This window comes from Salimicrobium jeotgali (assembly GCF_001685435.2).
In the GTDB taxonomy this organism is placed as follows: Bacteria; Bacillota; Bacilli; order Bacillales; family Halobacillaceae; genus Salimicrobium; species Salimicrobium album.
In genome coordinates, this window is sequence record NZ_CP011361.2 from 1,149,701 (window position 1) to 1,265,043 (window position 115,343).

117 protein-coding genes and 1 riboswitch (2 of these 118 running past the window's edge) are annotated in these 115,343 nt (G+C 46.0%); of the genes, 103 read left to right on the top strand and 14 right to left on the bottom strand.

Going from position 1 to position 115,343, the window contains the following annotated elements; all coding sequences use genetic code 11:
• The 15 genes from AAV35_RS05755 to recN form a co-directional block, all read left to right on the top strand.
• A protein-coding gene (locus tag AAV35_RS05755) for a M24 family metallopeptidase (protein ID WP_008588905.1) crosses the window boundary here: on the top strand, positions 1-561 show its 3' portion. The gene continues 501 nt to the left of window position 1, outside the view; only the last 561 of its 1,062 coding nucleotides appear in the window; its start codon lies off the left edge, out of view; the stop codon is at positions 559-561.
• 15 nt (positions 562-576) lie between these two features.
• The gene (efp, locus tag AAV35_RS05760; protein WP_008588907.1) at positions 577-1,134 is read left to right on the top strand and encodes an elongation factor P; all 558 of its coding nucleotides are present in this window, start codon (positions 577-579) and stop codon (positions 1,132-1,134) included.
• Between the two features lie 170 nt (positions 1,135-1,304).
• Positions 1,305-1,823 (top strand): acetyl-CoA carboxylase biotin carboxyl carrier protein, encoded by a 519-nt coding sequence (gene accB, locus AAV35_RS05765; protein ID WP_008588909.1) that lies wholly within the window; start codon positions 1,305-1,307, stop codon positions 1,821-1,823.
• Between the two features lie 16 nt (positions 1,824-1,839).
• Positions 1,840-3,207: an acetyl-CoA carboxylase biotin carboxylase subunit gene (gene accC, locus AAV35_RS05770; protein WP_008588910.1), complete on the top strand. Its 1,368-nt coding sequence runs from the start codon at positions 1,840-1,842 to the stop codon at positions 3,205-3,207.
• On the top strand, positions 3,207-3,596 hold the full coding sequence (locus AAV35_RS05775) for an Asp23/Gls24 family envelope stress response protein (protein WP_008588912.1): 390 nt from the start codon (positions 3,207-3,209) through the stop codon (positions 3,594-3,596). The genes accC and AAV35_RS05775 overlap by 1 nt, the downstream gene beginning before the upstream one ends.
• A 159-nt stretch (positions 3,597-3,755) precedes the next feature.
• Positions 3,756-4,130, top strand: coding sequence for a transcription antitermination factor NusB (gene nusB, locus AAV35_RS05780; protein WP_008588914.1), 375 nt, complete (start codon positions 3,756-3,758; stop codon positions 4,128-4,130).
• Between the two features lie 22 nt (positions 4,131-4,152).
• Entirely contained in the window at positions 4,153-5,001 is an 849-nt protein-coding gene (locus AAV35_RS05785) for a bifunctional 5,10-methylenetetrahydrofolate dehydrogenase/5,10-methenyltetrahydrofolate cyclohydrolase (RefSeq protein WP_008588916.1), read from the top strand.
• 18 nt (positions 5,002-5,019) lie between these two features.
• Positions 5,020-6,369: an exodeoxyribonuclease VII large subunit gene (xseA, locus tag AAV35_RS05790; RefSeq protein ID WP_008588918.1), complete on the top strand. Its 1,350-nt coding sequence runs from the start codon at positions 5,020-5,022 to the stop codon at positions 6,367-6,369.
• Positions 6,362-6,595 carry an exodeoxyribonuclease VII small subunit gene (xseB, locus tag AAV35_RS05795; RefSeq protein WP_008588931.1) on the top strand — a complete coding sequence of 78 codons (234 nt, stop codon included), beginning with the start codon at positions 6,362-6,364 and terminating at the stop codon, positions 6,593-6,595. Before xseA ends, xseB begins: the two co-directional genes overlap by 8 nt.
• A complete protein-coding gene (locus AAV35_RS05800; RefSeq protein WP_008588933.1) occupies positions 6,595-7,467 on the top strand; it encodes a polyprenyl synthetase family protein in 873 nt (290 codons plus the stop codon). Before xseB ends, AAV35_RS05800 begins: the two co-directional genes overlap by 1 nt.
• A gap of 693 nt (positions 7,468-8,160) precedes the next feature.
• Positions 8,161-8,733: a hypothetical protein gene (locus AAV35_RS05805; protein WP_008588935.1), complete on the top strand. Its 573-nt coding sequence runs from the start codon at positions 8,161-8,163 to the stop codon at positions 8,731-8,733.
• A gap of 34 nt (positions 8,734-8,767) precedes the next feature.
• Positions 8,768-10,660 (top strand): 1-deoxy-D-xylulose-5-phosphate synthase, encoded by a 1,893-nt coding sequence (dxs, locus tag AAV35_RS05810; protein WP_008588937.1) that lies wholly within the window; start codon positions 8,768-8,770, stop codon positions 10,658-10,660.
• 3 nt (positions 10,661-10,663) lie between these two features.
• Positions 10,664-11,485, top strand: a complete 822-nt coding sequence (locus AAV35_RS05815) for a TlyA family RNA methyltransferase (protein ID WP_008588938.1) — start codon at positions 10,664-10,666, stop codon at positions 11,483-11,485.
• A gap of 30 nt (positions 11,486-11,515) precedes the next feature.
• Complete coding sequence (ahrC, locus tag AAV35_RS05820) at positions 11,516-11,971, top strand: transcriptional regulator AhrC/ArgR (protein WP_008588939.1); 456 nt, start codon at positions 11,516-11,518, stop codon at positions 11,969-11,971.
• Positions 11,972-11,988: 17 nt separating this feature from the next.
• Positions 11,989-13,716, top strand: a complete 1,728-nt coding sequence (gene recN, locus AAV35_RS05825; protein WP_008588941.1) for a DNA repair protein RecN — start codon at positions 11,989-11,991, stop codon at positions 13,714-13,716.
• 216 nt (positions 13,717-13,932) lie between these two features.
• Here the strand turns inward: recN and AAV35_RS05835 are convergent, their stop codons facing one another.
• Entirely contained in the window at positions 13,933-15,288 is a 1,356-nt protein-coding gene (locus tag AAV35_RS05835) for an IS1182 family transposase (RefSeq protein ID WP_065757338.1), read from the bottom strand.
• A 289-nt stretch (positions 15,289-15,577) separates the two neighbouring features.
• On the opposite strand from AAV35_RS05835, the gene AAV35_RS05840 reads away from it, so the two are divergent.
• Complete coding sequence (locus AAV35_RS05840; RefSeq protein ID WP_008591239.1) at positions 15,578-16,927, top strand: aspartate kinase; 1,350 nt, start codon at positions 15,578-15,580, stop codon at positions 16,925-16,927.
• A gap of 31 nt (positions 16,928-16,958) precedes the next feature.
• Here AAV35_RS05840 and AAV35_RS05845 read toward each other — a convergent pair whose 3' ends face one another.
• The 3 genes from AAV35_RS05845 to AAV35_RS05855 form a co-directional block, all read right to left on the bottom strand.
• Positions 16,959-17,507 (bottom strand): 3'-5' exonuclease, encoded by a 549-nt coding sequence (locus AAV35_RS05845; RefSeq protein ID WP_237757038.1) that lies wholly within the window; start codon positions 17,505-17,507, stop codon positions 16,959-16,961.
• A gap of 170 nt (positions 17,508-17,677) precedes the next feature.
• Positions 17,678-19,582 (bottom strand): DUF294 nucleotidyltransferase-like domain-containing protein, encoded by a 1,905-nt coding sequence (locus tag AAV35_RS05850; protein WP_008591242.1) that lies wholly within the window; start codon positions 19,580-19,582, stop codon positions 17,678-17,680.
• A gap of 69 nt (positions 19,583-19,651) precedes the next feature.
• Positions 19,652-19,885, bottom strand: coding sequence for a DUF2627 domain-containing protein (locus AAV35_RS05855; RefSeq protein ID WP_008591245.1), 234 nt, complete (start codon positions 19,883-19,885; stop codon positions 19,652-19,654).
• 136 nt (positions 19,886-20,021) lie between these two features.
• Here AAV35_RS05855 and AAV35_RS05860 point away from each other — a divergent pair, with 136 nt between their 5' ends.
• The 10 genes from AAV35_RS05860 (at position 20,022) to AAV35_RS05905 (ending at position 31,437) form a co-directional block, all read left to right on the top strand.
• A complete protein-coding gene (locus AAV35_RS05860) occupies positions 20,022-22,064 on the top strand; it encodes a sigma-54-dependent Fis family transcriptional regulator (protein WP_008591246.1) in 2,043 nt (680 codons plus the stop codon).
• A gap of 11 nt (positions 22,065-22,075) precedes the next feature.
• Positions 22,076-22,969 carry a bifunctional enoyl-CoA hydratase/phosphate acetyltransferase gene (locus tag AAV35_RS05865; RefSeq protein WP_008591248.1) on the top strand — a complete coding sequence of 298 codons (894 nt, stop codon included), beginning with the start codon at positions 22,076-22,078 and terminating at the stop codon, positions 22,967-22,969.
• Positions 22,970-22,971: 2 nt separating this feature from the next.
• A complete protein-coding gene (locus AAV35_RS05870; RefSeq protein ID WP_008591251.1) occupies positions 22,972-24,069 on the top strand; it encodes a Leu/Phe/Val dehydrogenase in 1,098 nt (365 codons plus the stop codon).
• Between the two features lie 13 nt (positions 24,070-24,082).
• Positions 24,083-25,153, top strand: a complete 1,071-nt coding sequence (gene buk / locus AAV35_RS05875) for a butyrate kinase (protein WP_008591253.1) — start codon at positions 24,083-24,085, stop codon at positions 25,151-25,153.
• Positions 25,154-25,172: 19 nt separating this feature from the next.
• The gene (gene lpdA / locus AAV35_RS05880; RefSeq protein ID WP_008591255.1) at positions 25,173-26,594 is read left to right on the top strand and encodes a dihydrolipoyl dehydrogenase; all 1,422 of its coding nucleotides are present in this window, start codon (positions 25,173-25,175) and stop codon (positions 26,592-26,594) included.
• Positions 26,595-26,613: 19 nt separating this feature from the next.
• Positions 26,614-27,606, top strand: coding sequence for a thiamine pyrophosphate-dependent dehydrogenase E1 component subunit alpha (locus tag AAV35_RS05885; RefSeq protein WP_008591257.1), 993 nt, complete (start codon positions 26,614-26,616; stop codon positions 27,604-27,606).
• A 12-nt stretch (positions 27,607-27,618) separates the two neighbouring features.
• A complete protein-coding gene (locus AAV35_RS05890) occupies positions 27,619-28,602 on the top strand; it encodes an alpha-ketoacid dehydrogenase subunit beta (protein ID WP_008591259.1) in 984 nt (327 codons plus the stop codon).
• A gap of 14 nt (positions 28,603-28,616) precedes the next feature.
• Positions 28,617-29,900, top strand: a complete 1,284-nt coding sequence (locus AAV35_RS05895) for a dihydrolipoamide acetyltransferase family protein (RefSeq protein WP_008591262.1) — start codon at positions 28,617-28,619, stop codon at positions 29,898-29,900.
• A gap of 85 nt (positions 29,901-29,985) precedes the next feature.
• Positions 29,986-30,423, top strand: coding sequence for a BrxA/BrxB family bacilliredoxin (locus tag AAV35_RS05900; protein WP_040609624.1), 438 nt, complete (start codon positions 29,986-29,988; stop codon positions 30,421-30,423).
• Between the two features lie 60 nt (positions 30,424-30,483).
• Positions 30,484-31,437 (top strand): aromatic acid exporter family protein, encoded by a 954-nt coding sequence (locus tag AAV35_RS05905; protein WP_008591267.1) that lies wholly within the window; start codon positions 30,484-30,486, stop codon positions 31,435-31,437.
• Between the two features lie 37 nt (positions 31,438-31,474).
• On the opposite strand, the gene prli42 is transcribed toward AAV35_RS05905, so the two are convergent.
• Entirely contained in the window at positions 31,475-31,591 is a 117-nt protein-coding gene (prli42, locus tag AAV35_RS14340) for a stressosome-associated protein Prli42 (protein WP_233129772.1), read from the bottom strand.
• Between the two features lie 154 nt (positions 31,592-31,745).
• Here prli42 and AAV35_RS05910 point away from each other — a divergent pair, with 154 nt between their 5' ends.
• The 5 genes from AAV35_RS05910 (at position 31,746) to AAV35_RS05930 (ending at position 38,266) form a co-directional block, all read left to right on the top strand.
• Positions 31,746-33,395, top strand: coding sequence for an acyl-CoA mutase large subunit family protein (locus AAV35_RS05910; RefSeq protein WP_008591268.1), 1,650 nt, complete (start codon positions 31,746-31,748; stop codon positions 33,393-33,395).
• 15 nt (positions 33,396-33,410) lie between these two features.
• Positions 33,411-34,223 (top strand): methylmalonyl-CoA epimerase, encoded by an 813-nt coding sequence (gene mce / locus AAV35_RS05915; RefSeq protein WP_008591271.1) that lies wholly within the window; start codon positions 33,411-33,413, stop codon positions 34,221-34,223.
• A gap of 5 nt (positions 34,224-34,228) precedes the next feature.
• Entirely contained in the window at positions 34,229-35,776 is a 1,548-nt protein-coding gene (locus tag AAV35_RS05920) for an acyl-CoA carboxylase subunit beta (protein WP_008591272.1), read from the top strand.
• A 58-nt stretch (positions 35,777-35,834) separates the two neighbouring features.
• Complete coding sequence (locus AAV35_RS05925) at positions 35,835-36,953, top strand: M20/M25/M40 family metallo-hydrolase (RefSeq protein WP_008591274.1); 1,119 nt, start codon at positions 35,835-35,837, stop codon at positions 36,951-36,953.
• An 83-nt stretch (positions 36,954-37,036) separates the two neighbouring features.
• Positions 37,037-38,266, top strand: coding sequence for a DNA polymerase IV (locus AAV35_RS05930; RefSeq protein ID WP_008591276.1), 1,230 nt, complete (start codon positions 37,037-37,039; stop codon positions 38,264-38,266).
• On the opposite strand, the gene AAV35_RS05935 is transcribed toward AAV35_RS05930, so the two are convergent.
• From AAV35_RS05935 to AAV35_RS05950, 4 genes are all read right to left on the bottom strand, one after another.
• Positions 38,263-39,618 (bottom strand): aldehyde dehydrogenase, encoded by a 1,356-nt coding sequence (locus tag AAV35_RS05935; RefSeq protein ID WP_008591278.1) that lies wholly within the window; start codon positions 39,616-39,618, stop codon positions 38,263-38,265. The genes AAV35_RS05930 and AAV35_RS05935 overlap by 4 nt on opposite strands.
• 60 nt (positions 39,619-39,678) lie before the next feature.
• On the bottom strand, positions 39,679-40,611 hold the full coding sequence (rnz, locus tag AAV35_RS05940) for a ribonuclease Z (RefSeq protein WP_008591280.1): 933 nt from the start codon (positions 40,609-40,611) through the stop codon (positions 39,679-39,681).
• Positions 40,612-40,615: 4 nt separating this feature from the next.
• Positions 40,616-41,353, bottom strand: coding sequence for a glycerophosphodiester phosphodiesterase (locus AAV35_RS05945; RefSeq protein ID WP_008591282.1), 738 nt, complete (start codon positions 41,351-41,353; stop codon positions 40,616-40,618).
• Between the two features lie 109 nt (positions 41,354-41,462).
• On the bottom strand, positions 41,463-42,983 hold the full coding sequence (locus tag AAV35_RS05950) for an AbgT family transporter (RefSeq protein ID WP_008591284.1): 1,521 nt from the start codon (positions 42,981-42,983) through the stop codon (positions 41,463-41,465).
• 191 nt (positions 42,984-43,174) lie between these two features.
• Between AAV35_RS05950 and AAV35_RS05955 the strand changes: the two genes are divergently transcribed.
• From AAV35_RS05955 to AAV35_RS05965, 3 genes are all read left to right on the top strand, one after another.
• A complete protein-coding gene (locus tag AAV35_RS05955) occupies positions 43,175-44,143 on the top strand; it encodes an MBL fold metallo-hydrolase (RefSeq protein WP_008591286.1) in 969 nt (322 codons plus the stop codon).
• Complete coding sequence (locus tag AAV35_RS05960) at positions 44,130-44,912, top strand: SDR family NAD(P)-dependent oxidoreductase (protein ID WP_008591288.1); 783 nt, start codon at positions 44,130-44,132, stop codon at positions 44,910-44,912. Before AAV35_RS05955 ends, AAV35_RS05960 begins: the two co-directional genes overlap by 14 nt.
• Before the next feature lie 103 nt (positions 44,913-45,015).
• Positions 45,016-45,354, top strand: a complete 339-nt coding sequence (locus AAV35_RS05965; RefSeq protein WP_008591289.1) for an iron-sulfur cluster biosynthesis family protein — start codon at positions 45,016-45,018, stop codon at positions 45,352-45,354.
• Positions 45,355-45,434: 80 nt separating this feature from the next.
• Here the strand turns inward: AAV35_RS05965 and AAV35_RS05970 are convergent, their stop codons facing one another.
• The gene (locus tag AAV35_RS05970; protein ID WP_008591292.1) at positions 45,435-46,352 is read right to left on the bottom strand and encodes an aldo/keto reductase; all 918 of its coding nucleotides are present in this window, start codon (positions 46,350-46,352) and stop codon (positions 45,435-45,437) included.
• Between the two features lie 72 nt (positions 46,353-46,424).
• Between AAV35_RS05970 and AAV35_RS05975 the strand changes: the two genes are divergently transcribed.
• The 20 genes from AAV35_RS05975 (at position 46,425) to AAV35_RS06070 (ending at position 66,150) form a co-directional block, all read left to right on the top strand.
• Positions 46,425-46,982 carry an NUDIX hydrolase gene (locus AAV35_RS05975; RefSeq protein WP_008591294.1) on the top strand — a complete coding sequence of 186 codons (558 nt, stop codon included), beginning with the start codon at positions 46,425-46,427 and terminating at the stop codon, positions 46,980-46,982.
• A gap of 209 nt (positions 46,983-47,191) precedes the next feature.
• Positions 47,192-47,656: a ferric iron uptake transcriptional regulator gene (fur, locus tag AAV35_RS05980; protein WP_008591296.1), complete on the top strand. Its 465-nt coding sequence runs from the start codon at positions 47,192-47,194 to the stop codon at positions 47,654-47,656.
• 37 nt (positions 47,657-47,693) lie between these two features.
• The gene (xerD, locus tag AAV35_RS05985) at positions 47,694-48,581 is read left to right on the top strand and encodes a site-specific tyrosine recombinase XerD (protein ID WP_008591298.1); all 888 of its coding nucleotides are present in this window, start codon (positions 47,694-47,696) and stop codon (positions 48,579-48,581) included.
• A gap of 103 nt (positions 48,582-48,684) precedes the next feature.
• Entirely contained in the window at positions 48,685-49,863 is a 1,179-nt protein-coding gene (deoB, locus tag AAV35_RS05990; RefSeq protein ID WP_008591300.1) for a phosphopentomutase, read from the top strand.
• Between the two features lie 17 nt (positions 49,864-49,880).
• A complete protein-coding gene (locus AAV35_RS05995) occupies positions 49,881-50,696 on the top strand; it encodes a purine-nucleoside phosphorylase (RefSeq protein WP_008591303.1) in 816 nt (271 codons plus the stop codon).
• 84 nt (positions 50,697-50,780) lie between these two features.
• The gene (locus AAV35_RS06000; RefSeq protein WP_008591306.1) at positions 50,781-52,082 is read left to right on the top strand and encodes a pyrimidine-nucleoside phosphorylase; all 1,302 of its coding nucleotides are present in this window, start codon (positions 50,781-50,783) and stop codon (positions 52,080-52,082) included.
• 303 nt (positions 52,083-52,385) lie between these two features.
• Positions 52,386-53,711, top strand: coding sequence for a diaminopimelate decarboxylase (gene lysA / locus AAV35_RS06005; RefSeq protein ID WP_008591309.1), 1,326 nt, complete (start codon positions 52,386-52,388; stop codon positions 53,709-53,711).
• Positions 53,692-54,123: a peptidylprolyl isomerase gene (locus AAV35_RS06010; protein WP_008591312.1), complete on the top strand. Its 432-nt coding sequence runs from the start codon at positions 53,692-53,694 to the stop codon at positions 54,121-54,123. The genes lysA and AAV35_RS06010 overlap by 20 nt, the downstream gene beginning before the upstream one ends.
• A gap of 214 nt (positions 54,124-54,337) precedes the next feature.
• Positions 54,338-54,691, top strand: a complete 354-nt coding sequence (locus tag AAV35_RS06015; protein ID WP_008591313.1) for a GNAT family N-acetyltransferase — start codon at positions 54,338-54,340, stop codon at positions 54,689-54,691.
• Between the two features lie 129 nt (positions 54,692-54,820).
• Positions 54,821-56,176, top strand: a complete 1,356-nt coding sequence (locus tag AAV35_RS06020) for an IS1182 family transposase (RefSeq protein ID WP_065757346.1) — start codon at positions 54,821-54,823, stop codon at positions 56,174-56,176.
• Between the two features lie 310 nt (positions 56,177-56,486).
• Positions 56,487-57,233 (top strand): segregation/condensation protein A, encoded by a 747-nt coding sequence (locus AAV35_RS06025; protein ID WP_008587429.1) that lies wholly within the window; start codon positions 56,487-56,489, stop codon positions 57,231-57,233.
• The gene (gene scpB / locus AAV35_RS06030) at positions 57,220-57,786 is read left to right on the top strand and encodes an SMC-Scp complex subunit ScpB (protein ID WP_008587431.1); all 567 of its coding nucleotides are present in this window, start codon (positions 57,220-57,222) and stop codon (positions 57,784-57,786) included. Before AAV35_RS06025 ends, scpB begins: the two co-directional genes overlap by 14 nt.
• 264 nt (positions 57,787-58,050) lie before the next feature.
• Complete coding sequence (locus AAV35_RS06035; protein WP_008587432.1) at positions 58,051-58,779, top strand: pseudouridine synthase; 729 nt, start codon at positions 58,051-58,053, stop codon at positions 58,777-58,779.
• Between the two features lie 52 nt (positions 58,780-58,831).
• On the top strand, positions 58,832-59,383 hold the full coding sequence (gene resA / locus AAV35_RS06040) for a thiol-disulfide oxidoreductase ResA (protein ID WP_008587434.1): 552 nt from the start codon (positions 58,832-58,834) through the stop codon (positions 59,381-59,383).
• A gap of 27 nt (positions 59,384-59,410) precedes the next feature.
• Positions 59,411-61,087 carry a cytochrome c biogenesis protein ResB gene (gene resB / locus AAV35_RS06045; RefSeq protein WP_008587436.1) on the top strand — a complete coding sequence of 559 codons (1,677 nt, stop codon included), beginning with the start codon at positions 59,411-59,413 and terminating at the stop codon, positions 61,085-61,087.
• Positions 61,068-62,252 carry a c-type cytochrome biogenesis protein CcsB gene (ccsB, locus tag AAV35_RS06050; RefSeq protein ID WP_008587438.1) on the top strand — a complete coding sequence of 395 codons (1,185 nt, stop codon included), beginning with the start codon at positions 61,068-61,070 and terminating at the stop codon, positions 62,250-62,252. Before resB ends, ccsB begins: the two co-directional genes overlap by 20 nt.
• A 161-nt stretch (positions 62,253-62,413) precedes the next feature.
• Complete coding sequence (locus AAV35_RS06055) at positions 62,414-63,130, top strand: response regulator transcription factor (protein WP_008587443.1); 717 nt, start codon at positions 62,414-62,416, stop codon at positions 63,128-63,130.
• A complete protein-coding gene (locus AAV35_RS06060) occupies positions 63,130-64,893 on the top strand; it encodes an ATP-binding protein (RefSeq protein WP_040609053.1) in 1,764 nt (587 codons plus the stop codon). Before AAV35_RS06055 ends, AAV35_RS06060 begins: the two co-directional genes overlap by 1 nt.
• 24 nt (positions 64,894-64,917) lie before the next feature.
• Positions 64,918-65,086: riboswitch (cobalamin riboswitch) on the top strand.
• A gap of 140 nt (positions 65,087-65,226) precedes the next feature.
• On the top strand, positions 65,227-65,631 hold the full coding sequence (locus AAV35_RS06065; RefSeq protein ID WP_008587445.1) for a DUF4430 domain-containing protein: 405 nt from the start codon (positions 65,227-65,229) through the stop codon (positions 65,629-65,631).
• Between the two features lie 6 nt (positions 65,632-65,637).
• The gene (locus tag AAV35_RS06070) at positions 65,638-66,150 is read left to right on the top strand and encodes an ECF transporter S component (protein ID WP_008587446.1); all 513 of its coding nucleotides are present in this window, start codon (positions 65,638-65,640) and stop codon (positions 66,148-66,150) included.
• A gap of 53 nt (positions 66,151-66,203) precedes the next feature.
• Here the strand turns inward: AAV35_RS06070 and AAV35_RS06075 are convergent, their stop codons facing one another.
• Entirely contained in the window at positions 66,204-66,452 is a 249-nt protein-coding gene (locus AAV35_RS06075) for a ferredoxin (RefSeq protein WP_008587447.1), read from the bottom strand.
• Positions 66,453-66,577: 125 nt separating this feature from the next.
• On the opposite strand from AAV35_RS06075, the gene AAV35_RS06080 reads away from it, so the two are divergent.
• From AAV35_RS06080 to AAV35_RS06110, 7 genes are all read left to right on the top strand, one after another.
• The gene (locus AAV35_RS06080; RefSeq protein ID WP_008587449.1) at positions 66,578-67,576 is read left to right on the top strand and encodes a YpbB family protein; all 999 of its coding nucleotides are present in this window, start codon (positions 66,578-66,580) and stop codon (positions 67,574-67,576) included.
• On the top strand, positions 67,576-69,075 hold the full coding sequence (locus AAV35_RS06085) for a RecQ family ATP-dependent DNA helicase (RefSeq protein WP_008587451.1): 1,500 nt from the start codon (positions 67,576-67,578) through the stop codon (positions 69,073-69,075). Before AAV35_RS06080 ends, AAV35_RS06085 begins: the two co-directional genes overlap by 1 nt.
• Positions 69,065-69,634 (top strand): CPBP family intramembrane glutamic endopeptidase, encoded by a 570-nt coding sequence (locus AAV35_RS06090; protein WP_008587453.1) that lies wholly within the window; start codon positions 69,065-69,067, stop codon positions 69,632-69,634. Before AAV35_RS06085 ends, AAV35_RS06090 begins: the two co-directional genes overlap by 11 nt.
• A 164-nt stretch (positions 69,635-69,798) precedes the next feature.
• Positions 69,799-70,521 (top strand): metallophosphoesterase, encoded by a 723-nt coding sequence (locus AAV35_RS06095; protein WP_008587455.1) that lies wholly within the window; start codon positions 69,799-69,801, stop codon positions 70,519-70,521.
• Between the two features lie 42 nt (positions 70,522-70,563).
• Complete coding sequence (locus AAV35_RS06100) at positions 70,564-71,136, top strand: adaptor protein MecA (RefSeq protein WP_008587457.1); 573 nt, start codon at positions 70,564-70,566, stop codon at positions 71,134-71,136.
• 145 nt (positions 71,137-71,281) lie between these two features.
• On the top strand, positions 71,282-72,544 hold the full coding sequence (locus AAV35_RS06105; protein ID WP_008587460.1) for a Glu/Leu/Phe/Val family dehydrogenase: 1,263 nt from the start codon (positions 71,282-71,284) through the stop codon (positions 72,542-72,544).
• A gap of 140 nt (positions 72,545-72,684) precedes the next feature.
• The gene (locus AAV35_RS06110) at positions 72,685-73,677 is read left to right on the top strand and encodes a YpdA family putative bacillithiol disulfide reductase (RefSeq protein ID WP_008587462.1); all 993 of its coding nucleotides are present in this window, start codon (positions 72,685-72,687) and stop codon (positions 73,675-73,677) included.
• Between the two features lie 217 nt (positions 73,678-73,894).
• On the opposite strand, the gene AAV35_RS06115 is transcribed toward AAV35_RS06110, so the two are convergent.
• On the bottom strand, positions 73,895-74,863 hold the full coding sequence (locus tag AAV35_RS06115; RefSeq protein ID WP_040609058.1) for an asparaginase: 969 nt from the start codon (positions 74,861-74,863) through the stop codon (positions 73,895-73,897).
• Between the two features lie 59 nt (positions 74,864-74,922).
• On the opposite strand from AAV35_RS06115, the gene prsW reads away from it, so the two are divergent.
• The 29 genes from prsW (at position 74,923) to AAV35_RS06260 (ending at position 99,773) form a co-directional block, all read left to right on the top strand.
• Complete coding sequence (gene prsW, locus AAV35_RS06120; protein WP_008587466.1) at positions 74,923-75,597, top strand: glutamic-type intramembrane protease PrsW; 675 nt, start codon at positions 74,923-74,925, stop codon at positions 75,595-75,597.
• A 106-nt stretch (positions 75,598-75,703) separates the two neighbouring features.
• A complete protein-coding gene (locus AAV35_RS06125; RefSeq protein ID WP_008587468.1) occupies positions 75,704-76,345 on the top strand; it encodes a flagellar brake protein in 642 nt (213 codons plus the stop codon).
• A gap of 61 nt (positions 76,346-76,406) precedes the next feature.
• Positions 76,407-77,087, top strand: coding sequence for a (d)CMP kinase (gene cmk / locus AAV35_RS06130; RefSeq protein WP_008587470.1), 681 nt, complete (start codon positions 76,407-76,409; stop codon positions 77,085-77,087).
• A complete protein-coding gene (locus AAV35_RS06135) occupies positions 77,084-77,668 on the top strand; it encodes a lysophospholipid acyltransferase family protein (RefSeq protein WP_008587473.1) in 585 nt (194 codons plus the stop codon). The genes cmk and AAV35_RS06135 overlap by 4 nt, the downstream gene beginning before the upstream one ends.
• Before the next feature lie 103 nt (positions 77,669-77,771).
• Positions 77,772-78,914 (top strand): 30S ribosomal protein S1, encoded by a 1,143-nt coding sequence (rpsA, locus tag AAV35_RS06140; protein ID WP_008587474.1) that lies wholly within the window; start codon positions 77,772-77,774, stop codon positions 78,912-78,914.
• A 92-nt stretch (positions 78,915-79,006) separates the two neighbouring features.
• Positions 79,007-80,020: a type 2 isopentenyl-diphosphate Delta-isomerase gene (gene fni, locus AAV35_RS06145; RefSeq protein ID WP_008587476.1), complete on the top strand. Its 1,014-nt coding sequence runs from the start codon at positions 79,007-79,009 to the stop codon at positions 80,018-80,020.
• A 208-nt stretch (positions 80,021-80,228) separates the two neighbouring features.
• Positions 80,229-81,539 carry a ribosome biogenesis GTPase Der gene (der, locus tag AAV35_RS06150; RefSeq protein ID WP_008587477.1) on the top strand — a complete coding sequence of 437 codons (1,311 nt, stop codon included), beginning with the start codon at positions 80,229-80,231 and terminating at the stop codon, positions 81,537-81,539.
• Positions 81,540-81,560: 21 nt separating this feature from the next.
• On the top strand, positions 81,561-82,601 hold the full coding sequence (locus AAV35_RS06155; protein WP_008587479.1) for an NAD(P)H-dependent glycerol-3-phosphate dehydrogenase: 1,041 nt from the start codon (positions 81,561-81,563) through the stop codon (positions 82,599-82,601).
• A gap of 143 nt (positions 82,602-82,744) precedes the next feature.
• Positions 82,745-82,942, top strand: coding sequence for a DUF2768 domain-containing protein (locus tag AAV35_RS06160; protein WP_008587482.1), 198 nt, complete (start codon positions 82,745-82,747; stop codon positions 82,940-82,942).
• Between the two features lie 13 nt (positions 82,943-82,955).
• The gene (locus AAV35_RS06165; RefSeq protein WP_008587484.1) at positions 82,956-83,678 is read left to right on the top strand and encodes a hypothetical protein; all 723 of its coding nucleotides are present in this window, start codon (positions 82,956-82,958) and stop codon (positions 83,676-83,678) included.
• 311 nt (positions 83,679-83,989) lie between these two features.
• Complete coding sequence (locus AAV35_RS06170; protein ID WP_008587486.1) at positions 83,990-84,262, top strand: HU family DNA-binding protein; 273 nt, start codon at positions 83,990-83,992, stop codon at positions 84,260-84,262.
• 120 nt (positions 84,263-84,382) lie between these two features.
• Positions 84,383-84,613: a trp RNA-binding attenuation protein MtrB gene (gene mtrB / locus AAV35_RS06175; RefSeq protein ID WP_008587489.1), complete on the top strand. Its 231-nt coding sequence runs from the start codon at positions 84,383-84,385 to the stop codon at positions 84,611-84,613.
• 24 nt (positions 84,614-84,637) lie between these two features.
• Positions 84,638-85,420 carry a heptaprenyl diphosphate synthase component 1 gene (locus AAV35_RS06180; RefSeq protein ID WP_008587492.1) on the top strand — a complete coding sequence of 261 codons (783 nt, stop codon included), beginning with the start codon at positions 84,638-84,640 and terminating at the stop codon, positions 85,418-85,420.
• A 14-nt stretch (positions 85,421-85,434) separates the two neighbouring features.
• Complete coding sequence (locus AAV35_RS06185; RefSeq protein ID WP_008587494.1) at positions 85,435-86,139, top strand: demethylmenaquinone methyltransferase; 705 nt, start codon at positions 85,435-85,437, stop codon at positions 86,137-86,139.
• A 24-nt stretch (positions 86,140-86,163) separates the two neighbouring features.
• On the top strand, positions 86,164-87,138 hold the full coding sequence (gene hepT, locus AAV35_RS06190; RefSeq protein WP_008587497.1) for a heptaprenyl diphosphate synthase component II: 975 nt from the start codon (positions 86,164-86,166) through the stop codon (positions 87,136-87,138).
• Positions 87,139-87,217: 79 nt separating this feature from the next.
• Positions 87,218-87,664, top strand: coding sequence for a nucleoside-diphosphate kinase (gene ndk, locus AAV35_RS06195; protein ID WP_008587499.1), 447 nt, complete (start codon positions 87,218-87,220; stop codon positions 87,662-87,664).
• A 245-nt stretch (positions 87,665-87,909) separates the two neighbouring features.
• Positions 87,910-89,076 (top strand): chorismate synthase, encoded by a 1,167-nt coding sequence (gene aroC, locus AAV35_RS06200; protein ID WP_008587501.1) that lies wholly within the window; start codon positions 87,910-87,912, stop codon positions 89,074-89,076.
• Position 89,077: 1 nt separating this feature from the next.
• Positions 89,078-90,145: a 3-dehydroquinate synthase gene (gene aroB / locus AAV35_RS06205; RefSeq protein WP_008587503.1), complete on the top strand. Its 1,068-nt coding sequence runs from the start codon at positions 89,078-89,080 to the stop codon at positions 90,143-90,145.
• Positions 90,142-90,519, top strand: coding sequence for a chorismate mutase (aroH, locus tag AAV35_RS06210; protein WP_008587506.1), 378 nt, complete (start codon positions 90,142-90,144; stop codon positions 90,517-90,519). The genes aroB and aroH overlap by 4 nt, the downstream gene beginning before the upstream one ends.
• Positions 90,516-91,616: a histidinol-phosphate transaminase gene (hisC, locus tag AAV35_RS06215; RefSeq protein WP_008587508.1), complete on the top strand. Its 1,101-nt coding sequence runs from the start codon at positions 90,516-90,518 to the stop codon at positions 91,614-91,616. The genes aroH and hisC overlap by 4 nt, the downstream gene beginning before the upstream one ends.
• Positions 91,613-92,707 carry a prephenate dehydrogenase gene (locus tag AAV35_RS06220; protein WP_008587510.1) on the top strand — a complete coding sequence of 365 codons (1,095 nt, stop codon included), beginning with the start codon at positions 91,613-91,615 and terminating at the stop codon, positions 92,705-92,707. Before hisC ends, AAV35_RS06220 begins: the two co-directional genes overlap by 4 nt.
• 28 nt (positions 92,708-92,735) lie before the next feature.
• Positions 92,736-94,022 (top strand): 3-phosphoshikimate 1-carboxyvinyltransferase, encoded by a 1,287-nt coding sequence (aroA, locus tag AAV35_RS06225; RefSeq protein WP_008587513.1) that lies wholly within the window; start codon positions 92,736-92,738, stop codon positions 94,020-94,022.
• A 145-nt stretch (positions 94,023-94,167) separates the two neighbouring features.
• The gene (locus AAV35_RS06230) at positions 94,168-95,418 is read left to right on the top strand and encodes a tetratricopeptide repeat protein (RefSeq protein WP_008587515.1); all 1,251 of its coding nucleotides are present in this window, start codon (positions 94,168-94,170) and stop codon (positions 95,416-95,418) included.
• A 158-nt stretch (positions 95,419-95,576) separates the two neighbouring features.
• Complete coding sequence (locus AAV35_RS06235; RefSeq protein ID WP_143023818.1) at positions 95,577-96,041, top strand: DUF2487 family protein; 465 nt, start codon at positions 95,577-95,579, stop codon at positions 96,039-96,041.
• 121 nt (positions 96,042-96,162) lie between these two features.
• Positions 96,163-96,660, top strand: coding sequence for a QcrA and Rieske domain-containing protein (locus tag AAV35_RS06240; RefSeq protein WP_008587521.1), 498 nt, complete (start codon positions 96,163-96,165; stop codon positions 96,658-96,660).
• Positions 96,661-96,674: 14 nt separating this feature from the next.
• Positions 96,675-97,349, top strand: coding sequence for a menaquinol-cytochrome c reductase cytochrome b subunit (gene qcrB / locus AAV35_RS06245; protein ID WP_008587523.1), 675 nt, complete (start codon positions 96,675-96,677; stop codon positions 97,347-97,349).
• Positions 97,350-97,378: 29 nt separating this feature from the next.
• Positions 97,379-98,182 (top strand): menaquinol-cytochrome c reductase cytochrome b/c subunit, encoded by an 804-nt coding sequence (locus tag AAV35_RS06250; RefSeq protein WP_008587524.1) that lies wholly within the window; start codon positions 97,379-97,381, stop codon positions 98,180-98,182.
• Between the two features lie 87 nt (positions 98,183-98,269).
• Positions 98,270-98,920, top strand: a complete 651-nt coding sequence (gene lhaT, locus AAV35_RS06255) for a lipoprotein heptaprenylglyceryl N-acetyltransferase LhaT (RefSeq protein WP_040609088.1) — start codon at positions 98,270-98,272, stop codon at positions 98,918-98,920.
• A gap of 178 nt (positions 98,921-99,098) precedes the next feature.
• Positions 99,099-99,773, top strand: a complete 675-nt coding sequence (locus AAV35_RS06260; RefSeq protein ID WP_008587529.1) for a zinc metallopeptidase — start codon at positions 99,099-99,101, stop codon at positions 99,771-99,773.
• Between the two features lie 60 nt (positions 99,774-99,833).
• On the opposite strand, the gene AAV35_RS06265 is transcribed toward AAV35_RS06260, so the two are convergent.
• On the bottom strand, positions 99,834-100,709 hold the full coding sequence (locus AAV35_RS06265; protein WP_008587531.1) for a YitT family protein: 876 nt from the start codon (positions 100,707-100,709) through the stop codon (positions 99,834-99,836).
• Positions 100,710-100,872: 163 nt separating this feature from the next.
• Between AAV35_RS06265 and AAV35_RS06270 the strand changes: the two genes are divergently transcribed.
• From AAV35_RS06270 to nth, 13 genes are all read left to right on the top strand, one after another.
• Positions 100,873-101,181: a nucleotide pyrophosphohydrolase gene (locus tag AAV35_RS06270; RefSeq protein ID WP_052034723.1), complete on the top strand. Its 309-nt coding sequence runs from the start codon at positions 100,873-100,875 to the stop codon at positions 101,179-101,181.
• Complete coding sequence (gene dapB / locus AAV35_RS06275) at positions 101,181-101,975, top strand: 4-hydroxy-tetrahydrodipicolinate reductase (protein WP_008587535.1); 795 nt, start codon at positions 101,181-101,183, stop codon at positions 101,973-101,975. Before AAV35_RS06270 ends, dapB begins: the two co-directional genes overlap by 1 nt.
• Positions 101,976-102,033: 58 nt before the next feature.
• Positions 102,034-102,438: a methylglyoxal synthase gene (gene mgsA / locus AAV35_RS06280; RefSeq protein ID WP_008587536.1), complete on the top strand. Its 405-nt coding sequence runs from the start codon at positions 102,034-102,036 to the stop codon at positions 102,436-102,438.
• A 17-nt stretch (positions 102,439-102,455) separates the two neighbouring features.
• Positions 102,456-103,589, top strand: a complete 1,134-nt coding sequence (gene bshA / locus AAV35_RS06285) for an N-acetyl-alpha-D-glucosaminyl L-malate synthase BshA (protein ID WP_008587538.1) — start codon at positions 102,456-102,458, stop codon at positions 103,587-103,589.
• The gene (locus tag AAV35_RS06290) at positions 103,579-104,778 is read left to right on the top strand and encodes a CCA tRNA nucleotidyltransferase (protein WP_008587540.1); all 1,200 of its coding nucleotides are present in this window, start codon (positions 103,579-103,581) and stop codon (positions 104,776-104,778) included. The genes bshA and AAV35_RS06290 overlap by 11 nt, the downstream gene beginning before the upstream one ends.
• Positions 104,742-105,734, top strand: a complete 993-nt coding sequence (locus tag AAV35_RS06295; protein ID WP_008587542.1) for a biotin--[acetyl-CoA-carboxylase] ligase — start codon at positions 104,742-104,744, stop codon at positions 105,732-105,734. Before AAV35_RS06290 ends, AAV35_RS06295 begins: the two co-directional genes overlap by 37 nt.
• Before the next feature lie 25 nt (positions 105,735-105,759).
• Positions 105,760-108,603: an ATP-dependent DNA helicase DinG gene (gene dinG, locus AAV35_RS06300; protein WP_065757366.1), complete on the top strand. Its 2,844-nt coding sequence runs from the start codon at positions 105,760-105,762 to the stop codon at positions 108,601-108,603.
• Positions 108,596-108,757, top strand: coding sequence for a DUF4264 family protein (locus tag AAV35_RS14345; RefSeq protein ID WP_008587546.1), 162 nt, complete (start codon positions 108,596-108,598; stop codon positions 108,755-108,757). The genes dinG and AAV35_RS14345 overlap by 8 nt, the downstream gene beginning before the upstream one ends.
• Positions 108,747-109,244, top strand: coding sequence for a hypothetical protein (locus AAV35_RS06305; RefSeq protein ID WP_008587548.1), 498 nt, complete (start codon positions 108,747-108,749; stop codon positions 109,242-109,244). The genes AAV35_RS14345 and AAV35_RS06305 overlap by 11 nt, the downstream gene beginning before the upstream one ends.
• A gap of 15 nt (positions 109,245-109,259) precedes the next feature.
• The gene (locus AAV35_RS06310) at positions 109,260-110,444 is read left to right on the top strand and encodes a pyridoxal phosphate-dependent aminotransferase (protein ID WP_008587550.1); all 1,185 of its coding nucleotides are present in this window, start codon (positions 109,260-109,262) and stop codon (positions 110,442-110,444) included.
• Between the two features lie 17 nt (positions 110,445-110,461).
• The gene (gene asnS / locus AAV35_RS06315; protein ID WP_008587552.1) at positions 110,462-111,757 is read left to right on the top strand and encodes an asparagine--tRNA ligase; all 1,296 of its coding nucleotides are present in this window, start codon (positions 110,462-110,464) and stop codon (positions 111,755-111,757) included.
• Between the two features lie 126 nt (positions 111,758-111,883).
• Positions 111,884-112,570 carry a DnaD domain-containing protein gene (locus AAV35_RS06320; protein WP_008587557.1) on the top strand — a complete coding sequence of 229 codons (687 nt, stop codon included), beginning with the start codon at positions 111,884-111,886 and terminating at the stop codon, positions 112,568-112,570.
• Positions 112,571-112,580: 10 nt separating this feature from the next.
• Positions 112,581-113,231: an endonuclease III gene (gene nth / locus AAV35_RS06325; RefSeq protein ID WP_008587559.1), complete on the top strand. Its 651-nt coding sequence runs from the start codon at positions 112,581-112,583 to the stop codon at positions 113,229-113,231.
• A gap of 152 nt (positions 113,232-113,383) precedes the next feature.
• Here the strand turns inward: nth and AAV35_RS06330 are convergent, their stop codons facing one another.
• Positions 113,384-115,343, bottom strand: partial view of a PBP1A family penicillin-binding protein gene (locus tag AAV35_RS06330; protein ID WP_008587562.1) — the 3' portion only. It continues 1,448 nt past the right edge of the window; the window shows 1,960 of its 3,408 coding nt (coding positions 1,449-3,408); its start codon lies off the right edge, out of view — the gene reads right to left on this strand; its stop codon occupies positions 113,384-113,386.

Below are 115,343 nucleotides of genomic sequence, written 5' to 3' on the forward strand. Positions count from 1 at the left end.
GAATTTTACATGAGGAAACAGGGGGCCACGTCCTCGAGTTTCGACATTATCGTCGCTTCCGGGTATCGTTCTGCACTGCCGCATGGGGTCGCTTCCGAGAAGGAAATCGAGTCCGGGGAACTCGTCACTCTCGATTTTGGAGCCCTCTACAAAGGGTACTGTTCCGACATTACGAGAACGGTGGCCGTAGGTGAGATTAATGAAAAACAAAAAGAGATATACTCAGTTGTGCTCGAGGCTCAGAAAAAAGGAATGAACGGTCTGAAGGCCGGCCTGACAGGTAAAGAAGCCGATGCACTTACGCGAGATGTCATCGAAGATAAAGGGTATGGCAGTTACTTCGGACATTCCACCGGTCACGGTATAGGTCTCGACGTACATGAAGGACCCGCACTGTCGCATCGCTCCGATGTGGAACTGAAACCCGGCATGGTCGTTACGGTGGAACCGGGTATATATGTGAAAGGCGTAGGCGGCTGCAGAATCGAGGATGATACGGTCATAACGGAAAACGGGAACGAGCCTCTGAATTTTGCACCTAAAGAACTGATTGTTTTATAAGTTGGGAGGAAAATAATGATTTCAGTAAACGATTTTAAGACAGGACTAACTATTGAAGTAGACGGGGAAATTTGGAGTGTCATGGATTTTCAGCACGTTAAACCGGGTAAGGGAGCGGCTTTTGTCCGTTCTAAACTCAGAAACCTCAGGAATGGAAATATCCAGGAAAAGACCTTCCGTGGCGGCGAGAAAGTGAACCGTGCTCACATCGAAACGAAAAAAATGCAGTATTTGTATGGGTCGGGGGATATGCATACGTTTATGGATACACACACCTACGACCAGCTGGCACTGCCGGAGCAGCAGATCGGCGATAAACTATACTACATCAAAGAAAATATGGAAGTGTCTATTCAGACGTATGGAGCTGAAACGATCGGAATTGAACTTCCGAAAAACGTCCAGTTGCAAGTGACCGAAACGGAACCTGGTGTGAAAGGTGATACGGCGAGCGGAGGTACGAAACCTGCCACGCTTGAAACGGGTCTTACTGTTCAGGTACCGTTCTTCGTGAACGAGGGCGACATGCTTCTCATCAGCACCGATGAAGGGAAATATGTATCCAGAGCCTAGCCAGCTGTCCTTCCGGAGTTTTCGGACTCCGGAAAGATAGTTTTAACGAAAAATATTTCATAGATTACTTTTTGTAATCGCTTTCCGATTAGTTGCAGGCCGGAAATATCTATCGTAAAATGAGGAAGTAGTCACATTATACAGATTTTACATAAAAGGAGTGCCAGTAAATGCTAAAGGTGCAGGAAATCAGGGAAATTATTAAGCTAATTGATGAATCAAGTGTCCAGGAATTCGAATACGAATCCGGAGACAGTAAAGTCACTTTGAAAAAACACGGGGGCTCAGTTCCTGTGGCTGAGGCACAACCTGTAGTACAGGCACCATCACCGGTGCAGGAGGCTGCGCCAGTCAGGCAGGAAAACACTCCCGTTGAAGAACAGCCTTCCAACGAGAAGGGTAAAGCAGAAGAGAAAACGCAGGAATCGAAGACTGAAGGTTCTGCCGATTATGATTATGAAGTAACTTCTCCAATGGTAGGGACTATTTATCACGCTCCGTCGCCGGAAGACGATCCGTACGTACAGGTAGGAGACAGAGTAAGTAATGATTCTGTAGTTTGTATCGTGGAAGCAATGAAACTATTTAATGAAATTGAAGCGGAAGTTTCTGGGGAGATTGTTGAAATCCTGGTAAGCGACGGGGATCTTGTTGAATATAACCAGCCACTCTTCCGCGTAAAACGCTAAAGAGAGGTGGGAGCATTTGATTAAAAAAGTATTAATAGCCAACAGGGGAGAAATCGCGGTTCGGATCATTCGTGCGTGTAAAGAAATGGATATTGAGACTGTTGCTGTCTATTCCGAACCGGATAAGGAAGCCCTGCACGTCCAAATTGCAGATGAAGCCTACTGTGTAGGTCCCAAACTCAGTAAAGACAGCTACTTGAATTATACGAACATACTCAGTGCAGCTACGATGAGCGGCTCCGATGCCATTCATCCGGGGTACGGGTTTTTATCGGAGAATGCTGAGTTCGCTGAGATGTGCGAAGAATGCAATGTGACTTTTATCGGTCCATCAGCATATGCAATTCAGAACATGGGTACGAAGGACGTAGCGAGACAGACGATGGAAGATGCCGGAGTCCCGGTGGTACCAGGTTCGAAAGGTATAATCAAGGATACGGATGAAGGTAAACAGGTCGCTGAAGAAATTGGCTACCCCGTAATCATTAAAGCCACTGCCGGGGGCGGAGGCAAAGGGATACGGGTAGCCCGTGACGAGAAAGAACTGATTGAAGGTATTAAGATGACGCAGCAGGAAGCGGAAACTTCTTTCGGTAACCCGGGCGTATATCTTGAAAAATTCATAGAGGATTTCCGTCACGTAGAGATTCAGGTCCTCGCCGATAATCATGGCAACGCCATTCACTTGGGAGAAAGGGACTGCTCTGTACAGAGACGTCTTCAAAAGCTGATCGAAGAAACTCCTTCTCCGGCAGTCACGGAAGACATCCGTAAGGAAATGGGTGATGCTGCTGTGCAGGCAGCGCTTGCTGTTAATTATTCCGGGGCAGGAACGATAGAGTTCATTTTCGATCATAACGAAAAGAAATTCTACTTTATGGAAATGAACACACGTATCCAGGTGGAGCACCCTGTAACTGAAATGGTCACAGGTGTCGATCTGATCAAAGAGCAGATTAAAGTTGCCAACGATGAAGTTCTCTCCTTCAGTCAGGAGGATATTAAATTTGAGGGCTGGGCGATTGAATGCAGGATCAACGCAGAAGATCCTTTCAAGAATTTCATGCCTTCCGCCGGCTACATTGATATGTACCTTCCGCCCGGAGGATTCGGAGTCAGGGTGGATTCAGCAGCCTACACAGGCTATATGATCCCTCCGTACTACGATTCCATGGTAGCTAAACTGATCACATACGGACAGGACAGAGACGAAGCTATCGCAAAAATGAGACGTGCCCTCAGCGAATTTGTGGTGGAAGGGGTACACACTACTATCCCGTTCCATCAGCGAATGATGAACCATGAAGTATTTAAGGGAGGCGACTTTAACACGAAGTTCCTCGAAACATACGCTGTCATGGATGAGAAAGAGGAGAATTTATAATGGATGAACATCCGGTGAATGTAACCGAAAGCTCGAAGCTCGGTTCTATAGAAATAGCCCCTGAAGTAATCGAAGTTATTTCAGGTATTGCGGTGTCCGAGGTGAGCGGTGTAGCTGAAATGAGAGGTAACTTTGCAGCCGGGGTGGCTGAAAGACTCGGTAAAAAATCGCGCGGAAAAGGTGTGAAAGTAGATCTTCTCGAAGAAGGTGTTGTAATCGAGACTTACGTAGTGATGGATTACGGAATTTCTATCCCCGAAGCTGCGAAAAAAATTCAGGAAAACACCCGCCAGGCTCTTGAAAACATGACCTCTCTTTCCGTAAAAGAAGTGAACGTTCATGTCGTCGGTGTCCACATGGATATCAAAGAAACAGAAACGAACGAATGAAAGGATCGGAGCAGCTGCTCCGATCTTTTTTTGATGATAAAAAGTAGAGAACGAAAAAGGCACTGCCTCTCTTGCGTAATTTACTTACGGATCTTGTTAGCATTTCGGGTTTGTAAATGATATGATTTTAATCGGACAGAGTTCGAAAGGGGAAAGAAAATGAAAAGAAGGCTAGCCAGAGAAAAAGCATTTCAGGCGCTTTTTCAAATGCTCACAACACATTTGACACAGCAGGAAGCAGTGGATTACGTAATGGAAGGCGAAAGAGACGAGTTTCTGATGGAGCTCGTTGACGGGGTGACCCGACATCAGCAGGAACTTGATGAGCTTATTTCGGATCATCTGGAGCACTGGTCACTCGAACGTCTCCCTAAGGTGGAAAGAACAGTGCTTCGCATAGCGATATTCGAGTTGAAATTCTACGGGGATACTCCAACTCAGGTTGCAATCAATGAAGCCGTCGAACTCGCGAAAACATTCGGAGAAGAGACATCCGGAAGGTTCGTAAACGGAGTTTTATCTAAAATTCAATAACAGGAAACGGGGGAGTAAGGAAATGGCAGCAGAAATCATATATGGCAGCGAACTGGCTCAGGAGATAAGAAGCGAACTGAAAAGTGAAGTGGAGACTCTTAACGGACAGGGCATCCATCCGAAACTTTCGGTCATAATAATCGGGGACGATCCCGCTTCCAAATCCTATGTAAGGGGGAAACAGAAAGCCTCCAATAAAATAGGTATGGATGCTGACCTGTGGGAATATGACAGTACAATCACAGAACCAGAGTTGCTGAACAAAATTGAAGAGCTGAATAACGAGAAAAGCGTGCACGGCATTCTTGTTCAACTTCCCCTTCCCGAACATATTGAAGATCAGAAAGTGATCGAGGCTATCTCGCCGGAAAAAGACGTGGATGGTTTCCATCCGATCAGTATCGGTAAGATGATGACGAATCAGGAGACGTTCCTTCCATGTACTCCTCACGGAATTATAGTAATGATGGAACGGGCCGGGATTGAACTGGAAGGAAAACATGCAGTCATCCTCGGCAGAAGTAATCTTGTAGGAAAACCGGTAGGACAGCTCCTTCTTAATAAGAATGCGACGGTGACTTACTGCCACTCAAAAACCGAGGATGCGCAAAATATAACGAAACAGGCTGATATCCTTATTGTGGCGATAGGTAAACCGTCCGTAATTTCGGCAGAAGATATTAAATCCGGAGCAGTCGTCATCGACGTAGGCGTGAACAGAGTGGATGGAAAGCTTACCGGGGATGTTGATTTTGAATCCGTTAAGGAAAAAGCATCCTATCTCACTCCTGTCCCTAAAGGGGTAGGTCCAATGACTATTACGATGCTTCTCCACAACACGATTGAAGCAGCGAAAAGAATACACCAATAACCGGGGGAGGGGTACCCAGTGGAAGATCGTTATTTGACGGTCACGGCCCTGACAAGGTATATCAAGCAGAAGATATCGAGAGACTCCCATCTTAAAGAAGTGTGGTTAAGAGGGGAAATCTCCAATTTCAAGCATCACAGTCGCGGCCACATGTATTTCTCAGTAAAAGATGACAGCGCACGCATTCAAACGGTTATGTTTGCAGGTAATAACCGCAATCTTAACTTTGCACCGGAAAACGGCATGAGCGTCCTCATAAGAGGAGAAATTAATGTTTATGAGCCCATGGGTCAGTATCAGTTATATGCAAAAGAAATGATACCGGATGGTATCGGAGACTTACATATTGCTTTTGAACAGCTTAAAGACAGACTCATGAAAGAAGGAATATTTTCCGACGAAAACAAGCAGTCAGTTCCGCTCATCCCCGCTCACATCGGTGTTATAACTTCTCCGACAGGGGCAGCCATCCGGGATATTATCACAACTGTAGAGAGAAGATTTCCAGTAGTGAAAATATCCGTACTCCCGGTTCCTGTTCAGGGGAAAAGAGCAGCGTCTTCTGTATCACGCGCTATCGCCTATGCTAATCAGAACCTTGAATGCGATCTGCTTATCGTAGGCCGGGGGGGAGGGTCGATAGAAGATCTGTGGGGATTCAATGAAGAGGAAGTTGCGAGAGCTGTTTATCATTCCCATATACCGATAATATCTGCAGTCGGCCACGAAACGGACACTACCATTATTGACTTTGCCGCCGACTATCGTGCTCCTACCCCGACAGGAGCGGCAGAAATAGCAGTACCGGACTGGAAAGAATTGAACAGTCAAATTATTAATTATACCCGCAGACTTCAGCAGGCTCTCGATGTGAAAGTGGAGCATGCGAAGGAGCGACTCCAATCACTAAAGAAATCATATGCCTTCAAATATCCGAAACAGCTTACTCAGCAGAAAGAGCAGGATCTCGACAGAATGATGGACCGGTTCCATGCCGCTGCAGAACGACTGCAAAGGGAAAAGACCGATTCGGCTAAACGGCTGGAAAACAGACTGCATCAGATCAGCCCGGACAAACGCCTGGAACGAGAACAGGCGAATGTCCGTCAGCTGGATAACCGTCTGAACAAACAGATGCAGAGAATTGTGGAAGAGAAGAAGTACCGCTGGCAGTCGCTCGTACAGCAGCTCTCACTCGTAAACCCTCTGGAAATTATGAAAAGGGGCTATGCCCTGCCGTATAACGAACAGAATGAACTGATTAAATCCGTCAAAAATGTAAGTGAAGATGAAACGATCCACCTGCAGATAAATGACGGAACGATTTACGGTAAAATCATTGGATGGGAGGAGAAGAAAGATGAGTGACAATAAAGAACAGACATTTGAAGAAAACATGAAGCAGCTGGAAGAAATAGTGGAAAAACTTGAATCCGGCGATGTTCCTCTGGAAAAAGCTATTCAGTATTACCATGAGGGGATGAAACTTTCTAAAACATGTAATGATAAATTGAGCAGTGTAGAAGGGCAGATGAAACAGATTCTGAATGAGCAGGGAGAATTTGAGTCATTTGATATACAGGAGGACGAATAGTGGATCAGTACCTGAAAGAACAGAAGGCCTGGATCGATGAGAAAATATATACGAAAATAAATGAGTTCACATCCGAGGGAAGACTTCGTGATTCTATCATCTACTCGATGAAAGCGGGTGGGAAAAGATTACGTCCCATGCTGATGAAAGCGACGTTCGAATCTTTCTCGGACTCGGATCCATTGTATGTTTCTCCCGCTGTAGCCCTTGAAATGCTTCATACCTATACACTCATACACGACGATCTTCCGGCAATGGATGATGATGATATGAGAAGAGGCCGATGGACTAATCATATAGAATTCGACGAAGCTACTGCCATTTTAGCCGGCGACTCTCTCCTGACGATGAGCTTTGAGCTGATAAGTTCTGACCCCTCCCTCTCCTCAGAACAGAAAGTTTTTATTGTACACCAACTCTCCCGGGCTGCCGGTCCGAAAGGTATGGTCGCCGGGCAGATGTGGGATATGCAATATGAAGACCTGGAAACAGACGTGGATACGCTGAAAAGGATTCATTCAAATAAAACAGGAAAGCTGATCGCTTTTTCCATTATTACCGGCGGTTATCTTGCCGGTCTTGAGGAAGGGAAGTTGCAGAAGCTGAAGGAAATCGGAGAAGCTGTCGGGCTTATTTTCCAAATCCAGGATGACATACTGGATGTGACAGGAGATACTGCCAAATTGGGGAAAGCAACAGGAAGCGATGAATCAAATTTGAAAAGTACGTATCCTAAACTTCTGGGTCTTGAAGGGGCGAAACAGGAAAAGCAGAAATATGAACGAAGAGTGGAAGAACTCCTTGGTGATCTGGAAGCCGATGAAACTCCGTTAGCGGACCTGATCGGTTACATGAGTCAAAGAGAATATTAGTCGGTTTTACTTTGAGACGGCATATATTGTGTGATATATTTAAGGTAAGTTAGGAATGGTGCAGTATTCTAGTCAGTCCTCCGTCCCTGAAGGCGGGCCTAAAAATCCGCCAAAGGGCATATCGATGAAGTTCCTTGTGCCGGCTTGAGGCGCCCAGCCTTGGGTCGGTGCTGGGAGTTAAGGTTGTGGGGCGATCCACAAAGGCATGTGGGCGTTGACCCCGCTTCCGCGGAGGCCCATCTTTGTAAGGAAAGCTGAGCCAGCTTTCTTTATGAAATGGGGTATGAACCTGTTTCATATGGAGTAATATCTGTATGTACAGCGTAGCCTGCCTTGAGTGGCTTCGAGGGGATTACAGTATTTCAGGAACCATGTCTAAATGGCCAATGAAACATGATTTCGTTCTTTGCTGTATGAAATCGAAGCTGCAAAAGAGGCTAAGGAACGGTCAAAGACTGCCGGAGAAACTCCCTAGACTGTTCGTAAGGACGGAAAACAGTTATTATAGTGTGGACTGAGTGGTAATCCAGTCCGAGTAACGGAGACGTGCTCGACCAGGCTTTAAAGGGGAACCGCCAGAGTGGTGACACTCGGTAGCTTGGTGGGAAAACCTACTGGACCTAAGCCGCAATTTTTACCTGTTTTTCGACCATTCCTTCCTACATAACTTTGAAACGATAATTGGAGCAAACTATGAATTCAAAACTAAAACGTTCTTTATCATTCAGTTTCACCATTGCCGTTATCACTTTTGTGTTAGCGGCTATTTTTTCCATCATTTCTTCATCGCTGCTCAATGGTGTCCCCTGGATCGCAGGTATGGTAGTCGTATTTGTCATCGTTTTGACCGGAGTGTTTTTTGATATGCTGGGGATTGCAGCTACAGCAGGCAGAGAAGCTCCTTTTCATTCCATGGCTTCGGAGAAAGTATTCGGGGCCAAACACGCAGTGGCGATAGTCAGAAATGCCGATCGTTTCGCAACTTTTTGCAATGATGTAATAGGCGACATCGCCGGCATTATCAGTGGTACGGCTTCTGCACTTGTCGTACTTCAACTGGCCATTGCTTTTGGAAATGGAGAAGGTTCTACCTTGCAACTGGTGCTTTCTGTTATAATGACAAGTACGATCGCGGCACTTACGGTTGGCGGGAAAGCCGTGGGTAAATATTTAGCGATTAATCATTCAACTGCTATAATCTTTTTTACCGCAAGGCTTATAGCAAGGTTTGAGAAATATTCTAAGTGGAAAATACTCACAAAATAAATTATTACTGTCTTATAGTGAAGGGGGTCCTTTTATGGATCTGAACAATATTAAAGACCCATCGGTCGTCAAAAATTTGACCGATGAGGAAATGAGAAACTTAGCTCAGGATGTACGAAACTTTTTAATAAATAATTTATCGGAAACAGGAGGTCATCTGGGGGCGAACCTCGGGGTGGTCGAATTGACGCTGGCACTCCATCGCACGTTCGACAGCCCCAATGACCGCTTTCTTTTTGACGTGGGGCATCAGTCTTACGTGCACAAAATCCTTACAGGTCGCGGAGGTCAGTTTGACACGCTGCGCAAGTATCAGGGTTTGTGCGGATTCCCGAAACGTAATGAAAGTGAACACGACGTCTGGGAAACAGGGCACAGCTCCACATCTTTATCGGCAGCGATGGGGATGGCTATTGCAAGAGACCTGAAAAATGAAAGTCATTCCGTAGTTCCTATCATAGGGGATGGAGCCCTGACCGGAGGAATGGCTCTGGAAGCGCTTAATCACATTGGCCATGAGAAGAAGAATGTAACCGTTATTCTTAATGATAATGAGATGTCGATTGCCAAAAACGTGGGAGCTTTGCATAGCGCTCTTGCAAGAATGAGAAGTGCAGGTAAATACAACAGAGTTAAAGACGATTTCGAATGGCTTCTGAAAAAAATCCCGGCAATCGGCGGGAGAGTAGCATCGACTGCAGAACGGCTGAAAGATTCAATGAAATACTTCGTCGTTCCAGGGATGTTTTTTGAAGAACTTGGTTTCACCTATTACGGTCCGGTAGACGGTCATGACTTCGAAGACCTGCAGGGGAATCTTGATTACGCCCGGAAGACCGAGGGGCCGGTCATCGTCCACGTAATGACCCAAAAAGGGAAAGGGTATCAGCCTGCGGAATCGGATGTGAAAGATAAATGGCACGGCGTCGGACCTTATAAAATCGATTCCGGAGAAAAAATCAAACCTGCAGACGCTCCCCCAGCCTGGAGTGAAGTGATCAGTGAGGCTCTCAGGGCGGAAGCACGGGAAGATGAGCGTATTGTAGCCGTTACCCCGGCCATGATTCTGGGTTCGAAATTAGAGAAATTCGGAGAAGAATTCCCGGATCGTCTGTATGATGTCGGGATCGCCGAGCAGCATGCGACGACAATGTCAGCAGGACTTGCTACGCAGGGTATGAGACCTTTCCTCGCTATTTATTCAACCTTTTTACAGCGCGGATATGATCAGGTTATCCATGACGTGGCCAGACAAAACCTTAATGTTATCTTCGGGATTGATCGTGCGGGTCTCGTAGGCGCAGACGGAGAAACGCATCAAGGTGTATTTGATATCGCTTTTCTCAGAACTGTCCCTAATATGTCTATCATGATGCCGAAAGATGAGAATGAAGCAAAACATATGGTTCACACGGCTGTGAAGTATGAAGATGGACCGATTGCTCTTCGCTATCCCAGAGGAAACGCGCTCGGCGTCGAAGTGGCGGATAAACCCGAAACGATTGATATCGGTTCATGGGAAACATTAAAACCTGGTGAAGATGCGGTGATTCTGACTTTCGGCACGACCATTCCGCTTGCGATAGAGGCGGCTGAAACGCTTCAGGAACAGGGTGTGGACGTAGAAGTTGTGAATGCAAGGTTTATGAAACCGATGGATGAAAAAATGCTTCATGAAATATTTGAACGTAATATACCGGTACTCACTCTTGAAGAAGCTGTGGTACAGGGAAGTTTCGGATCTGCAGTTCTCGAATTCCAGAGTGATCACAGTTACTATAACAGACCTCTGAAACGTATTGGATTACCTGACAGGTTCGTTGAACATGGAGATGTTAAGGACTTATGGAAGGAAGTCGGATTAACCAGAGAAAATGTAGTGGATAAAGTTTTGAAGTTGTTACCGCAAAGCGAGAAAAGGGCGTAGTTTATGGGAAAGAAAGTTAGACTGGACACATTGCTTGTGGAAAGAGGATTCGTGGAAACGCGGGAGAAAGCAAAGAGAACCATCATGGCGGGTCTGGTTTTTTCTGAACAGCAGAGGCTTGAAAAACCAGGGGTCAAGGTGGCAGAGGATATTGAACTGAGAGTGAAGGGGAAAGCTATCCCCTACGTAAGCAGGGGAGGACTGAAGCTTGAGAAAGCTATCTCCTGCTTTTCTCTTGACTTGAAAGACAAAGTGATGGTGGATATCGGCTCTTCGACTGGAGGCTTTACGGACTGCGGTCTTCAGAATGGAGTGAAGCTGAGCTACGCCATAGATGTCGGGAATAACCAGCTGGACTGGCGGCTCCGGAATCATGAGCAGGTAGTAGTGATGGAAAGAACTAACTTCCGGTACGTCACGAGAGATGATCTGTCTTTCGGGATGCCTGAGATTGCCACTATTGATGTTTCATTCATATCTTTGAAGCTTATTCTCCCGGTGCTGGCAGATTTGATAAAACCCGGCGGAGATGTAGCAGCCCTTATTAAACCCCAGTTTGAAGCTGGCAGAGAACAAGTGGGTAAAAAAGGTATCGTAAGAGACTCTCAAATACATGAAGAAGTGATTACCAGACTCATTACCTATGCCCGTCAACTTGGTTTTGAAACGAAAGGTCTCACTTTTTCGCCGATTACAGGCGGGGACGGGAATATAGAATTTCTCGTACATTGGCAATTCAACCCCGGGGAAGAGGAGCGTCCGTGGGAGATAGAAAAGGTAAGAGAACTTGTGGCGGACGCACATTCTCAGTTGACGAAAGTGTGAGCCGATTCGAAAGGGGACGGGTTATTTTATATGACTTTAAGCAAAGGGCAAAGGCACATAAAAATCCGCGAAATGATTACGAGTGAAAATATTGAAACACAGGATGATCTTGTATTCAGACTGAAATCACTGGGATATAACGTCACCCAGGCTACTGTTTCGAGGGATATTAAAGAATTGCATCTGGTAAAAGTACCGGTAGCCGACGGGCGTTACAAATACAGTCTTCCGGCTGACCAGAAATTCAACCCTCTGGAAAAACTGAAGAGGATGATGATGGACTCATTTGTCAGTATCGACCGTTCGGGACACTTTATCGTATTGAAGACTTTACCCGGAAATGCTCACGCGGTAGGAGCTCTCATTGATAACCTGGACTGGGAAGAGATCATGGGGACGATCTGCGGGGACGATACGTGTCTGATCATATGCAGGGCAGAGTCCCAGACTGAACAGGTGAGTGAGCAGCTGCTGAATATGTTGTAAGCGAAGGGGTTTCTATCATGTTAACTGAATTGACTATCAGAGATTTTGCAATTATCGATTACGTCTCTTTAACATTGAAAGATGGATTGACTGTGTTAACCGGAGAAACGGGTGCCGGTAAATCGATTATTATTGATTCCATTCAATTACTGACGGGAGCAAGAGGCTCTGTAGAATTTGTAAAGCATGGAGCCAAACGTGCAGAGATAGAAGGTTTATTCAACGTAGATGGAAACCACGCTGTCTATGCTAAAGGCGAGGAGTACGGAGTGGAAATAGATGAGGATGGTATGGTGGTGCTGCAACGCTCCATCACCCATCAGGGGAAAAGCATCTGCCGGGTGAACGGAAAGCTGGTGACTCTCGGTGTTTTAAGGGAGTTCGGTAAATCCTTAATAGACATACACAGTCAGCACGAAACGCAATCGCTGATGGACCCGGAACGCCATATTGATCTGCTGGATACCTATGCGGCGGAAAAGCTGCAACATCCTAAACAGGAATATCGGAAACAGTACGAAAAATACAGGTCTCTCCAAAAAAGATATCAGGAATTAAGTGACAACGAGCAGGAAATGGCACAGCGGCTCGATTTGCTGGAGTTCCAATGGAATGAACTGGAAGAAGCGCACCTTTCCCCAAAAGAAGACGAAGAACTGATGGAAGAAAGGAATAAGTTATCAAATTTCGAAAAAATTTATTCCGGTCTCAACGATACGTACGAAGCTTTATACGGTGAACAAAAAGGGATGGACTGGGTTTCTCATGCTATGATGAGCCTGGAGGCGACCAGTGACTATGACGAAAACTACCAAAAAATGTCTGATGAGCTTTCCAATGCCTATTACGTAGTGGAGGAATTGACTTTCCGGTTGAGCACGGAAATGGAAGCCCTCGAATTCGATCCCGAGAGGTTAAATGAAATCGAAGAGAGACTCGACGAAATTAACCGTCTCAAAAGAAAGTATGGGCAGTCCGTCGAAGAAATGCTTGAACACAAGAGTAAAGTGGAGGAAGAAATTGATGAAATTAACAATAAAGATTCGTTTCTTTCAAAGCTTGAATCGGAAATAAATGATGTGTCGGAAGACCTCCTTCTGGAAGCTCAGCACATCCATGATATACGGAGCGAGGCTGCTAAAGAGCTCGTAGAAGCGGTGCATGAAGAACTGAAGGACCTCTATCTCGAAAAATCCGTCTTCGATGTAAAAGTCGAGAAAAGAAAAGGCGGAAAGGAAAGTCCCATGATGAATGGACGTCAGGTGGCTTTGAATTCGAACGGGGTTGATGAAGTAAGGTTCATGATTACGACGAATCCGGGTGAGCCGTTGAAACCACTTCATAAGATAGCCTCCGGTGGAGAAATGTCCAGAATCATGCTGGCCTTAAAGCAGATCTTTTCAAGACATCAGGGGATTACCAGTGTAATCTTTGATGAAGTCGATACGGGTGTAAGCGGGCGTGTAGCACAGGCGATAGCCGAGAAGATATTTAAGATTTCCGTTAATTCCCAGGTGCTATGCATTTCCCACCTGCCTCAAGTTGCTGCTATGGCGGATACGCATGTGCAAATTCAAAAAAATATCACCGACAACACCACAAAAACGAACGCCAAAGAACTCGATCACCACGAAAAAGTCGAAGAAGTTGCACGGATGATCAGCGGAGCGGAACTTACCGAGACCACACTGCAGAACGGCCGTGAATTACTTAATCTCGCTGAGTCGTTCAAAGCAAAAGTGTAAAAGCGCCCATATGGGCGCTCAGCTTGTAGAGAAACCCCGTGTTTTTCTGCAAGCTTTTTTTGTGCAGTTCGTGCGGGCGAATACCACTCGCTTTCCGCGGACGAACGCCCGAGCCTCCCTCGTGAAAACCCACACTGCGGGGTCTCGGGTCGCCCGTTTTTCCGCAGGAGTCTCCTGGTATTCGCCCTCCCCTCACCGAAAAAGACTCTCCTTCACCTATCTCACCCTGGATAGGTGGAGGGCAATCTTTTTCATGTTTTGGCAGGCCGCCGTCAGTAACGCTTGTTCGCGTACATTCTCTTTTCCGCGCAAGCGACAATAACGCAGCCCGTGCAGTTCTTTTGAATCTGCGAAGCTACGTTCAACTTTCTCTTTTCTCATGCGATAGATCCACTTGCCTTCATTAGAAAGCCGGTTCAACCGAACCTTCTCCTTCGAGCTTTCCCATACATGGCGAGTGATCGTTTTTTGATACTTCTTATTTTGGGTACACTTCGCTAGAAGAGGGCAATCTGCACAATTTTCAGGGTTTGATTTGTAATGCCGATACCCCTCACGATCGGTGGTCGAATAGCTTAAAACTTCACCCTGGGGGCACACATATTCATCCCGCTCTTCATCATATGCATATTTCCATTTCGGAAGAAGCCCTTTCTTTGACTGGTACCTTCGATGAGCAATAACTCCAAATATTCCTCTTTCCATTATAAGCCCATGACATATAGGGTTCGTCAGATAGCCGGCATCTAGACCTACAGCTTCCACCTCAAAGCCAAATCGTTCGATTTGGCGGTCCAAACGTTGTAAGTAAGGTCTGGAATCATGAATATTTCCTGGCGTTACATGAACATCAGTAATGATGTTATGTTTTAAATCTGTGGTACGGTGATCAAGATAAAAGAAGCCTTCCGGCTTATTCTCCCGGTAAAGATAACCACTCTCGCTATCCGTGTCGCTAACCTTAATTTCCTTTGTCTTTTTTACCCCCTCCTTTTCCTTCAGAGGCTTTTTTTCATGATCTTCACGATCTTTTCTTACGGCTTCTTCCAAATCTTCGAGGTAGTCTACCGTTTCTACTTCAACTTCTTGTTTTGAGAATTTCTTCTTATTAGCGTTGGCTTTCAAGTGCGTGGAATCTGTGAATAATACACGGCCGGAGACCATACGGTGGTTCATCGCTTGGAGCACGATTTCATCAAAAACTTCTTGAAAGATATCCGTGTCTTTGAAACGAGTGCGGCGGTTCCAACTAATAGTGGAATGATGGGGGACTTTGTCTGTAAGATTCAACCCTAAGAACCAACGATAAGCAACATTCGTTTGAATTTGTCGCTCCAATTCGCGTTCGGAACGAACGCCATAAATATAACCAATGAACATCATTTTGAATAAAACAAGAGGATCCAAAGAGGGACGGCCATTATCTTCTGAATAGTAAGGACGGACTTTTTCAGGAATGAAAGAAAAATCTATGTATTGGTCAATTTTGCGTAGGAGATGATCTTCAGGGACAAGCTCTTCAATGGTAACCATTTCGATTTCATTTTGTCGTTCAGTTTTAGATTGAAACATCCAATCACCTTTCGTTGATAAGTTACAGCTATTATAACAAATTAACGCGGTGATCTATTAAAAAAACAGAAAAAATAAAAGCTGCCGAGACTTTCTCGACAGCCTGAGCGCCCATATGGGCGCTTTTTATTATGAATTTACGACGGATATAACCTTTTATATGCAAAAAGTGTATTTATTTATTTCAGAACGTTCAGGTGGATTACAAAAACCATTCGAAATGTGGAAAGGTATGTGTTAAAATTTTTAATTATCTAATTCTTTACCACATTAAAAGGGAGCTGTACATATGAAAGTAGTGAAATTCGGAGGAAGTTCTGTGGCCAGTGGGGCACAATTAAAAAAAGTGACGGAAATTCTGGAGAGTGATCCTGAACGGACGGTCGTCGTCGTTTCGGCCCCGGGTAAGCGGACGGCAGATGATGAGAAGGTCACTGATCTGCTCATTCAGCTGGGGGAATCCGTAGACGACAATCATATGAACGGGGATATTTACGAGAAGGTGAGAAACCGTTTTAAGGAGATTATAGATGACCTGGATCTTTCGGACAGAACTCTTTCGGAAATTACGAATAAAATTGATGAAGGGATAGCGATGATCAGAGGAGGAGCCGCAAACGGTATAGATGCATTGAAAGCATGCGGGGAAGACGGGACGGCCCTGATTTTAAGTGCGTTTTTATCCGAAAGGAAGCATAACGCTTCGTATGTCCATCCGAAAGAAGCGGGAATCTTTCTGAAAGATGAACCGGGGGGTGCTCTTGTACTTGAAGAAAGTTTCGCCCATCTTTATGAATTGCGTAAGAAAGAGGGGATTCTCGTAATACCGGGATTTTTCGGTTATACGAAAGAAGGGAAGCTTATCACTTTCTCACGCGGCGGCTCGGATATCACCGGTTCTATTGTAGCTGCGGGTGTCAAAGCCGATCTTTATGAAAATTTCACGGACGTTGATTCGGTTTACTGTGTTAACCCGGCTCTTGTTAAGAACCCGAAAGAGATGAAGAATCTGACTTACAGAGAAATGCGCGAGCTTTCCTATGCAGGGTTTTCTGTATTCCACGATGAAGCACTGATTCCAGCTTTCAAGGAGAAAATACCCGTGTGTATAAAAAATACTAACAATCCGGAAGCACCGGGGACTATGATTGTTGCGGAAAGAGAAGATACATGCGGGGATGTGGTCGGCATAGCGAGCGATGACGGATTCGTGACGATTTATGTAAGTAAGTATCTGATGAACCGCGAAATCGGGTTCGGGCGTCGTCTTTTGCATATACTTGAAGATGAAGAAGTCTCTTTTGAACACGCTCCTTCCGGTATAGATGACATGTCCATTATTCTCAGGGAAGATGTTCTTCCTTCTCACAAAGAAGAAACCGTAGTAAAAAGGATCAGGGAAGAATTGCAGGTGGATACGGTGGAAATCGAACGTAACATGGCGATGATTATGATTGTCGGGGAAGGGATGAATCAGAGAGTGGGAGTTGCCAGCAAAGCTACCAGGGCGTTTGAAAAGGCTGGTGTAAACCTTGAGATGATCAACCAGGGCTCCTCCGAAGTTTCGATGATGTTCGGCATTCATGAAGATGGGATGGAGAAATCTGTACAGGAACTGTATAAAATGTATTTTTCGTGAAAATAAAGTTATTGTTTTTAAACGAGCAGATTTACTGCTCGTTTATTTTTTGCTGAAGCACACTGTAGGAAGTGATAAAATAATCCTTTTCCGCTATACGAAGAAGTTCCGTAAAGAGACGGGCTGTCATCGTTGCGTCGTTTAAAGCATGGTGTCGTTCCAAATTGTGAATGTTGAAATGGTTGAGTAACGGATCCAGCCGGTGGCTTACACCTGGAAGGGTATATTTCGCCATCAGTTGCGAATCGATACATGCAGGAGAGTATTCCGGTAATTTCCAGCGCTTCACCATAGCTCTCAGGAACCGTACGTCGAAATGGGCCGGATGAGCCACAAGCGTACTTTTTTCAGAGAAGGAGAGAAATTTTTGGAAGCCTGTAATAAAAGATTCGGCACCCTCAAGGTCTTCTCTCGATAAATTGGTAAGAGAGAGGATATGGTTCGGAACGGGTCTGATCGGTCTGATCAGCTGATGCATTTCCCCGGACTTCTGTCCTTCCCCATCTATTCTCACAGCCCCGATAGAAAGTACTTCATGCCCTATTTCCGGGAGGAATCCAGTCGTTTCAAGGTCGAACACCGTATACTCCCTTTCTTTTAGGAAATCCGAACTATTACTTTCCCCTCTGTTCTCCATATAGGTACACAGGTTGTTATATTCCTCGGTTTCAAAGTAAGGTTTCATTTTGAAATAATATATAGGTTTTTCTATAAAAATGTATTTTAAAATTTGAAGGTCTACCGGCAGCATTACATCACCCGATTCCGATTATAGCTTAACTCAAGCACCTGCTGAAGACGCTTCGCTACATTCAATGCTTCTTTCAAAGAACGCCTTTCCTGTTTTTGGAACTTCACAAGAGAGACATAGTTACTGAGGGGAGAACCGTTTTTGAGTTGCTCAAGATTTAACGTCAGTCGGAACAGCATAAGTCTGTGAAGGGACAGCTTCGCATTTTCCACATCCCGTGGATGAAAGTGATTTTCTTCGGCCAATAAAGTCAGACGCTGCACTGTATTATTCACTTCCACCCCGTATTTCATACTGTAAATACGAACAGCATTAACGATCTGCATAGTGGCTGATTTCTTTAAATCAAGTAAACGTTTCTTCCCGAAGCCGTTTATACGTCCGAACGGCTGTACCGGAACGCGGAATCTCAAAGTATCTTTCATAAGCAGCTGGTGGAGTCCGAGAGAATTTTTCACTTTATTGGATACGTATTTTTTCAACTCATAGGCAAGCGTGTAGTCACCGAACACAGGGCGGAAATCCATGAAAACCGTAAAATCCCTTATTTCTTCGGCATCCAGTTTTTTTATCCATTCATCCACGCTTGTTCTCCACTCCTGTTCGTTTTTTCTCCATTTTCTTTCTTTAGCCATAATCCCGCCGCTGCAGTAGGGAAAACCGCACTCATCCAGCATGTCATTGATTCTCTTCGTGAAGCGGGAAAAGTAGGCTTCAATCTTCTCTTTGTTTCTGGAGGATTCATAATCGGCGAGAATGATGCCATTATCCTGATCGGTGGAAAACGTCTGTTCTTTCCGCCCGCCGCTTCCCATAATTAAAAAACAGTAGTTGATAGGAGGTGCACCGTAGCCGAGACTAACCATTTCATCTTCTGCAAGCTGGATGATCTGCTTGTGGATGCGATCGTTATAGTTGGTTATTAATTCAGCGATGTGATAAGCAAGCATCTGATCATCGATAAGACTTCGTACAAACTCCTGAAATCTTTTGTTGTACACGGGAGAAAGTTTCACTAATTCTTCCAGTGTTTTGGCATTTGAAATTCTGTACGTCAGGTCGAAGTAGACAGACTGATTAATTTGAATGAACGAAGATTGCCTTAAAATTCCGGCTACCTGATCTTTGTGCATAACAGGAATAACGGTGGCAGGGTGGTGTTTTAAAAAGCTTAGTGCATCAAAAATGAAATCCTGCTCACCTACACTGAAGTTTTCATCCTTCATATACTTACTGACGGAAGAGTAAGACTCGCCATTCATAAAAGCTTCCACGATTTCGTGGTAACTGATCATACCTTTGAAATTTTGTCTGTTTTCCGATACGAGAAGACCTTCCACCTCTTCCTCGCGCAGCACCTGGGCGGCTTCGGCTATAGTGCAGGACGGCTGGATGAATACCGGTTTCTCCATGTATTTCTTGATGCGTTCTTTGAAAAGACCGTTTTCATTTTCTTCTTCTTCGTCAGAACTTTTATACTTGACTTCATCGTAAAGACTTTTCGTCAAACCGCTTAGCCTATCGAGAATAACATTCGAAAATGTCGGATTGTCTTTCATTATTTTCAGGAAGGAAGCACGTTTAAGCTTTAAAGTCTGGACGGGTTCGAGGCATCTGACCGAGAAACGCATTTTTTCACTTGTCAATAGAACCATGAGGCCGATGAGATCACCGGGGTAAAAATAACGGATCGAATGCTGTGTCCCGTCTGCACGATGCATAATGCTGTCGGCCAGGCCTTCGATCAGTATGTGTACGTCCGTTTCGCTCTGGTCTTCGTGGATGACGAATTCATTTTTTGAGTACTCTTCTCGGGTTGACTCTCTGAAGAGCTCCGAAAACTCTTCTTCGTCCAGCAGTTCGAACGGATATTGATGTCTCCAAACGTCTATATTCACTTCCATAGATAACTCCCTTTCTGAAGAAAAATTAAAGATACTGCACGGGAACAAAAAAGTAGAGCTTTTCAAGCTCTACCTGTTTTCAAAACGGCCTTTCGTTTTGTTTCTTTTTCTGTCGCGATGCAGAATGAATCCTCCGATGAAAAAGAGGCCGCCGATTACAAATATAACTCCTGCCACACCCTGGAGGAACAGGTGGAGAAAGATTGGTTGTAGCTCGCCGAATAAGGAATCCCTGATAAGTTTAATTCCATAGACTGCAAGAACCCCGGGTGCCACTAATATAAGCAGTGCAACTAAACGCATATGCTGTACTCCTTTTTTCTTAACATTATTCTCAGTATAGCAAAAATTATGTAACTAGGGAAAAGTTTCACTATTGCTAAAGTGTGCATAATCATTTATGATTTAAGTGTGCAAAAAGTTGCAGGGTGTGATGAAAATGAAACGTGTAATTATAGTAGGTGCCGGAACCGGGGGAAGTGCTCTATTGAATCTGCTGAAAGAAACGGATCAGATAGAGATTGTAGCGATTACCGATATAAATCCCGGGGCTATAGGTCTGCAAAAAGCTGCGGAATTCGGCATTCCGTTCGGGGAGAACTGGGAACACTGGATGGACGAATCGGTTGATATAATTTTCGAGGCGACCGGGGAAGAAGAAGTCTTCAAAGAGCTGCAAAGAAGGACCTCTAAAGATATAGTTGTCGTTCCCGGAGCGATTGCTTACGTTATATCCGCGCTGCTTGAAGAGAAGAATTCACTTATCTCCGAAAAAAGTGAACAGGCGCATAATCAAGATTTGATTCTGAACAGTATCCACGATGGAATGATCGTCATAGATTCTCACAACAAAGTGGTTTTTATCAATCAGAGTTCCGAAAGAATACTACATACCACCAAAGAGCAGGTGGTGGGTCGTCCTGTAACAGATGTGATACCGCTTACAAAACTTCCCGAGTTACTTACGACGAAAGAGAAACAGATAAATAAAGAAGTATCCCTACCGAATGGTAAAAAACTTCTATCCACAAGAATTCCGATGGTTGATGCTTCGGGCAACATCATAGGGGCATACGCTATATTCAAAGACATCACAGAAGCGGTGGCACTCGCCGAAGAACTGACGGACATTAAAGAAGTAACGACCATGCTGGAAGCTATCATCAATTCATCGGAAGAAGCTATCTCCGTAGTGGATGAAAAAGGAAATGGCCTGATGATCAATCCTGCATACACTAAAATCACCGGCCTTACAGAACCACAGGTGATAGGCAAACCGGCCACTGCCGATATCTCAGAAGGTGAAAGTATGCATATGCAGGTGTTGCGTACCGGAGCACCTGTAAGAGGAGTACAGATGAAAGTCGGTCCCAAAAAGAGGGATGTCCTCGTAAACGTAGCTCCGATAATCGTGGAAGATGTAATTAAAGGCAGTGTGGGAGTTCTGCATGACGTGTCGGAACTTTATCAGCTGAATGAAGAGTTGTCCAAAGCGAAACAGCTCATCAGAAGTTTGAAAGCTTCCTACACCTTCAAAGATCTGTTAGGAAAATCGGAAGCGCTTCAATTAGTCATCGACCAGGCCAAAATCGCTGCCAATACCTCCGTGACCGTTCTTCTGCGCGGGGAGTCCGGAACGGGTAAGGAACTTCTGGCTCATGCCATACATCATGAAAGCGAACGTTCCGACCGTAAATTCATCAGAATCAACTGCGCCACTATGGCACATGATTATATAGAGGAAGAGTTATTCGGAGTGGCGGGCTCCCCAGGCAGAGAAGGTTATTTCGAAGAGGCTCATAAAGGCACTCTGTTTTTGGATGAAATCGGTGAACTGCCCGTTAAAATACAGGCTAAACTGTTGAGAGTGTTGCAGGAAAAAGAAGTGAAAAGACTCGGAAGCAGCCGCGCCAGCAAAATTGATGTAAGAATCATAGCAGCTACGAACATGAACCTGGAAAAAGCTATCGGTAACGAGTTCTTCAGGGAAGACCTCTACTACCGTCTGAACAAACTGCCGATACATATCCCGCCTCTCCGGGAAAGGAAAGAAGACCTCGTCGAACTCATCCCTTTTCTTCTGGAAAAGCTGAATGATGCTTACGGACGTAAAGTGGAGGAAGTGGACAGGGAGGCTTTCGAAAGGCTGATGAATTATGAGTGGCCGGGAAATATAAGGGAACTCGAAAACATTCTCGGAAGAGCATTCATAAATATGGAGCACTCCGGTACGGTGATAAGAGCTCACCATCTCCCCGCTTTGAGCAGCGACATTACTGCCGAATTCAACAGAAGAGCAGACTGGGAGGACTTCCAGCTTCAGGAAGTGGTCGAGCAGTATGAAAAACAGGTGCTCGTACAGGCGTATCGCACTCATAATTTCAATAAGACGAGAACGGCCAAAGCATTAGGGGTGTCTCTCCGGAATCTCTACTATAAGCTTGATAAATACGGGTTAAGCAAGAACGATACTAAAGAGTAGGAGGTGGAGCAATGAAACGACTGGATCAGCTGCTGCATAAATCGAATGCCAACAGGCGCACGGTGGCCGTAGCTCAGGCGGATGAACCCGGGATTTTAAAAACAGTGGCTCGTGCAGTGGAAGAAGAGTTGTGCGATTTCCGCCTGTTCGGTGACGGGGAGAAAATCAAAAGTATTGCGGCAGAAAACGGTATCTCTCTTGAACAGGGAATAACTGTAGAACATGTCTCTTCCGGCAGCGCTTCAGAGATGGCTGTAAAAGCGGTGAGCGGTAATGCGGCAGATGTTCTTATGAAGGGCCACGTAGATACGGGCACACTTATGAAACAGGCCCTCCACAGGGACTATGGACTGAAAGGGAACAAAATACTTTCGCACGTTGCCCTTTTCGATTTTCCGGAATACGAAAAAGTCCTGTTCCTTACAGATTCCGCAATGAATATCAGTCCGGATCTCCACGAGAAGAAACAGATAATCGAAAATGCGGCACACGTTGCCCGCAGGACGGGCATCGACGAACCGCTCGTAGCTCCGCTGGCTGCTATTGAAACGGTGAATACATCGATGGAAGCTACTACCGACGCAGCACTGCTCAGTCAAATGAATGCGCGGGGACAAATAGCGGGATGTATCGTCGACGGTCCGTTGGCTTTTGACAACGCGATCAACGAAGAGGCTGCCAGGAAGAAAGGTATTACTTCCAGGGTAGCGGGTCATGCTGATATATTAGTAGCACCTGATATTGAGGTGGCTAATGTATTATATAAATCTTTTGTATTTTTTGGAAAGGCAAGGGTAGCGGGGATTATTGCAGGAGCTCGGGCGCCGATTGTTTTGACTTCGAGATCCGACAGTACCGAGAACAAGCTGTTTTCACTGGCACTTGCCATAAATGAGGAGGAATAATAATGGAAATCTTTAACTACATGGAAACGTACGATTATGAGCAACTTGTATTCTGTCACGATAAGACTTCGGGGCTGAAAGCGATCATCGCCATTCACGACACTACTCTTGGGCCTGCACTGGGTGGAACAAGGATGTGGACGTATAAAACCGAGGAAGAAGCGGTGGAAGATGCCTTAAGACTTGCTAAAGGAATGACGTATAAAAACGCAGCAGCAGGTCTGAATCTCGGAGGAGGTAAAACAGTAATTATCGGGGATCCTAAAACCGAGAAAAACGAAGAGATGTTCCGGGCGTTCGGCCGTTATATCCAGGGACTGAGCGGCCGTTATATTACTGCGGAAGATGTAGGTACGACCGTGCAGGATATGGATCTTATTTATCAGGAAACTAATTTTGTGACCGGAATTTCTTCCACCTCCGGAGCTTCCGGTAACCCTTCTCCGATTACTGCTTATGGGGTCTACAGAGGAATGAAAGCGGCTGCCAAAGAAGGCTTCGGCACCGATGATCTTAATGGCCGGACAGTAGCTGTCCAGGGAGTGGGTAACGTAGCATACAATCTCTGCCGTTATCTGCACGAGGAAGGCGCGAACCTGATTGTTACCGATATTAATAAAGAAGCAGTAGCAAGAGCCCGCGACGAATTTGGGGCGCGCGTCGTCGAACCTGATGAAATCTATGACGTGGACTGCGATATTTACGCCCCTTGCGCCCTTGGAGCTACCTTGAACGATGACACGATTCCAAGAATCAAAGCGAAAGTGATCGCGGGTGCTGCCAACAACCAGCTCAAAGATTCAAGTCATGGAGAAACCCTGCATAAAAAAGGCGTCATCTATACTCCGGACTATGTATTGAATGCCGGCGGTGTCATTAACGTGGCTGATGAACTGAACGGCTACAACAAAGACCGGGCGATGAAGAAAGTGGAAACTATTTATGATAACGTCAGTCAGGTATTCGAAATATCAAGAAGAGATAACATACCGACGAACGAAGCTGCTGATCGACTTGCCGAGGAGCGGATCGAAAGAATGAGACACTCCAGAAGTCAGTTCCTGCAAAGCGAAAAACATATACTGAAAAACCGTATCTAAGAGGAGAGCGCTTATGGAGTTTCACACACTGGTAATAAACCCGGGGTCCACCTCGACGAAAGCTGCTCTTTTCAAAAACAGTACCCCGGAATGGGAAGAAACCATCCGGCACGGGCAGGAAGAACTGAAACAGTTCAGACGCCTGATGGATCAGTACCCGTTCAGGAAGCAACTGATCCTTGGACTATTAGAAGAAAAAGGGTTCCGGGCTGATAAGTTAGATGCCGTATGCGGTCGGGGTGGTCTGTTAAAGCCCATTCCCGGCGGCACTTATGAAGTTAACAATTCTATGCGTGAGGATTTAAGAAAGGGATACAACGGGGAGCACGCCTCCAATCTAGGCGGTCTCATAGCTCATGATATTGCAGCGGAGGTGGAAGCGAAAGCATTCATCGTTGATCCGGTAGTAGTCGATGAACTGGATGAAATAGCCCGTCTTTCGGGAGTTCCCGAGTTACCGAGGAAGAGTATTTTCCACGCTTTGAATCAGAAAGCCGTAGCCAGACGCGCCTGCAGGGAACTGGATCTGACATATGAAAAAGCCAACCTTATAATCGCCCACATGGGGGGCGGAATAACGGTAGGGGCTCACCGCGGCGGTAAAGTGGTGGATGTCAATAACGGCCTTCACGGAGAAGGACCATATTCTCCTGAAAGAGCCGGGACAGTACCGGCAGGGGACCTGGTCCAGTTGAGTCTCTCCGGCGATTATTTTCTCGATGAGGTCATGGAGAAACTTATCGGCAAAGGAGGACTCACGGCTTATCTTGGTACGAGTGATGCAGTGGAAATAGAAAACAGGATAGGAAAAGGCGACAGGGAGGCCAGACTTGTCTACGAAGGTATGGCCTATCAGGTAGCTAAAGAAATTGGAAGTCTCAGCGTGCTTTTCGGCGGGACGATTGATGCAGTAATACTTACGGGAGGACTCGCTTACGGTAAAGAGTTTACCGGCTGGATCGAGGAGAAAGTCTCCTGGATCGGCAAAGTGATGATTTTTCCCGGTGAAGATGAGATGTCGGCGTTAAACGAAGGCGCTCTTCGCGTACTTAAAGGGGAAGAAGAAGCAAAAGTGTATTCTTGAAGATAGGGGATGAGTAATAGTGGCAAATGAATATGATCTGGTAGTTTTAGGAGGCGGAACCGGCGGTTATGTCGCGGCCATAAGAGCTTCTCAGCTTGGGAAAAAAGTGGCTATCGTAGAAAAAGGGGCTCTCGGAGGTACATGTCTGCACAGGGGCTGCATACCTTCCAAGGCACTATTGAAAAGTGCAGAAGTTTTTTCGCAGACCAAGAACTCGATGGAGTATGGAGTGGCATCCGAAGGAGTGAAGCTTGACTTCGGGAAAGTACAGGAAAGAAAGCAGTCGGTGGTAAACAAATTGTACAACGGAGTTCAATCCCTCATGAAGAAAGGTAAAATCGACGTATATGAAGGACACGGACGAATACTCGGCCCATCCATATTCTCGCCTTCAGCCGGAACGATTTCCGTAGAAATGACGAGCGGCGAAGAAAATGTAATGCTGCTTCCCAAAAACGTGCTTGTTGCCACCGGTTCGGCCCCGAGAACTCTTCCGGGACTCGAGGTGGACGGCGAGCAGATTATGACCTCGGATGAGGCGTTGGAAATGAAGGAACTGCCGGCGTCAATCATTATCGTCGGAGGCGGAGTCATCGGGATCGAATGGGCTTCGATGCTGGCTGATTTCGAAGTGGATGTAACAGTGGTTGAATTCGCCGATAGAATCCTTCCTCAGGAAGACAAAGATGTCTCGAAAGAAATGGAGCGCCTCCTGAAACAGAAAGGGATTACTATCCACACGGGCACGAAGCTTCAGCCCGAAACGCTGAATACCGGTGACACACTGACAGTTTCAGCTGTGAAGAAGGAAGAGGAGCTGGAACTTCAGGCCGAAAAAGTTCTTGTTTCTGTTGGACGTAATGCGAACGTCAAAGATATCGGACTCGAAAACACTGATATTGAAATTAAAAATGACGTGATCGATACAAACGACATGTACCAGACGAAGGAAAGCCATATTTATGCTATCGGAGACGTGATAGGCGGACTGCAGCTCGCTCACGTAGCTTCACACGAAGGAATGACAGCCGTTGAACATATGAACTACGGAACGCCGGACCCCGTGGATGATAAACTGATTCCTTCCTGCATATACTCCAGTCCCGAATCAGCCAGAGTAGGTTGGACGGAAGAGGAAGCCGTAGAAGCGGGATTCGACATTAAAACGGGTAAATTCCCTTTCCAGGGAGTAGGAAAAGCTCTTGTAGAAGGGGAAAGCGATGGGTTCGTAAAGATTATAGCGGATAAAAATACAAATGATATTCTCGGTGTCCATATGATTGGCCCGGACGTTACGAATCTCATCTCCGAAGCCGGACTTGCGAAAGTACTCGATGCCACTCCTTGGGAAGTCGCTTCGAGCATACATCCTCATCCTACACTCTCGGAGGCAATGGGAGAGGCTGCTATGGCGGTAGACGGTAAACAAATTCACGGCTGACAAAGGAGGAAGAAACAGTATGAGTAAGAATAGACACGAAAAGTTGGGACTCAGTGATGAACAGGTTTTGGATATGTACCGCACTATGTTACTGGCAAGAAAAATTGATGAAAGAATGTGGCTGTTGAACCGCTCCGGTAAGATACCTTTCGTCATTTCCTGTCAGGGTCAGGAAGCCGCTCAGGTGGGTGCTTCGTACGCGCTTAATCTGGAAGAGGACTACGCCCTTCCTTATTATCGTGATATGGGCATCGTGCTTTCTTTCGGAATGACGCCAAGAGAACTGATGCTTTCCGCATTCGCCAAAGCGGAAGATCCGAACAGCGGAGGACGCCAGATGCCCGGGCATTTCGGCCAGAAGAAAAACAGAATAGTAACCGGCTCTTCTCCGGTAACGACACAGGTACCACACGCAGTCGGTATCGGTTTGGCAGCTAAAATGGAGAACAAAAATATCGTCAGTCTCGTCACTTTCGGCGAAGGCTCTTCCAACCAGGGGGACTTTCACGAAGGAGCGAACTTTGCAGGTGTCCATAAATTGCCGGTGATTTTTATGGTGGAAAACAACAAATATGCAATATCGGTTCCGGTAGAGAAGCAGATCGCCTGCGAAAAAGTTTCGGACCGTGCTATCGGCTACGGTATGCCTGGAGAAACAGTGGATGGAAATGATCCTCTTGCAGTATTCGAAGCTGTTAAAAAAGCGGCAGACAGAGGTCGGAATGGTGACGGGCCATCTCTCATCGAAGCGGTTTCCTACCGGCTCACCCCCCATTCCAGTGACGATGACGACCGTACGTATCGCGAGAAGGATGAAGTGGATGAGGCGAAAAAGAAAGACTCGCTTATTACATTCGGTAATTACCTGCGCGAAACGGGAATCCTTACAACCGAGAGGGAGAAGGATCTGGAACAGGAATTGAAAGATATAATCAATGATGCTACTGACTATGCCGAAGAAGCTCCGTACGCTTCTCCTGAATCGTTGATGGATTTTGTATATGAAGAGTGAGGAGGATGGGAAATGCCAGTAATTTCTTATATTCAGTCTGTAACCCAGGCTTTAAAAGAAGAAATGAGAAGAGACGATAAGGTGTTTGTATTAGGGGAAGATGTCGGCGTCCGCGGAGGAGTTTTCCGTGCGACGGATGGCTTGTATGAAGAGTTCGGCGAGCAGCGGGTCATTGATACTCCGCTTGCTGAATCCGCTATCGCCGGAGTGGGGATAGGTGCAGCGATGTATGGTATGCGCCCGGTGGCCGAAATGCAGTTCGCCGATTTCATTATGCCTGCAGTGAACCAGATTGTATCGGAAGCAGCCAAAATTCGTTACCGTTCGAACAACGACTGGAACGTTCCGATGACTATCAGGGCCCCTTATGGAGGGGGCGTACATGGAGCGCTGTACCACTCCCAGTCCGTGGAGGCACTGTTTGCAGGAACGCCCGGACTGAAGATCGTTATGCCTTCTACTCCTTATGACGTTAAAGGGCTGCTGAAAGCCTCTATAAGAAGTAACGATCCGGTGCTTTTCTTTGAACATAAGCGCGCTTACCGTCTGATAAAGGGTGAGGTTCCCGAAGAGGATTATACACTCCCTATCGGTGAGGCGGATGTGAAGAGGGAAGGTTCGGACATTACCGTGATTACGTATGGTCTGTGCGTACACTTCGCCCTGCAGGCCGCGGAAAAACTGGAAAAAGAAGGAGTGGACGTGCACATTCTTGATTTGCGTACCGTCTACCCGCTTGATAAAGAAAGTATCATCGAGGCAGCTAAAAAGACAGGGAAAGTTCTTTTGATCAGTGAAGATAACAAAGAGGGCGGAATCATCTCCGAAGTTTCTGCTATCATCAGCGAAAACTGTCTGTTCGATCTGGACAGTCCCGTCGAACGTCTGGCCGGCCCCGATGTTCCTGCTATGCCTTATGCACCTACCATGGAAAAAGCATTTATGATGAATCCGGACGAAGTAGAAAAAGCTATGCGGAACCTCGCAGAGTTTTAGGGAGGAATATTCATATGGCAATTGAAAAGATAAACATGCCCCAGCTCGGGGAAAGCGTAACGGAAGGTACAATCAGTACGTGGCTTGTAAAGCCCGGGGATACAGTGGAGAAATACGATCCGATTGCAGAAGTTATGACGGATAAGGTTAACGCGGAAGTCCCTTCTTCTTTTACAGGTACAATTACGGAATTGCAGGCTGATGAGGGAGAGACTATAGCAGTCGGAGAGCTCATCTGTTATATAGAAACAGAAGATGCATCCGGGAACGGCTCTGAAGGTGATTCCGGCACGGATGAATCGGACGAACAGGAAGAAACTGCTACCGGGAAAGCGGAAGCAGAGTCTGATAAAGAAACAGCTGCGGCTAAACCGAGATACTCACCGGCGGTACTTACTCTTGCATCTCAATATGGTATCGACCTTGAAGATGTGCCGGGAAGCGGTAAAGACGGCCGTATTACAAGAAAAGACGTCGAGAAATACCAGGCTGAAGGCGGAGCTTCCAAGGCACAGAAAGAAACGAAACAGCCGGCCGGAAAGACGGAAGCAACGGAAAGCCGTAAGGCAAAAGCTCCAGCGGCCGAGGTCTCTTCCGATGTGGGCGATAAGGAAATTCCTGTTACAGGGGTCCGTAAAGCCATCGCATCCAATATGGTCACTTCCACTACTGAAATACCACATGCCTGGATGATGGTCGAAGTGGACGTGACGAATCTCGTGAAACTCAGGGAGAAGAACAAAGAGGCCTTCAAAAAACAGGAAGGGTACAGCCTTACTTATTTCTCCTTCTTCGTAAAGGCAGTTGCTCAGGCGCTCAAGGAATATCCGGAACTGAACAGCCAGTGGGCCGGAGATAAAATTATCCAGAAAAAAGATATTAACCTGAACATTGCTGTTGCTAAAGAGAATGAACTGTTCGTACCCGTCATCAAACATGCGGACGAGCTGAGTGTGAAAGGTATTGCAAGAAACATTACCGACCTTGCAGCAAAAGCAAGAAAAGGTAAGCTGACTACAGAAGATATGCAGGGCGGGACATTCACCGTCAACAACACCGGTTCCTTCGGTTCCGTACAGTCCATGGGGGTAATCAATCATCCTCAGGCAGCCATTCTCCAGGTGGAATCGATTGTTAAAAAACCTGTATACATGGATGGGATGTTCGGACCGAGAGATATGGTGAACCTCTGTCTATCTCTGGATCACCGCGTTCTGGACGGACTGATAGCGGGGAACTTCCTGCAAAAAGTTAAAGAGATACTGGAAAATATGGATGAAAACGATTCAGTTTATTAACCATAGTAATGTTATGTAAACTATCTCTTAATTGAAAGTTACTGCTCTGGTTGGTAGAATGTGTTTAACACTACGTAAAGGAGCGATTAATATGGATTTCAATTTATATATGGATGATGTAGTAACAAAAGCAAGAAACGAAATTGTAGAAGCCGGATACGAAGAACTTACCACCCCGGAAGAGGTGGACGAAGCTTTGAAGCAGAACGGAACGACGCTCGTGATGGTTAATTCGGTCTGCGGCTGTGCCGGAGGTATTGCAAGACCTGCTGCGAGAAATGCGATTCATTATGATAAACGACCGGATCAGCTTGTGACGGTTTTCGCAGGACAGGACAGAGAAGCTACAGAGAAAGCCAGAGAATACTTTGAAGGATACCCGCCTTCCTCGCCGTCTTTTGCCCTTTTAAAAGATGGAAAAATCCAGACTATGGTGGAGCGTCACGACATCGAAGGGTTTGAACCGATGGAGGTTATCAACAAACTTCAGAAAGATTTCGATACTTACTGTGAAGAAATGTAATCGGAAAGAAAAAGAGTCTTTGACTGCAAAGACTCTTTTTCTATGAAAGGGTTTAACAATATGAGGATAGGGTCCAGAACTATTAAAACTGCTCTTGGTACACCTTTGGCCATATGGATGGCGCAGTTGCTGGAGCTGGATAATTTCGCTTCGGCAGGTATCGTGACGATATTATGTATTCAGGTTACGAGGAAAAGGTCTCTTCTATCTGCATGGCACAGGTTTGCTGCCTGTATGCTTGCGATTCTTTACTCATTTATATTTTTCGAAGGGCTGATGGGTTTCACGCCACTTGCTATCGGCGTCATGCTTCTCTTGTTTATACCTACTACCGTTCGGCTGAAGATAACACCCGGAATCATTACGAGTTCTGTAATCGTTCTCCATTTGTATACCTTCGGTAAAATCGATCTCTCAATCGTGTGGAACGAATTTTTACTGATAGTTATCGGTATAGGAATAGCTTTAATACTTAATATATATATGCCAAGCCTTGAACGGAGCCTTGAGGAATACCAGACGGATGTGGAAGACTGCTTCTCTTCGATACTGAAGGAAATTTCACTTTATCTGAAGGAGGAGAAATACGCCTGGGCGGGAGAGGAACTGACCAGAACTGCCGAATTGCTGGAGGAAGCGAAAGCGCTGGCCTACAAACAGGTGGAGAATCGTCTGCTTAAACCGCACCACCCTTATTATCATTATTTCCATATGAGGACGAAACAGTTTGAACTGCTGGAGCAGATGCTCCCGCTTGTAACGAGAATTTCCCAGTACGATGAATACGCAAGTAAAATCGGGGATCTTTTTGAAGATTTATCGGGAGCAGTCCATCCCGGGAACACGGCTCTCCTGTACTTGAGAAAACTGGAGGAATTACGTAACTACTTTAAAGAGGAACCACTGCCCGAGTCACGCGAAGAATTCGAAAGCAGAGCGAGTCTGTATCAACTGTTGAACGAACTCGAGGATTACCTGATCATCAAACGTTCCTTCAAGAGAAGCGACATTTAAAAAAGCAGTCGTTTCGGACGACTGCTTTCTCTGCTGATTATAAAAAATAACTGGCTCCCATTAATAGGGAAGACAACAGCATGGAAAAAATCATGAGATATATAACAACTTTCATACGCTTCTCCCGTTTCGACGGTTTTCTGTGCTCGGCCAAGTGCGGTACCTCCTTCACTTACATATGCTAATCGTATTTTACACAAGATTTTGAAAGAAGACAAGAGAGCGTGAAACCCGGGTAATAAAACTTGTACAAAGTAAGCGCTTTATTGTTATTATGTTAATATAGTAAGTTATTAAGGAGGAATATTATGAGTGGGCCCTATGAGAATCAAAAGAATAAATGGAAACAGAATGTCGAAAAAACTCTGCAGAAGTTCCCTGAAAGAAAAGAACCTTTTGAAACCAGTTCGGGCATTCCTGTACATAGACTGTATGAACCTGAGAAACCCGAAGACGGTTATCTGGAGAAACTGGGCTTTCCAGGTGCCTATCCCTATACGAGAGGGATACAGCCGACGATGTACCGCAGCAGACACTGGACCATGCGTCAATACGCCGGATTCGGTTCTGCGAAAGAAACAAATGAACGTTTCAGGTATCTTCTTGATCAGGGGCAGACCGGACTCTCCGTCGCTTTCGACCTGCCTACCCAGATAGGTTATGATTCGGACGATCCGATGGCTGAAGGCGAGGTCGGGAAGGTGGGGGTCGCCATAGATTCCCTCGAGGATATGGAACAGCTATTCGCCGAAATACCGCTGAACAAAGTGAGTACTTCTATGACTATTAACGCTCCCGCCTCCATCCTTCTGGCGATGTATATTGCAGTAGGCGAGAAACAGGGAGTGGCCAAGGAAAAACTTACAGGAACTATTCAGAATGATATACTTAAAGAATACATAGCAAGAGGAACTTATATTTATCCGCCCGAGTCTTCCATGAGAATTATAACGGATATATTTTCCTATTGTCAGGAGAACCTGCCTAAATTCAACACAATCAGTATATCGGGCTACCATATAAGAGAAGCCGGGGCTACAGCAGTACAGGAAGTGGCATTTACACTTGCTAACGGAATGGCCTACGTAGATGCCGCACTTGCAGCAGGACTGGAAATAGATCAGTTTGCTCCAAGGCTCGCATTTTTCTTTAATGCCCATAACCAGTTTTTCGAAGAGGCTGCAAAATACAGAGCAGCGAGAAGAATGTGGGCGAAAATCATGAAAGAAAAATATAACGCTCAGGATCCGAAGAGCTGGAAGATGCGTTTCCATACGCAGACCGGAGGAAGCACACTGACGGCCCAGCAGCCGGATAACAACATAGTAAGAGTTACTGTACAGGCGCTTGCCGCCATAATGGGAGGAACACAGAGCCTGCACACGAACTCGAAAGATGAGGCTCTCGCCCTTCCTACCGAGGATTCTGCGAGAATCGCTCTCCGGACCCAGCAGATTCTGGCTCATGAAAGCGGCGTTACCGAAACGGTGGATCCACTCGCAGGTTCGTATTTTGTGGAGTCCCTCACCGATGAGATAGAAGAGAAGGCGAACGAGTATATTAAAAGGATTGATGAATTCGGAGGAGCCGTAAAAGCGGTGGAAGCCGGTTATATGCAAAGAGAAATCCATCAGACCGCTTATGAAACGCAGAAAGATATCGAAAAAGGTGAAGATGTCATCGTAGGGGTGAATGAGTTTACGATTGATGAAGAAGTGGAGCCGGAACTTCTGCGTGTAGATGAAAAGCTCGAAAAGAACCAGGTGGAAGCAACAGAGCGGATCAGAGAGAACCGTGACGCTGACGCTGTTGCTGATTCCCTTAAGAAATTGAGAGAAGCGGCTGTAAATAATGAGAATCTTATGCCTTTTATAGTGGAGGCCGTGAAAGTGTATGCGACCGTCGGAGAAATAGCCAACGTACTGAGAGAAGAATTTGGGGAATATACAGCAATGTAGGAAGGATGAACTGAGATGGAACCTATCAGAGTATTGATTGCCAAACCCGGTCTTGACGGCCACGATCGTGGAGCACTTATTATTGCACAGGGACTTAGAGATGCAGGCATGGAGGTGATTTACACCGGATTACGCCAGTCGCCGGAACAGATAGCACAGGCCGCCATCCAGGAAGACGTTAACGTTATAGGTCTTTCCTCTCTTTCCGGCGCACACAAAACCCTGTTTCCGAAAGTAGTGGAAGCGTTGAGAGCGAATAATGCGGAAGACATACCTGTGATTGGCGGAGGGGTTATTCCGACAGAAGATATCCCTTACCTGGAAGAAAAAGGGGTGAGGAAGATATTCACCAGCGGTACAGCAATGTCCGATACTGCCACTTTCATTAAACAGCTGGTACAGGGGGAGGAAACGCCGCCTCCAAACAAAATATCGCATATCGGAATAGCGGTTCAGCACTTGGAGCAGGCCCTGCCTTTCTATCAGCACAGCCTCGGTCTTCCGCTTGAATCAGTGGAAACGGTGGAAGAGGAAAAAGTGAAAGTAGCGTTTTTCCCGATCGGTGATACAAGGATTGAACTGCTGGAGCCGATGGATGAGGATTCTCCGATCCAGAAATTTATAGATAAAAAAGGCGAAGGAATCCATCATATCGCTCTTGACGTTGACAATATCGAGAAAAGAATCAGCTTATTTAAGGAACAGGGAATCAGTATGCTGAATGAAACTCCGAAACAGGGTGCGCATGACAGTCGTATCGCCTTCCTTCATCCAAAAGCGGGGCAGGGTGTACTATATGAACTTTGCGAAGAAAAACAGGAGGGTTAGTTGTTATGGATATGTTCGATAAAATCAATGAACTTTATGATAAACGGCGGGAGACGGAACTCGGCGGCGGAGATGAAAAAATAGCCAAGCAGCATGATAAGGGCAAGAAAACAGCTCGCGAACGTATCGACTACCTCGTGGATGAAGGGTCGTTCATGGAGCTCAACCCTTTCATACAGCACCGTCATCACGACGCAGGAGTGAAAGATGCGCCCGGAGAAGGTGTAGTGACCGGGTACGCCACAATAAACGGCCGGGGCATATATCTGTTCGCTCAGGATTTCACTGTTTACGGAGGAGCACTCGGTGAAATGCACGGGAAAAAGATCGCGGCAGTAATGGATCTGGCTGCTAAAAACGGCGTCCCGTTCATCGGTCTCAACGATTCCGGGGGAGCCAGAATACAGGAAGGCGTCTCCTCGCTGGATGGATACGGTCACGTATTTTACCGGAACTCCATCTATTCGGGAGTCATTCCTCAGATTTCTGTCATTCTCGGACCATGTGCCGGCGGTGCAGTGTATTCTCCGGCAATTACGGACTTTGTCGTTATGGTCGAAGAGAGTTCCCAGATGTTTATAACTGGGCCGAAAGTTATCGAAACCGTCACAGGCGAAAAGATTTCTCCGGAAGATCTTGGAGGTGCCCGGGTACATAACTCCACCAGCGGAAACGCTCATGTGCAGGCTTCCACCGAAGAAGAAGCTCTTGATGCTGTAAGGGATCTGCTTCTATATCTTCCGGACAACTACAAAGAGAAGCCGCCTTTTATTGAAAGTAAAGAAGAGGAAAAAGAAGATTTTCTTCCGGACATTACAGATTTTGTACCTTTCAATTCCTCCCGTCCTTATGACGTGAGAAAATTGATCGACCATATCGTTGACGAAGAATCATTTTTCGAAATTCATGCCAGTTTCGCGAAAAACGTAGTAGTCGGTTTCGCAAGAATCGATGGACAGACGACAGGTATTATTGCAAACCAGCCGAAATACATGGCAGGCGGGCTGGATATCGACTCCAGTGATAAGGCGGCAAGGTTTATCCGGATGTGTGACTCCTTTAATATCCCTCTCGTTACTTTCGAGGACGTTACCGGATTTTTCCCGGGTATCAAACAGGAGCATGGAGGAATAATCCGTCACGGGGCTAAAATATTATATGCCTATTCGGAAGCGACGGTGCCGAAATTGACGGTAATTACAAGAAAAGCTTACGGCGGGGCGTATGTAGCACTTAACAGTAAGTCCATCGGTGCCGATATCGTTTTTGCATGGCCTAATGCCGAAATAGCAGTAATGGGACCGGAGGGTGCCGCAAATATTATTTACGCTAAAGAAATCAATCAGAGTGATAATCCGGAGCAGACCCGTCAGGAGAAAATTGATGAGTATAGGGAACGGTTCGCCAACCCTTACGTCGCTGCCGGCCTCGGTATGGTCGATGACGTAATAGACCCGAGAGAAACGCGTATAAAACTGAAACAGTCACTCAGAATGCTTCGTAACAAAGAAGAAAAACGACCGGATAAGAAACACGGGAACATACCTCTGTAAGTTCGTGACATTAATCGCATAGACAGAATTACTGCAGGAAAGCAAGGAGGAAAATAAATTGAGTTCAGTGAATAGAGAACGTCTTCTGGAAGAGTTTATGGAACTTGTGCAAATCGATTCCGAGACTAAGAATGAAGAAGAAATATCCAGAGTACTGACAACGAAACTTCAGGAAATAGGGTTTAACGTGGAGGAAGATGATTCGAAGGCAGCGACGGGACACGGAGCAGGCAATCTTATTGCTACTCTTGAAGGAAATGATCCTTCGAAAGATCCGGTCTATTTCACCGTACACATGGACACGGTACTGCCCGGAAAGAACATTCAGCCGAGGGTAGAGGACGGCTACATCGTTTCGGGGGAGGAGACCATTCTTGGAGCCGATGATAAGGCAGGAGTGGCAGCGATATTTGAAGCAGCCCGCGTTTTCAAAGCATCCGGTGTTCCGCATGGCACGATCCAATTCGTTATCACTGCCGGAGAAGAAAGCGGACTCGTCGGTGCGAGACATCTCGATCACTCCAAACTGAAGGCTGCATACGGTTATGCTGTGGACAGCGACGGTACAGTAGGAGATATCATCGTTGCAGCTCCGACTCAGGCCAAGATTTCGGCTGCCGTAAAAGGGAAAAAGGCTCATGCCGGCGTAGCACCCGAGGAGGGTGTCTCTGCAATTACGATTGCATCAAAAGCTATAGCGAATATGCCCCTTGGAAGAATCGATGAGGAGACGACGGCCAACATCGGCAGTTTCGAAGGCGGACAGCAGACGAATGTGGTGTGTGACCACGTGGCAGTCCTGGCTGAAGCACGGTCATTGAATCCTGACAAAATGCAGGAGCAGGTAAAACGGATGACGGAAGCTTTCGATCAGGCTGCCGCTGAGCTGGGCGGAGAAGCAGTCTGCGAAGTACAAGTCATGTATCCGGGATACAAACAGAAGCAAGGGGATCAGGTAGTGGAGGTCGCCAGAAGTGCAGCTGAAAAAATCGGGCACGAAAGCCGGCTGCTTAAAAGCGGAGGCGGCAGTGATGCTAACGTAATCTCAAGTTACGGTATTCCTACAGTAAACCTGGCAGTAGGCTATGAAAATATTCATACGACGAATGAAAGAATTGCTGTGGAAGATCTCGTTAAGGTATCGGAATTTGTCCTGGCAATTATGGAGGAGGTATGAGCCGTGCATAAAGCACGGCTCTTCTTTTTTGAAATGATCATTGATATAATATAGGGAAACAAGCGTTCGAAAGGTGATTCCGAATGGAGAACAAAAACCGGCAACCGAGAGTTATTCTACACATTGATATGAACAGCTTCTATGCTTCGGTAGAGATGGCGGATTACCCGGAACTTCAGGGAAAGCCTTTAGCTATCGCCGGAAACCCCGAAGAAAGAAAAGGGGTGATCGTCACAAGCAGTTATGAAGCCAGGAAATATGGCGTGAAGACGACGATGCTCGTAGGAGAAGCAAGAAGACTGTGTCCTTCTCTTCTCATTCGCAGGCCGAATTTTGACCGCTACAGAGAAGTGTCGAAACAGTTATTTGCCATATTGAGAGAAGTTACGGAACTGGTGCAGCCTGTATCAATTGATGAAGGGTATATGGACATATCGGACCTGGCTGACCGTCATCCTCCGGAACTTGCGGAGGAACTTCAGAAGAGAATATTCGCGGATCTTAAGGTACCCTGCAGTATCGGAATCGCCCCCAATAAGTTTCTCGCTAAAATGGCTTCCGACATGAAAAAACCGATGGGGTGTACAATTCTGAGAAAACGGGATATCCCTAAGAAACTCTGGCCTCTGCCCGTCCTTGACATGCATGGAGTAGGGGAGAAAACAGCGGAAAAACTGAAAAAGATCGACGTACACACGATCGGCGACCTGGCCAACCGGAAAGAATATGAACTGAAGAATCTTCTTGGTGTTAACGGAAGCAAGCTTCACCAGCGGGCTAACGGGTTCGACGACAGGGAAGTGGATCCTGAAGCGATCCATTCATTCAAAAGTATAGGTACTTCGACGACACTCGCAGAAGATACGTCGGAGGAGACGGAGGTTTACCGTACGTTCAGAAAACTCGCCGAGAAGGTAGAGGGAAGGATGAAGAGGAAAGAAGTGGTGGGACAGCAGCTGCAGATAATGATCCGTTATAATAACAGAAAAACAGTGACCAGGACGAGGCTCCTTCATAACAACACGAACAGCCGGGAAGTTATATCCCGGGAAGCTGTAGATTTATTTGAGGAACACTGGAATCAGCAGCCGATACGCCTTCTCGGTATTACCATGTCGGAGCTGGTTGAAACGGATGAAGCGGTCGAACAGCTCAACCTGTTCACTTATGAACGGGTGGCGGAGAAGGAACCTTTATATAAAACGATTGAAGAACTTAAAGAAAAATACGGGAGCGACGTTTTCAAAAGTTCAAAAATGCCGCTCCCGTCCATCCGGACAAGTTTTCAAAAGGACTTTCTGGATGGTGATTAAAGAATACGTTTTATAATTTTAAGGCTGTTTTTATCCCGCTTGTATCTGAATGACGGATCGAACTTCGTGTTCTGTTTCGTAATCGACTTCTTGTGGGTGAATGTTTCAAAGCTGAATTTGCCGTGATAGCTGCCCATCCCGCTGGCACCGATGCCGCCGAACGGGAGATGAGGGTTGATGATATGGTAAAGCGTATCATTGATGCAGCCTCCTCCGAAAGAAAGGGACGTTGTGACAAATTCCTGGGATTTTTCATCCTCGCCGAAATAATACAAAGCCAGAGGATCAGGTTTGTCGCTGATCGTTTCCACTGCTTCCTGCAACTCCCTGTATTCAAGAACCGGCAGTATGGGACCGAATATTTCTTCCTGCATAACCGGATCCTTTTCTGTCACTTCTGTCAGAACGGCAGGGGCGATTTTATTATTTTTCTCGTCAGTTTCGCCACCTAATGCAATGTTCCCGTCGGAAAGATAACTCTTGATACGGTCGAAGTGATCCTTGCTTACGATTTTGACGAAATCATCGTTTTTCAGAGGTTCTTTACCATAGAGAAGGTGTACGGCCGCTTTATATTCCCTGATGAACGCTTCTTTTATGTCCTTATGAACATATACGTGATCCGGGGCGATACAGGTCTGACCGGCGTTGATGAGTTTCCCCCACGCGATTCTCCTTGCTGCTACCGGAAGGTTCGCATCTTTGTGTACGATTGCCGGACTTTTGCCACCGAGCTCAAGCGTTACCGGAATAAGCTGTTCGGATGCTTTCTGCATAACAATTTTGCCCACACGTTCGCTCCCGGTAAAAAAGATGTAATCGAACGGCTCGGATAATAGCTGCTGGGTGACTTCCTTACCGCCTTCGACCACCTTAAGTACGTGCTCAGGGAAGAACTCCTCGATCATACGCCTGATGACCCAGGAAACCGTGGGTGTCATTTCCGATGGTTTGAGCACTGCCGTATTCCCGGCGGCTAATGCACCGATAGCTGGAGCTATAGCAAGCTGTAGCGGGTAGTTCCATGGTGCTATGATCAGGACGCTGCCATAGGGCTCTTTTCTGATATAGTTTTGTGTGCCTGTATGGGACAGGGGAGCCTTCACTTTTTCCGGAGCCATGCGTTTTTTTAAATGAGACAGCTGTTCCTGTATTTCTGCATTAAGAAAAGCTATTTCCGTAGTGTAAGCTTCGAATTCCGATTTATTGAGATCGTACTGCAAAGCTTTCAATAGAGGTACTTCAAAAGTTTGAAGCATTCTTTTCGTTTTCAGCAGCTGCTGTTTTCTGAATTCATAGCTCTGGGTGTATCCGTGTTTGAACCACTGTTTCTGACGGGTGACGATTTCCATAAGGTTTCCTCCTTAGTAAATACGGTTCCGTTTCTTTTCCCTGAATAAGCGGCAGTTACACTATTGTCTTTCTTTTCTTACCACACTCGTGTGGAAGTGATCATGGACGATGAATGTGTCCGGGAACACCTCGCGGGCTTCCGTAAGTAACCTGACTATATCCTCTCTCTGGTAACGGGAGGAGAGATGGTTGATATATAGCGCATCCACCCCTGACTGAGCAGCTGTTTCAGCTGCCTGGACGACAGTAGAGTGATAATAATCATAAGCCATCCGGCTTTCTTTTCCTTCGAATGTCCCTTCATGAATAAGAACATCCGCTCCTTTGATCCATTCCATGTGACGCTCTCTGAATCGCGTGTCGCCAAGGATGGCGACGGACCTTCCAGGCTTTGGGGCACTGAGTACGTCTGATCTCTGAACGACTGTGCCGTTTTCCAGTATAGTCGTTTCCTGATTTTTGATGGTCTGGTAAACCGGACCCGGCCGAATCCCCATCGCTTCAAGTTTTTCTTTCTGTAATGCTCCCGGTTTCGGTTTTTCTTTTATGAAAAATCCATACGAGGGTAAGCCGTGCTCAAGCAGATGGGCACTGATTTCAAACTGCTCATTTTCTTCTCTGAAACCCTCTTCTATCGTCCGGAAATGCAGGTCGTAAGTCAGGTGGGTTCCGCTGATGCGCAGAGCGGATTCGACGAATTCCTGTAATCCTTCCGGGCCGTAGACGGTAAGAGGTTCTGAGCCTCCCTGGAAAGATCTGCTGCTGAGAAATCCGGGCAGCCCGTAAATATGATCTCCATGCAGGTGTGTAATAAAAACTTTTTCGATTCTCCGTGCTTTTACAGGTGAGTCCAATATTTGATGCTGAGTCCCTTCGCCGCAGTCGAACATCCAGCTTTTTCCCGTCTCTTCGATCAGACGGAGCACCAGGGAGGAGACATTTCTTTCTTTGGAGGGGACGCCGCTCCCGGTACCGAGAAAATATAGTTCCATCCTATCAACTCTCCTCTACAGCTTTTCTTATGCTCCATGCGATATCAGGGACGTCGGTGAAGATACCGGAACATTTCAGGTGATAACATTTCCTTAAATGAGCGGGTCTGTTCACCGTATATACTCTGAGTGGTATCTGGTTTTTTCTGCAACGGGAAGCCAGTTTTCTGTTCAGTATCGTATGTTTTATGTGTAACCCGTCTGCCGGGATGGAGGAGAGATATGAAAGCATCTTCCTCATTTTCGTTGATGTAAGAAAAGCTGTGTCGATTGAAGAGTTGAGCTCTTTGACATTCTTCAGAGTGTCTTCGTTGAAGCTTGAAAGAGTGGTTCTCTCCATTACGTTATATTTCTGCAAAAGATCATAGACGATTTTTTCTATATGTTTGTAAGAGATTTTATCCGTTTTTAATTCTAGGTGAAGAAATAATGGACGTGATGCGACCCACTGAAGAAGTTCTTCAAGAGAGGGGATGTGCGTCCCTTCGTATTCTTTGGAGAACCAGCTTCCGGCATCAAGTGAACGCAGTTCCTGGAAGGTATAGTCCTGGACGAAACCTGAACCGTCCGTAGTGCGCTTTACGTTCTCATCATGAATTAACACAGGAATCTGATCCCTGGTCAACTGCACATCCGTCTCCACTCCCTCAGCCTGCATATGCAGTGCGAGTCTGAAAGCGGGCATCGTGTTCTCGGGAGCATACCTGCTGGCTCCCCGATGCGCGAAAATTTGTGTCTGCATAACGTCCACTCCTATTCCAGTAATCTCAATACTAGAATCTTACCACGTTCCTATTTTACATAAAAGAAAAAGCTGCCTCTTCCATATAAGAGGCAGCTTATCTGCAGTACTATTGATAAAAGAAACCGGCTCCCGGACCGATCGGCCATCCGAACGCCATCCATACGAAAAGCATGATAATCCAGATGATGAAAAAACCGATGGAATAAGGAAGCATAGTGGCGATCAACGTACCGATTCCTACATTTTTGTCGTATTTTTGGGCAAAAGCGATAACAATGGCAAAATACGGCATCAACGGTGAAATGATATTAGTTGTCGAATCCGCTATACGGTAGGCAAGAGTAGTCAATTCCGGTGAATAACCGAGCTGCATCATCAACGGCACGAATACCGGTGCCATAATCGCCCATTTGGCGGAAGAGCTACCAATGAACAGGTTGATGACAGCCGCAACGATGATGAAGGCGACGATCAGTCCTAAACCTGTGAAACCGATGGAATCAAGGAAGTCAGCTCCTGTTACAGCGAGCACTTTACCCATGTTTGTATGGTTAAAGTAAGCTACGAACTGTCCTGCCGTAAATGCAAGGACGATGTACATTCCCATCGTAGCCATCGTTTCCGAAAGCTGATTGGCCACATCTTTATCGTTTTTAATTGCGCCCGTCATTTTTCCGTAAACAAATCCCGGAATAAAAAACAAGATTAGAATGACAGGAACGAGACTTTGGAAAAATGGAGAAGCAAGAAATTCGTCAGGGTTACGCAGCGGTCCCCAGCTCGGGAGAATGAGCAGAGATAAGAGCCCGACCGTAATAATTAGAGCAGCGAGTGCTCCCCACAATCCTTTTTTCTCATTGTTCGTCAAATAGTTTATTTCATCATCCGAAGACCCGGAAAAAGACCCAAGGCGCGGCTCGACCAGTTTATCGGTAATGAGAGTACCTACTATGGTAAGCACAAATACAGAAGCGATCATAAAGTAGTAGTTCATCGTATATAAAATGGATTCTGCATAAGCCGGATCGATTGTCTGGGCCGCCTGAATCGTCAGGTCGGCGAGTAACGGGTCGAGGGAAGTCAGAAACAGATTGGCACTGTAACCGGCAGACACACCTGCGAATGCAGCAGCGAGACCGGCTAACGGATGTCTGCCGAGCCCTGCGAATAGAACGGCTCCGAGTGGCGTCAAAACAACGTAACCGGCGTCGGAGGCCATACTGGACATAATTCCGGCGAAAACGAGAGCCGCCGTAAGAAGGGACTGCGGAACCGAAGTCACGAGACCCCGCAGCATAGCACTTATAAGTCCGGAGCGTTCCGCGACACCGATACCGAGCATTGTTACCAGGACGGTTCCGAGCGGAGCGAAACCGACGAAGTTTTCTACCATTGATTCGAACATGTACTGGACACCCGAAGCGGAGAGAAGGTTGACCACTTCCAGATTTTCTCCGGTGGCCGGGTCTTGCACCTGTACGTTTATAGCAGATAATATTGCTGAAAGCACCACTACAAGCAAAGCGAATATTGCAAACAATGTAATGGGATGCGGCAATTTGTTCCCTATTTTTTCAATCCAGTCAAGGGTTTTCATCAAAAACCCTTTTTTAGAAGTTCTTTCCATAGCTGACTTCCTTTCTTTACTGTAATGCTGTATATACTTGAGAAAGTATAGTAAACGAGTGGTCCGAAAGAAAGTCTTTTGCTAAAAGTCTAACTAGGAAGATTATTATCAAAACAAAGAAAATTGAAAAATAATTTGTAAGACGTGCTATAATAATGAATAACCATTCATTACGTATCGGAGGTTACATATTGAAAACTATAAAAGACAGTCTATATACGATTACCGTACCTACCCCCTACGCTGTAGGAGACGTACATTTATACGTCCTGAAAGGGGAGCCCATTACCCTGATCGATGCCGGCGTCCGTTCCGATGAAGCGTGGGAAGCTTTCAAAAACCAGCTTGCCGGCTATGATCTGCGACCTGAAGATATCCGTCAGGTAGTTCTCACTCACCACCATCCCGATCATGTCGGGCTCGTGGAGTATCTTCCTAACGTAAAACAATGTCTTGCGCATCGGGCGGCATTACCCTGGATAGACAGGGACGACCGGTTCTCTTCCCGGTACGTATCTTTTTTCGAAGAGTTTTATCGGAAGAATGGAGTGCCGGAATCATTGATTGATAAGCTCGGGGAAGCTCCTGAAAAGCTGAAGGAGTTTCCGGTGTTCACCCTTACCGGCACTTTGAAAGAAGGCGAGACGATTCCCGGTCATTCTGACTGGGAAGTGATAGAGACCCCAGGCCACGCCCAAAGTCACATTTCTTTATTCAGCAAGGAGGACGGGGTAATGATAGGTGGAGACCATCTCCTGTATCATATTTCGCCGAACCCTATCATTGAGCCTCCTTTCCACGGGGACGAAAGGACCAGACCTCTGATTCAGTACCGGGACTCTCTTAAGAAGTTATTCCGTTACAATGTAAAGGAAGTAATGCCCGGCCATGGACCCCGTTTTAATAATGTTGAAGAAATTATCAGGAAAAGACTTTCCCAGCAGGAGGAACGCGCAGACAAAGTCTACTCCATTATAGAGGAACAGCCTTCGCATTCTTTTGACATAAGCCGGAAGCTGTTTCCGCGACAATACAAAAAGCAGTACCCGCTGACTATGTCGGAAACTGTCGGACAGTTGGATTTTCTCGAAGAACGTGGGAAAATCTACAGGAGAAGTTCAAAAGGAGTGGATTTTTATTTCATCAGTGAAAAGTCTTAACAACAGAAAAGTATTAGTAACCGGAGCTTCCAGAGGGATCGGCATGTTTACTGCACTGCATCTTGCTGAGGAGGGGGCGATTCCCATCCTTGCGGCCAGGGACGGTCGGAGACTCGAATTGATCTCCCGGTTTATAGAAGAGTCTTATGGAATAAAACCTTACATTCACACGGGGGACCTGGGCCGGGAAGCTGACAGGAAGGAACTCATCGAGTATGTTAAAGAGAACCACAAGGATTTATCCGGTCTCATAAACAACGCGGGTTTTGGAAGTTTTGAACAGCTTCAGTCCGAGCCCTGGTCGAAAAGTGATATGATGATCCAGCTGAATGTGACTGCTTTGATTCATATAACTAAAGAATTTTTACCTCTGCTTGAAAGCAACGCCGGCCATATTGTTAATGTTGCTTCGCAGTCCGGAAAGATAGCTACGCCGAAAGCCGCAGTTTATACAGCGACGAAGCATGCAGTTGTGGGCTTCACTAATTCTCTGCGTATGGAAGTCGATGGCATTAGTGTAACCGGAGTGAATCCGGGACCGGTGGACACCAGCTTTTTCGACCGGGCCGACCCGACCGGAGGTTATCGCATTTCTGTCGGGAAAATTATGCTCAACCCTAACAGAATCGCCGCTAAAATGGTGCATACTTTCATTTCTTACAGGAGAGAGATCAACGCCCCGGGGTGGATGGAAGGAGCAAGTAAACTTTACCAGCTTATGCCCTCTACCATAGAAAAAGTGTTCTCTGCCCAGTTCCATAAAAAGTGATGATAATGTTCTCCTGCTGCCCCGGGGTAGTGCACACCTGAAGTTGAATAACATTACAAAACGATGGCAGCATATTATAATTAAAGGGAAAGGGGAGGATGTTATGCATATTCAGTTCACAGATGAAGCAGGAAAGCTTCTTGATGGATTAATGGCAGATTCGGGAAGATCAGTCCTCAGACTCGAGTATGATACGGACGATTGCGGATGTGGGGTACATGGAGTGCCGCTGATGAGACTGGATGATAAAACTGACCCTGCGGATATGCACGTGGAAAGCGACAGATACACTGTCGTCATGAACGGAGAACAGTCTTTGTTCTTCCGGAAGAATATGACTGTGGAAGTATTCAAGGGAGCATTTCGTCTTAAAAGTGATGAAGGAATACTGAATCCTGTCATTTCTGTAAAACAGGTGAAAGAAAAAGCGGAAGTTCTCTAATAATTCAGCTTCGGGGTATCAGAGCCGGCTCGCGGCCGGAATGTGAGAATAAGAAAGCTGCCGCAGTGCGGCAGCTCTTTTTAGTATCTGTGATTTTTATATTGGAGCGGTTTACTGATCGACTGCATCTGTTGGTACAGATATTCCTGCAGCGGCTCCGCCTTTTCATACGCCTGTATATTTTCTTCCACCTGAGCGGGAGTGCTCGCTCCGAAGATACAGCTGGCTACTGTTCTGTTATTCAGTATATACTGAAAGCTTTTAGCATTTTCCTCAGTACCGGCCAGTTGACTCCATTGTTCCGTGAACTGTTTCAGCTCTTCATAGCTGTACTCGAGAAAGCCTTCTTTCCCTTTACTTTGCACAACTTCTCCGGCGCTGCCGGAAAGCATTCCTTTTGCCAGAGGACCGCGCGCCAGCACGGAAACGTTATACTCATCTAACAGTGGAAATAATTCTTCAGGTCTGCGGTCCAGAAGACTGTACTGCATCATAACGGAAACGATGGAGGAACGCTCCAAATACTGCTTGATTACATTCGGACGGATAGAGGATATGCCGTATTCCCGGATAAGTCCTTCCTGTTTTAAATCTTCAAATGTATTGATGATTTCATCTGCGGAATCGTCGATCGTTCCACCATGGAGCTGATACAAATCGATGTATTCGAGGTTCATACGGTGAAGACTGTCTTTCAGCCCTTCTTTAATGTGCTGTGGGGAAGGATTCCATTCCCACGTACCTTTTTCCTTGTCGAAATCGTTGCCGACTTTCGATCCGATTACGACCTGATCTCTTTTACCCTGAACGGCCTTACCTACCATCTTTTCGTTTTCCCCGAAGGAGTATAAGTCTGCCGTGTCGAGATAATTCACTCCGTTATCAAGAGCTGCAGTGATAATGTCTTTCGCTTTGTTCTCTTCGGTACCGATGGACATACATCCGAGTCCCAATTCTGAAATATGAAGATCGGACGAACCGATTTGTCTTTTCTGCATGAATTTCATCCTTTCCTGTACAGTAGATTTCCCCTAAACTTATAATAGCTGAAAACTTAGAGGTGATAAATGATGAAGGAAGATTTCAAAGAGAATACGATCTCCACAGAAGAAATATACAAAGGAAAAATAATTGATGTAAAGGTGGACACGGTACAATTACCCGACGGTAACCAATCAAAACGTGAGATTGTCAATCATCCGGGGGCGGTGGCAGTTCTGGCAGTTACCGGAGAGGGTAAAATAGTCATGGTTAAACAGTACAGGAAACCGCTTGAGAAATCCCTGCTTGAGATTCCTGCGGGCAAGCTTGAAAAAGGGGAAGATCCTGAACATACGGCAATCCGTGAACTGGAGGAGGAAACGGGGTATTCCAGCGGGAATCTGAAATTGATCAATTCTTTCTATACATCCCCGGGTTTCGCGGACGAACTGGTTTATCTTTATCTGGCCGAGGATCCCTGGAAATTGTCCGATAATGTAGAGGGAGATGACGATGAATTCGTAACCGTGGAAGAGTTGTCTCTTGAGGAGGCATTCCGGCAGGAAGAAGAGAAAATCATCCACGATGCCAAAACCTCTTATGCTTTACTCTATGCCAAGCTCTTTCTGTTTCCTGAAGGGGACTGAATCTTTCAGAGTAAAGATGAAGATGGGTCGTATGACGGTTCACGTCCTCTGTGATCTTTTGCCCCGGCCTTACGTGCTCAGTGAGAATGCGTGATAATCAGTATCTATTATATTAAAATGATTATCAATAACAGATAAGAATTATTTTAATTTGACACTGAGAACGACTTTGCTATAATTAAATTGAAATAGGAAAGAGGGGCGGTTGTATGGAACATCGATTAGAAAGAATCAAAAAACAATTACACTCCCAAAGTTATAAATTGACGCCTCAACGTGAAGCTACCGTCCGTGTTCTGCTGGAGAACGAAGCGGATCATCTGAGTGCTGAGGATGTTTATCTGCTCGTGAAAGAGAAAGCCCCCGAAATAGGGCTGGCCACCGTATACCGGACTCTGGAGTTACTTTCGGAATTGAAAGTGGTTGATAAAATCAACTTTGGTGATGGAGTTTCGAGATATGATTTAAGAAAAGAAGGAGCGGAACATTTCCACCACCACCTTGTCTGTACCGAGTGCGGTTCTGTCGAGGAAATCGAAGAGGACTTACTTGAAGAAGTCGAGAAAGTCGTGGAGAGTGACTGGAAGTTCCAGGTGAAGGATCATCGCCTCACTTTTCATGGTATATGTAAAGTTTGTCAGGAAATCACTGTTACTAACAGCGTGTCCAATTGAGGGCATTGCACTATAAATCGGAAGAGGAGTTTCAGCCATGTGGGACGATTTCAACGATTTCCTCCATTACTTAACAGTTGAAAGGGGGCTGTCTGACAACACAGTGCAGTCCTACAAAAGAGATTTGAAACAGTACCTCTCCTATTTGAAGGAAAGAGAGGCGGTCACTGATTTCAATCAGGTTACGAGGCATCATATCATGCAGTACCTTTATACGCTGAATGATAAAGGGAGAAGTCCCTCCACCATTGCCAGACTTCTCTCTTCCATACGTCTGTACCATCAGTTTCTTGTCCGTGAAAAGAAAGTGGATAAAGATCCAAGTTTACATATAGAAACACCGAAGAAAGAAAGAAAACTTCCCAAAATACTTTCCAGTCAAGATGTAGAAAAATTATTGAACCTGACGGTGACTAATTCTCTCGATGCCAGAAATAAAGCTATGCTCGAAATGCTTTATGCTACAGGGTTGCGGGTCTCGGAGCTTGTTTCCCTGAAGGTCTCCGATCTTCATTTGACCATGGGATTCGTCCGCTGTCTCGGGAAAGGTGAAAAAGAGAGGATTGTCCCGCTTGGGGATATGGCCCGGGAAGCTGTGGAAGAATACTTACAGGGACCACGTCAGGCGCTCGTTAAAAAGAAGAAAACGGAAGAATTGTTTGTTAACCACCACGGAAATGCACTTTCCCGGCAGGGTTTCTGGAAAATATTGAAAGCGGTTGCTAAGGACGTAGGGGTGAATAATGAAATTACTCCTCACACATTACGGCATTCGTTCGCTACTCATCTGCTGGAGAATGGTGCGGATCTTCGTGCGGTTCAGGAGATGCTTGGGCATGCAGACATTTCCACGACGCAAATATATACTCACGTTACGAAAACGAGACTACAGGACGTGTACCGTACTTTCCATCCCAGGGCTTAACTGATACAATTAACTTACAGGTTCTGTTGTCTGACATCTTACAACATATTTATGCTTATTCTCCGGAAAAGACGGGAAATAAAATTAGCAGGAGGTATCAATTATGAATAAATTTAAAAGAGTGTTTTTAATAGTAATGGATTCAGTAGGTATTGGAGAGGCGCCGGATGCTGCTCAGTTCAATGATGAAGGTGCAGATACGCTCGGTCATATAGCCGAAAAAATGAACGGGCTGAAAATGCCTAATATCGGTCAGCTCGGATTAAGTAACATCAGAGAAATACCGGGTATAGATAAAGCTGATCAGCCTAAAGCTCATTATACGACGATGATGGAAGCTTCCAATGGAAAAGATACGATGACAGGCCACTGGGAGATAATGGGGCTCTATATTGATAAACCTTTCCGTACTTTCCCTGAGGGTTTCCCGGATGAACTTCTGGATCAGATTAAAGAGAAAACGGGTCGTGGAATTGTAGGGAATAAACCTGCTTCCGGAACGGAAATAATTAAAGAGCTGGGAGAGCACCATATGGAAACCGGTGATTTGATTGTGTACACGTCTGCGGATTCCGTTATCCAGATAGCTGCCCATGAAGATGTCATTCCTCCGGAAGAACTTTATGAAATCTGTGAATTCACAAGGGAAATCACACGTGATGAAAAGTACATGGTAGGAAGAGTGATTGCCCGTCCGTTCGTAGGGAAACCCGGGGAATTTGAAAGGACGTCAAATCGTCACGATTACGCATTGAAACCCTTCGGACGCACAGTGATGAACCACTTGAAGGATGAAGATTATGACGTCGTGGCTCTGGGTAAAATTTCGGATATCTACGATGGAGAAGGTGTCACAGAAGCGATCCGGACCGACGACAATGATGATGGAATGGACAAGTTCATAAAATCTATGGATGAAGATTTTGAAGGTCTCAATTTCCTTAACCTCGTGGACTTCGATGCAAAATTCGGTCACCGCAGAGATCCTGTCGGTTACGGCAAAGCGCTTGAAGCGTTCGATGAGCGCCTGCCGACAGTACTTGAAAAAATGAACGATGACGATCTTCTTATAATTACAGCGGATCACGGAAATGACCCTGTCCATCACGGCACTGACCATACGAGAGAATTGGTTCCTCTCATCGTTTATCACAATAATGTGAAAAACGGTCAGGAGATGGATCAGCGCCAGACTTTTGCTGATATCGGAGCAACGGTAGCTGAGAACTTCTCTGTGAAAATGCCGGAGTACGGAAAAAGTTTCCTGAAAAACATTCTTTAAAATATGGAGGTAATTTAATGAATACTGAAGCAGTTAAAGAAGCGGCAGCTTTTATTGAAGGGAAGTTGGATAAGACACCGGCGGTCGGTCTGATTCTCGGTTCCGGACTCGGAGTGCTTGCCGATGAAATCACGAATCCTGTTACTATTCCTTATAAAGACGTACCACATTTCCCGGAATCGACCGTCTCCGGTCATAAAGGCCAATTGGTTATCGGTGAACTTGAAGGTAAACAGGTGATCGCCATGCAGGGACGTTTCCACTATTATGAAGGTTATACGATGAAAGAAGTGACGTTCCCTGTAAGGGTCATGAAATCACTCGGTATTTCGGATCTGTTCGTTACGAACGCCGCCGGTGGTATCAACGAAAGTTATGAACCGGGGCAGCTCATGATCATAAAAGATCACATCAACCAGATGGGGGACAACCCGCTAATAGGTCCGAACGATGATTCGATGGGGGTCAGATTCCCGGACATGTCGGAAGCCTATAACAGAACCCTTATTGAGACGGCACAAAATAAGGCGGACGCCCTTGGACTGAAAGTGGAGCAGGGGGTATATGTCGGCAATACCGGTCCCGTGTACGAAACGGCTGCCGAAATACGTATGCTCAGAACGCTCGGCGGGGATGCGGTCGGCATGTCGACTGTGCCGGAAGTTATAGCAGCGAACCACGCAGGTCTCAGAGTTCTCGGTATTTCGTGTATATCAAATATGGCTGCAGGCATTCTGGATCAGCCCCTGACTCACGATGAAGTGATAGAGACGACTGCAAGAGTGAGGGAAGACTTTCTCAGTTTCGTTAAGGCGGTCGTGAAAGCTGTATAATAATTCCCTTTCGGAAGCAAAAAATGAAAATATAATTTCTCGGCTACACGTGCGGAGAAGTGACCCACAGGAAGGTGACTCTTAATGAGAATGTATGACATTATCGTGAAAAAAAGAGAAGGTAATATTCTGAATGAAGAGGAAATCAGATTTTTCATAAACGGGTACACGAACGGAGAAATCCCTGATTACCAGGCTTCGGCTCTGGCTATGGCGATTTATTTTCAGGGAATGAACGGAAAAGAAACGGCGGCATTGACCCAGGCAATGGTAGATTCAGGCGAAAAAATAGACCTGAGCGACATTGAAGGTCACATTGTCGATAAACACTCCACAGGCGGAGTGGGAGATAAAGTCACTTTTATTATAGGCCCGCTGGTCGCTTCCCTCGGAATTCCTGTAGCAAAAATGTCCGGTCGTGGTCTCGGTCATACCGGAGGAACAATTGACAAGTTAGAAGCGATAGAGGGATTCACTACTGAAATAACCAAAGAGGAATTTGTCAGAAATGTAAACACCCATAAGCTGGCGGTGGCCGGCCAGACGGGGAATCTGGCTCCGGCGGACAAGAAATTGTACGCCCTGAGGGATGTGACCGGTACGGTGAACGCCCTTTCCCTGATTGCAAGTTCCATCATGAGTAAAAAGCTGGCTTCGGGCGCGGACAGTATTGTACTTGATGTGAAAACGGGTTCCGGTGCATTTATGAAAACACTGGAAGACTCTGAAGCGCTTGCCAGAGAAATGGTCACCATCGGTAATGAACTCGGTAAAAATACAGTAGCTGTTATCAGTGACATGAACCAGCCACTGGGTTTTGAGGTCGGAAACGCAAATGAGATAAAAGAAGCGGCTGAAATTCTTAAGGGGAGCGATGTGAAGGACCTTCGTGAACTTTCGCTTGAGATTGCTTCCCAGATGAGTGTCCTGGCAGGGGCTTTCGATAAACCGGAAGCTGCAAGAGAGGCGCTTGAGGAAAACATATCAAACGGAAAAGCGCACGCAAAACTGAAAGAATTCATCGAAGCCCAGCACGGGGCCGGGGAAATGATTGATGATTTGAGTAAGTTACCACAGGCTGAATATCATGTGGAGGTACCGGCTGAAACTGGCGGGTATGTAAATGAGATTGATGCGGAATCCATCGGAGTAGCAGCGATGTATCTCGGCGCAGGCCGTCAGACGAAAGACGATAAGATCGATCACAGTGTCGGCATCACCCTCAAGAAGAAAATCGGCGATAAAGTGGAAGAAGGAGAGCCTCTCGTTGTTCTCCACAGTAATATGAAAGAACCGGAAGATTCAGTGGAGAAAGTGAAGAAAGCTTACACCATTACTTCCGACAAAAAAGAAGCTCCAACCCTTCTTCATAATATCATCAAGTAGTACGGTTATGTGGGTGAATGCTGCCCGGAAAGGCTGTCGAAAACTATTTCGGCAGCCTTTCCTTATCATTATCCGCTTTTTATGACCCAATATAATCAGCGGTGAAGGCGACGATTTTTATCAGATTTTGTAAACTCCTGGCCTCCGGTACCGGACTTAATATGTTGTAGGTGTAAAAAGATTATGATAAATTTACAATATTATTTGTATTGAAATAACTTGGTTGCAGCATTCCTTATATTTTTTGAAGGTGCAGCTCTGTCTGAGAAATTGCAGGTGTACTTAACGGAAGGACGGGTGTAATTGGAACATTCCACAAATACGGCAGGAATACTTGAAATAGGAGGGGTGGATGTTTCCACGTTGAAAAAGGAATACGGAACCCCTCTTTATGTTTATGACGTAGGAAGGATAAGACAGAATGCAAGAGCTTTTGTAGAAACGTTTGAACAGGAAGGTATCCCGGCCCAGGTAGCTTATGCCAGCAAAGCATTCTCATCCGTCGCCATGATCCAGGTGGCGGATGAAGAAAAGCTGAGTCTGGATGTAGTTTCCGAGGGGGAGCTTTATACTGCTCTCGAAGCAGGTTTTCCGGTGAAAAAAATACACATGCACGGGAATAATAAAAGCAGAGCAGAATTAAAAATGGCCGTGGACGCTAAAATTGGGTGTATTGTAGTAGATAACTTCTATGAGATAGCTTTGCTTGAAGAAATTCTTGAGGAAGAAAATACAACGATGGACGTACTCCTCAGAGTGACACCAGGTATAGAAGCGCACACGCACGATTACATTTTAACAGGACAGGAAGATTCTAAATTCGGTTTTGATTTAACGAGTGGGCAGGCGGACCGGGCCTTCACCTCTCTCCTGGAATCAACCGGAATGAATGTCATCGGCCTGCATTGCCACATCGGTTCCCAAATTTTTGAAACGAGCGGTTTTTTGATGGCCACAAGGAAACTGTTTGATATAATGAAGAAGTGGAAAGAAGAATATAGCTTCGAAGCGAAAGTGCTTAATCTGGGGGGAGGATTCGGAATCCGCTATACGGAGGAGGATGATCCGCTTAGCCTCAATGAGTATGCCCGGGCTCTTATGAGCGAAGTGAAGTTTCAATCGGAGAAACAGAATTATCCTATGCCTGAGATTTGGATAGAACCTGGAAGAGCGATAGTGGGAGATGCCGGAATAACACTTTACGAAGCAGGTTCAGTAAAAGAAATCGAAGGTGTGCGTACCTATCTGTCGGTGGATGGAGGTATGACCGATAATATACGCCCCGCTCTTTATGATGCCAGGTACGACATTAAAGCAGCAGAACGGATGAATGAGGAAGAGAGGCGTACGTATGCCATAGCGGGTAAGTGCTGTGAGTCCGGGGACATGCTGATATGGGATGCGACACTTCCTGATATTACGCCCGGTGACACGTTGGCAGTATTCAGTACCGGGGCTTACGGCTATTCTATGTCGAATAACTACAATCGATTTCCGAAAGCGGCTGTCGTATTCGTAGAGAACGGCTCTCATCAGCTGGTGATCAGACGGGAGTCCTTCGATGAGGTTACGAGATTTGATCTGAATTTTAAAACAGGAGGAGATACTGATGAAAAACGGTTATATTGAATTTGAAAATGGCGAACGCATGGTTCTGGAACTTTATGAAGAAGATGCTCCCGGTACAGTGGAGAATTTCAAAAGCCTTGCAAACAGTAAGTTCTACGACGGTCTGACTTTCCACAGGGTCATTCCTGACTTCGTAGTCCAGGGAGGGTGCCCGAGAGGAGACGGAACTGGCGGACCTGGTTACACTATCAAATGTGAAACAGACGACAACCCTCACCGGCACCAGAGAGGCACGCTGTCCATGGCTCACGCAGGAAAGGATACAGGAGGCAGTCAGTTTTTCGTCTGTCATAGTCCTCAGCCTCATCTCGACGGAAAACACACGGTTTTCGGTCAGGTAGTTGAAGGAGTGGAGCTCGTCGATCGCATTAATAAGGGTGACGTAATGAAAGAGGTCAGAGTTTCCGAATGACTGCCGGTAAAGCTATAACCGCTTGAATAATTTTTGAGAATGGAGTATGCTATTATCTGGGTCATTCCGGGAGGAATTCAATGCGTAAACGCAATATAAGGTTACTAATAATATTATTGATATTTTGTCTGGTTTTCGGACTGTACTACTGGTTTGGGGTAGTCGTTCAGTAGACTGGCTTTACATCAATTTCTAAGATGATTGAGGGGTCACTATGTTAATCAGGTTTAAAAAATCTTTTGAGAAAATTGCTATGGGACTGCTGTCCTTTATGCCGGAAGCAAAAGATGTTAAGAAACTGCAGGACATTATTAAGGAATATGAGAATAATCAGGACTGGCATTTATATTTGTGGAAAGAGGGCGAAGACATTATAGGTGCCGCAGGTGTTCGTGTGAACGAGCGCGAAGCGATTATTCAGCATGTCTCCGTTAACCCGTCACATCGCAATAGTGGCATCGGGCGAAAAATGGTTGGAAAAGTAAGAGATAAATATCAGGGTTCCTACTCTGTCTGTGCCACTGAAGAGACAGAAGCGTTTATAGAAAAATGTAATAAAGCAAAGTAAAAGAGCGCGAACTCCGCGCTCTCAGGCTGTCGAGAAAGTCTCGGCAGCTTTTATTTGTTTTCTGTTTTTTAATAGATCACTTCGTTAATTTGTTATAATAGCTGTAACTTATCAACGAAAGGTGATTGGATGTTTCAATCTAAAACTGAACGACAAAATGAAATCGAAATGGTTACCATTGAAGAGCTTGTCCCTGAAGATCATCTCCTACGCAAAATTGACCAATACATAGATTTTTCTTTCATTCCTGAAAAAGTCCGTCCTTACTATTCAGAAGATAATGGTCGTCCCTCTTTGGATCCTCTTGTTTTATTCAAAATGATGTTCATTGGTTATATTTATGGCGTTCGTTCCGAACGCGAATTGGAGCGACAAATTCAAACGAATGTTGCTTATCGTTGGTTCTTAGGGTTGAATCTTACAGACAAAGTCCCCCATCATTCCACTATTAGTTGGAACCGCCGCACTCGTTTCAAAGACACGGATATCTTTCAAGAAGTTTTTGATGAAATCGTGCTCCAAGCGATGAACCACCGTATGGTCTCCGGCCGTGTATTATTCACAGATTCCACGCACTTGAAAGCCAACGCTAATAAGAAGAAATTCTCAAAACAAGAAGTTGAAGTAGAAACGGTAGACTACCTCGAAGATTTGGAAGAAGCCGTAAGAAAAGATCGTGAAGATCATGAAAAAAAGCCTCTGAAGGAAAAGGAGGGGGTAAAAAAGACAAAGGAAATTAAGGTTAGCGACACGGATAGCGAGAGTGGTTATCTTTACCGGGAGAATAAGCCGGAAGGCTTCTTTTATCTTGATCACCGTACCACAGATTTAAAACATAACATCATTACTGATGTTCATGTAACGCCAGGAAATATTCATGATTCCAGACCTTACTTACAACGTTTGGATCGCCAAATCGAACGATTCGGCTTTGAGGTGGAAGCTGTAGGTCTAGATGCCGGCTATCTGACGAACCCTATATGTCATGGGCTTATAATGGAAAGAGGAATATTTGGAGTTATTGCTCATCGAAGGTACCAGTCAAAGAAAGGGCTTCTTCCGAAATGGAACTATGCATATGATGAAGAGCGGGATGAATATGTGTGCCCCCAGGGTGAAGTTTTAAGCTATTCGACCACCGATCGTGAGGGGTATCGGCATTACAAATCAAACCCTGAAAATTGTGCAGATTGCCCTCTTCTAGCGAAGTGTACCCAAAATAAGAAGTATCAAAAAACGATCACTCGCCATGTATGGGAAAGCTCGAAGGAGAAGGTTCGGTTGAACCGGCTTTCTAATGAAGGCAAGTGGATCTATCGCATGAGAAAAGAGAAAGTTGAACGTAGCTTCGCAGATTCAAAAGAACTGCACGGGCTGCGTTATTGTCGCTTGCGCGGAAAAGAGAATGTACGCGAACAAGCGTTACTGACGGCGGCCTGCCAAAACATGAAAAAGATTGCCCTCCACCTATCCAGGGTGAGATAGGTGAAGGAGAGTCTTTTTCGGTGAGGGGAAGGCGAATACCAGGAGACTCCTGCGGAAAAACGGGCGATTCGAGACCCCGGAGTGTGGGTTTTCACGAGGGAGGCTCGGGCGTTCGTCCGCGGAAAGCGAGTGGTATTCGCCCGCACGAACTGCACAAAAAAAGCTTGCAGAAAAACACGGGGTTTCTCTACAAGCTGAGAGCGCGAACTCCGCGCTCTTTTTTTGTGGCGTGGAAAATGAGTTGTGGTCCTTACGAAAATATTTGCAGCCTCATGTTATAATAAACTAGAACTTTACAGAGAAAAGGCTGATGTCCGTGAAAAGCGAGTATCATATAAAAGTAGAAGGTTTTGAAGGACCGATGGATCTGCTCCTTCATCTCATCCAGAGACTTGAAATAGACATCCACGATATTCCAGTAGCTGAAATTACTGATCAGTATATGGAATACATTCACACTATGAATGAGCTGGAGCTTGATATAGCAAGCGAGTATCTCGTGATGGCTGCTACGCTTCTTGCAATGAAAAGCAGCACACTGCTGCCGGAAGAACCGGTCGATCCGGAAGAGTTTGAAAGCGAAGAGGATCCGAGAGAAGAGCTTATGGAAAGACTTAAAGAATACAGGAAGTTTAAGTATGCGGCGGGTCAGCTGAAAGACAGGGAAGCAGAGGATAATGAAGTCTATTCCAGACCTCCGGTGAGTATAGAGGAGGGGGCCGGCGATGACCAGCAGGCTACCGTCTTTGATATGATTGGAGCTTTGCAGCGCATGTTTAATAAAACTGCATCTCTGTCTCCAAAAATGGAGACAGGGGTAAAAAGAGATGAGATGCCCATTCAACTAACGATGGATCATATACTGCAAAAAATACAGAAATTCCCTTCCGGTATAACATTTGAAAAACTTTTCTCCGCCCGTACCAGAACGGAAATGGTGACTACATTTCTCGCCCTGTTGGAACTGGTGAAAGATAAACAGGTTTCATGCAGGCAAGATGAACATTTTGAAGATTTATATATTTTTAAACAGGGGGATAATCATGGGAGAGAGTAAGCTTGCAATTCTCGAGGGGCTGCTGTTTGCTGCCGGAGAAGAAGGGATGCATAAGAAACAGCTTTCAGAAATACTCGAGATCAGGGAAATTGACGTGGAAGAATTACTTAAAGACTGGAAGAAAGAGCTGCAGAACCCCGGGAGAGGTATCCGTCTGATGGAATCGAGAGGAACGTACAGCCTGACGACGAAACCGGAGTACGCGGCAGTCTATAAGAGATGGGGATACAAAAAAAATCATACACGTCTATCCCAGGCTTCGCTGGAAGCGCTGGCTATTATAGCTTACAGGCAGCCGATTACCCGAGTCGAAGTGGATTATATCCGCGGAGTGAAGAGTGATCAGGCACTGCAGACCCTTGCTGAAAGGCAGCTGGTGGAAGAAGCAGGTAGAAAGGAAACGGTAGGCAGACCTATTCTTTACAGAACGACCGAACATTTTCTCACTTACTTCGGTTTACAATCACTGGAAGACCTTCCTGAATTGAGGGAAGCATTCCAGGAGGATTATTCAGCGGCTGAGAATTTCTTCGATTCCCTGGAAGAAGGGTGAATAGCCGGTGTATCCCGGTTCATAGAGATTATCATGTACAGAAACAACTACAGATTCGACAAATACATAACTTACCACATAAAGGTTTTCACTGTTTGGTCACAATAGATAAAGAAAAATTCTCAATGTTGGACTGCACTTAAAGATTGTTGGTATAATGGCTACGGAAGTAACATCAGGAATATAAATTGAACGTTTTCGATAAATGACCGCGTTGTCTTCGCAGCGTGGTCTCTTAAGTGGAGAAAAGAGGGAGTAGGTAAAATGGAAAGATTGCAGAAAGTAATGGCCCAGGCCGGCGTCGCATCGAGAAGAAAATCTGAAGAACTTATCAAAGCAGGGCGAGTGAAGGTCAATAATGAAACAATTAAGGAACTGGGAACCAAAGTGTCCTCTCAGGATGAAGTGGAAGTTGACGGAGTACCCCTTCAAAGGGAAGCCCCCGTTTATTTTTTATTATACAAACCGAGAGGAGTCATCTCGAGTGCCAAAGACGACCGTGGCCGGAAAGTCGTGACCGACTACATTCCGGATATCGACCAACGTCTATTTCCGGTGGGACGGCTGGATTACGATACGTCAGGGCTTATCCTTCTTACAAATGACGGGGAATTCGCCAATAAACTGATGCACCCGAAACATAAAATAGACAAAGTATATATCATCAAGACCCGTGGCATACCGACCCGCGAACAGATGAAACAGCTGAAGCAGGGAATGGAAATCGAAGGCGAATTTTTTAAAGCGGAAGATGTGAGAATTACTTCGACCGATGGGAAAAAGAACACTGCCATCATTCAAATGACTCTTCATCAGGGAAAAAACAGACAGGTAAGAAAAATGTTCGACGCACTCGGAGTACCTGTGGATAAACTAAAAAGAGAACAATACGGATTCCTGAATCTTCACGGACTGAATGCCGGAGACTTTCGCCCACTCAAACCTCACGAAGTCAAGCAGCTACGTCAGCTTGCCGAGGAAAATGTTAAATAATGTTCAATAAATTTAAAAAACACTCATGTTATAATGTCGGGGGGTGAGTGGTATGAGTGAAAAAACAGTAAAGAAAAAGAAAAAGCGACTTATTTTCCGTTCAACTCTGCTTGTAATTATGCTGAGTCTCGTGGTCTTCGCCGTAGCGTCTGCATTTCAGGAAGACGGCGTCTCTGTAGAGGAAGGCGAAAAAGCTCCGAATTTCGCCCTTAAGAAATTCGGGACCGACGAGACGGTAGAACTCGAAGATTACCGCGGGAAAGGCGTTATGATTAACTTCTGGGCTACATATTGCGAACCGTGTAAAGACGAAATGCCATACATGGAGGAACTGTATCCGAAATACAAGAAAAAAGGCGTGGAGATTCTCGCAATCAATTTGGATACTACCGATATAGTAGTCGAGCAGTTTATGAGAGAGTACCAGTTAACGTTTCCTATACTACAGGATAAGGATGGACAGGTGATGAATCTGTATAACATCGGTCCAATCCCCTCGACACTATTCATCGGTCCTGATGGAAAGATCGAGGAAACGGTCATCGGGCCGCTGACCTTGAGTAAACTGGAAGGTCACCTTCAGGATATAACTCCTTCTTCTTAAATATGGATAAAAATGTGGGGTATTTATATGAGTAAAATTACATGCGAATGCGGGCATGTGAACCCGGAAGGAACGGTGCTTTGTGAAGCCTGCGGGAAACCGTTCGAAGCAAACCAGCACCTGAATAACAATAAACCTGAGCAGTTGCTGAACATGAGATACGATGGCAGTGCGAGAAGGTCACAAACGTATCAGAGGACATTTATAGATAAAACGTGGAACTTCTTTTCTTCTGTAAAAATAGGAGTATCCATTATTATAGTAATCGTGGTAGCTTCCGCGTTGGGAACAATCTTCCCGCAGGAGATGTACCTGCCTCCGGGGTCGGACCCCTCTACCCACTATAAAGATCAGTACGGTATACTCGGACAGATATATTATCAGCTCGGGTTTCATAATCTATACAGCTCATGGTGGTACCTGCTTCTCCTTGCTATGCTCGGGATTTCCATCGTAATTGCAAGTATCGACCGTTTCGTACCCCTGTATAAAACACTGAAGAAACAGAAACCGAAACGTCATCCCAACTTCATGAAAAAGCAGCGTATCTTCGGTGAGACCGATTCGGGCAACATCGATTACAAAAAACTGAAAGCCAATCTGAAATCCAAAAGATATAATTTGTACGAAGAAGACGGAAACATACTGGCTGAAAAAAATCGTTTTTCCAGATGGGGCCCGTATGTTAACCATATAGGTCTGATTATCGTTCTTCTGGGTGCTATGCTGAGATTCGTTCCTGCTATGTATATGGACGAGTTTCTCTGGGTGCGAGAAGGAGAGACAAAACAGATTGTAGGTACCGATGGAATCTACTATATGAAAAACAAAGATTTCATTTTGGAAAATTACGATATGGAAGATGAAGGAAATTCCCAGTTCCGTGAATCGCTGCAGAAGCAGAGCGCTCCGGTTCCTGAAAACTATCAGACGAACGCTGTAATATATAAACGGACGGATTTGCCTGTCGTTCCGGGTAAAGAACCCGAACTTAAAAAAGTGAAAGAAGCAGAGGCGAGAGTGAATCATCCGATTCCGCTCGAAAACGGTATTTCTCTTTATCAGGCCAGTTATCAACTGAACGAATTCTCTTCCATGACCTTCAAACTTCATGATAAAGGTGATGAGGAGTCAAACTACGGAGAGTTTACGGTAGACTTGATCGAACCTAAAGATGAGTACAAGCTTGATAACGGTACTGTCGTCAGACTTGAAAGATACTTCCCGGAATTTGAACTCGACGACGGGGAACCGAAGCAGGTTTCGAAATTCCCGAGAAATCCGGCGTTCATCTTTGAAGTGGATGCTCCTGGAGAGGAAACGGAAGTAAGCTTTGCCGGTATCGGTGTGAACATAGATGCTTCCGGAAACAATGATTACAAACTCGGACTCACAAACTTCGAAACGAGGGACGTGACGGGACTTACGGTCAAAAAAGACTATACGCTGCCGATCATTGCCGTCGGAGCGGCTATATTCATGATAGGCGTCATCCAGGGGATGTACTGGAACCATCGTCGGATCTGGATTCAGCCAAAAGGTACCGGAGTCTGGGTGGCCGGTCACACCAATAAAAACTGGTTCGCTCTTAAAAAAGATATCGACAGGACCCTTGAAGGAACGGGGATAGCTTTCCCGGTAGATCAACAGGAAGAGAAAGATGCGGAAGAAAGGAGGAAGGATGATGGAATTATCAGCGATTAGCAGTAATTTACTTTATGCCTCATTCTTCATTTATTTGATAGCCACTTTCATATTCGGTGCTACAGTGAAAATGACGAATGAGAAAACGAACAGAAAACTCGGGAACGTGGGGATCGGACTGACGGTCGTTGGATTTCTTACCCAGATAGGTTATTTCATAACCCGCTGGATCGCAGCCGGTCATGCGCCGGTCAGTAACCTTTTCGAATTCATGACGTTCTTCGGCATGATGCTTGTGTTCGGCTTCATAGTTCTGTTTCTTATTTACAGAATTACGCTGCTCGGTCTTTTCGCTTTGCCGGTGGCTCTTCTGGTCATTGCATATGCCAGCATGTTCCCGACTGAAATCAGTCCTCTCGTGCCTTCGCTCAAGTCTCACTGGCTATATATCCACGTGACGACTGCAGCTCTCGGACAGGCAATCCTTGCCATCAGTTTTGCTGCCGGCCTGATTTATCTCATTCGCCAGGTAAATCAGGAAAAAGCTACGAAACGGACAAGGTGGCTGGAGTTCGTCCTGTTCGCACTTATGAGTGTACTCGGGTACATAGTGGTGGCCTCCGGTTTTGGTGCTGCAGACTATAAAACGGTATTCGAAGCACCTGTCAATGAACAGATGACGGAAATTACTTACGAAATGCCTGCGATAGCCGGGCCGAACGGTGGAGAGCTGGTTACAGAAGGTGCTTTCGGACCGTTGTTCGAGACTCCGGGCTGGATGCAGGGAGTGAATGCTCCGGTTAAATTCAACACGATTATATGGTCGTTTTTGGCAGGACTTGTGATTTACGGTCTCTTAAGGTTAATACTGAGAAAAAGGATCGCTAAATCCATTCAGCCTTTACTGAAAAGTGCGAGTCCAAGACTGGTGGATGAAGTTTCTTACCGTTCCGTTGCTATAGGCTTTCCTGTATTTACCCTGGGAGCAATCATATTCGCTTCTATTTGGGCTCAGGAAGCCTGGGACAGATTCTGGGGATGGGACCCGAAAGAAGTGTGGGCCCTGATAACCTGGCTTTTCTATGCAGCATTTCTGCATTTGAGGCTTACGCGGGGCTGGGAAGGAGAACGTTCTGCCTGGCTTGCCGTTATAGGTTTCGCCATCATTATGTTCAACCTGCTGGCGGTCAACCTGATCATTTCCGGCCTACATTCTTACGCATAACGTTTAGACAGGGGACAAACTCCTGTCTTTTCTTTTAACATTCTTTTTATTATGATTGGACATGGGAGCGAGTATGCGGATTTTCAAAGAAATACTGCATTCATCCGGCGGAAGCCCGGGTGCCCTGCAGCGATTCTAATTCAATTTGAGGAGGGATTCCGATGGATCAGGGAGCCAGAATTTTAGTGGTGGATGATGAAGAACGTATCAGAAGACTTGTGAAAATGTACCTTGAAAGGGAAGATTATACCATTGAAGAAGCCGAGGACGGAGAGCGCGCTCTTCAAAAGGCTCTGCAGAATAATTACGACGTGATTTTACTGGATCTGATGCTTCCGGGTATGGACGGTATCGAGGTCTGTAAAGCCCTGCGTGAGAAAAAAGCGACACCGGTTATCATGCTTACGGCCAAAGGAGAGGAAGCGAATCGCGTGGAAGGATTTGAAACGGGAGCGGATGACTACATAGTAAAACCCTTCAGCCCGCGTGAAGTCGTGTTGAGAGTTAAAGCTCTGCTGCGCAGAGCATCAAGTACGAAGTTTCTGAACACGGATACCGAGGCGAGAAATATTATCGTTTTCCCTCATCTCACCATTGACAATGATGCTCATAAAGTGACGGCTCAAGGAAAAGAAGTTCCGCTTACGCCTAAAGAATATGAGCTGCTGCTGTATATGGCTGAACGTCCTAATAAAGTTTTCGACCGGGAACAGTTGTTGAAGGAAGTGTGGAAGTACGAATTTTTCGGGGATCTGAGAACTGTGGACACCCACGTCAAAAGACTCAGGGAAAAACTGAGTAAAGTATCGGCAGAATCGGCCGGTATGATTGCTACCGTGTGGGGTGTAGGATACAAGTTCGTGGTAAATAACGATTGATGTTCTGGCGCAGTGTAGTAGTAAAACTGTGGTTTACCATTTTGCTCCTTGTCTGTTTCGTTCTTATCATTCTGACGGTACTGCTGCTTCAATTTTTCGAGAACTTTCATGTGAATAAAGCTGAAGAAGAAATGCTCCGTACCGCTACGGTAGTGTCGACGCTTATAGACAGTGAACAACGGCAGGATATTATCCTAAGTACTACAGACACCGTGAAATCAGCTTCGAGCCACGTTCTTGTCGTTCGTGGAAACGGGCAGTCCTGGAAAGCGGAAAGTGATAGCGGTGACTTCAAAGAACTTCAGAAACAGTGGTTTGAACAGGATGAAGAGCTGGCACGGGTAATATCCGGGGGAACGGAAGTGAAAAAAGTGGCTTCGGCTGACGGAAGGAAGTTTTTGGCCGTCGGTTCCCCCCTCTCGGGAGACAGCGGAGCTGTATTCGTCTACAAACCCCTGGATTCTGTGGAAGAAACGACCCAGCAGACGACTAAAACTGTCTTTCTCGGTGCCGGTATAGCTATAGTATTGACTACGATTTTCGCTTTTTTCTTATCGACGCGTATTACAGCACCTCTTATGAAAATGCGTAAAGGGGCGTTTGAGCTGTCGGAAGGCGAGTTCCATACCAAGATACCCATTATTACTCACGACGAAATAGGAGAACTGGCCATTGCATTCAACCGGATGGGCCGTCAGCTTAAGCAGAATATCGATGCGCTGAATCAGGAGAAAGAACAGCTATCGGGCGTTTTGAAATCCATGGCCGACGGAGTGATCACCTTAAACCACAAAAGGAAAATACTGGTAACTAACCCTCCTGCGAAACAGCTGTTACAGTCGTGGAGATATGAGGAGGGGCTGGAAGAGGAAGAACTGCCTTCGCCCCTGCATGAACTGTTCGAATCTGTCATCACCGAAGAGAGGGAAGCCATGACGGAAGTCACTGTCCAGGGGAGGAACTGGGTGATTATCATGACCCCTCTTTATAGCAACACTACCATTAGAGGAGTAGTGGCTGTACTCAGGGATATGACGGAAGAACGAAGGCTCGATAAACTGCGCAAGGATTTCCTTGCAAACGTTTCTCATGAACTCCGCACTCCTATTTCCATGATGCGTGGATACAGCGAAGCGATCGTCGATGAAGTAGCAACTACGAAAGAAGAGAAAAATGAGCTGGCTCAGATTATTCTGGAAGAATCCGAGCGGATGGGTCGTCTTGTAAACGAACTGCTTGACCTTGCCAGAATGGAATCCGGGAACATTCAGTTGCATAAAGAGCCAGTGGACGTGAATCTTTTTCTTGATCGTATAGTGAATAAATTCCAGGGAGTGGCAGAGGAAACCGGTGTAAAACTCCTTCATGAAAGATCCGGCCTTCCGGCAGGTACAGTGTCCATAGATTCTGACCGTATAGAGCAGGTGGTAACGAACCTTCTGGATAACGCTATCCGTCATACAGCGGAAAACGGTTCTGTACATGTTCACCTTCACGGAGGGGAGGACCACTTTGAAATAAAAGTGGAAGATACAGGCGCAGGTATTCCGGAGGAGGATCTTCCGTTCATCTTTGAACGCTTCTATAAAGGAGATAAGTCCAGGAAACGGTCTCCTTCCGAAGAGAAGCAGGGAACGGGACTGGGTCTTGCTATTGCGAAGAATATCGTAGAGGCCCATAAAGGGAAAATCTCCGTCCAGAGTAAAGAAGGGGAAGGAACTACGTTCTATATATATCTGCCCGTAGAGAACTTGCCAAAATAGAACGATTCATGTAATGTTATAATTAATTGAATAATTTTCACAGGTTTTAGGGAATCCGGTGCGAATCCGGAGCTGTCCTCGCAACTGTAAATGTAACGAAACGATAAAATCCACTGTGGTGAAAGTTCGCCACGGGAAGGTATCTGAGTAGGATGACATAAGCCAGTAAACCTGTCTGTGAAGGATTCATTGCTTCGAGGATTGAGCGTTTGAGATGACCTGGACTATCAATGTATGTCGATATCTCAAGCCCGTCCTTTATGGACGGGGCTTTTTTATGGCAGGTTGTTCCGATGCTTTTTCTTCTAAAACTTGAAGAAAGGGTGAAGTCGCATGGAAAAATTGAGGAATTATGCAGGAGTAGTAGCTTTGACACTCGTATTGCTTACAGGATGTCAGGCGGAAAGTGAAACATCGGAAAGTCAAGAGGGGGGAAGCCAGTCTTCCCAGGAAATTGAAGCTACCGTGGAGCTGACGAAAAACCAGGGTGAAGAACAGGTGAAAGAAAAAGATATAACAGTTGAAGAAGGTACGGTACTGATGGATGCTATGGAAGAAAATTTTGAGGTGGAAGAAAAAGACGGATTAATTAATGGCATTGAAGGCATATCCGCTGAAGAAGGAGAGAAAAAGGCCTGGGTCTATGACGTGAACGGCGAAGAAGCAAAAGTAGGCGCTGCTGAGTATGAAATCGAGGACGGGGACGAAATACATTTTGATTTCCAGTCCTGGGAATGATCATAAATGCAGTGGAATACGTATAAATTAACTTTGATAACCATGCTTGCAGCAGTGGCCGTGGTGGGAAGGATAGCTTTTGCCGCTATTCCGAATGCCCAGCCGGTAACAGCTATAATTATTCTGACCGGCTTTTGGCTCGGACCGCTGGCGGCAGTGATCACTGCTTTTCTGACCACTTTTTTGACGAATATGGTGCTTGGTATGGGGATATGGACAGTGTGGCAGGTGACAGCCTGGGGACTTATAGGTATAGGAGCCGGGCTGCTCGGTAAATTCTTACCGAGACTACCTGTATTAGGATTAAGCGTTTACGGCTTATTGTCAGGGCTGTTTTTTGGAGTGGTGATGGCATTTACAATGCGGGCGATCTCCCAGACATTCTGGGGATACTACCTTGCCGGAATTCCTTTTGACCTGATGCATGCTGCGTCGAATTTCGTGTTTATTCTGGTTTTCTATTCTGTATTCGAAAAGTTATTCATCAAATATGAGCGGCGTGCACAGCTCGCCAGCTGAAAATAATAAATGGTATAATAAAAGAAGGTGCCGGGAGCACCTTCTTTTGTTTATCAGTCTTCCTCTGGTATACTTCCATTAAAATTGGAGTTTGCAAGTTTGATGGACCCGGTCGGGCACCCCTCGTAAGCATCTTCGGCGTCAAGTTCCAATTCCTCCGCGATAGGTGTGTTTCCCTGATTATCGTCCGGCAGGAAATAGGCAAGCCCTTCATCGTCATAGTTGTATAGTTCCGGGGCAGCCATTCCGCACGCACCGCAGGCGATACATGTATCTTTATCCACGATCGAATAAAGCTTCATAAGTAATACCTTCTTTCTATAGTATCTCTCCTTCAAGTCTACGTTCTATCTGTATCGAATTCAACTATATCATTCGAAAGGAATTCCTTATGTTTACATATATACTGTTAGATTGTCTTAGTAAGATGAATGCTGAACGCACCGTCTCGGGCGTCTACCATCTGTTGCGGGGGAAGAAGTCTTCCCAGACATTTCAGGACGCAAAAGTATATGGTATAGAAGGATATTACGGAGTCTATCCCGGTCTGCAAAGAGAGACGCTGGATTATGCACTCCACGAGTTGTACAAAGAAGGCAAAACAGTCTGGCATGACCATGGGAGGATGAGCGTCACTGCTTACGGTGAAGGATCTATCGAAGAAACACGTATACCTCTTTACTTTTCGGGGCTGGAGTATTCCGAAGCGGTCGAAGAGTTCAGGAACAGGCTGCTGCTATGGATTCAGATTATCAGTAATGCTGTGTACAGACACACCGGGTACTTGCCCATTGTAGATAAAGGCCCGGTACAGAACTGGGCAAGAAAATTTTACAGTGAACGAAAAGCGGTGCTGGACGAGGATGCGCCTATTCTATACAAGGAATTGCGTACGCTGCTCACCCCATTTTCCGATATGGAGAAAGAGATGTTCGTAAGACGACTTACAGGCGGGGACAGAACCGGCTGGACATATAGCCAGCTAGCGGAGGAAAATGGCGAACCTGTATGGGACATCCCTCTCTACTTAACGAATATGTATTATTACATGTTTTCTGAAGTTTCTTCGGATTCTTCCTGCTACCTGTATAAATTGACAGAAGATCTCATGAAAAAAGAGGCGTTCACTTCCTCCTCGGGAAAATCCATTGAGTTGTACAACAAATTCGGATCGATCGAAAAAGTCGCGAAAATAAGGCAATTGCAACCGAGTACAATCGAGGACCACCTCGTTGAAGCCGTGCTTGTTGATCCGGCCCGTAACACCGACGCTTTTATAAGCCGGGAAGGAGCCCGGGATATTGCGGCCGCAGTCCGAAAGACGAATACAAAACGTCTGAAGGTAATCCGGGAGCAACTGAACGGGGACTATTCATATTTCCAGATAAGAATAGTACTTGCTAAGCTCCAGAAAGGACAGGGATAATGGAACCGATCAACGTTAAAAAAGTGCTGGAAGACCAATTTAAATTCAGTGAGTTTCGACCGGGCCAGGAAAATGTTATAGAGAATGCACTGCACGGTATGGACACCCTGGCCATTTTACCAACCGGCAGTGGAAAATCTTTGTGCTATCAGCTACCATCCCTTATCCTTCCGGGACTGACGATCGTCGTTTCCCCGCTGATATCGCTCATGATCGATCAGGTTAAACAGGTGAAGGCGAAAGGGATGAAGCGGGTGGCTGCCCTGCACAGTTTCCTTTCCCCCCAACAGAAGAGAAAGATAAGCGGTAATTTACGGAAACTGGATCTTCTTTACATTTCTCCGGAGATGCTGCAGATGCCGAAAATGAAATCACTTCTGAAGCGTGAGACCATTTCCCTGTTCGTGGTGGATGAAGCTCACTGCATCTCTCAATGGGGACATGAATTCCGGACGGATTACTTGAAACTTCATCAGGTGATCAGTGATCTGGGGGAACCTCCCGTGCTGGCTTTGAGCGCAACGGCGACACCTGAAGTGCAGGAGGACATTCTGTTTCAACTTGGCCGGACGGAAGCCTGTAAACTCATTTATCCGATGGATAAGCCGAATATCCAGCTGAGCGTGGCCAGAATTGAAAATGATCAGGAAAAAAGAAGTTTTCTCATCGATTTTTTGAGTCGTCAAAAAGCGCCATCGATGATTTATTTTTCAAGCAGGCAGATGGCCGAAAAAGTTTCGCTGGAATTGAAAGCTAACAGTCTCGGACGCATCGCCTTTTATCATGGTGGGATGGATCCTGTGGACAGGCAGCTCGTCCAGCAGCAGTTCATGAATAATGAACTGGACATCGTCTGTTGCACGAGCGCTTTCGGAATGGGGATCGACAAACCTGACATCCGTATCGTCATCCATTACCATTTACCCCCAAGAATAGAATCGTTTATACAGGAAATCGGAAGGGCAGGGAGAGACGGGGAAGAATGTACAAGTTTGCTGCTGTATGCACCGGGGGATGAGAGACTGCCGCAAATGTTTATACAGTCCGAGCTTCCTTCCCATGAACAGATAGACGCTTTTCTCCGGTTCTGCTACACGAATAAAAAGACGCCTGCCTATGAGGATTGCATACATCTTGAATTATCCGAGTCCCAGTACAATTTCCTCATTGCAAATGCCGGCGACAAAGACTTTTCTCTGCAGGCGACTGTAAGAGAAACTGCTGATAAGCTGAAAGAACGGCAGCTTCTCAGGACCGAACAGAAACAGAATCACCTCATTCATATGATGGAGGTAATAAACACGCCCGGCTGCCGAAGAAAAGACCTGTACAGGCATTTTCAGGAAGGCTTCCAGACTCCGCACCAAAAATGCTGCGACCACTGTCACCCGGAAATCTTTCAGGTGACCTACGAAAGCGTAAAAGAACGGCAGGGTCTTCCTCTCTGGGAAGAACGCCTCTACAACATATTCCATGCCAGGAGTTCATATGGACAATAATAAGATAATCAGACAGATGTCTTCAAAAGAATTGATGAGACATGTGCTCATCACTCAAGGATTGCTGATGGTCATCGCTTTAGCGGTCAGTTCTGTTTTTCTGGATTTCCGGGAACACTGGACTGCTCAGTGGGGATTCAACATTAAGGACTGGGTAGTATATGCGATTGTACCTGCGATTTTGATAGTAGGGTTCGATGGGATAACGATGAAGACCGTACCGGAGCAACACTATGATGACGGCGGGATCAACAGGAAATTATTCGAAGGACTTCCGGTACCGGCGATACTCCTCCTGACTGCAGTTATTGCGTTCAGTGAAGAAATGCTGTTTCGGGGAGTACTCCAGCCGCTGACCGGTTTCGTACCGGCGAGTCTCCTTTTTGCGTTTGTCCATTTCCGTTATTTGAGCAAGCCGCTGCTTTTTACGGGTGTGCTAACAATCAGTTTCCTGTTCGGTTTTATTTATGAACAGACTCAAACGTTGACGTATGTCGTTTCAGCTCACTTTATCGTGGATTTTACTCTGGTACTCCTATTGAAGAGTAAAAGCGGCTAATGATTCAGTTTCTCCTGTACCGGGTCCGTTCGTCGGTTATCTGCTACATACATGTACTCCGGCAAAAAAGCGGCAAGTGGATTCAATTTTTCTTTTTTCTGTTTTCTGATATGATGAACTAGTATTCAAGATGAGAAGAGTCATTGGAAGTAGAGGTGAGTTAATTGAACAAAATCTGGACCGTCTTCCTGTTGGTAATAGCAATTATCCGGTACATGGGTAGAAAAGCAGTGAGGCCGGTAAGAAAAGTGCACATGTTGACTGTCAGCGATATGGAAGGAATGCTGCGGCTGTTGTTTATTTCGGATGTACACAACAATCGCATTGCCGAGCGTATAGCTGAGGAAAACGTCGATTTAATTGTGATTGGCGGGGATTTTGTTGACAGACGCGTCTCTGACAAATCTATGGAATATAATCTCAACTTACTGACGAAAATCGGAAAACCAATCTATTTTATTCCTGGCAATAACGATAGAGAAAAAGAAACTACTTTCGAACTGCTTCAGAAGTTTAACGTGCGGGTGCTCTCCAACGAAACGCTCGAAGAAAACGACTACAGCATTACAGGTATCGATCCTTATTCCGTGGAGGAGGTTGAAAAACCTGTGAAATCGGATGTCCGTCCTTCTATACTTGTCATGCATGACCCTTTTCAAATGCAACAGATAGCTTCCTTCGCCGAAGATTTCGATTTAATACTTTCGGGTCATACTCATGGCGGACAGATCAGATTCATGGGGTACGGCCCCTATGAACGGGGTGGCTGGAAGCTTTTTGAGAATACCAGGGTCTTTGTAAGCGAAGGATACGGAACTTCTTTATTACCTCTGCGGCTGGAAACCAATTCCGAATACCACTTATTTGAACTGCAGAAACTGGATTAGATGGTGGTACGATTTATTATATAAAGGGGGAGGGGGAAAATTATGCGGATTGAGCGTTTATCAACTCATAAATTCAAAATGTTCCTGACGACAGATGATCTTACGGAAAGAGGTCTTGAGACGAAAGAAATCTGGAAAGACCTTCCAAAGGTCCATCAGATTTTCAGCGATATGATACTCGATGCCCAGGAAGAACTGGAAGAGGAATTGATCGGAGTGCTGACGGTTCAGATATATATGCTCCAGGCTCAGGGCTTACTGGTAATCGTTACAAAATCGGAAGATGCTGCAGGAGACGATGATTTTCTTGAAATGAAGGTCACACTGGATGAGTATAAGGAACTTTTATATCACTTTGAAGATGTGGAAGATGTTATACAGGCTACTGAACCACTGCGGCGTATGGGATTAACGGGAGGCACCCTGTTTAAGGAAAGGGATGGCTATTATCTGCTGCTGGAAGAACATGAAGTGGAGAACGTGAACAAGGAAGATCTCGTAGCGGTACTTTCGGAATTCGGAAGCGCCACTGCGATGACGTCTGTATGGCTGGAAGAATATGGAATGAAGATTACGGACGGTACCGCTGTAAATAAATTCTCTGCATTCTTTTGAGTGCAGAACTTTTTCCGAATTTTGAAAACGCTTACTCTGGATGGGAGTTCTTATACAAGGAAAGAAAAGGTTCCTTTTCAATCCCGGGGAATGAGTGTATACTATTCACTGATGACGTGATGATTTTCATATAGGGGGTTTAGTGATGGTAGCCGATAAACCGGAAGATAAAAATATGAATGTGTTGACTTCCACGAGAACTATAATTCAGAATGCCCTTGATAAACTCGGGTATCCGGAAGAAGTGTATGAATTACTGAAAGAACCTGTTCGTATGATGACAGTCCGCATACCTGTCCGGATGGATGACGGTTCAATTAAGATATTCACAGGGTACCGATCGCAACACAACGATGCCATCGGTCCTACGAAGGGCGGAGTGCGCTTTCATCCGGATGTCAATGAAACGGAGGTCAAAGCCCTCTCTATCTGGATGAGTCTTAAAGCAGGTATCGTTGATCTTCCTTATGGGGGAGGTAAAGGCGGTATTATTTGTGATCCGAGAGAAATGTCCTTCCGCGAACTTGAAGGGGTAAGTCGTGGATATGTCCGTGCCATAAGTCAAATCGTAGGTCCGACGAAAGATATACCGGCTCCTGACGTATTCACAAACTCCCAGATTATGGCCTGGATGATGGATGAGTACAGCCGGATTGATGAATTCAACAATCCCGGTTTCATTACGGGCAAGCCGATTGTACTGGGCGGTTCACACGGCAGGGAGACAGCTACGGCCAAAGGTGTAACGATATGCATCGACGAAGCTGCGAAGAAAAAAGGGATAGATATCGAAGGAGCACGCGTTGTGGTTCAGGGTTTCGGGAACGCCGGCAGTTTTCTGGCCAAATTCATGTATGATAAAGGCGCAAAAATTGTAGGTATTTCTGATGCTCTCGGTGGTCTTTATGATCCGGAAGGACTTGATATCGATTATCTTCTTGACCGCAGGGACAGTTTCGGTACAGTAACGAACCTGTTTGACGATACTATCACTAATAAAGAACTACTTGAGCTCGAATGTGATGTGCTGGTACCTGCAGCTGTGCAAAACCAGATCACCGAAGAAAATGCCCACAACATTAAAGCAAGCATAGTGGTAGAAGCAGCTAACGGGCCGACTACTCTCGGAGGTACGAAAATCCTCTCGGACAGAGGGATTCTGCTGGTCCCTGACGTGCTGGCTTCAGCAGGTGGTGTGACTGTATCGTATTTTGAATGGGTACAGAACAATCAGGGATATTACTGGACAGAAGAGGAAGTGGAAGAGAAATTACACAAAGTCATAATTAAAGGTTTTGACAACATCTACAATACGGCAGAAACCAGAAGAGTGGACATGCGCCTTGCTGCCTACATGGTCGGGGTACGCAAGATGGCAGAAGCCGCCCGGTTCCGTGGATGGGTTTAAGTTGATATTGGAACGGAAATCTCCTATCATTATTTTGATAGGAGATTTTTTAGGTGATTTTATAATCCGGAGCTTGTTCATTTATGCAGACAGGTACCGGGTGCAACCAGCTAAGTTATAACAGACAGGGAGTGACGATTTTGCAACGGGAACGAGTGATAATTATCGGAGGAGGCCCTTGCGGCATGAGCACTGCAATAGAGATGCAGAAAAAAGGGATCGAACCTCTCATTTTAGAAAAAGGGAACATAGTGCATTCCATTTACCATTACCCGACTCACCAGACGTTTTTCAGTTCGAGTGAAAAACTGGAAATCGGGGATGTACCCTTCATATCCGAAAGACAGAAACCTGTCAGAAACGAAGCGCTGACTTATTATCGGGGCGTGTCGAAGAGAAAAAAACTCAGAATAAACACGTTTGAGAAAGTGGTACACGTAGAGAAGACGGAAGATGGTTTCGTCCTGGAGACTCACAGAGAGATGACGGATCAAAAGAGAAAATATCAGGCTGATTACCTTGTGGTGGCTACCGGGTATTATGACCAGCCTAATTATATGAAAGTGCCGGGTGAGGATAAAGATAAAGTCAGTCATTATTTTAAAGAAGCCCACCCATTTTTCGATAAAGAAGTGGCTGTTATCGGGGGAAAGAACTCGGCAGCGGATGCAGCTTTGGAACTTGTCAAGGCAGGAGCCAGAGTAACAGTGCTTTATCGGGGAGGTGACTATTCCCCAAGTATTAAACCGTGGATCCTTCCGCAGTTCTCTGCCCTTGTGGATAAGGGGATTGTGAATATGGAATTTGGTGCGGAGATTGTAGAAATAACAGATGACGAAATCGTTTATGAGGTGAACGGGGAAAGGAAGTCCAGGGCCAACGACTTTACTTTCGCCATGACCGGTTATAAGCCTGATCACCCGTTTATCAAAAGTATAGGTGTTGAAATCAATGAAGAGACGGGTCGGCCGGTATTTAACGAAGAGACTATGGAAACGAACGTATCCGGCGTGTACGTAGCCGGGGTCATCGCTGCAGGTTATAACAATAACGAGATCTTTATCGAGAATGGAAGATGGCACGGAGGAAAGATCGCTGCAGATATATGTACGGAAAAAGAACCTCTCACCTGATCCGTAAAGAAACCGGAACAGGTCGGATAACAGCACGATGCGGAGACTTCTGCTTTTATCCCGCCATAAACAGCACCCCTCGGAAAGCGGAGAGGTAGTGCACCCCGGAAGTTAGAGTAAAAAATCTAACTTTTAGGGGTCACTACCAAATCCCGGTTACCGAGGGGGTTTTTTAATGTTTCTACAAGGTTTTCTTCAAAGATTATCATGCCGGGATTTACTGGAACATGGAAATGATTTCTGCCCGGTTATTCGTCATTTCAAGGGCCAGCATTAATTTTATTCTTGCTTTAGGTCCATTCAATCCATTTGCGAAAATCAAACCGATATCTTCAAGGTGTTTCCCGCCGCCTTCGTAAGCGTAAGTGGGCTGGACGAATCCCTGGTAACAACGGGATACAACCAGTACGGGCACCCCTGCTTCCACTGCTGCCGTAAGCGAACCGATCATGGAAGGCGGAACATTCCCCTGTCCTAAAGCTTCAATTACGAGACCATCCACCCGAGAGTCCAGCAGGGAATCGATAATGGAGCCGTCCATACCGGCGTATACTTTCAGCAGAACGACGTTTTTAGACAGTTGTTGTACAGGGTAAGCTTCTCTGTAAGTGATTTTATGGTGAAAGAAAACTTCCTGTTTAGTCGTAATACCTATCGGGCCGTACTGGGGGCTCTGAAACGTAGCAACGTTACTTGTGGAAGTTTTGGTTACACTTTTAGCAGTATGTATCTCGTCATTCATAACTACGAGCGTTCCTTTTTCGTGCGCCTCATCGCTGCTTGCTACCCGGACGGCAGTGATCAGGTTGTACAGGCCGTCCGCCCCAATCTCATTAGCGCTTCGCATAGCTCCCGTAACGATGACGGGCTTTCTCGTCTGCAGAAACAGGTCAAGGAAATATGCAGTCTCTTCAAGTGTATCTGTTCCGTGAGTAACGACTATTCCATCGAACTTCTTCTCGGTGAACCGTTCATGGATCAGCTGTCCAAGCTGAAGCATGTGGCGGGGCTGCATGTGAGGGGAAGGAACGTGAAACGCAGCTTCATCGGTGATGTTGGCTATGTGTTTCAAGTGTTTCGTTGCTTCGGATAACGGGTGTTCCGAAGTAGTATTCACTTCACCGGTACTGGTGTTTTCCTCCATCGAAATCGTGCCGCCTGTATGGATAATCAGTATGTTTTTCATCTGTGTACCTCCATCTCCCATAGTCTCTACCTTTTCCTGTCATCTCATGATAATATGAAATGGAAGGAATGGAAAGCGGGGCATTGAATTTGGCATTACTGATTACTGCAGTCGCGCCGATAATAGCGCTTATGACATATATATATTTAAATAAAAAAATGGAACTGGAGCCGCTCTCTCTTATTATCCGGGTGTTCATCGTCGGGTGTCTGTTAGTTTTCCCAATCATGTTTGTTCAGTACGGGATCGAACAGGAACAGTATTTAACGGGAACGGTATGGAAACCGTTTTTGTCGGCAGGCTTTCTTGAAGAATTCTTTAAATGGTTCTTTTTTTTATTTATCGTTTTCAAACACGAAAACTTCGATCACCACTACGATGGAATCATTTACGGAGTATCTTTGAGTCTCGGGTTCGCCACTGTGGAAAATATAATTTATATCTTTTCGAACGGTATAGAAATAGCATTTCTGCGTGCGGTATTCCCGGTGTCCTCCCACGCCCTGTTCGGTTTGATCATGGGGTATTACATGGGGAAAGCGAAATTCCGTACAGACAGAAAGAAATGGTGTATAGCTTTCGCTCTCGTGATCCCGGCTCTTCTCCACGGATCCTACGGGTACATGGTGAGTTTACCCGCATGGCTGTACAGCCTTCTCCCTTTCATGGTGATTCTGTGGGTAGTTGGTTTTCAGCTGATCAAGCTTGCAAATACTCATCATCTTCAGGGATAGTAGCCTTTTTGTACTAGAAAAGTAATTTTTTATCATTTTTAACTTCTATTTATGCTACTTATTTGCGATAATATTAGTACTAAGGGCTCAGAAAGGGTGGAGGTCAATGATTGAAGTTGGAACAGAACTGGTTTTGACTGCAGAAGAAAATGAGGAGTTTTACTGTAAAGTGCAGGAAGTGGAGAAAGAAAAGCTCTATGTCGACTACCCTGTCCACAGCGAAACGAGAAAAATCTCTTTTTTTCTGGAGGGGACCGAATTTAAAGGCAGCTATGTAGGTAAGGACGCTGCAGTCTATCAGTTCGAGACACAGGTGGTTTCCAGAAAGAAGCTGACTATTCCCGTTCTGGAGATTACCTTCCCGGGACAGGAGTTCCTCAAAAGGATTCAGCGGCGAAGATACGTAAGGACGAAAACTTCCGTAGACGTTGCCATCAATACGAAAGACCGTAACTACCATACGGTAACCGCTGATCTTAGTGGAGGAGGTGCAGCTTTCGTACAGCCTGTCGACGCTCAATTCAATAAAGGGCAGCACATATATGTCACGATGGTTTTACCGATGAATTCGGGCGGGTACAATTATGTAGAGACGGAAGCTGTCATTATACGTCAGGCGGAACCGAGAGGGTCGACTCCGGGAGTTATTTCAGTCAAGTTTGAAGGACTTGCCGAAAAAGACAGACAGACAATTATAAAATATGGGTTTGAACAGCAAAGATACATGAAAAACATGGAGTACAAGTGAATAGATGATAGTTCTGTGTTATTCTGACACAGTACTATATAAGCGAACGGAGGAAGGATTTATGTGTGACACAGTTTCAATAGCTATCGATGGCCCGGCAGCCGCCGGAAAAAGTACAGTGGCCAGGAAAGTGGCTCACGCTCTTACCTACATATACGTCGATACCGGCGCGATGTACAGAGCGCTGACGCTTAAAACGATAAAGGAGGGGGCGGACCTTTCTTCCGAGGAAGAAGTGCTGGAAGTGCTGATGAAATGCGACATTCAATTTGAGCAGACGGATGAAGGTCAGCTTGTATTTATAAACGGAGAAGAAATTACGAAAGAAATACGTACGGATGAGGTTACAAGAAACGTCTCGGCCGTTTCCAGTTATCCGGAAGTGAGGATCGAAATGGTCAACAGACAGCAGAAGATGATTGCCGGCCAGAATGTAGTGATGGACGGAAGGGATATAGGGACGAAGGTTATCCCTGAGGCGGACCTGAAGATTTTTATGGTTGCCTCGGTGGAAGAAAGAGCAAGACGAAGGCATGAAGAAAACACCCGTTCCGGATACGAGAGCGATCTTGAGGTGCTGATGGAGGAGATCAAGCGGAGAGACGATATCGATTCCACCAGGACTGCTTCTCCCCTCGTTAAAGCGAAAGACGCTGTGGAAGTGGATACTACATCATTATCCATCGATAATGTGGTCGAGCAAATATTGGACCTTGTCAACGAGAGGGTGAACTCCCGATGAAACTTTACAAACTGGCCAGAAGCCTGGTCTCCGTTATTCTTTACCCTTTATACAGGATTAAAGTCGTGGGAAAAGGGAACATTCCGAATGAGGGTCCTGTAATTATATGTTCCAATCACATTTCCAATTTCGATCCTCCGGTAGTGGGAATCACTTCTCCCCGTACTATCCATTTCATGGCCAAGGAGGAATTGTTCGAAAAGAAGGTGCTCGGTTCTCTATTGAATAATATTCACGCTTTCCCTATAAAAAGAGGAATGAGAGACAGAAACGCTCTGCGGAACGGTCTTAATATTTTAAGCCAGGGAGAGGTTCTCGGTCTGTTTCCGGAAGGATCAAGACAGCGGACAGGGGAAATCGGGGAGGGTCTGACCGGTCTCGGATTCTTTGCGCTGCGTTCGGAAGCGGTAGTGGTCCCCTGCGCCATCATAGGTCCTTACAAACCGGGAAGAAGACTGAAAGTGGCCTACGGGGAGCCGATTGATCTGACGTCTTTCCGGGAAAACAAGTCAAGTGCAAAAGAAGTGACGGATTATATCATGGAAAGAATCAGACAATTGTATAAATTTCATCAACAATAAGCGTCTATCGCTTGACAAAAGCGTGCAAATATTAGAAGTTAGACAAAAGGATATTTTTAATAATGACAAAGTTGTGTCGGAATTTGAAGGAGGTAGTCTCAGTATGGATGAAATGAATCAAGAAATTTCTGGAATGAAAGAATTTAACGAAGGTGATCTTGTAACGGGGAAAGTCGTCAAAGTAGAGGACAAACAGGTCCTCGTAGACGTAGGATATAAAGTTGAAGGGATCGTTCCTATAAGTGAACTGTCCAGCCTGCACATTGAAACAGCTTCAGATGCTGTAAAAGAAGGCGACGACATCACACTGAAAGTCAAAAAAGTGGAAGATGACGAAATCGTCCTTTCCAAGCGTGCAGTAGATGCAGATAAAGCCTGGGAGGATCTGGAGACCAAATATGAAAACGAAGAGATCTTCAACGCGGAAGTCCAGGACGTAGTAAAAGGCGGCCTTGTCGTTGATATCGGCCTGCGAGGGTTTATCCCTGCTTCACTCGTAGAAACATACTACGTGGAAGATTTCGAAGACTATAAAGGTAAAGAACTCAGCCTGAAAGTAGTTGAGCTGGACCGTGAACAGAACAGGGTCATCCTTTCCCACCGTGCGGTAGTCGAGGGTGAAGAGAAAGAACAGAAACAGAATGTTCTACAGTCCCTTGAATCCGGACAGGTCGTTGAAGGTACAGTGCAGCGTCTTACCGATTTTGGAGCTTTCGTAAACCTGGGCGGCATCGACGGACTTGTGCACATCTCCCAGCTTTCCCACGAACACGTAAGCAAAGCTTCCGACGTGGTCGAAGAAGGACAGAAGATCAGTGTCAAAGTTCTTTCGGTAGATCGCGATAACGAAAGGATTTCCCTCTCGCTGAAAGAAACGCAGCCGGGACCTTGGGAAAATATCGGAGATAAAGTGAGCCAGGGTGATGTACTGGAAGGTACAGTACAGCGTCTCGTTAACTTTGGAGCTTTCGTGGAAGTCCTGCCGGGCGTAGAAGGACTTGTACACATTTCCCAAATTTCCACCCGTCATATCGCCAACCCTCAGGAAGTTCTGGAAGAAGGGGAGACGGTAAACGTTAAAGTTCTTGATGTGGACGAGAATCAGAAGCGCCTTTCATTGAGTATCAAAGAACTTGATGAAGACAACCAGAGAAAAGAAGTTGAATCTTATCAAAAAGAGGAAGATTCCGGTGGGTTCTCATTAAGCGACATGATTGGTGATCAACTGGATAAATATAAAAAATAATCAGCGGAAAAAAAGCAGGAAAGAGAAGCGTGCGTCTATTAACGCACTGTTTTTCCTGCCTTTTTCCTTTGTGTGCAGCCGGAGGTGGAAGGATGAGATCAGAGCGCAAGTTGGATCACATCCGCCATGCTCTTAACCATTCCGAAGGGCCGGTACATTATTTTGATGAAGTGGATATTGTACATCGGAGCCTGGCCAAACTGGATTGGGAGCAACTGGATATTTCTGTTCAACTGGGGGAACTTAATGTAAGTTCCCCTCTTTTTGTGAATGCGATGACAGGTGGCGGTGGTGAAAAGACGAAAGAAATAAACAGAAAGCTGGCTGAAATTGCCGGAGAAAAAAATATTGCCATGGCAGTCGGTTCTCAGATGGCCGCTATTAAAGACAAGGAAGAACGTAAAACATATGAAGTGGTCCGCGAAGTGAATCCAGATGGCATCATTTTTGCAAACGTAGGAAGCGAAGCTACGTGGGAAGAAGCGGAAGTCGCCATAGAGATGTTACGTGCAGATGCCCTCCAGATTCATCTGAATACTGTACAGGAAGTCGTCATGCCGGAAGGGGACAGGGATTTCTCATTCCGCATAGAAAATATTAGAAGAGTGATTTCGGAGTCTCCCGTCCCGGTCATAGTGAAAGAAGTAGGCTTCGGGATGTCCGGAGAGACGGTGAAAGAACTGCAGGCACTCGGATGCCGCTACGTCGATGTAGGGGGCAAGGGAGGTACCAATTTCTCTAAAGTGGAGAATGAACGAAGGGATAATAGTATGGACAGCTTGCATTCCTGGGGCATCCCGACACCTGTTTCCATATTACACAGTTTGGAGGCGGAACATATTATTGCTTCCGGAGGTATACGTTCCGGCGTGGACGGAGCGAAAGCTCTGGTACTCGGAGCAAAGGCGTTCGGTATGGCGGGTCCTCTTTTGAAAACATTAATGGAAGATGGTGAACCGGCACTGCGTGGGAAAATAGACCTGATCCACCACGAGCTGAAATCGGTGATGATGATTCTCGGATGCGAAACAGTCGAACAGCTGAAAGGAAAGCCTTACATCCTGCATGGGGAAACAAAAAATTGGATCAGTCAAAAAGGAGTCTGAATACAGGCTTTTTTTTGTGGGGAACATACATATAGAAGTGTCTGTAATATGATTAAAATGGTCCGGCTGCGCCATTCCATATTATTCGGTATATTTCTGATGCGCCGTTATTAATACAGATTGTCATATTCCCGACCTTCTGCTAAAATGATAAGGTTAAGATGTAGTAAAGTAATTTATAGAGGAAGAAAGAAAGGATGTACCTTTCATGAGGAAATCAACAGTAGCTATAGTAGGAAGACCAAACGTAGGAAAATCTACCATATTTAACAGACTGGTCGGGGAACGGATCTCTATTGTAGAAGATACCCCCGGAGTTACAAGAGACAGAATATACGCTGACGCAGAGTGGCTGAACCATACGTTTCACGTCATAGATACGGGTGGTATAGAACTCGGGGACGAACCACTTCTGGTTCAGATGAGAGCACAGGCCGAAATTGCGATAGAAGAATCGGACGTAATCATATTCATGGTCAACGGCCGGGACGGGATTACTGCAGCGGATGAAGAAGTGAGTAAGCTTCTGTTCAAGTCGAATAAACCCGTAGTACTTGCCGTGAATAAAGTGGATAACCCCGAGATGAGGGAAAGCATCTACGAATTTTATTCTCTCGGTTTCGGTGATCCTTATCCGATTTCGGGTTCCCATGGCCTTGGCCTCGGGGATCTTCTGGATGAAACAATTACTCACTTCCCCGACTTGCCGGAAGAGGTGGAAGATGACGAGACTATACGTTTCAGTGTAATCGGACGGCCCAACGTGGGTAAGTCTTCTCTTATTAACAGCCTTCTCGGTCAGGAAAGGGTCATAGTGAGTGACATCGCCGGCACTACGAGAGATGCAGTGGACACATCTTTTACGAGGGATGACCAGGATTTCGTTATCATCGATACCGCCGGCATGAGAAAACGCGGGAAAGTGTACGAATCCACGGAAAAATACAGTGTTATGCGAGCCCTTAAAGCAATTGAAAGATCGGATGTAGTTCTGGCTCTGATTGACGCAGATACGGGTATTCAGGAGCAGGACAAAAAAATAGCCGGGTATGCGCATGAGGCAGGTAAATCAGTAGTGATTGTGGTGAATAAGTGGGATACTATAGATAAGGACGAGACTTCGATCAAGGAATTCGAAGATGAGGTCCGTTCGGCTTTCAGATATCTTGATTATGCTCCGATAGTTTTCTTATCTGCAAAAACTAAAAAGAGAATTCATACGCTGTTACCTGCCGTCGTGCAGGCCAGTGAGAACCATGCCAAGAGAGTGTCGACCAATCTGCTGAATGAAGTTATCGTGGACGCGCTTGCAATGAACCCTTCTCCATCGATCAAGGGACAGACGTTGAAGATTTTCTATTCCACTCAGGTAGCAGTAAAACCTCCGACATTCGTAGTCTTCGTAAATGATCCGAACCTGATGCATTTTACGTATGAACGTTTTTTGGAAAACAGGATAAGAGAAGCATTCGGATTTGTAGGGACACCGATACACATCATTGCTAGAAAGAGAACATAAAAACTTACGGGAGGGATATAAATGGCCAACATTTCAGTGCTTGGTGCCGGGAGCTGGGGGACAGCTCTTGCCCTCGTTTTAGCCGACAATGATCATCAGGTCCGTCTGTGGGCCCACAGAGTCGAGCATGCGGAAGAAATGAAGAAAACGAGAGAGAATAAGAGATATCTGGAAAATGCTTCCCTGCCTGATAACATTCAGGTATTCGATGACCTTACAGAAAGCGTGGAAGATTCTGATTATATTCTTCTGGCTGTACCGACCAAAGCGGTGAGAGAGGTTTGTCGTTCTCTCATAACGGCTCTCGATTCACCGGCAACCGTTATTCACGCTTCCAAAGGAATCGAACCGAAAACATACAAGCGCGTCTCGGAAGTCATTACAGAAGAAATTCCGGAAGAGAAACGCCGGGCTGTTATCGTGTTATCCGGTCCCTCGCATGCGGAAGAGGTAGCGTTAAGGCAGCCGACGACCGTTACCGTCTCTTCTGAAAATCTTGAAATCGCGGAAGAAGTGCAAAGTCTTTTTATCAACAGCCAATTTCGCGTATACACCTCTCCCGATTTGGTCGGAGTGGAACTCGGTGGTTCTTTGAAAAACATTATTGCGCTTGGTGCCGGTATTTCCGATGGTCTCGGGTATGGGGATAATGCGAAGGCGGCTCTTATAACAAGAGGACTTGCCGAAGTGGCGAGACTCGGGACTTCCATGGGAGCCAATCCTCTTACCTTCTCCGGACTTGCGGGAATCGGTGACTTGATTGTCACCTGTACGAGTTCTCACAGCAGAAACTGGAGAGCCGGTTTCAAGCTCGGTAAGGGAGAGAATCTTCAAACCGTTCTGGATGACATGGGTATGGTAGTTGAAGGCGTGCGGACCACCGAAGCTGCCTTCCAGATGGCTGAAGAGCAGAATATCAATATGCCCATCACTTCGGGAATCTACTATATTCTTTTCAAGGATGCCAACCCGAGGGAAGTAGTGGAACAGCTCATGACCAGGGTCAGACGTCATGAAATGGAAGATCTTGTAGATGTGCTTGATCAGAAGATGAAGAAGTAAGAGACGTTCTTTCATTTAAATAACGGTCACCCTGAATAGAAAAACCGGATTCCCGCATTGCCAGGCGGACCGGTTTTTTACTTTGACCCTTTTAGAAGCTTATGCTAAGATTTTTCTGAAAAGCCAGGTAGGAGTTGGACAATATGTCACTATCATTGATAAAAATGTGGATTTCTTTTGCAGGTATAATACTGATGTTTTTGGCTGTAGGGCTGATTTTACTGAGCAGACATAAGTTGAAAGGCGTTTTCTCCGTAATAACAGCTGTTATAGCTTATTTGTGTATGATTGTAGGAGGAATTATCATTATGTACATAGTACTGAGCGGGCCTACCCCGTAAAGGAGAGAAACAGATGAACACAGTTAAATACCCGATCATGCTTCTGGTATTGGTATTGTTAAGTGGTTGTATGTTCCCTCAATCCGAGAAAGCAGCTAACAGTCTTCCGAACGATGCCCAGCTGGCCCAGGTACAGAATGCTGTCGATAAGTTCAAGCAGCAGCAGAGTGGACGCCTGCCGATTAAAACGAAACCGGAGGAAACTCCTGTCTTTCAGAAATACCAGATAGACTTCACCCGTCTGAAAGAGGCCGGTTTACTGATGGAGATACCCGGAACAGCTTTTGAGAACGGCGGCTATTATCAGTACATCATTATTAAACCGGAGACCGAAGCTAAAGTGAAAGTCGTAGATCTCAGAATAACCGAAAAGATTCGGGAAATAGAAACGAAACTTCATTTTTATGAAGAAAAAAACCAGTTCACCCCCTACAAAGAAAGGATTGCGCCGGGTGTCTACAGCCTGGATCACGAAAAGTTGAATCTGGATGGACCTCCGACTGTAAAAAGTCCATACTCCGGTGAACTGTTGCCGCTGTATGTGAACGGGAGCGGTGATGTATTAATCGATTACCGGAAGGATTTGAACAGCTTTCTTAAGGAATATGACCATTCCTATGACACAGGTGAGGATATAAGATACCTGTTAACGCAGCATTCAGCTGTAGCTCCGGTTTACAGCCCTCCTTACACAATCGAGAACGGGGAGCCGGTGTTTATGCAGCAGGCCCCCTGAACAGAAGAAAAGCTTGCGGAAAGCTGACTCAGCCTGTCCGCAGGCTTTTTTTGATGACTGATGAACCGGATGCTTAAGTTTGAATCAGCGAAATACAAGCATAGTAATTTCAATAAATTGTATTTAAAAGTAAAAATATGTAAATTAACACGTGCAAATACGCCTTATTATTAAAAACCCCTGTAATATCAACGTTTATCGTACGTTTAGCTATTGAAAAATGGAAAGAAGTCGTTTAGTATTGAGCATGTCACCCCGTATTTACGGGGGCTGATGAAGGAGTTAACCTTCTTTGAGAGGAGGTGAATATCATGAACAAAACAGATCTAATCAATGCAGTTTCTGAGCAGGCGGATCTTTCTAAGAAAGACGCTACAAAAGCAGTAGACTCTGTATTCGAATCTATCATGGATTCACTTAAAGATGGTGAAAAGGTTCAACTGATTGGATTCGGGAACTTTGAAGTACGCGAACGTTCCGCCCGTAAAGGACGTAACCCGCAAACTGGAGAGGAAATTGAAATTCCAGCAAGTAAAGTTCCTGCATTCAAACCAGGTAAAGCCCTTAAAGATGCTGTAAAATAAGCTACATAGGGCGTGAAGAAGGGTGCCATAAGAGCACCCTTTTTCTATTAAAAATATTTTTTTTGACATGGTAGTTTATATAAGCGATAGTTAAATAAAGAAAGGTGAGGAGGACAGATGATGAAAGATTCAAATGAGTTTTTTGTAATAAAGGCATTGGAAGACGGGGTCAACGTGATCGGACTCACGAGAGGCAGTGATACGAGATTCCATCATTCAGAGAAGCTGGATAAAGGAGAAGTCATGATCGCCCAGTTCACCGACCATACGTCAGCAGTTAAGGTGCGCGGAAAAGCCGTGATTCAGACGAGCCACGGGGAAATAACAAATGAAAGCGAAATGAGTTTATAACTTACCCTGCGGGGAATGGTACTGATGGCTGCATGTACAGAAAGAAAGGGATTTCTGATGGAAATGAATGACTTGAACAGTCGCATCACCTACTATAAAGAGCAAATTTCATCCTACGCTTATCATCCTTACCTTAGTAAGCACATTGGTGAACCTGCTATAGATGAAAGAAAAATGAAAACTTACATACACTTGTTTGATCATTTACCTGAGCGGAAAGATATGCACGATAACTATCTGTTATCTGTGATGTTCGTACAGATGGCTCTGGATACTCACGATTTCGTTACGGTGGATAACAGTAACAAAGAAGTGGATGAAGTACGCAAAAGGCAATTAACCGTACTTGCCGGTGATTTTTACAGCGGTTTATATTATCATCTGCTCTCACTTATAAATGACCTTGATTTCATTCAGGTTCTCGCCAAAACGATAAGGGAAGTAAACGAGCAGAAAGTCCGTTTATACTACGGAAAGCACGATTCTCTGACTTCGTATGTTCAGACATATAAAAACGTGGAAACTCTGCTTGCCTACAATGTATGGTGTCATTTCATGCCTCCCGGCGACTGTGGCGCTGTAGTGGAAAGTATGTACGTTAAAGGTCTCAACAATTGGGGTTTCGAAAAGAACCAGGCTTTTTCTAAACCTGAACAGTCGAAGAACTATGCGTATGAAATTGCTGACAACATAGAGAAGTATAAGAAAGAAGCCTACGCTTCATTTAAAAATCTGGGTCCTGGAAGCAGTGTTCCGGAAAAATTGTACAGGAAACTCGACGAAGATTTAGCACAAGAATTTAACTGAGGGATGAGATTCTAATGGAGGAAAGAAAAGAAGAACGGGTACACCGCGTGTTTGAAAACATATCCACCCGTTACGATAAAATGAATTCAATTATATCTTTTCAGCAGCACAAGCTGTGGAGAAGGGATGTAATGAAACGGATGGACGTTGCAAAAGGCTCACATGCACTGGACGTCTGCTGCGGTACCGGGGACTGGACGATGGCGATGGGTAACGCGGTAGGAAACAGCGGTCATGTCATCGGCGTGGACTTCAGCTACAATATGTTAGCCGAAGCAGTGAAAAAGAAAATCGAGCAGCCGCACTTTATTAATATAGAATATCAGCACGGAAATGCGATGGCTCTTCCTTTTGAAGATAATACGTTTGATTATGTTACCGTAGGATTCGGCCTCCGTAATGTTCCTGATTATTTTCAGGCACTGTCCGAAATGTACCGGGTGCTGAAGCCCGGCGGGACGGTCGTCTGTCTGGAGACGAGCCAGCCGGAAAATCCGGTTTTCAAGAATGTGTATTATACTTATTTTGAGAAAGTGATGCCGCTTCTCGGAAAGTGGTTTGCGGAGAGTTTCAAAGAATATCAGTGGCTGAACGAATCTGCCAAAAGTTTTCCCGGAAAAATCGAGCTTAAGCGTCTTTTCGAAGATGCCGGCTTTTCCGACGTTGAGATGAAATCCTATTCAGCAGGTGTAGCGGCCATGCACATGGGAAGAAAGTAATTTATACACCAAGGATGAAAGTATATGAAATTAACTAAACTTTATTCATTTTTAAATAAAGACCTTGACGCAGTCGAAATGGAAGTGCTGCATTCGGTTTCTACCGAGGAAAAAGTGCTGCAAAAAGCTTCCAATCAGCTTCTTGAAGCAGGAGGGAAACGTATCCGTCCTGTTTTTGTACTGCTCGCAGGGAAATTCGGGAAGTACGATTTTGATAAAATGAAAAATTGTGCCAAGGCCCTTGAACTTATTCATACCGGCTCTCTCGTCCACGATGATGTGATCGACGATGCCAAGCTGCGACGCGGTGACCTTACTGTAAAAGAACAGTACGACAACCACGTGGCCATGTACACGGGTGATTATATGTTTGCGCTTGCGCTCGAAGCCATGGGCAGCATAGACAATATGAGAGCTCATCAGGTTCTGTCAAAAACGATGATGGAACTTTGTGTAGGGGAAATTGAGCAGATTAAAGATAAAGGGGAAGTGGATCAGAACCTCCGTACTTACTTGCGCAGAATCAAGAGGAAAACCGCTATTTTAATTGCGGAAAGCTGTCGTCTTGGAGCCATAGCAGGAGAAGCTTCCCTGAAAAAAGAGAGAGCTCTGTATAAGTACGGATATAATGTGGGTATGAGTTATCAGATTATAGATGACATTCTCGATATCACTTCATCCGAGGAAGAACTGGGAAAACCGGCGGGGAGTGATCTGATGCAGGGGAATATAACGCTCCCTGTCCTTTACGCCATACAGGAAGATGAAGAATTCAGGGAAGACCTGAGGAAAGCTTTCTCTCATACTTCAACTCTTACAAAAGAGGAAGCGGAACCGTTCATCAGAAAAGTGAAAGAAGGGGATTACATCGACAGGTCGTTAGAGCTCAGTGAACGTTATCTGAAGGAAGCGTTCCAGTCCCTTCAGCAGCTGCCGACAGGGAGACCCAAGCAGGCATTAAAAGCCATCGCCAAATATATCGGTAAAAGGAATTCCTGAAATTGCTTATGTGGATCAAACTTGTTACAATGTAAAAGGCGTATAAGCGCTTACATATTTTACAGTGAGGTGGTTCACAATGGAAAGAACGTTCATTATGGTTAAACCCGACGGAGTACAGCGTAACCTTGTGGGAGAAATCGTTTCCCGATTTGAAAAGAAAGGTCTCAAGCTCGTATATGCGGAAATGACGCAGGTTACGGAACAACTTGCATCAGAGCATTACGCAGAACATAAAGATAAGCCGTTTTTTAAAGATCTCGTAGGTTTCATTACATCCAATCCTTCTTTTGCCATGGTTTGGGAAGGTGAAAATGCGATTGCGATCGGTCGTAAAATGATGGGTGCGACAAACCCGAAAGACTCGGAGCCCGGCACTATCAGAGGCGATTTCGGCCTGACAGTTGGAAAAAACGTGATTCACGGGTCCGACAGCCAGGAAAGTGCGGAAAGAGAGATCGCTCTATTCGCAGGCGGAAAGCCATTCGTCGACTACGAAAAAGACGAAGACAAATGGATTTACTGAAGACCTAAACCGCTTTCATACTGAAAGCGGTTTAGTTTTACTTTTGTGCTTCTACGCTTTACAGTAGAAAAATATTTATCTATTATAAGTGGAGAAGGTACTATTTCCGCAGCCGGGGATCACCGTTACTATTATTCAATCGAAGGATAATCTTTAATAGTATTACAATTTAGAATTTTAAATCACACAACCCGGAAAGTATGTGGTATAGTAGTACGTAAAATTCAAGAAAGGTCGGGGTGAATATGCGCTATTTGACTGCTGGAGAATCTCATGGAAAACAACTGACAACAATTATTGAAGGGATTCCTTCCCATCTTCCCATTACTCAGGAACAGATCAATGGTTCTTTGAGAAGAAGGCAGGGAGGTCACGGACGCGGCAAACGAATGCAGATCGAAAAAGATACAGCTGATATCACTTCCGGTGTCCGTCATGGGTACACGCTTGGTTCACCGATTTCTCTGGTCATACATAACGACGATTTCAAACATTGGACGGATATTATGGGAGAAGACCCTTTTCCTGAAGGTGAAAAGATTAGACGCACAGTAACGAGACCCAGGCCGGGACATGCCGATCTTAACGGCGGGATGAAGTATGGCCACAGAGACCTCAGAAACGTACTGGAAAGGTCTTCAGCCAGAGAAACCGCTGCCAGAGTTGCTGCAGGTGCCGTTGCTAAAGTACTCCTTGAAGAACTCGGAATCAAGGTAGCCGGCTACGTGAGGGAGATTGCAGGGATCGTCAGTCCTTTTGATGAGACTATGCCGATCGATGAGAGAATGAAGAAAGCTGAGGAATCCCCTGTCAACACCCTCGATGACGGCGCAACCGAAGAAATGAAAAAGGCGATCGACGATGCGAAAAAAGAAGGCGATTCGATCGGCGGCGTAGCTGAAGTTTACGTGGAAGGTGTACCTGCCGGTCTTGGCTCTTACGTCCAGTACGATAAGAAGCTGGACGCGAAAATAGGCTTCAGTGTAATGAGTATCAACGCTTTCAAAGGTGTCGAATTCGGAATCGGTTTTGAAGCTGCACGGAAAAACGGAAGTGAGGTTCACGATGAAATAGACTGGGAAGAGGACCGGGGCTATTTCAGAAAGACGAACAGGCTCGGAGGATTCGAAGGCGGTATGACTACCGGAATGCCGATTGTCGTTAAAGGGGTGATGAAGCCGATCCCTACGCTCTACAAACCGCTTCAAAGTGTGGACATCGAGTCGAAAGAACCTTTCTCTGCAAGTATCGAACGTTCTGATTCCTGTGCGGTACCGGCTGCATCTGTAGTGATGGAGCACGTAGTGGCTTTCGAGGTGGCAAAAGCGATTACGGAAGAATTCCCTTCCGATTATTTCCCGCGTCTGAAAGAGGCTCTGGATAACTATCGTGAGGAAGTGAGGAATTTCTGACATGGAACGGTTACAGGTGAATATCCCCGGGACTACAGCGTATGACGTGATGATAGCAGACGGTCTGCGACGCGAACTGAATGAATATATTGCTGACAGCTACAGCAGCATTCTTATCATTGCGGACAGGCATGTGGCGGATCTATATATGGATGATATAACAAATGTCCTGAAGACAAGAGGAAATATTTTTTGTAAAGTTATCCCGCCGGGGGAAGGTACGAAAAGCATGGAATGGTACGATCGTCTTCTTGACTATTGTATCTCGTGCAATCTAGATAGAAAATCGCTGATCATAGCCCTTGGCGGAGGAATGACCGGAGATCTGGCCGGGTTCGTTGCTGCCACTTACCTTCGTGGTATCTCCTATATACAAATACCTACGAGTATTCTCGCCCACGACAGCAGCGTCGGCGGGAAAGTGGCAATCAACCATAAAGCGGGGAAAAATCTGATCGGTGCTTTCCATCATCCGGATAAAGTTCTTTTCGATACGGAAATGATTGATTCTTTACCTTTGAAAGAGAAACGCTCGGGATATGGCGAAGTAGTGAAGCATGCACTGCTCAGTGATAAAAGCTGGTTCGATGAAATTATGGAGAGGGAACTGAAAGAACTTGAAAATCATAAGGCAGCCCGAGATCTTATTCGTGGAGTCCGGCTGAAAGCCTCCATCGTCGAGCAGGATGAAAAAGAGGCCGGTGTTAGAAAGTACCTGAATCTCGGCCATACACTGGCTCACGCCATCGAGACAGAATTGGATTATGGATCCGTTACACACGGGGAAGCGGTAGTTATCGGAATTATATTTGCTCTTTCCCTCAGCGGTATGGAAGAAGAACGCAATCGTCTTCTCGTCTGGGCTGATAATAACGGTTACCCACTGGAAGTAGTCGGCGAACTGGATGAAAGGAAACTCCTGGAACATATGAAGCGCGATAAAAAAGCCGAGAGAGGGAAAATCAACTATGTGCTTTTACAGGCAGTCGGCAGTCCTTACGTTTCGCATGTAGAAGAAGATGAGCTTCTCCATGCGTTGAAGCAGTTCAAAAATGAGGTGATCGAATGATTCGTGGAATCCGTGGAGCGACCACAGTTGAAACAGACGACGCCACTGAAATCGTGAGCAGGTCGTATGAATTAATGAAAGAGATCGTAGAGGAAAACAGAATTTCGGCAGAGGACGTAACCCAGGTACTTTTCAGCGCCACGGCCGATCTGAACGCTGCCTTTCCTGCAAAATCGTTACGGAACCTGGACGGCTGGAAATACGTGCCGGTCATGTGCATGCGTGAAATCGATGTACCTGAAGGTTTAAGCAGGTGTATAAGGGTGATGGTAACGGTCAATACGACTGCGGAACAGAAAGAAATTAACCATATTTATCATCACGAAGCGATTAAGCTTCGTCCTGATTTAAAAGAGGAAGGCGGTGCCAAATGAAGACGAAACCGATATTAAATGAAATGACTCCGTACAAACCGGGGAAACAGATTGATGAAGTGAAGAGGGAATACGGACTTGAAAAGATAGTGAAACTGGCTTCCAATGAGAATCCGTTCGGGTTCTCAGGAAAGGTGAAGGAAGAACTCCCGCGGATGCTCGAAAGTTTAGAGTACTATCCGGATGGTCATGCCAGAGAAATCAGGGGAGCGGTCTCGGATTTTTATCAAATCGGGGAAGACCAGCTTATTTTCGGGAACGGGTCGGATGAGATCGTTCAGATTCTATGTCGTGCTTTCCTGGAACCGTTGACGAACACGGTGATGGCCGTACCTACGTTCCCTCAATACAAACACAACGCTCTTCTTGAAGGAGCGGAGGTGCGCGAAGTGGTTCTTACGGAAGATGGACATCATGACACCGAAACTATGCTGAATAAAGTGGATGATCACACAAGGATTCTCTGGCTGTGTTCCCCCAACAACCCGACAGGGGTACTGCTCGGGGAGGAAAAACTGAAAGAGATTATAGATCGTACCCCCTCCCACGTATTGATCGTTATAGATGAAGCTTATTATGAATACGCAGATAAAGAAAAACGGGCATCCTCACTGGAACTCGTTAATAATCACAAGAATGTAATGGTATTGCGGACGTTTTCCAAAGCTTACGGGCTGGCCGGCCTGCGGATAGGGTACGGCGTAGGCGATCCGGAAACGATTTCCGCGATGGAACCGGCACGTGAGCCGTTCAATACTTCGGTCGTAGCCCAGAAAGCGGCTGTGCTGGCGCTTGAAGATCAGGAGTTTTTAGAAGATACGGTGACGCGGACCAGGGAAAACAAGAAAGCGTTTATGGATTTCTGTGACTCTATCGATCTTCGCTACGATGACTCGGAAGCTAACTTTGTACTGCTGCATTTACCGATCAGTGGAGATGAAATGTTTGAATACCTGCTGACGAAAGGGTTCATCGTACGTTCCGGAGAAGCTCTCGGTATCCCGGAATCCATTCGTCTCACCATTGGAAGTAAAGAGGATATGAAAAAAATCCAGGGGTACATTGAAGAGAAGGTGAAGCAGGAGGAAGAGATATGAATAAAACTGTAGTAGTCGCCGGTCTCGGTCTGATCGGTGGCTCTCTGGCCATGAATATTAAAAAGGAAGGCCACTTCATATTAGGGCATGATGAAGATGTCCAGAGCCTTGAACTGGCTTATCGCCAGGGCGTCATTGATGAGAAGGCGGAGGACCTCTATGAAGCGCTGTCCCGGGCAGATGTTCTGTTTCTCGCGCTGCCTATCACTACTACCGTTCAGGTGATCCGGAAGTTGAACAACGTGACTCTTACCAAAGATCTGCTGGTTACCGATGTCTCTTCAGTGAAGAATGAAGTGATGAAGGAAGCTTCTCTTCTCACGAATGACCGGATAACATTTATCGGTGGTCATCCGATGTCCGGATCACACAAAAACGGATTTACAGCAGCCAAACCTCATTTATTCGAAAATGCTATTTACGTCCTCTCTCCGGTCAACGACCGGGATGAGAAAACAAAAGAGCTGCGGGAGCTGCTGGAGGCGACGAAAGCCCGCTTCGTAACTCTCTCGCCTCAGGAACATGATGAGATGACCGCCGTAATTTCACATTTTCCGCACCTGATCGCCTCCTCCCTCGTCCAGCAGGCAAAAAAATGGCAGCATACACACCCGGAATTGAAAAACCTTGCTGCCGGAGGCTTTCGTGATATTACAAGAATTGCTTCGAGTAATCCTCCACTGTGGCAGGATATTTTTTTTCAAAATAAACAGCAGCTCGTGCCAATGCTTGAAGACTGGATCCAGGAAATGACCAGATTGAAAGAATACTTACAGAACGACTCACAGGAGGAGACGTTACGTTATTTGACGGAAGCTAAAACATTCAGGGATGGTTTGCCTGTCAAAGAGAAGGGAGCCATCCCCGGTTTCTATGACATCTTCGTGGATATCTATGATCAGCCGGGAACCATCCATAAAGTGATCGAAGTTCTTGCCGAAGCGGGTATAAGTATTAAGAACATAGAAATACTCGAAATACGTGAAGGCATAACGGGAGTACTCCGCATCAGCTTTCCGACCGGAAAAGAACAGGAGGAGAGCGCTCTCCTTCTGAGAAGGAAGAATTATGAGGTAGTGATCGAACAGTAAATATGCAGTATGAAGGGGGAAGATGTATATGAAAAGAAATCCGGCATCAGCGGGTTTATCGGGAGAGATTGCAGTACCCGGAGACAAATCGATCTCACATCGTGCTGTTATATTCGCATCTCTGGCGGAGGGGACTTCCAGAATCAGCGGCTTCCTGGACGCGGAAGATTGTTTAAGGACGGTAGAGGTGTTCAGGGCAATGGGGTTGCAGATCGACCGGGACGGACGTGATCTGACTGTACATGGCAAGGGAGCGGATGGACTGAAGGAGCCGGAAGTACCGCTATATTTCGGAAACTCCGGAACGACTGCCAGACTGATGAGCGGAGTGTTGGCCGGGCTTCCGTTATTTACGACAGCGTACGGGGACGAATCTCTCAGCGTGCGCCCTATGGACCGGGTCGTGCAGCCGCTCCGTCAGATGGGTGCCGTCATTGAGGGGAGAGAACAAGGAAAGAAACTTCCTCTTGCTTTTAGCGGAACCGGCCTGAGTGGAATAACTTATGAAATGCCTGTCAAGAGTGCCCAGGTTAAATCTGCCATTCTTCTTGCCGGGCTTTTTGCCGAAGGGGTAACAACAGTGATCGAAGCTGCGAAGACGAGGAACCATACGGAAACGATGCTTCCTGAATTCGGAGTGGAAGTTACCAATGACTTCGGCGCTATATCCGTCCGGGGCGGCCAGAAAATGAAAGCTTCGAACGTAGATATCCCGGGAGATATTTCTTCAGCCGCCTTTTTTATAGTTGCTGCTGCTGTCGTTCCCGGAAGTGATGTAACTATTCGAAGAGTGGGTGTCAATGAAACGCGTAACGGCATTATTCAGGCTCTTAAAAAGATGGGCGCCGATATAAATGTGGAAATCACCGACCGGATCGGGGAGGAACCTGTAGCAGATGTTACTGTGAAAAGCAGTGAACTCGAGGGTATTACGGTGGAAGGAGAACTGATCGCCAATCTTATCGATGAAGTCCCTGTTCTTGCCCTGGCCGCAACTCAAGCTGCGGGAACGACGGTCATCAAAGACGCCGGGGAACTGAAAGTGAAGGAGACAGACCGCATACAGGCTGTGTGCGACAACCTTTCTTTAATGGGGGCGGATATTACGCCTACAGAAGATGGAATGATCATTAAAGGCGGAACTGCTCTCCGAGGTGCGGAAGTATCTTCAAAAGGGGACCATCGCATAGGTATGATGGAAGCCGTAGCTTCACTTATAGCCGAAGGGGAGACCACTATTCACCGCCCGGAAGCCATAAACATTTCCTATCCTGACTTCTTTTCGGACCTCGAGCACTTGCTATATAATCGTTAGGAAAAATATCTTCACCGGACGAAAGGTCCCGGGTGAAGATATTTTAATGGGTCAGGAATTTCCTTACTTGAATACAAAGCGACATTCGTATATCATTGCTCTGTTAAGGGAGAATGAAACCCGCGGTGCAGAAAGGGTGTAATTAATGGAAGAGATTCAGAAAGCAGTCCATCAGATGGAGGAAAATAAAACGCAGGATGCGCTAGAAACACTGCAGAATTATTTGCCGGAAGCTGATGAAGAAGAGAAATTCACAATAGCTGAACTCTATATACAGTGGGGGATGCTTGAAGAGGCGAAGATGATTTTGAAAGAATTTCTTCAGCAGTATCCGAAGGAACAGGAAATCATCGTTATGCTGGCGGAGATCCACATCGACCTTGAGGAAGACATGGAAGCGGTCGACCTTTTGAATAAAATAGAACCCGAGGACGAAATGTATCTCCAGGCTCTCATGCAGGTCGCTGATCTGTATCAGTCTCAGGGCCTGTTTGAGGTGGCGGAAAGTAAACTTCTGACAGCGAAACATTATGATCCGAACGAACCGGTGATCGACTTCGCTTTAGGGGAACTTGCTTTTTCGAACGGTGAATATAACAAAAGTATCCCCTATTATGAAAATGCGATGGAACACTCCCGGGTCATCGGAGATATCGAAGTAGCAACCCGGCTCGGAGAAGCCTATGCAGCTACAGGCGGGTTCGAAGTAGCCCTCGAGTACTTTCAGGAAGTGGAAGAGGAAAACCCGGATGTGCAGTTCCGGTACGGATTCATAGCCAACAAGGCAGGGAGAAGCGACATAACCATTCAGGTATGGGAAGATCTTCTTAAAAAAGATCCATATTATCAATCCGTTTATCCGCTTCTGGCCAGAGTCTATGAAGAGGAAGGGATGGCTGCCGAAGCACTGGAGAAAGCACGGGAAGGTCTTACGAAAGATGAGTATAATAAAGATCTATACTACATGACCGGTTTTCTGTCCTACAAACAGGGAGATAAAGAAGCTGCTTATCGGGCGATGAGAGAAGCGGTTGCCATAGATCCCGGTTATAAAGAGGCGGTGCTGTTCCTTCTTGAACGGTATAAAGAAGAAGAAGATTATGAAAGCGTCATACTCCTTCTTGAAGATATTCAAAAGACGGGAGAAGTGGACCCGCTCTACGACTGGGAACTCGCCCAGGCAAGCAGGGAAGAGGAAAACTTCGAGAAGTCTTCCGGTTATTATGCCAATGCTTATTTATCTTTTAAAGAAGATGTGGAATTCCTTGAGGACTACGGTTATTTTCTTGTTGAAAACGGACAGAAAGAAGAAGCTGTGTCTGTATTTAAAGAGTTTCTGGTTCTTGAGCCTTCGAACACCGAAATTGAAGAATTCATCGAAAGGCTGGAAGCTTAATTCCGGGAACCCGGAAAAAAATAGAATTACTTTTCAAACTGTGAATCAGAAAGTATACTGATAAATACAGTGTTTAAAAAACAGGGGACTTCATCCAAGCCCCTGTTTTTACTTCTGTCCGGCCAGGACGTGGGCAATGTTATTCGGAGGGGGGTGTAATGATGAAATGGGCAAAAAAAGATCTTGAACAATTCGTAAAAGAAAAAGAATATATCGACACCCTTTTTATTCCATTGATACCAATTCATACCTCTATTGACGAAAAGATGACCGGTTCCGGTTTTCAGGCGGAACTGACGAATCTCTTCTCAAGAATCATTGAAGAGCAGTTCAGGGGAAGGATTGTGCTGGCTCCGGATTATTATTATATAGCCGGGAACGCGGAAGCCGAGGTGGAACGAGTGAACAACTGGATAGACTCTTTCACCGAAAAACCTTTCTCTTACGTCTTTTTGTTCAGTTTTGACAGAAACTGGAGAAAATCGGAAAGTGACCTTCGTGGTGAACTGCTCTGGTTCCCCGGCCTGCGGAACGGAGATTTACAGTCCACGGAGACCCAGTCGTTCGTTAAAGAACAGGCGAAAGAAATCGTGGAGATTATTAAAGAAAGCTGGCAGACATAATTCCTACGCGACAGTTGATAATTTATTGACCGAACAGGCTTTTTACGCTATCATGGTAGTGTCTTAGTAAAGTATTTTTAATATCCATGAAACATCGGGTCAGTATAGAGGGGGGAAAAGAATGAGTGAACCAAAAAAAGTATCCCGTCGTCAATTTCTTAACTACACACTAACAGGGCTCGGCGGTTTTATGGCCGCAGGAATGATGGCTCCCATGGTCAGATTTGCCATTGATCCTGTTTTCAAGCCCGCTGCGGCAGGCGATTTCCATTCTGTTGCCGACGTTAAAGAAGTGACGAACGAACCACAGCGTTTTGAGTGGGAAGTGGAGCAGGTGGATGCCTGGTATGAATCCACTATCCAGAAAACAGCATGGGTGTATCGCAAAGAAGATGACGAAATCATCGCACTATCACCTATCTGTACACACCTGGGCTGTACGGTGGACTGGGCCTCGAATGAGGAATATCCAAAACAGTTCTTTTGTCCATGTCACGGCGGACGCTATACGAAAGATGGCGTTAACGTTCCGGGCACGCCTCCGACCGCACCGCTACCGGTTTTTGAAACGAAGGTCGAAGAAGGCATGTTGTACTTAGGTGAAGAAATTGCTAGATAAAGGGGGCGTAGTTCATGCTGCAGAAATTATATGATTGGGTCGATGAGCGTGTAGACGTCAACCCGATATGGCGAGATATCGCGGATCATGAAGTACCTGAACACGTGAATCCGGCGTACCACTTCTCGGCGTTTGTTTATTGTTTCGGTGGTCTTACGTTTTTCGTCACCGTAATTCAGATTTTATCAGGTATGTTTTTGACGATGTATTATGTACCTGACATTGAAAATGCTTGGAATTCAGTGTACTATCTGCAAATGGAAGTTGCTCATGGACAAATCGTCCGGGGGATGCACCACTGGGGAGCCAGTGTTGTGACGGTCATGTTATTTTTACATACACTCAGGGTATTCTTCCAGGGGGCTTACAAGAAACCGCGTGAACTCAACTGGATTGTCGGAGTGCTTTTGTTCTTCGTAATTCTGGGTCTGGGCTTTACCGGATATCTTCTTCCATGGGATAACAAAGCTTATTTTGCTACTCAGGTAGGTCTTGAAATTGCAGCAGCTACACCTGTCATAGGTGATATGCTGAGAACGTTACTCGCAGGTGATCAGTCTATCGTAGGAGCTCAGACACTTACAAGATTCTTTGCGATTCATGTGTTCTTCCTTCCAGCTGTACTATTCGGACTTCTTGGAGCACACTTTATTCTGATAAGAAGACAAGGTATTTCAGGACCGCTATAAATCTTTAGCGAAACAAAGGAGGGAAAGACATGCATAGAGGAAAAGGAATGAAATTTGTGGGAGATTCCCGTATCAGGGCGAACAAGGAGAGGAACGTCCCGAAGGATTATTCGGAATATCCCGGACGGACGGAAGCCTTCTGGCCTAACTTCCTGCTTAGAGAGTGGTTGACGGGCTCCGTGTTTCTTATAGGGTTTCTTATTTTGGTGGCTGCCCACCCTTCACCTCTCGAGCAGCAGGCCGACCCGACGAACGCAGGGTACATCCCGTTGCCCGACTGGTATTTTCTCTTTATTTACCAGCTGCTTAAATATCAGTTCGCAGGTGGTCAGTACATCGTAATCGGTGCTATCGTCATACCCGGTCTGGCGTTTACGGCTTTGCTCCTGGCACCGTTCCTCGATCGTGCGCCGGGACGTAATGTCAATAAGCGTCCGATTGCTGTTGGGTTGATGTTGATTGGGGTAGCTTCGACAATCTGGCTTACATATGAGTCGGTATCTCACGTTGACTACCAGGCACGCGGCGAGAAATATGCCGTGGACGTAGAAGCTCAGGAGTCGGAGGTGGAAATCGACACCGAAGCTGCAGGTTATGCCGCATATGAAGCCAACTGTATGCAGTGTCACGGCGAACAGCTTCAGGGTTCGGGCAATAACCCTTCGCTCTTGGAAACAGAGAAATCTGTAGATGAAATCAAAGACATCGCTGTTAATGGTATAGGCAGTATGCCTGCTGATATGTTCAGCGGCTCTGATGAAGAACGTCAGCAACTGGCCGAATTCATTAAAGAAACTGCGAAAGCTAACAGTGGAGGCGGCTCTGGCGAGTAACTCCATTGGAACAGAGACATCTTTACAAGTCGTGCTTATTAAGCACGACTTGTTTTTTTAAGGAATGTCGCAGAAAATTCCGAAATGATGATAGTTTCTTTGAATGGGAGGCTGAACAGGGTGATAAGATACATAATGCATTCAAGAGCGTTTTTGACCGTGTTGCTGCTTGTGAACCTTTTCGGAACGCTGTATGGATATATTTGGTACATACCTCAATTAGTCGATACCGCTCCGGTTTTTCTTATTTTTGTCCCCGATAGTCCGACGGCCAGTCTGTTTTTCACTATAGCTGTTGCGGGCTGGATTTTCGGCAAACACTTTAAATTAATTGAAGCTCTTGCTCTGGTGACACTCGTGAAATACGGGGTATGGGCAGTAGCTATGAATCTGCTGTCACTGACAGTCGAGGGGACGCTTCCCTGGACGAGTTATATGTTGATCGTCTCACACGGTGCCATGGCCCTGCAGGCACTGCTTTATCTCGGCAGATACCAATTCAGTTACATTCACCTCTCTATTGCAGCTGTATGGACGCTTCACAATGACGTGATCGATTACGTGTTCGGACAGATGCCGGTATACCCTTCTATCAATCAGTATATGGACGAAATAGGTTACGGCACATTCTGGCTCAGTATAGGATGCATAGGAGTGGCCTGGTTGGTGGTCAAATCCGGAACCGGCAGGAAGCTCAGGGAGAATACTCCTGCATCGCCGCTAAGAGATGTAAAGTGACATACAGCGGGATTTTTTGACTGATGCAAAGTTATGGACACGTTTGAAGAATAAAGGTAAAATTATAAGTGGAAAGTTATAGACGGAAGAGCAAGAGGAACGGTTATATCTTCCGCTATTCAACCTCCGGAAATTTGTGAAGGCCTTTAGTTACTAGGACAGGGGGAAAAGAAAAAAGATGGAATTTCTTATTTACATTGCAATAATTTTGATTCTGCCTTTATGGGCGCAGTCAAAAGTGAAGAGTACGTATAAAAAATACTCTAAAGTCGCTACATCCTCAGGGATGTCCGGGGCTCAGGTAGCACGAAAAATTCTGGATGATAACGGTTTATACGACGTCGGTGTGGAAGAAGTCAAAGGTACGCTTACAGACCACTATGATCCGCGGAAGAAAGTGGTCCGTCTGTCTTCCCATAACTATCACTATGCTTCCCAGGCAGGGGCGGCCGTCGCTGCGCACGAAGTGGGACATGCCATCCAGGATGATCAGGAGTATGCGTTCCTGAAGTTCCGGAGTGCTCTGGTACCGGTAGCCGGGTTCGGTTCAAACATATCCATATTCCTTATTATGGGTGGACTGCTGCTCGGCATGCAGCAGCTATTCCTGTTCGGGATCATCTTTTTCGCAGCAGCCGTGCTGTTCCAGCTCGTAACGCTTCCGGTGGAGTTCGATGCGTCCAACCGGGCGATGACCCAGATGATCTCCACGGGGGTCATTAAGAATGATGAAGAAAGAAGTACGAAAAAAGTTCTCAATGCAGCTGCGATGACTTACGTGGCGGGCGCTCTTGTCGCTCTGGCGGAACTTCTCCGGTTCATATTCATGTTTATCGGTATGAATCAAGATTAAAGGAAAGAAGCACTAAAAAAAGTAGCGGAGGCTTTAAGGCCCGCTACTTTTCTTTTTATATTATGGATCGATAGGATTCTTATTTTCATCGAGTGTGAAGCCTTCTCCGATTACATCGTGGACGTGGCTGACGGCGACGAAAGCATGAGGATCGATGGTTTCTATAATCTGTTTCATCCGTACAATTTCCAATCGGCCTATAATACAGTACAACACATCCCTTTTTTCACCGGTGAACGTACCCCTTCCTTCAAGGGTAGTAACACCGCGGTCCATTTCAACGAGTATTTTACTGGCAATCTGTTCACTGTGGTTGGAAATGATCGTCACGCCCCTTGCAGCATAAGCCCCTTCCTGAATAAAGTCGATCACCCGGGCGCTTATGAACACGGCTACTAATGTGTACATCCCGCGAACCGGGTTCAGGTACGTAACGATAGAAGTGAAAATAACGACGGTGTCGAATAAGAACATAGCTCTGCCCATACTCCAACCGAGATGTTTATTGATGAGCCGGGCGATGATATCAACGCCTCCTGTCGTTCCTCCGTAGCGGAAAATGATGCCGAGACCAACTCCGATGAACACTCCGGCGAATAGCGAGGCCAGGGTAAGATCAGCGGAGAGATCGATTACAATCATGTAGGACTGTGCCACCCAAATGAACACGGAAACGGAGACTATGCCGAGAAGGGTGTAATAGAAAGTCTGCTTTCCGAGAGAGGTCCATCCTATAAGCAGAATGGGAATGTTAAGGACGATGTTCATAACCCCGGGGTCAAGATCGAAGAGGTATAATAAGAGCAGTGTAATCCCGGTGAAGCCACCCTCGCCCAGCTCGTTCTGGATGTTGAAATGTACAAGTCCGAAAGAGAAGATGGCAGATCCGAGTATGATGAATATAATATTTTTCCATTTTAATCCAATTTTTTTCAAGAAATCACCTCTGTAATATTTTTCTTTTCCTGTTTAATTATAAGGAAAGAGTATAGGACTTACAATAACAGTGGGAAAGATTTGTCAAACAGAGGAGTTTTAGCTACCATTTAAGAAGATGTTTCGAAAGGAGTTCTGAGCTTTGAGTATATCGACTGAAGAAATGCAGGAACGGGTGGACCGCTATATATCGCAATACAAAGAGGGGTATTTTCCCCCGTTGAGCATGCTTGCAAGACTCTCCGAAGAGGTAGGGGAGCTTGCCAGGGAAATCAACCACGTATACGGAGAGAAACCGAAGAAAGATTCGGAAGCGGAAAAGGCTCTGGAAGAAGAACTGGGGGACGTGATGTTTGTTCTTACAAGCTTTGCTAATTCCCTGGGTATAGATATATCGGAAGCTTTTGATATGTCTATGAGCAAAATCGAAACGAGAGATAAAGACAGATGGACAAAGAAGGAGGAAGACTGATGATAAATGTAATAGTAGCCGGACCAAGAGGAAAGATGGGAAGTGCCGCCCTTGATATGATCGAAGGTGAAGATAATTTACAGCTTGTCGGATGCATCGATCGAAAAAACGACCAGTCCCGTGTCAAAGATATTGAGGGACTTCCCCCGTTTGAAGCGAAAATTTATGAAGATGCCGAACAATGCCTGAAGGAAACGGATGCAGACGTGCTCATAGATTTGACGACTCCCGAATTCGGATATAAGCATACGAAAGCATCCCTTGAGCATGGAGTGCGTCCTGTAGTCGGTACGACCGGATTCACAGAGGAGCAGCTTCAGGAAGTCACAAAACTGAGTGAAGAGAAAAAACTGGGCGCCGTCATCGCTCCCAACTTTGCTACCGGTGCTGTACTTATGATGCAGTTTGCTAAATGGGCAGCAAAACATTTCCCGGATGTGGAAATCATTGAAAAGCATCATGATCAGAAACTCGATGCTCCCTCGGGTACGGCTGTCAAAACGGCCCAGCTGATAAAAGAAGAGAGAGAAAGGAAAAGCCAGGGGCACCCGGAAGAAAAAGAGACGATTGAAGGGGCCCGCGGCGCAGATATAGACGGAATGAAAATTCACAGTATGAGACTTCCGGGTCTCGTAGCCCATCAGGAAGTAGTGTTCGGTGGAGACGGGCAGACGCTTACCATCCAGCACGACTCCATGAATCGCGCATCCTTTATGTCCGGCGTGAAACTTTCGTGTGAAAAAGTGATGGAACTGGACACACTCGTTTACGGCCTCGAGCATCTGCTGGAATGAACAGAACTGAAAAATAAAAGGCCCGTCGTCAAATACATCATTACAGGGGAGGAACCACATGCACATTGCACTTGTAGCTCATGATAAAAAGAAGGATGACCTGGTAAATTTTGTGCAGGCGTATCTGCCTGTGCTGGAGAACCACAACCTTTACGCCACAGGGACGACCGGAGCAAGAATTGAAGAGGCTACGGGTCTTGATCTGGTTAAGTTCCAGTCCGGACCGCTCGGAGGTGATCAGCAGATCGGTGCAAAAATTGCTGAGGAAGTGATGGACGTCGTAATTTTCTTCCGGGACCCACTGACTGCCCAGCCCCATGAGCCGGACATCAGTGCGCTTTTGCGTCTGTGTGATGTTCACCAGATCCCTCTCTCCACTAACATGGCAGGAGCCGAAATGCTCGTTCATGGTATAAGCAGAGGAGACCTTGATTACCGGCAAATAAAGAAAGAGTCTAAATGAAATTGAAGGTGACGTAAATGTCCAAAATAGGTATTACGTGTTACCCGACCGTGGGCGGGTCCGGGGTATTGGCGACGGAACTCGGGAAGTTCCTTGCTGAAAAGGGGCACGAAGTCCATTTTATAACGACGCAGATCCCTTTCCGGTTGAACAAAATATATCCGAACATCTATTTCCATGAAGTGGAAGTGAACAACTATCCGGTCTTCCAGCACCCCCCTTATGATCTCGCTCTTGCCAACAAAATGGCGGAGGTAGCGAAACGGGAGGAACTCGATCTGCTGCACGTCCATTATGCTATGCCTCATGCAGTATGTGCTATTCTGGCTAAGCAGATGTGCAGCGAACTGGATCTTAAAGTTATTACTACGCTTCACGGAACAGATATCACCGTACTCGGCATTGACGATAACCTGAAACAGTTGATCAAATTCGGGATCGAGAAGTCGGATGCGGTAACAGCCGTTTCCAACAGTCTTGTGGATCAGACGAGAAGAATGCTGGATACGGAAAAAGACATGCACGTCGTCCATAATTTCGTGGACGAGCGGGAATACCAACACGTAGACTCGCGCAATCTGAAACAGCAGTTTAACATTAGGGAAGACGAAAAGGTCGTTATCCACGTCTCTAATTTCCGTAAGGTGAAACGGGTGGAAGATGTAGTCCGCTCTTTTCATCTGATACAGCAGGAAGTTACTGCAAAACTTGTTCTGGTCGGAGACGGTCCCGAATTCAACAAGGTGTATAACCTGGTGGAGCAGCTCGGCATAGAAGAAAAAGTACTGTTTGTAGGTAAACAGGAACGCGTACAGGAGCTGTTGTCGATTGCGGATGTAAAACTTTTGTTAAGCGAGAAGGAGAGTTTCGGTCTCGTATTGCTTGAAGCTATGGCATGCGGAGTCCCCTGTATAGGAACGAACATAGGAGGAATTCCCGAAGTCATAGACGATGGCGTGGACGGCTATATCGTAGAGGTTCAGGACATAGAACAGGTGAAGGAAAAAGCGCTTCGGATACTGAAAGATGCTCAGCTCAGTCGCTCGTTTTCCGAAAACGCCGTCCGGGCGGTAAGTGAGAAGTTTTCGGCAGAGAAAATCGTTAAACAGTACGAAAAACTGTATGAGCAGGTGTTGCACAGTGAACTTTAAACAGCACGCGTTGTTTGGTCCGGCCATAGAAGTGATTTCCGCCATTGAAGATCATGGGGGGGAAGCTTTTATGGTGGGAGGCTGCGTAAGAGACTTCCTTCTGGGACAGGAAGTAAAAGATGTAGACATAGCAACCTCCCTTCGCCCCGAAGAGATCATAAACATATTCGATAAAGTCATCCCTGTCGGAATAGAGCATGGCACCGTAATTGTAAGACAAAGGTCCCTTTCATTCGAAGTGACGACTTACAGAATGGAAGAGGACTACGAAGATTACAGACACCCGAGTCAGGTGTATTTCGTTTCATCGATAGAACAGGATCTGTCACGCAGGGATTTCACTATGAATGCGATGGCTATGACTTCCGGAGGCCGGCTGATCGATCCTTTCTCCGGGGAGAAAGCGATCAGTGAAAAGCAGATCGAGACGGTGGGAAGCCCCTCGAATCGTTTTGAAGAAGACCCGTTACGAATGATGAGGGCTCTCCGGTTTTCCTCCCAACTCGGGTTTACAGTCAGTCCTTCCGTGCTGGAAGTGATAAAAGAAAAAAGCTCTTTGCTGCAGCACCTGTCCGTGGAAAGATTAGCTGCGGAGTTCGAAAAGACGGTTGCAGGCCCGTGGTATCGTAAAGGGTTGAATTATCTCGCCGGGACGGGGGTGTTTGCACACCTTCCGGTATTCTGTGCCCACACGGATGCGGCCGGGCGGTTCCCCTTGGTAAGATTGCGGGATTGGAGCGAAATGCTCAGTTTTTACCATCAGCAGATCCCCGGGGTACCAGTAGAAGATTGGGGCAGGAAGTGGAAACTTTCAAACCGTACGAAGAAGAAGGCCCAGAATATTTCCGGAGCGGTTCAGATGTATAAAGAGCGGGGGCTTGGGAATTATCTGCTTTACACTCTTGGGGAAGCCGACTTGGGCAGCTGGGTAAACGTAATGAGAAGTCTGGGATATGAATTGGAGACGGACCCGGTCGAACGATACCGGTCGCTTCCGATCCATTCCCGGTCGGAGCTCCATCTTGATACGGAAGAACTGCTGCAGCTGTTCCCGGAACGAAAGAAAGGAAAGTGGATCGGCGAATATTTAAATACTCTGGTGCAGAGTGTGGTGGAAGGAAATTGTGTAAACGAGAAGGATGAGTTGATAAAATGGATAATAGAACTGGATCGACAAAGACAAGGCTGATAAGCCTGTTGAAGGAAAGTGGAGGGTATTTATCAGGTCAGAAGCTGGCCGAGGAGCTCAACGTCTCGAGAACAGCTATATGGAAGAATATCAAAGAACTGGAAAAAGAGGGGTTTACTTTCGAGGCTGTTAAGAAAAAGGGATACAGGCTGAAAGACGAAGCAGACGACATGCCTCCTTCCTTCGTTCAATCTGCTCTTACTACTGAAGAAATCGGCCATCCCCTGTTTCACTTTAAAGAAGTCACCTCCACTCAGGAAAAGATACATACTTTAGCGAAAGAAGGGAAACCTCATGGCACTGTCGTATTAGCGGATGAACAGACAGCCGGGAAAGGGAGACGCAAAAGGGCATGGGATTCTCCGAAGGGAAGCGGAGTCTGGATGAGTCTGCTGCTGAGACCTTCATTTTCCCCGCAGCGAGCTCCCCAGGTTACGATCGTGGCTGCTTCGGCCCTGGTGAAAGCGCTACGGAATTTTGGTATCAGTGCTACGATCAAATGGCCGAATGATGTTATGATAGGAGACAGAAAAGTAAGTGGTATTCTGACTGAAATGAGAGCTGAACAGGATTTCGTCGAATATATCGTTCTCGGTCTCGGGGTGAATATCAACCAGAGGGAGGAAGACCTTCCGGGAAATCTCCGGGAGAAAGCTACTTCTATTCAAAGAGAAACCGGTAAAAAGACTTCGATAGGCGAAGTGGCTGTTGCTGTGCTTCATGAATTTGAACAGGAATATGAGCGGTTTATAGAAGAGGGGTTCACCTGTTTTGAAAATGACTTCTCAACTATCGGTTATAAAGTGGGAGAGTGGGTGCAGGTGTCTACGTGGAAAGAGCCGTGGCTTGCGAGAATTGATAAGATAGAAGCTGACGGAGCGCTGTCGGTAACAGATGAATCAGGAAAAAGAGAGCGTCTTTATTCAGCTGAAATATTGTGGAATAAACACTATTAAGTTTTTCCGGAAAGAAGTGGTAAACGTGAGTACCTATGCGATTATTGACCTGGAGACCACCGGCAATTCTTCGGGTCGCGGAGATAAAATCATAGAAATAGGAATAGTAGTAATGGAGAGCGATAAGGTAACAGAGGAATTTTCGACTTTTATATACCCTGAAGCTGAAATTCCACCGTTTATCAGTAATCTGACCGGAATTACGGATGACCATGTTATGGATGCCCCGCTCTTCTCGGAAATCGTTCCCGATTTGAAGAGACTTCTTCGTCAGGACTACGTAATAGCACATAATATTGATTTCGATCTCACTTTCATAAACGATGCTCTGGCTCAGCTCGGAGAAGATCAGATTTCCGCGAAGGTAATCGACACGGTGGAGCTTTCGAGAGTATTAATGCCCAAAGCTTCCGGTCATAAACTGTCGGAACTTTCGGAGTCCCTTGAATTGTCGCATGATCAACCCCACCGCGCCATTTCGGATGCACGTGTGACCGCGGAACTGTGGAAAGTACTTCAAGCTAAAATGAAAAGTCTGCCGGAAAAGACGCTTCTGTACCTGCTGAAGCTTTCAGCGGCTTTCAAAAGTGATGTAACTCTCATACTCGAAGATCTTCTGACTGCAAGAAGGTATGAGGGGAGCGGTCCTGCCGATGATAAATATGAACTGTGGGAAGGCGTTCCTGTACTTAAACTGTCCTCCCAGGAGAAGGATTACCGAGGGAAACGTCTTGCTCCCGCATGGGAAGAGTGGCTACAGTTTCTTTTTGAAGAGCCGGAGGGCCTTGACAGTATTATAAAGTCATACCGTTCCCGGAAAGAACAGAAGAAAATGGCCGAATCGATCCATCAGTCTTTGCATGAGAAGGAATCCGCTTTTATAGAAGCCGGTGCCGGTATAGGAAAATCGATGGCCTATGTAACAGCCGCTGTACATACAGCTGTCGAAAAAAAGGAACCGGTACTGATTTCCACCCATACAAATACGCTCCAGTCCCAGCTTGCTCAAAAAGAATTACCGCTCCTTTCAAAGATCAGTCCGGTCCCTTTCACCTTTGCCACCCTGAAAGGGAGCGAGCATTATTTAAGCCTCGCCCATTTCCGGTATGAACTTGAATATGGGACGCTCCATAACTATGACGATGTACTGACGAAAGCGATGCTGCTCGTATGGGTGCTCGAAACCGAAACAGGTGATATCGAGGAAATTCAGATGCCTTCCAACGGTTATAAATTCTGGCGCAAAGTGTCGGCAGATCAGAAAGGAAAAGAAATTGCGCTGTCCATGGGAAACTATTCCTATTATCACAAAGCTTATGAGAAAGCCGCATACGCCGATATTATCGTAACGACGCATGCTCTGTTCTGTTATGATCTCCTGAAAGAAGAGGAATTTATTCCTTCGTGCCGATATGCTATTATTGATGAAGCGCATCATTTAAACAGCGTGGCAGCTAAATACTTCGGCTCACGTCTGTACTATCCGTCCGTGCAGCAGCTGTTCTCCCAGTGGAAAGAAATTTTTGAACCGTCCTACTATCAGAATGTGACGATGAACAAAGAAAAAAAGCAGGAACTTTTAAAATATTGCACTGTCCATATTGATAATGCCAAATCTGAGTGGGCAGAGCTGTCTTCGTATTTTTCTTCTTACGCCGTGAAGAACCGTCCTGCGGTTTCATCGGATACCGGCAAAGTGATTTTCGACTTTTACAATCTCGGATCCGGAAAGTTTTTGAGAATCATCTCTGATATGTGTGAGCGTTTATTGAAAGAATTGAATCAGCTGATCCGGGGGACAGAAACACTGATGAATGAGCTGCTTATGCAATTACAGACCCATGAGAACCCGGATCTTGTCATTCTTATTACCCGTCTTGATTATCAGATCGGATATTATAAGGAACTGACTGAAGAGATCGATTCTATCTTCCTTAAAAACACGGAGAATCCGGTATGGGCGGAATTCGAGCTTAAACATCCCCAGGGGACGCTGACGCTGGAAAGTGAAAGCCATATGCATACGCACGTTTTGTCGGAACGGCTGCACACCAAAAAGGACAGTATCATATTCACAAGTGCTACTCTCGCGGCCCGGGGATCGTTTCAATTCGTGAAAAAACAGCTTGGTATGGAGTCGGTGGAAAAGGAAGAAATCATCCCTTCTCCCTACGATTACGAACACCAGATGAAGGTGGTCGTCCCTACTGATATACCTTCCATTAAGAAGAAGGGAAACGGGTTCCTTTATGCCATCAGTGAAATGATTTTTTCCCTGGCTTTGAAAACGAACGGCAGAATGCTCGTTTTATTCACTTCCTACTCTATGTTAAAAAACGTTTATTATCTGCTCAGGGAATTTCAGGAATCCTCCCGTTATCAGCTGATCGCCCAGGGGATTACGAGTGGCAGCAGAGACCGGCTTAAAAAGGATTTTCAGGCGCTTGATTCCTCTATACTTCTTGGAACGAACACTTTTTGGGAAGGAGTGGACATTCCCGGAGAAGACTTGAGCTGTCTCGTGATGGTGAGACTGCCTTTCGATCCTCCTGCCCACCCCGGTCAGCAGAAGGAAGAGATGCTCTGGAGCCGTGAAGGGGAGAACCCGTTTATGGATCTGACCCTTCCGAAAGCGGTTATCCGGTTCAAACAGGGAGTGGGACGTCTTATCCGCAGTGAAAACGACAGAGGCCTGCTGGTCATTCTCGATAAGCGGATACTTGAAGCGAACTACGGGCGTTATTTCATAGAAGCGTTGCCTGTTACTAGGGTGCACGAAGTCGAATCCAGAGAGCTGCTGGAGAAGTTCGACGATTATCTTCCCGCACCCGGCACCGAACCGGCGGAGGGGGAAGGACATCATGAATAAACAGACCCTCGTAGCAAGGATCGAAACGGTTTATAATGAGGACCTGTATAAAGTTATCGATTATCTGAATAAGAAATGTAAGAAAAATAATATTATAATCGGTCTTTCTCTGAAAGAGTCCGGAACAGCGGTGATAAAATTTTATGAAGGGTAAACATCTGTGGTGGATTGCCGGAGTTCTTGCAGCAATACTCCTCGGTTTGATGATACTGTATATCAGTGTCTATAACATACTTGAAGAGAGACGTACCGAGGGAGCGGACACTGCACTGAAAACCGTGCAGGAGAAGGCAGGGGATGTAAAAGTCATGGCAAATTATACTTTCAACAGCTCTGCGCCGTTTGAGATACTCTTTACTACGAGCAACGATAAAGATATGATCTATTATGTAAACAAAAAAAGCGGCACCATAGCTGACCGGATAGATCGGGAAGATTTTGTACCGAGAGAAGAAATTGTGGACAGGTGGGAGGACAGTTGCCGGAACTGTTCATTTACTCACATCCAGCCTGCTTACAAAGACGGTACCCCCTCCTGGGAGGTCACTTTTACCGATCAGGAAGGAAGGTATGGTCTTGCTTACTTCGACGGAGAGACAGGGGAAGAGTTTCAGAGATTCGCTTTTAAAAAAAATGAGTAGAAAAGGGGTATGATTATGGAATTAGCAAACAGAGTACAGACGTTGACACCTTCCAGCACACTGGCTATTACGGCTAAAGCGAAAGCTTTGAAACAGGAAGGACATGACGTGATCGGTCTCGGGGCGGGAGAACCTGATTTCAATACCCCGGAGTATATACTCAAGGCGGCCAAACAGGCCATGGATGAAGGACTGACAAAGTACACTCCCTCCGGAGGGATCCCGGAACTCCGAAAAGCGGTAGCCGACAAATTGAAAAAAGATCAGGGACTCGAGTACAATGAAAACCAGATCATTGTAACGACGGGGGCAAAACACGCCCTTTTCACTTTATTCCAGGTACTTCTTAATCCGGGAGATGAAGTAGTCATCCCGGCACCGTACTGGGTCAGTTATCCGGAACAGGTGAAGCTTGCGGGAGGAAAACCGGTATTCGTGAAAGCGGGGGAGGAGAACGAATTTAAAATCACCCCCGACCAGCTCAGAGATGTCATCACTTCCAGAACCAAAGCTGTTATCATCAATTCCCCGAGCAACCCTACAGGTATGATGTACACAAGGGAAGAATTGGAAAAACTCGGGGAAGTGGTGCGGGAAAAAGATCTTCTCGTCGTATCCGATGAAATTTATGAGAAACTGGTATATACCGAGGATCCTCACGTCTCCATGGCGCAGTTGTCGGATGACTTATACGGACGTACGGTAGTGATCAATGGAGTATCCAAATCCCATTCCATGACGGGGTGGAGAATCGGTTACGCAGCAGGACCCGGGGAGATCATTAAAGCTATGACAAGTCTGGCTTCACATTCAACCTCGAACCCCACATCCATAGCCCAGCATGCTGCTCTGGCAGCTTATTCCGGCGGGGAAGACGAGGTAATGAAAATGAGAGAAGCCTTCAGGGAACGTCTGGAAGTTTTTTATGAAAGACTCATAAACCTTCCCGGCATCAGTTGCGAAAAACCGAAGGGAGCTTTTTACTTATTCCCGAACGTCAAAGAAGCTGCTTCCAATTGCGGCTTCCGGGACGTAGATGCATTCGTGGAAGCGCTCCTTGAAGAAGAGAAGGTGGCTCTTGTACCGGGGTCGGGTTTCGGTTCCGAAAATAACGTACGACTGTCGTATGCGACATCCATGGATAACCTGAATAAAGCGGCAGACAGAATAGAAAAATTTCTAAAGACACATCATAAGTAAGGAAGGGACATTCAGTTATGGCTAAAACTACAATTCAAAACGTATCCAGACATTTAAATGAGGAAGTTACTATTGGGGCCTGGATCCATAATAAGCGTTCAAGCGGTAAAATAGCGTTTCTGCAACTCCGTGACGGCACAGGATTCATTCAGGGAGTAGTAGGAAAGAATGACCTGGGGGAAGATAAGTTCAATAAAGCAAAAACTCTGTCCCAGGAAACGTCGTTATACGTTACGGGCACGGTAGTGGAAGACAAGCGGTCTCCGCTTGGATTTGAACTGCAGATAAGCGATTTCTCCATCATTCAGGAAGCGGAGGACTACCCCATCACACCGAAAGAACACGGTACGGAATTTCTGATGGACCATCGTCACCTGTGGCTTCGCTCCAAAAAACAGCATGCCGTGATGAAAGTGAGAAATGAAATCATCCGGGCAACTTATGAGTTTTTCAATGATAACGGTTATGTCAAAATCGATCCACCGATCTTGACGGGTTCTTCTGCAGAGGGGACGACAGAACTGTTCCATACGAAATATTTTGATGAGGAAGCTTATCTATCTCAGAGTGGCCAGCTTTACCTGGAAGCGGCTGCCATGGCTTTCAATAAGGTATTCAGTTTTGGACCTACATTCCGTGCGGAGAAGTCGAAAACACGCCGGCATTTGATAGAGTTCTGGATGATTGAACCCGAGATGGCGTTCATGGATCACGAGGACAGCCTGGAAGTGCAGGAGGAATATGTCTCGTACATCGCACAATCCGTACTGCGGAATTGTAAAATGGAGCTTGAGGTTCTGGAAAGGGACCTGACTTCCCTCCAGAAGATCGAGGCGCCTTTTCCGCGGATTACTTATGACGATGCTATCCAACTGCTGAAGGATAAAGGATTCACGGACATTGACTGGGGCGATGACTTCGGTGCTCCGCATGAAACAGCGATTGCGGACAGTTATGAGAAACCGGTCTTCATTACCCACTTTCCGACTGAAATCAAAGCTTTCTATATGAAACCGGATCCGGAACGTGCGGACGTGGCCTTATGTGCAGATCTTATTGCTCCGGAAGGATACGGTGAAATCATCGGCGGTTCCCAGCGCATTGACGATCTGGAGCTGATGAAACAGCGTTATGAAGAACACAATCTTACCGGCGATGCTTATCAGTGGTACCTGCAGCTTCGTCAGTACGGTAGCGTACCGCATTCCGGTTTTGGACTGGGACTGGAAAGAACGGTCGCCTGGATAGCCGGAGTCGAACATGTGAGGGAAACGATACCGTTCCCTCGTCTGTTGAACCGTTTATATCCATAATCGTGCAGTGGCTGTCAGGCATCGGGAATTACCGGTGCCTGATATTTCACTTGAATGAGAAGGGTGTCTCCGACAGCAGGAGAAACGGAAGATGGAGGTTTAGTACTTTTAAAGAGAGGGATCATCATGACCAAGAACCAACCTTACGAATATATACTGCAGACTCAGCTGACCCTCCCGCAACAATTGGTTACCGGGTATAAAGCTTTGGGGATGAATGAAACAGAACTGGCAATCGTACTTCAGCTATTCCGTTTCAAGCAGGAAGGAGTGAATTTTCCTACTCCGGAGGAAATAGCCGAATATTTGACTGTGTCTGAAGAGGAATGTTCCAATCTGCTTCGCTCCTTGATACAAAAAGGAATAGTCGAAATACTGCATGAAAAAGGACCTGAAGGGATCATTCAGGAAACATACTCCCTTGAACCTCTTTTCGTATTACTATTCCAGAAACAGCAGGCGAAGAAAGAATCTTCGTCAGATATGAAAGAGTCGCTGTTTCCACTATTTGAGAAGGAATTCGGAAGGCCTTTATCCCCGTTCGAAATAGAAACGATTAATATCTGGCTTGATGAGGAGAACTATAAAGAAGATCTGATAAAAGCTGCTTTACGGGAAGCTGTTCTTATGGGAAAAATGAATTTCAAATACATTGACCGTATTCTGTCGGAATGGGATCGGAAGGGTATCCGGACGATAAAACAGGCCCAGAATCACGGGAAACAGTTCAGAAACGGTCAGAAACCGAACTTTTCGCCATCAAATTCAAAACGGGACAAGTCCCTGTACTACAATTGGCTGGAAGAAGAATAAAGGAGAAGAAATGCTTACTTTAAAACAGATACGATATTGCCTGGATATATTGGAGGAAATGTACCCGGATGCAGACTGCGAGTTGTCCCATTCGAACGCCTTTGAACTGCTGGTGGCCGTGATTTTATCGGCTCAGGCTACAGATAATCTCGTGAACAAAGTGACACCGGATCTTTTCAGGAAGTACAAAAGTCCGGAGGATATAGCTGCTGTCGAAACAGAAGAGTTGGAAAAAGATATAAAATCGATCGGTCTCTACAGAAGCAAGGCGAAAAATCTGAAGAAGATGGCCACGACGCTTCTGGAACGTTTCGATGGAGAAGTACCGGAAAGTAAAGAGTCACTGGAATCCCTCGCAGGAGTAGGCAGAAAAACGGCGAATGTAGTGGCTTCGGTCGCTTTTGGTGAACCTGCGATTGCAGTGGATACTCATGTGGAGCGGGTGTCGAAACGATTAGGCATCTGCCGCTGGAAAGATTCAGTGTTGCAGGTGGAGAAGACTCTGATGAAAAAAGTGCCGAAAGAAGAGTGGAGTGCTACACATCATCGACTCATTTTTTTCGGAAGGTACCATTGCAGAGCAAAAAACCCCCGGTGTGAGGAGTGTCCGCTTCTTTCGCTGTGCCGGGAAGGACAGAAACGAATGAAACAGAAAAAATGAGTACCGGTGCTTATGAAAAGCGCCGGTACTCATTTTTGTTTTCAGTAAATGACCTGGCTGAAAAGCATATACAAACAAATTTTATATGGTGTAAAAATTGACTTATGGAGGTGGTGTCACGTCGGGCGACGGGATGTATATTCAGTGGGTTTTTAATCAGTGGAGTCATTGTCTTTTGACTGCGGTTGCTGTTTTTCCTGAGTTGAACTTTCTTCTGTTTCGGAGGGGGGCGTATGATTATCCGAATTATTGCCGGACTCTGATGAATTGGAATTTTCATCCGGGGCTTCAGAGTTTTCCTGAGAGGTATCCGGAGTTTCACTGTCGGAATTTGAGGAACGTCCATTTGAATCGTCTGAACCGCTATTCTGTTCCGGAGATTCGGTGTTTCTCTCGGACGAGCTGTTGTAAGAGCCGGTAGATTCATTACTTTCTTCATTGTCTGAACTGCCAGAGGCCGGTGTTTCCGTCTCGCTGCTCTGTTCCGAAGAATTGGAGCTGTCGCTGTTCCTCTGACCGGAGCCTTCGCCTGAAGAACCGCCGGAATTGTTACTTGAGGAAGGGGCGGACCCCTCTCCCGAGTTGCCTGAGTCTTCCTGGGGGGCGGGAGCACTGCCTGAACTTCCGTTTCCAGCGTCTGTACCGGAACCTTCGCCTGAAGAGCCGGAGTTTTGATTACTTTCCTGATCGGAATCGCTGTTTCCCTCTTCGGAGGAACCGTTGTACTGTTCATCAGAACTGTTATCGGATGGTGCATCTGTTCCGGAGTTCCCTTCTTCCGAAGAGTCCGGATCACCGCTTTCGTTCTGAGAAGAGCTGTTATTCTGGCTGTCTGATCCGTTACCTTCACTTTCCGAATTGTCATTTTGAGCCCCGGAACTGCTGTCTTCTTCCGGGGCTTCATTATTTTGACTGTCTGATTCATTGTTCTGATTTCCGGAATCGTTATTCTGGCTGTCCGACTCACCATTCTGGTTTCCGGAACCGTTATTCTGGCTGTCCGACTCATTATTCTGGTCGTCGGCATCATTGTTCTGGCTATCCGATCCGCCATTTTCGGACCCGCTGTTTTCACTGTCGGCTCCTTCATTTCCGGAATCGGAGTCTTCATTCTCTTCTCCGGCATCGCTTTCGTTTCCGGAGTCTTCATTCGTATTGCCGTCTTCGTTATTTCCCGTGCTGCCTGAATCTTCGCTTTCTTCCTCACTGCTGTTTTCTTCATCTTCGCTGCTTTGTTCGTCTTCAGTAGATTCTTCAGCAGGTTCACTTTCCTGTTCCGGAACCTGTACGGAAGTGTTCTTTGAATCACTGTCGGAAGAAGAACCGTCCCCGAGAACCGTTACAGAGATGTCGTAAGTCTTACCCGGCTCCGGGGAGCTTATTTCATAGCTTGTATCCCCGGTCGAGGTTGAGTTGCCCCCGGTCGCCGTAATATAGAAATCGGCGCTTTCCGGATAAGACCACGTTACATCGATACTGTCCGAATCCTTGTCATAAGAAGCAGACAGACCGCTGACCGGGTCCATCTGCTGATACTGGGCTGATACATCTGAGGGCTGATTGTCTACATGGAACAGTTCCGTCACGATTTCGGAGGAGGGAGTGTAGGAACTAGGCAATTTTGCCGGCCGGGATCCTTCTTCCACTCCTACTTCCACAACACTGTCCGGCTGCTTGAAGTCTTCCGTGTCTTTACCTTTGGACAGTTCTCCCATCAGATGGCGGAACATCTGTTTCGGAATGTCTTTCCCACTTTTATACTCTATAGAGCTTCTGTCCTGATTCCCTGTCCAGACAGAGATGGAGTAGTCGGTGGTATAGCCGTTGAACCAGGCATCCACTTCTTTGTTCGTTGTACCTGTTTTACCGGCCATAGGGAGGCCCGGAACTTTAGCAGCTGTACCGGTTCCACTTTCCACGGCAGTTTTCAGCATGGAGGTGACCATGTACGCTGTATAATCTTTCATGGCGGAGACCGGTTCAGGTGTAAGATCTACGGTACCGTTATCAGGTGTTTCCACTTTCCTTACAGTATACGGCTCATTATAGACTCCTTCATTACCGAAGGCGGCATAAGCCCCGGACATCTGAATAGGCGTTACTTCCTGTGTA

Excerpts from the sequence above, each read along its gene's own strand:
- efp (WP_008588907.1), top strand. The coding sequence starts at position 577 with ATGATTTCAGTAAACGATTTTAAGACAGGACTAACTATTGAAGTAGAC.
- accB (WP_008588909.1), top strand. The coding sequence starts at position 1,305 with ATGCTAAAGGTGCAGGAAATCAGGGAAATTATTAAGCTAATTGATGAA.
- AAV35_RS05775 (WP_008588912.1), top strand. The coding sequence starts at position 3,207 with ATGGATGAACATCCGGTGAATGTAACCGAAAGCTCGAAGCTCGGTTCT.
- nusB (WP_008588914.1), top strand. The coding sequence starts at position 3,756 with ATGAAAAGAAGGCTAGCCAGAGAAAAAGCATTTCAGGCGCTTTTTCAA.
- AAV35_RS05785 (WP_008588916.1), top strand. The coding sequence starts at position 4,153 with ATGGCAGCAGAAATCATATATGGCAGCGAACTGGCTCAGGAGATAAGA.
- xseB (WP_008588931.1), top strand. The coding sequence starts at position 6,362 with ATGAGTGACAATAAAGAACAGACATTTGAAGAAAACATGAAGCAGCTG.
- AAV35_RS05805 (WP_008588935.1), top strand. The coding sequence starts at position 8,161 with ATGAATTCAAAACTAAAACGTTCTTTATCATTCAGTTTCACCATTGCC.
- dxs (WP_008588937.1), top strand. The coding sequence starts at position 8,768 with ATGGATCTGAACAATATTAAAGACCCATCGGTCGTCAAAAATTTGACC.
- AAV35_RS05815 (WP_008588938.1), top strand. The coding sequence starts at position 10,664 with ATGGGAAAGAAAGTTAGACTGGACACATTGCTTGTGGAAAGAGGATTC.
- ahrC (WP_008588939.1), top strand. The coding sequence starts at position 11,516 with ATGACTTTAAGCAAAGGGCAAAGGCACATAAAAATCCGCGAAATGATT.
- recN (WP_008588941.1), top strand. The coding sequence starts at position 11,989 with ATGTTAACTGAATTGACTATCAGAGATTTTGCAATTATCGATTACGTC.
- AAV35_RS05835 (WP_065757338.1), bottom strand. The coding sequence starts at position 15,288 with ATGTTTCAATCTAAAACTGAACGACAAAATGAAATCGAAATGGTTACC.
- AAV35_RS05840 (WP_008591239.1), top strand. The coding sequence starts at position 15,578 with ATGAAAGTAGTGAAATTCGGAGGAAGTTCTGTGGCCAGTGGGGCACAA.
- AAV35_RS05850 (WP_008591242.1), bottom strand. The coding sequence starts at position 19,582 with ATGGAAGTGAATATAGACGTTTGGAGACATCAATATCCGTTCGAACTG.
- AAV35_RS05855 (WP_008591245.1), bottom strand. The coding sequence starts at position 19,885 with ATGCGTTTAGTTGCACTGCTTATATTAGTGGCACCCGGGGTTCTTGCA.
- AAV35_RS05860 (WP_008591246.1), top strand. The coding sequence starts at position 20,022 with ATGAAACGTGTAATTATAGTAGGTGCCGGAACCGGGGGAAGTGCTCTA.
- AAV35_RS05865 (WP_008591248.1), top strand. The coding sequence starts at position 22,076 with ATGAAACGACTGGATCAGCTGCTGCATAAATCGAATGCCAACAGGCGC.
- AAV35_RS05870 (WP_008591251.1), top strand. The coding sequence starts at position 22,972 with ATGGAAATCTTTAACTACATGGAAACGTACGATTATGAGCAACTTGTA.
- buk (WP_008591253.1), top strand. The coding sequence starts at position 24,083 with ATGGAGTTTCACACACTGGTAATAAACCCGGGGTCCACCTCGACGAAA.
- AAV35_RS05885 (WP_008591257.1), top strand. The coding sequence starts at position 26,614 with ATGAGTAAGAATAGACACGAAAAGTTGGGACTCAGTGATGAACAGGTT.
- AAV35_RS05890 (WP_008591259.1), top strand. The coding sequence starts at position 27,619 with ATGCCAGTAATTTCTTATATTCAGTCTGTAACCCAGGCTTTAAAAGAA.
- AAV35_RS05895 (WP_008591262.1), top strand. The coding sequence starts at position 28,617 with ATGGCAATTGAAAAGATAAACATGCCCCAGCTCGGGGAAAGCGTAACG.
- AAV35_RS05905 (WP_008591267.1), top strand. The coding sequence starts at position 30,484 with ATGAGGATAGGGTCCAGAACTATTAAAACTGCTCTTGGTACACCTTTG.
- AAV35_RS05910 (WP_008591268.1), top strand. The coding sequence starts at position 31,746 with ATGAGTGGGCCCTATGAGAATCAAAAGAATAAATGGAAACAGAATGTC.
- mce (WP_008591271.1), top strand. The coding sequence starts at position 33,411 with ATGGAACCTATCAGAGTATTGATTGCCAAACCCGGTCTTGACGGCCAC.
- AAV35_RS05920 (WP_008591272.1), top strand. The coding sequence starts at position 34,229 with ATGGATATGTTCGATAAAATCAATGAACTTTATGATAAACGGCGGGAG.
- AAV35_RS05930 (WP_008591276.1), top strand. The coding sequence starts at position 37,037 with ATGGAGAACAAAAACCGGCAACCGAGAGTTATTCTACACATTGATATG.
- AAV35_RS05935 (WP_008591278.1), bottom strand. The coding sequence starts at position 39,618 with ATGGAAATCGTCACCCGTCAGAAACAGTGGTTCAAACACGGATACACC.
- rnz (WP_008591280.1), bottom strand. The coding sequence starts at position 40,611 with ATGGAACTATATTTTCTCGGTACCGGGAGCGGCGTCCCCTCCAAAGAA.
- AAV35_RS05945 (WP_008591282.1), bottom strand. The coding sequence starts at position 41,353 with ATGCAGACACAAATTTTCGCGCATCGGGGAGCCAGCAGGTATGCTCCC.
- AAV35_RS05950 (WP_008591284.1), bottom strand. The coding sequence starts at position 42,983 with ATGGAAAGAACTTCTAAAAAAGGGTTTTTGATGAAAACCCTTGACTGG.
- AAV35_RS05965 (WP_008591289.1), top strand. The coding sequence starts at position 45,016 with ATGCATATTCAGTTCACAGATGAAGCAGGAAAGCTTCTTGATGGATTA.
- AAV35_RS05970 (WP_008591292.1), bottom strand. The coding sequence starts at position 46,352 with ATGCAGAAAAGACAAATCGGTTCGTCCGATCTTCATATTTCAGAATTG.
- AAV35_RS05975 (WP_008591294.1), top strand. The coding sequence starts at position 46,425 with ATGAAGGAAGATTTCAAAGAGAATACGATCTCCACAGAAGAAATATAC.
- fur (WP_008591296.1), top strand. The coding sequence starts at position 47,192 with ATGGAACATCGATTAGAAAGAATCAAAAAACAATTACACTCCCAAAGT.
- xerD (WP_008591298.1), top strand. The coding sequence starts at position 47,694 with ATGTGGGACGATTTCAACGATTTCCTCCATTACTTAACAGTTGAAAGG.
- deoB (WP_008591300.1), top strand. The coding sequence starts at position 48,685 with ATGAATAAATTTAAAAGAGTGTTTTTAATAGTAATGGATTCAGTAGGT.
- AAV35_RS05995 (WP_008591303.1), top strand. The coding sequence starts at position 49,881 with ATGAATACTGAAGCAGTTAAAGAAGCGGCAGCTTTTATTGAAGGGAAG.
- AAV35_RS06000 (WP_008591306.1), top strand. The coding sequence starts at position 50,781 with ATGAGAATGTATGACATTATCGTGAAAAAAAGAGAAGGTAATATTCTG.
- AAV35_RS06010 (WP_008591312.1), top strand. The coding sequence starts at position 53,692 with ATGAAAAACGGTTATATTGAATTTGAAAATGGCGAACGCATGGTTCTG.
- AAV35_RS06015 (WP_008591313.1), top strand. The coding sequence starts at position 54,338 with ATGTTAATCAGGTTTAAAAAATCTTTTGAGAAAATTGCTATGGGACTG.
- AAV35_RS06020 (WP_065757346.1), top strand. The coding sequence starts at position 54,821 with ATGTTTCAATCTAAAACTGAACGACAAAATGAAATCGAAATGGTTACC.
- AAV35_RS06025 (WP_008587429.1), top strand. The coding sequence starts at position 56,487 with ATGTCCGTGAAAAGCGAGTATCATATAAAAGTAGAAGGTTTTGAAGGA.
- scpB (WP_008587431.1), top strand. The coding sequence starts at position 57,220 with ATGGGAGAGAGTAAGCTTGCAATTCTCGAGGGGCTGCTGTTTGCTGCC.
- AAV35_RS06035 (WP_008587432.1), top strand. The coding sequence starts at position 58,051 with ATGGAAAGATTGCAGAAAGTAATGGCCCAGGCCGGCGTCGCATCGAGA.
- resA (WP_008587434.1), top strand. The coding sequence starts at position 58,832 with ATGAGTGAAAAAACAGTAAAGAAAAAGAAAAAGCGACTTATTTTCCGT.
- resB (WP_008587436.1), top strand. The coding sequence starts at position 59,411 with ATGAGTAAAATTACATGCGAATGCGGGCATGTGAACCCGGAAGGAACG.
- ccsB (WP_008587438.1), top strand. The coding sequence starts at position 61,068 with ATGGAATTATCAGCGATTAGCAGTAATTTACTTTATGCCTCATTCTTC.
- AAV35_RS06055 (WP_008587443.1), top strand. The coding sequence starts at position 62,414 with ATGGATCAGGGAGCCAGAATTTTAGTGGTGGATGATGAAGAACGTATC.
- AAV35_RS06060 (WP_040609053.1), top strand. The coding sequence starts at position 63,130 with ATGTTCTGGCGCAGTGTAGTAGTAAAACTGTGGTTTACCATTTTGCTC.
- AAV35_RS06065 (WP_008587445.1), top strand. The coding sequence starts at position 65,227 with ATGGAAAAATTGAGGAATTATGCAGGAGTAGTAGCTTTGACACTCGTA.
- AAV35_RS06070 (WP_008587446.1), top strand. The coding sequence starts at position 65,638 with ATGCAGTGGAATACGTATAAATTAACTTTGATAACCATGCTTGCAGCA.
- AAV35_RS06075 (WP_008587447.1), bottom strand. The coding sequence starts at position 66,452 with ATGAAGCTTTATTCGATCGTGGATAAAGATACATGTATCGCCTGCGGT.
- AAV35_RS06080 (WP_008587449.1), top strand. The coding sequence starts at position 66,578 with ATGAATGCTGAACGCACCGTCTCGGGCGTCTACCATCTGTTGCGGGGG.
- AAV35_RS06085 (WP_008587451.1), top strand. The coding sequence starts at position 67,576 with ATGGAACCGATCAACGTTAAAAAAGTGCTGGAAGACCAATTTAAATTC.
- AAV35_RS06090 (WP_008587453.1), top strand. The coding sequence starts at position 69,065 with ATGGACAATAATAAGATAATCAGACAGATGTCTTCAAAAGAATTGATG.
- AAV35_RS06100 (WP_008587457.1), top strand. The coding sequence starts at position 70,564 with ATGCGGATTGAGCGTTTATCAACTCATAAATTCAAAATGTTCCTGACG.
- AAV35_RS06105 (WP_008587460.1), top strand. The coding sequence starts at position 71,282 with ATGGTAGCCGATAAACCGGAAGATAAAAATATGAATGTGTTGACTTCC.
- AAV35_RS06115 (WP_040609058.1), bottom strand. The coding sequence starts at position 74,863 with ATGAAAAACATACTGATTATCCATACAGGCGGCACGATTTCGATGGAG.
- prsW (WP_008587466.1), top strand. The coding sequence starts at position 74,923 with ATGGAAGGAATGGAAAGCGGGGCATTGAATTTGGCATTACTGATTACT.
- AAV35_RS06125 (WP_008587468.1), top strand. The coding sequence starts at position 75,704 with ATGATTGAAGTTGGAACAGAACTGGTTTTGACTGCAGAAGAAAATGAG.
- cmk (WP_008587470.1), top strand. The coding sequence starts at position 76,407 with ATGTGTGACACAGTTTCAATAGCTATCGATGGCCCGGCAGCCGCCGGA.
- AAV35_RS06135 (WP_008587473.1), top strand. The coding sequence starts at position 77,084 with ATGAAACTTTACAAACTGGCCAGAAGCCTGGTCTCCGTTATTCTTTAC.
- rpsA (WP_008587474.1), top strand. The coding sequence starts at position 77,772 with ATGGATGAAATGAATCAAGAAATTTCTGGAATGAAAGAATTTAACGAA.
- fni (WP_008587476.1), top strand. The coding sequence starts at position 79,007 with ATGAGATCAGAGCGCAAGTTGGATCACATCCGCCATGCTCTTAACCAT.
- der (WP_008587477.1), top strand. The coding sequence starts at position 80,229 with ATGAGGAAATCAACAGTAGCTATAGTAGGAAGACCAAACGTAGGAAAA.
- AAV35_RS06155 (WP_008587479.1), top strand. The coding sequence starts at position 81,561 with ATGGCCAACATTTCAGTGCTTGGTGCCGGGAGCTGGGGGACAGCTCTT.
- AAV35_RS06160 (WP_008587482.1), top strand. The coding sequence starts at position 82,745 with ATGTCACTATCATTGATAAAAATGTGGATTTCTTTTGCAGGTATAATA.
- AAV35_RS06165 (WP_008587484.1), top strand. The coding sequence starts at position 82,956 with ATGAACACAGTTAAATACCCGATCATGCTTCTGGTATTGGTATTGTTA.
- AAV35_RS06170 (WP_008587486.1), top strand. The coding sequence starts at position 83,990 with ATGAACAAAACAGATCTAATCAATGCAGTTTCTGAGCAGGCGGATCTT.
- mtrB (WP_008587489.1), top strand. The coding sequence starts at position 84,383 with ATGAAAGATTCAAATGAGTTTTTTGTAATAAAGGCATTGGAAGACGGG.
- AAV35_RS06180 (WP_008587492.1), top strand. The coding sequence starts at position 84,638 with ATGGCTGCATGTACAGAAAGAAAGGGATTTCTGATGGAAATGAATGAC.
- AAV35_RS06185 (WP_008587494.1), top strand. The coding sequence starts at position 85,435 with ATGGAGGAAAGAAAAGAAGAACGGGTACACCGCGTGTTTGAAAACATA.
- hepT (WP_008587497.1), top strand. The coding sequence starts at position 86,164 with ATGAAATTAACTAAACTTTATTCATTTTTAAATAAAGACCTTGACGCA.
- ndk (WP_008587499.1), top strand. The coding sequence starts at position 87,218 with ATGGAAAGAACGTTCATTATGGTTAAACCCGACGGAGTACAGCGTAAC.
- aroC (WP_008587501.1), top strand. The coding sequence starts at position 87,910 with ATGCGCTATTTGACTGCTGGAGAATCTCATGGAAAACAACTGACAACA.
- aroB (WP_008587503.1), top strand. The coding sequence starts at position 89,078 with ATGGAACGGTTACAGGTGAATATCCCCGGGACTACAGCGTATGACGTG.
- aroH (WP_008587506.1), top strand. The coding sequence starts at position 90,142 with ATGATTCGTGGAATCCGTGGAGCGACCACAGTTGAAACAGACGACGCC.
- hisC (WP_008587508.1), top strand. The coding sequence starts at position 90,516 with ATGAAGACGAAACCGATATTAAATGAAATGACTCCGTACAAACCGGGG.
- AAV35_RS06220 (WP_008587510.1), top strand. The coding sequence starts at position 91,613 with ATGAATAAAACTGTAGTAGTCGCCGGTCTCGGTCTGATCGGTGGCTCT.
- aroA (WP_008587513.1), top strand. The coding sequence starts at position 92,736 with ATGAAAAGAAATCCGGCATCAGCGGGTTTATCGGGAGAGATTGCAGTA.
- AAV35_RS06230 (WP_008587515.1), top strand. The coding sequence starts at position 94,168 with ATGGAAGAGATTCAGAAAGCAGTCCATCAGATGGAGGAAAATAAAACG.
- AAV35_RS06235 (WP_143023818.1), top strand. The coding sequence starts at position 95,577 with ATGATGAAATGGGCAAAAAAAGATCTTGAACAATTCGTAAAAGAAAAA.
- AAV35_RS06240 (WP_008587521.1), top strand. The coding sequence starts at position 96,163 with ATGAGTGAACCAAAAAAAGTATCCCGTCGTCAATTTCTTAACTACACA.
- qcrB (WP_008587523.1), top strand. The coding sequence starts at position 96,675 with ATGCTGCAGAAATTATATGATTGGGTCGATGAGCGTGTAGACGTCAAC.
- AAV35_RS06250 (WP_008587524.1), top strand. The coding sequence starts at position 97,379 with ATGCATAGAGGAAAAGGAATGAAATTTGTGGGAGATTCCCGTATCAGG.
- lhaT (WP_040609088.1), top strand. The coding sequence starts at position 98,270 with ATGATAGTTTCTTTGAATGGGAGGCTGAACAGGGTGATAAGATACATA.
- AAV35_RS06260 (WP_008587529.1), top strand. The coding sequence starts at position 99,099 with ATGGAATTTCTTATTTACATTGCAATAATTTTGATTCTGCCTTTATGG.
- AAV35_RS06270 (WP_052034723.1), top strand. The coding sequence starts at position 100,873 with ATGCAGGAACGGGTGGACCGCTATATATCGCAATACAAAGAGGGGTAT.
- dapB (WP_008587535.1), top strand. The coding sequence starts at position 101,181 with ATGATAAATGTAATAGTAGCCGGACCAAGAGGAAAGATGGGAAGTGCC.
- mgsA (WP_008587536.1), top strand. The coding sequence starts at position 102,034 with ATGCACATTGCACTTGTAGCTCATGATAAAAAGAAGGATGACCTGGTA.
- bshA (WP_008587538.1), top strand. The coding sequence starts at position 102,456 with ATGTCCAAAATAGGTATTACGTGTTACCCGACCGTGGGCGGGTCCGGG.
- AAV35_RS06295 (WP_008587542.1), top strand. The coding sequence starts at position 104,742 with ATGGATAATAGAACTGGATCGACAAAGACAAGGCTGATAAGCCTGTTG.
- AAV35_RS14345 (WP_008587546.1), top strand. The coding sequence starts at position 108,596 with ATGAATAAACAGACCCTCGTAGCAAGGATCGAAACGGTTTATAATGAG.
- AAV35_RS06305 (WP_008587548.1), top strand. The coding sequence starts at position 108,747 with ATGAAGGGTAAACATCTGTGGTGGATTGCCGGAGTTCTTGCAGCAATA.
- AAV35_RS06310 (WP_008587550.1), top strand. The coding sequence starts at position 109,260 with ATGGAATTAGCAAACAGAGTACAGACGTTGACACCTTCCAGCACACTG.
- asnS (WP_008587552.1), top strand. The coding sequence starts at position 110,462 with ATGGCTAAAACTACAATTCAAAACGTATCCAGACATTTAAATGAGGAA.
- AAV35_RS06320 (WP_008587557.1), top strand. The coding sequence starts at position 111,884 with ATGACCAAGAACCAACCTTACGAATATATACTGCAGACTCAGCTGACC.
- nth (WP_008587559.1), top strand. The coding sequence starts at position 112,581 with ATGCTTACTTTAAAACAGATACGATATTGCCTGGATATATTGGAGGAA.